Genomic DNA, 113,769 nt, shown 5'->3' with positions numbered 1-113,769 from the left:
ATCCGCGGACCGATCCGCTGACCGACCGCACCACGGGACCCCGGGTGCCGGGCCTCACCGGGCCCGGACCCGGGGTGTGCGCGTCCTGAGTGCTTCCCACCTCTTGACCCCCTCTTGCGCGGGCACGTAGAACTGCACTCGCAGAAACCGGTTACTACCACTTACCGCAAGGGAAGGTCCCCCCGATGAGAGCCTCTGGAGACCGGGAAGAGCCCGCTGCGGACAGAACGGCCGGCCGCCCGGCGCCCGCCTCCCGCCGGGTCGTGCTCAAGGGCGCGGCCGTCACCGCTGGACTGGCCGCGGCCGGGATCGCCACGACCCGGCCCGCCTGGGCCGAGGACGACCGGCAGGACCGCCCGCAGAGCGTCACCGCCCGGATGGGCGGCACCTCCGTCACCCTGTCCCTGGCGGACGGCGCCCTGCGCTGGTCCGCCCGCCGCAACGGCCGCACGGTGATCGACACCTCGGCCCTGGGCCTCAGGCTCGGCGACGGCACCGTCCTCGGCGCCGACGTCCGGGTGGTCCGGGAGCGGTACGGCACCCACCGCACCACCTGGACCCCGGTCTACGGCCGCAACGCGACCGTCACCGACCACTACCAGGAACAGCGCTGGGACCTGGTCGACCGGGCCTCGGGCATCCGCTTCGGCGTCCAGGTCCGCGCGTACAGGACCGGCGTCGCCCTACGCTACGTCCTCCTCGACGAGGGCTCCGCCACCGTCGCCGACGAGCTGACGACGTTCGCCTTCCCCGACGGCACCACCGTCTACAGCGCCCGCGACGAGAACGCCTACGAGCCGGTCGCGCCGGGTTCCCTACCCGTCACCGGCACCTCCACCACGGACAACGGCCCGCTCACCGACCTCCCGCTCACCGCCACCCTCACCGGCGGGCTCATCGCCTGCGTCTGCGAGTCCTCGCGCTTCGACTACCCGCGGCTGATGCTGGGTTCCGTGGCCGGCGAGCCGAACACCCTCGCCGCCTTCCTGATGGAGCACACCGCCCGCGGCACCGGCCCGGTGGAGACGACCTCCACCGTCACCACGCCCTTCGCCACGCCCTGGCGCGCGGTGGTGATCGGGGCCACCCACGCCGAACTCGTCGACAACGCCGAGCTGGTGCTCAACCTGGCGCCGCCGAACGCCCTCCCCGACACCTCCTGGATCAAGCCCGGCAAGGTCTTCCGCTGCGAGCTCTCGACCGCCGCCGGCCTGGCGGGCGTCGACTTCGCCGTGGCGCGCGGCCTGGAGTACATCGAGTACGACGCCGGCTGGTACGGCCCGGAGTTCACCACCCCGGACGCGACGAAGCCGATCGCCGCGATCGACCTGCCGTCGGTCATCTCGTACGCCACGGGCAAGGGCATCGGCGTCTTCCTCTACGTCAACCGGCTCGCGCTGACCGACGCGGACTCCCTCTTCGGCCTCTACAAGAGCTGGGGCGTGCGCGGCATCAAGCTCGGCTTCATCAACGACGGCACGCAGACGATGACCAACCAGATCGTCGACTGGGCGAAGACGGCCGCGAAGTACCGGCTGCTGATCGACATGCACGACGACGTCCGGCCGTTCGGCTACGAGCGGACGTACCCGAACTGGATCAGCCTGGAAGGCGTGCGCGGCAACGAGCAGTTCCCGACCGCCACCCACAACGTGACGCTGCCGTTCGCCCGCAACATCGGCGGCCCGATGGACTACACGATCTGCTACGGCCAGTCCCGCGACAAGACGACCAACGCCCACCAGATGGCGATGGCCGCCGTCTACTACCAGCCCCTCAACTTCCTCTTCTGGTACGACAAGCCGTCCAAGTACGACAACCCGGCGAACTGGCCCGGCCTGCCGTGGTTCAACGCCGTGCCGGTGACCTGGGACGAGAGCCGCACCCTGGCCGGGGAGATCGGCGAGTACATCGCGGTCGCCCGCCGCAGCGGCCCCACCTGGTACCTGGGCGCGATGACCAACGAGTCGTCCAGGACGCTGTCCCTGCCCCTGTCCTTCCTCGGCAGCGGCAGCTACACGGCGACGGTCTACGCCGACGGCACCCCGGGCTCCAGCCCGTTCCGGACCCCCGTCGTGGTCGGCACCCGGACCGTCACCGCCGCCGACACGCTCGACGTGGCCATGGCCCCGGCGGGCGGCCAGGCGGTCGTCCTGGCCCCGAGCTGATCCGGGAGAAGGTGGGGTTTTCCCCAGGGTCCGGGTCCACCGGCCGGTGGACGGCAAGTTCAACCGCCTGCCTCTGTCCGGCAACTGCCCAGCCCAGCCAGGCTTTTGGGCATGAACTCATTATCTGTGCGGGTGGCGCGCTGGAGTGCGCGGCACCCCTGGCGGGCGATCGCCGGCTGGCTGGTGTTCGTGGCCCTGTGTCTGGGGGCCGGCAGTGCCGTCGGCACGAACAGTGCGAAGACGGCGGACTACCGGGTCGGCGAGGCCGGCCGTGCCGAGGCCCTGGCGGCCGAGGCGCATCTGGAGCGCAGGGCCGCCGAGCAGGTGCTGATCTCCTCCCGCTCGGGGGGTGCCCTCGACGAGGGCGCCGCCCGAGCCGCCGCGGACGATCTGACCGACCGGATGCGGCGGCTGCCCGACGTGGCGGGCGTGGCCGACCCGTTGCTGTCCGAGGACAGACGGATCCTGATGGTCGAGGTGGCGCTGAAGGGCGAGGAGCGGGACGCGAAGGACAAGGTCGACGCGCTCGTGGCGCAGACGGCGGCGGTGCAGAAGGGCCATCCCGGGCTGCTGCTGGAGGAGACCGGAAGTCCCTCCGTCAGCAAGGGAGTCGACCAGCAGCGCAGTGACGACCTGGCCCTGTCCGAGGCGATCACCCTGCCGGTCACCCTGCTCACGCTGCTGGTGGTGTTCGGGTCGGTGACCATGGCCGGGGTGCCACTGCTGCTGGCGCTGTCGTCGATCGCGGCGGCGGTCGGGCTGTCCATGGTCGTCTCGCACGTGTCGCCCGACGCCGGGGTCGGCACGAACGTCATCCTGATGATCGGCCTCGCGGTCGGCGTCGACTACACGCTCTTCTACCTCAAGCGCGAGCGGGAGGAACGGGACCGTTCCGGCGGGCGGCTCTCCTCCGAGGCGCTGGTGGAGCTGGCCGCCGCGACCTCGGGCCGGGCGGTCGTGGTCTCCGGGTTCGCGGTGGTCGCCTCGACGGCGACGCTGTACCTGGCCTCCGACGTGATCTTCTCCTCCCTCGCGACCGGCACCATCGTGGTCGTCCTGGTGTCGGTGGCCAGTTCGCTGACGGCCCTGCCCGCGCTGCTCGTCAGGCTGGGGCGGCGGGCGGAACGCCGGGCACTGCGGCGGGCCGAGCGTGGAAAGCCCGCACGCCGGGTGCGCGGCGGGACAAGTGGCGGCCGGGTGTGGAGTGCTCTGCTGCGGCCCGCGGCCCGGCATCCCCTGGTGACCCTGTGCGTCTCGGTCGTGGCGCTCCTCGCCCTCGTCGTCCCGTTGGCCGGACTGAAGATCACCGAGATGAGCCGGGACACGCACTCCCGCGACATCCCCGCGATGCAGGTCTACGACCGGCTCAACGAGGCGTTCCCGGAACGGCGGGTGACCCACCAGGTCGTCGTGCGTGCCGACGCCTCGCGGTCGGGGGAGGTCTCCGCCGCGCTGCGCGAGGTGGCCGGGCGTGCGCAGGCCGACCCGCTGTTCAGCGGCGCCTCGCGGGTCCGCGCCTCCGCCGACGACCGCACCCACACCCTGGAACTTCAGGTGCCGTACCTCGGCAACTCGGACGAGGCGTACGACTCCCTCGACCGGCTGCGGGACGGCTTCCTGCCCGCGACCGTCGGCCGGATCACCGGCGCCGAGTACGGCGTGTCCGGGGACGTCGCCCGCTACGCCGACTATCCCGCCCACCAGAACGGCAAACTGCCCCTGGTGCTGGGCGCGTTGCTGCTGGTGACGTTCGCGATGACCGTGTACGCCTTCCGTTCGGTGGTGCTAGGGCTCCTCGGCGTCGCCCTGAACCTGCTGTCCGCGGCGGCGGCGCTCGGGCTGCTCGTGCTGGTCTTCCAGGGGACGTGGGCCGAGGGGCTGCTGGACTTCCGGTCCACCGGGTCGATCGGGTCGCGTGTGCCGCTGTTCCTCTTCGTGATCCTGTTCGGTCTGTCGATGGACTACCAGGTGTTCGTGGTGAGCCGCATCCGGGAGGCGGCGCTCGCGGGCGTGCCCACGCGGCAGGCCGTGCTGGACGGGATCCGCTCCTCGGCGAGCGTGGTGACCAGCGCGGCGGTGGTGATGACGACGGTGTTCGCCAGCTTCGTCTTCCTGCACATCATCGAGATGAAGCAGATGGGCTTCGTGCTGGCGGCGGCCGTGCTGATCGACGCGTTCGTGGTCCGGGTCATGGTGCTGCCGGCGGCGATGCTGCTGCTGGGCGAGGCGAGCTGGTGGCCCTCGCGCCCGGGGCGCCGGGCGACGGCCGGCCCGGAGAAAAGGTCTCCCTCCCGCCCGGCGGTCGACGTACGTTGAGCGGCATGACCGCTCTCGCCGGGGCCGCCCCCGACGCCCTCTGGGCCACGTCGCTGCGCCGCTGGAACACGGTGTTCTGGCTGCTGTTCGCCGTGATGGCCGTCGGGCTGGTCGCCATGGACCGGCCCGGCGGGAGCAAGTACGCGGCGCTGGCGCTGCTGGGCGCGGTGATGCTGTCGTACGCGGTCCTGGACCGCTTCCCGGCCAATCCGGTCGTACGGCCGCACCTCTATCTGTCGGTGCTGGTGGCCGCGCTGGGCGGGCTGGCGTATCTGCGGGGCAACTACGCGGCGCTGTTCATGGTGACGCTGCCGCACTACTGGATGTTCGGGCGGACGCCGAGGGCCTCGATGACCTTCCTGGGGCTCGCCACGGCCGCCACCGGTGCCGGGAGCGTGCTGCGGCAGGGCTGGTCGGTGGAGTTCTTCACCGTGACGCTCGTGTCCACGCTGATCGTCGTCGCCGTAGGGGTGCTGATCGGGCTCTGGGCCCATTCGGTGGTCGGGCAGAGCGCCGAGCGGGCGCGGCTGATCACCGAACTGGAGCAGGCGCAGGCCGAGTTGTCCGAGGCGCACCAGCGGCAGGGCGCGGCGGACGAGCGGGAGCGGATGGCACGCGAGATCCACGACACCCTCGCGCAGGGCTTCGCCTCGATCATCGTGCTGGCCGAGGCGGCCCGGGCGGGGCTCGACTCCGAACCGGCGCGCAGCGCCCAGCAGTTGCGGTCGATCGAGTCGACGGCCCGGGAGAACCTCGCCGAGGCCCGGGAGCTGGTCGGCTCGCCCCAGCGGCCCGGCCAGGCGGCCGCCGGTTCGGTGGCGCAGACCCTGCGCCGGACCCTGGACCGTTTCGCGGAGGACACCGGCCTGGCCGTGGAGGCCGAGCTGGCGGACCTGGAGTGCGACCAGCAGACCCGGATCGCGCTGCTGCGCTGCACCCAGGAGTCCCTGGCCAACGTGCGCAAGCACGCCCGCGCCTCCACGGTCGGGGTGGTGCTGGCCCGGCAGCCGTACGGCGTGGAGCTCGAGATCACCGACGACGGGGCCGGGTTCGTGGTGGAGTCGTCGTCGGGCTTCGGCCTGGACGGCATGCGCAAACGGCTGGCGGAGCTGGGCGGGAGACTGACGGTGACGAGTTCGGTGGGCGACGGGACGCGGGTGCTGGCGCTGATACCGCCGACCGCCTCGGAGAGCGGGGCGACGGCATGACGGGCGGCGCTCTGCGCATCATCGTCGTGGACGACCACACCGTCATGCGGGCCGGAGTGGTGGCCCTCCTCGCCTCCGAGACCGGCATCGAGATCGTCGGCGAGGCCGGCGACGGCCGCGCGGCCCTCGCCCTCGTCGAGCGCCACGAGCCCGATGTCGCCCTGGTCGACCTGCGGATGCCGGTCCTGGACGGCGTGGACACCACGACCGCGATCGTGGCGCGCTTCCCCCGCACCCGGGTGCTGATCCTGACGACGTACGACACGGACGCGGAGATCGAGCGCGCGGTGGAGGCCGGGGCGATCGGCTACCTCCTCAAGGACACCACCCGTGAGCAACTGGCCGACGCGATCCACGCGGCGGCACGCGGGGAGACGGTGCTCGCGCCCCGGGTCGCCGAACGCCTGGTCGCCCGCATGCGCCAGCCCGCCCAGATCCCGCTCACCGCCCGGGAGGCGGACGTCCTGAACGCGGTCGCGGACGGCCTCACCAACGCCGAGATCGGCCGCCGCCTGGTCATCGCCGAGGCCACGGTGAAGACCCATCTGCTCCGTCTGTTCGCCAAGCTCGACGTCAACGACCGCACGAGGGCGGTGGTGGTGGCGATGGAACGGGGCCTGCTGCACAGACCTTGAGCCGTTGGACCGTCATGACCCGATGCCCACCACGCGGGCCCAGCCAGAAGGAAATCGGCCCGTGGGAAAGCGGCCCGTGGGAAAGCGGCCCGTGGGAAGGCGGGGAGCCCCCGTTCGCGAGGTCGGTGAAATCAGCACTCACCTGGCGCGGACGGGACCCCGCGCGGGGTCGGGACTTCACGGGCTTTGCCATCTCTTTACAACCCGCCCCCCGGCCGCCTCGTCTCTCCGCTCGACCCGTCACGCACCCCGCCCTCCACCGGGCGGGACCGACGAAGGAGAGCGTTCCCATGCGCCGAACCGTCCTCACCGCCCTGGCCCTCGCGGGCACCGCCGTACTCCTGGGCACCGGCCCCGCGTTCGCGAGCGAGGCGACGACCCCTAGCCCGGTCCCGACGGCCGCCGCGCCCACCCCTCGGCCGGCGGAGAGCGCCCAACCGACGGCCGCCCCCGCCGAGCCGACCCGCGGCCAGACCGGCTCCCGCCCGGCGCAGAGCGCCGCGCCGGCTCCCGCACCAGCCGATGACGACGACCAGGTCTCCGTCGTGCCGAGCGGCGCGCCCGACACCGGTGTGACCGAGGCGTCTTCGGACTCCGGCGTCGGCGGCACGGCGGTCGGCGCGGGCGCCGCCGCGGTGCTCGCCCTGGGCGGCGGGACGTTTGTCGTCGTGCGGCGTCGCCGGGCGACCGGGGCATGACCACGTTCTCCAGGCGCGCGTTCACCACGGCGGCTCTGGCGTCCCTGCTCACGGCCTGCGCAGGCCAGGGGACCAAGGGGACGGCGCCGGAGTCCGGGACCACCGCACCACAGCCGCGGCCCCCGCACCGGACGGTCCCGGCCACCCAGCCGCGTCCGCTGGCCCGTTCGGTCCCGGTCCGGCTGCTGGTCCCGGCCATCGGTGTCGACACCCCGGTCCTCCGGCTGGGCCTGGCCCCGGACGGCACCGTACGGGTGCCGCCGGTGACGGCGGACGACCGGGCGGGCTGGTACCGGCACTCGCCGACACCGGGCCAGACCGGCCCGTCGGTGATCCTCGGGCACGTCACGGTCGGCAGGTACGGCGGCGGCGTCTTCCGCCGCCTCACCGAGCTGCGTCGCGGCGACCGGATCGTGGCGCGCCTGGAGAACGGCACGGCGGCGGAGTTCGCCGTCACGGCGGTACGGACCGTCCCCAGAACCCGCTTCCCGGTGGACGACGTCTACGGGAACGTGGACCGCCCGGAGCTGCGGCTGATCACGTGCGGCGGAGCGCGTACCGGCGACGGATACGCGGACAACGTGATCGTGTTCGCCGCGCTGAGCGGCACCGAGACCACCACCCCTGGAGAGCGTTGAAACGGTCCCGTGAGAAGGCCGCGTCCGAGCTGTTCGCCGCCCTCTACCCGCGCCTGGCCGGCTGGTGCCGCCGGCTCGTCGACGACGACGAGACGGCGCACGAGATCTCCTCGGAGGCGTTCACCCGGCTGTGGGCCCGCTGGACGAAGGTGGAGGAGCCCCGCGGTTTCCTCTACGTCACCGCGGCCAACCTCGTGCGGGACCACTGGCGCAAACTGGAGCGCGAGCGCAGGGCCATGCACCGCGTCACCTCGGAAGCCGCCGTACGGCCCCACCCCGAGCAGGCCGACCCTTCGGTGCGCCTGCTCGTGCAGTCGCTCCCGGAACGACTCCGCGTCCCGATCCTCCTTCACTACTACGCTGACATGCCGATCCGGGAGGTGTCCGTACTGACCGGGCGGAAGGAAGGAACCGTCAAGGCCGACCTGCACGCGGCCCGGGAACTGCTCCGCGTCCACCTGAGGAGAAGCCTTGACCACACGCCTTGACGACGACTGGGACGACCGGGAGTCCGGCCCCGACGACCCGCTCGCCGTGATCCTGCGGCCCTCCTCACCCGACTACCTGGGCGCGCCCCCCGGCCAGTACGAGGTGATCCGCCGCAGGGCGACCCGGCGGCGGGTGCTGCGCGCCGCGGCCGGGGCCGGCCTGTGCTGCGCGGCGGCGGCCCTCATCGCCCTCCCCCTGCGTCTCACGGCCTCGGAGCCCGCCCGCTCCCCGACGGTCCCGATGGCGCCCCCCGCGACCACGGCACCGACTCCCTCTTCCTCGGCGTCAACGCCGTCGCCTTCACCTTCGTCGGCGCCCGCGTCCGAGGCCCCGGCCCCGGCCCCGGCCACGACCCGCCCCGGCGCCCCGGGCGAGGCCGCCCGCCCGACAGCCGCGCCCCGCACCACGCCGGCGACACCGGCCCCGGCCCGGCCGGTCCCGTCGGCGGCTTCCCCGGACACGGATCAGAGGTCGGCCACCAGGAGCCGGTAGCCCACGTCCACGGTGTCCAGCGCGAGCAGCCCGGCGTGCCGGGTGTGCCGGCGGCCGCTCGTCAGGTCGTCCGCGAGCCGGGCCAGGCCCGGGGCGATGACGTCCTCGCCGGTCTGGGCGAGCAGGGAGATCCCCGCCCGCACCCGCGGGTCGAGGTAGGCGTGGGGGCGGCGCCAGTACGCGGCGGCGAACCCGTCGGTGCAGTCGTGGGGGACGGGGACCGTCTCCTGCCGTGCGCCGCCGAGCAGGTCGGCCAGCCGGGCGGCGGGGACGGCACGGGTGTCGTCGAAAGCGGCCGCCTCGGGGAGATACTCCCGCACCAGCCAGAAGTTTTCCCGGAAGACCTCCTGATCCCAGGTCAGGACGACGACACGGCGGCGGGCCACCTGGCGCAGCTCCCTGATCCCGGCCGCCGGGTCGGACCAGTGGTGGACGGTCAGCAGTGCCATGGCGGCGTCGACGGCGCCGTCCCGCAGCGGCAGGTGTTCCGCGACGGCCCGCACGCCGGGTGCGGCTCCCGGTGGCCGCTGGTCGAGCATGACCCGCTGGGTTCGACCGCGAGGACCGTCTGTGGTGGTTCGTACGAGCCGGTGCCCGCTCCGACGTTCAGGACGTTGGTGATGCCGTCGCCGAGCGCGGCATGGATCCGCGCGGCGATCCGCGGGTCGGGCCGCCGCGTCCGGGAGTAGGCCGTACCGAGGCTGTCATAGGTCGCCATACGGGTCAGCCTGCCCAGCGCCGTGCCCCTGCCGTCGCACCCTTTCCGCCACCTCGCTCTTCTCGGTCTCCCACCAGGGCCGCACGAGTTCGGGAACCGGTCCGCCCCCGGACTCCGGGGCAGCCGGGGTGAGTTCGCCGTCCAGCCGGCGGTCCAGTGCCGCCGACTGGGCGCGCTCGGCGCGAGACCACTGGGCGAGGATCGTCAGCAGGAAGGGCAGGGCGGCCAGTTCGGCGATCCCCAGCATGGCGCCGCCGCCGATCTGCTGGTCGTGGCGGACGTCGGGGGACCAGGGCGGCGCGTGGTGCAGGTACCAGGCTCCCGCGATCAGGGTGCCGTGCGTCATGACCACGAGCCCGGGGAGGGCGTCGACGATGCCGTCCAGGAAGACCAGGGCCGCCCGGACGGGGTGGGTGCACCAGGCGGGCAGGGCCTGTTCGCGGGTGAGCACGGGCAGGACGAACAGGCAGCCGGCCGCCAGCAGATGGAGATACATCAGCTCGTGCAGCCAGCCGACGCGCAGTGCGGTGGCGAAGTACGGTGTGAAGTAGACGGTCAGTTCCGTGGCCAGCACCAGGACCGTGCTGACCAGGGGGAACGTCAGTGTCCTGACCAGTCGGCCGGTCATGACCCGCCGCACGCGGTCCGCACCGCCCTCCGGCAGCGCCTCGACCGCGAGCCGCAGGGGGTCGCCGAGGGCGAGGCCCAGCGGTGCGAGCAGGTCGAGGGCGACGTTCTGCACGGCGGCGGGCCAGAACAGTTCATGGTCGTAGACGGCCAGCCCGGACATCGTGGCCACGACGATCGTGCCCAGCCCGAGGAGGACGAACGCGACCAGGCGCGTGAGCGGCCAGGAGCCGCCCCGGCCGCGGACGCGCGCGACACCGAGGCCGTAGAGCGCGCCCAGGAGGACGACCAGCAGCAGCGCGGGCACATCCAGCCGCCAGGAACCCAGCAGCCGCCCGGCGGTCAGCTCCGGCAGGTACACAGCCGACAGTTCGCTCACGGGCCGGACGGTAGCCGTCGAAGTTAAGAGGGCGGACGGCCGCGCGTTCATGAACATGAATGAGAATCATGTACACGTCTATTGACGCGTTCACGGCAGGCTTCTACGTTCCCAGAAAGCGCTTACCCCAGCCAGTCCCCTGCGTCCGCTCTCACACTCTGGAGACGAAGATGCACCTGAGACCAGTGATCGCGTCCGTCGGCCTCCTGGCCGGCAGCCTCGTCGCACTGTCCGGGAACACGGCACAGGCGGCGACCGTCCGGTACGAGGCCGAGACATCGCCGGCCGTCTGCGCCGGCGCCATCGAATCGAACTGGGCCGGATACTCCGGCAGCGGTTTCTGCAACGGTGACAACGGAACCGGCGGCTACGCCCAGTTCACCGTGACCGCGTCCACCGCCGGCACGGCGACCCTGAAGGTCCGCTTCGCCAACGGCACGACCGCCGCACGCGCCGCGAACCTCGTCGTCAACGGCACCACGACCGCGTCCTTCGAGGGCACCGGCGCCTGGAACACCTGGGCGACCAAGACGCTCACCGTGCCGCTGCGGTCGGGCAGCAACACCGTCCGGCTCGCCCCGACCACCTCCGCCGGCCTGCCCAACATCGACTACGTCGACGTCGAGACGAGCGGCAGCGACCCGCAGCCCACCGGCCCGGTCCTTTACGTGTCCCCGGGCGGCACGGACGGCGCGGCCGGTACGGAGTCGAACCCCACGACCCTCACCTCGGCGATCAGCCGCGTTGCCGCGGGCGGGACGATCTACCTGCGCGGTGGCACGTACCGCTACTCCCAGACCGTCACCATCCCGGCGGGCAGGAACGGCACGTCCGGCGACCGCACGGAACTGTTCGCCTACCCGGGCGAGACCCCCGTGCTGAACTTCTCCGCCCAGAGCGAGGACCCGGCCAACCGGGGTCTCGCCGTCAACGCGTCGTACTGGCACGTCAAGGGCATCGTCGTCGAACGGGCCGGTGACAACGGCATCTTCCTCAGCGGCAGCAACAACGTCATCGAGCGCACGGTGACCCGCTTCAACCGCGACTCGGGGCTCCAGCTCTCGCGGGCGCTCTCCAGCGCGCCCAAGGACCAGTGGCCGTCCGGCAACCTGATCCTGAGCGCGCAGTCGCACGACAACGTCGACTCCGACGGCGAGGACGCCGACGGCTTCGCCCCGAAGCTCACCGTCGGCCCCGGCAACGTCTTCCGCTACACCGTCGCCCACAACAACATCGACGACGGCTACGACCTCTACACCAAGACGGACACCGGACCCATCGGCGCGGTGACCATCGAGGACTCCCTCGCCTACGACAACGGCACCCTCAGCGACGGCTCCCAGGCCGGTAACGGCGACCGCAACGGCTACAAGCTCGGCGGCGACGACATCGGCGTCAACCACGTCGTCCGGCGCAGCATCGCCTACCAGAACGGCAAGCACGGCTTCACCTACAACAGCAACACCGGCGCGATGCAGATCTCGGACAACGTGAGCGTCGGCAACGAGCAGCGCAACTTCAACTTCGACTCGGGCAGCACGTCGGTGTTCCGGAACAACACCTCGTGCGACAGCGGGTCGAACGACCGGATCATCGGAAACTCGGACAGCTCGAACCAGTTCTGGTCCGGCTCGAACGGCTCCCGCTGCTCCTCCTACGCCGGGGCCCTGCGCTGGTCGTTCGGCTCGGACGGGCGGCTCGTCGTGACGTTCGGCGGCAGCCGGTAGCCTGGCCGTATGGCATGCACCGGCATTCCGCACTGCTTCCTCTGACACCGCGGTGAGGACGGCGACGTGAGCCGATCACGTCGCCGTCCTCGGCGTGCCCGCCGTCCGCGGGCGCCGACGACTCTCCGTCCACCGCCTTTATCCAGCTCGGCCGGGGCGCCTTGTCCCCCCGGGCTGTCGAGGAGCATCCATGCCGACCACCCCTGCGGGAACCGGCCGACACCGCCCGTCCGACCGGCTGCTGACCGTCCTGACCTGCCCCCTGTGCCCCTCGGGCCTGGAACGCGCCGACGGCACGCTGCGGTGCGCGGGCCGGCACACCTTCGACATCGCCCGCCACGGCTACGTCGGTCTGATGACCGGCCACCGGCGGGCCGCGAGCGCCGACTTGGCCGACATGGTCAGGTGCCGCGGCGCGTTCCTCCGGGCCGGGCACTACGACCCGCTCGCCCGTACCCTCGCGCGGCTCGCCACGGAACTCGCCCCGCCCGACGCCGTCGTGCTGGACGCCGGGGCGGGCACCGGGCACTACCTCGCGTCGGTGCTGGACGCGCTCCCCGGGGCCATGGGGCTCGGGCTGGACAGCTCGGCGCACGCCCTGCGCGCCGCGGCCCGCGCCCACGCCCGCGGTGAGGCCGTCGGCTGGGACGTCTGGCAGCCGTGGCCGGTCCGGTCCGGCTGCGCCCATCTCGTGCTCAACGTGTTCGCGCCCCGCAACGGGCCGGAGTTCCACCGTGTCCTGCGGCCGGACGGCGCCCTGCTCGTCGTCACGCCCAGCGACCGGCATCTGCGCGAACTGCGCCGGTCCGTGGGGCTGCTGGACGTCGACCCCAGGAAGGAGGAGCGCCTGCGCCGGACTCTGGCGGACCGCTTCCGGCACGAGCGCGCCGAGTCGCTGGAGTACGCCATGAGCCTCAGCGCCGAGGACGTCACCGGTCTGGTGACGATGAGTCCGTCCGCGCATCACGTCGGGGACGAGGAACTGCGGCGACAGCTGGCGGAGTTGGCGGTGCCGGTGCGGGTGACCGCCTCGTTCGTGGTGTCGGTGTACCGGCCTCGGGCACGTTAGGGGCCGCTCAGGCACCGGGGCGTGCGGCTTCGTCCATGCGCTGCTGCTGTGCCGTCGTGAGCGTGCGGATCATCAGGGCGGCGGTCCCGGCCGCCGCCACGATCACCGCGTCGGCGGCGAGCAGGGGCAGGACGTCGGTGTAGGCGCGGGCGATGACCTCGTCCGTGGAGTCGGCGTGGACGACGCCCACACCACCGGCCAGACCGGCCAGCCACAGGCCCCACCACCAGTTCACGACGGCCGGCAGCGGCCGGTCGGGGAAGACGGACCGGTGGACGTCCGCGACGATGCCCCGGGGTATCCACAGGTTCACCACGGGGACGATCCAGCCCAGGAAGAGCCAGAGATTCGCGTACCGCGGTTGCGCGCCCGACAGGACGCGGGCGTTGTCCCGCACGCGGTCCAGCCAGGACAGGAACACGAGCGCGCAGACCACCGTGACGGCGGCGCCCACGGTGCTGACCAGGTGGTAGGAGTCCTCCAGGGCGGTCAGCGGGCGGTGGGCGCCGCCGCCCTGATCCGGCGGTCCTGAGGCCGGCTGCCCGGTCAGGGCGAGCCGGATGTGCCAGACCGCCCGGGCCGCCCAGGCCAGCGCGGCGAGGCCGAGCGCGGCGACGGCACAGCGGGCCGCGCCATGGACCGGGCGCAGGGCGGATCCCGGGGCGGGGGCGGGGCCCGGCGTGGCTGCGGGGGTCTTGTCGGTGACGGGGGTTTCCGGTTCGTTCACCGGGTCATCCTGTCGTACCGCTCACCCGTTCGTGTCCCCGAGCCCCACGGCCCGGCCCTGCTCGTCCCACCGCACCTCCAGGACGTGGTCGACGGCGTCCCGGTCGAGGGGGCCGTACACGTGCGGGAAGAGGGTGCCCTCGTCGACCCCGGGCGGCGGGGCGGGGTCCGCCGCCTCCCACTCCACCCGTGCGGTGAGGCGGGTCTCGTCGAGGGCGAGTACCAGCAGGGGCCGGGGCGCGTCCCGGTAGAAGGCGTTGACGACGGCGAGCGTGGTCGGCTCGTCCGGCGAGCAGTGCACGAAGCCCTCCTCGGCGAGGGAAGCGGGTGCGTACGGCCCGTCGGGGGCGGCGTGCCAGTCGGTGAGCGGTACGGAGTGGTAGATCATGGCCCCGTTATAGGCCACCGGGGCCCAGGGACCTTCAGAACCCCAGGGCCGTGACGGTGCGTGCGGTGGCTTCGGCGATCAGGGCGTCGGAGGGTTCGGCGTCGTAGCCGGGCCGGTCGGTCATAACGGCCAGGACGAGTGGGGCGATGCGGGGCGGACGGACGAGCGCGATGTCGTCGGTCCTGCCGTAGTTGCCCGTGCCGGTCTTGTCGGCCACCTGCCAGCCCTTGGGCAGCCCGGCCCGGATGCGCCGGGCGCCGACCGCGGTGGCGTTGTGCGAGAGCCAGTCCGTCAGCAGGTAACGCCGCGGCGGCCGGGAGGCGCGGCGGGACGAGGCGGGCCCGTCTGCGGGCATGCCTGGTGCTCCTCTCACCGAGCAGGCGGCGGACGACCGGCCCGGGCAGGGGACCGAGCCGGTCGCTGATGAGAGCTGGAACTCAGAGCTCGGGCCGAGAGCCGGGCTCAGAGCTCGGAGCGAGAGCCGGGGCTCAGAGCTGGAACTCCGCCGCGGACAGCCCCAGCGCCGCGCAGGCCTCGCGCAGGACCTGCGCCTCGGCCTGGGAGAAGTGGCCGTCGGCACCGGCGATGACCATGCCGGTCTGGATCACGGCCCTGGCCTCCGTGGGCTTCTTGGCGGTCTTGGCGATCTCCTGCATGGCCTCGGCCTTGCCGTGCTGGAAGTTCATCGTCAGCTGGTCCACGTGCTTGTTGAAACGCTGCCGCAGCTGCTCCGGCGGGAAGTTCTGCAGCACGTCGTTGCTCAGGATCATCGACTCGACCTGCTGCCGCTCGGCCGGGTCCACCTGCCCGTCGGCCGCCGCGACCAGCGCGCAGACCGCCATGCTCGCGTCCCGGTACGCACCGCTCTTCAGCTCGGTCTTCAGCGAGCCGAGCTGTGTCTTCAGCACTCCGATCAACTGGGCCTTGCTGCCACCGCCGGACCGCGTCCCCCCGCTGTGCCCGCCGCTGTGGCCAGCGGTGGCGCCCCGCCCGCCCTGATTCTGCTGGAGAGCCTTGGCCTGGTCCTTGAGCCGGTCCCAGACTGCCATGGAGTCACCTCGGTAATCGTCGGAAGTCATCTCGCGAACCCGCTCCCGCGCGCTCACCGGACCAACGCCCGAGCCCCGGGCAAAGGTTCCGCAAAACGCGCCCCTCTCTCACCGTCTGCTTCTCTCACCGCCGAAACGGCGGCTGCCCGCACCCGGTGACCGGGTGCGGGCAGCCGCGCTGACGTGCTGTGAGGCGCTGTGACGCCGCGTCAAGGCGCTGTGCCCGCCGCGTCAAGGCGCTGTCCCCGCCGCGTCACGCGCTGTCGCGCGAACGGAGCTTCAGGCGCGGGCCGAAGCGGAACGCCACGAAGCCCGCCGTGGCCAGGGCCGCGGCCGCCGCGAGGAGGATGCCGATACCGCCGGCGCCGGTCGAGGCGAGACTGCCGCTGTCGAGGTCGGTCGACGCGCCGCCCGTGGTCGAGGAGCCGGTGCCGCCGGTCGTGCCGGACGCGCTCGTGCTGGGTGACGGGCTCGGGTCGGCCGAGGCGCTGGGGTCGGTCGAGGGGCTCGGGGACGGCGAGCCGGACGCCTCGCCGGCGACGACCTCGACGGCGAACTGGGCCATGGCGTCGCCGACCGACGCGGCGACCGTGTAGGTGCCCGTGCCCTGACCGGCGGTCAGGGTGGGGGCCGTGGCCTTGCCCGAGTCGTCGGTCTTGACGCGGACGACCTGCTCGCCGTCCTCGAAGCGGGGGGCGTCGTCGCTGTCGTCCTCGACCCGGAACTCGACCTCCGTACCGGCCGGTGCCGTGGCGCCCGACCCGGCCACGCGGGCCTGGAGGGCCTCCTCGAAGGCCTCGCCCTGTTCGGCGCGCTGGTCGTCACCGCCCGCGACGCTCACGGTGTAGGCCGACTTCTTCACCTGCACGGTGAAGACCGTGGAGGCGCCGCCGGCCTCGGCGCGGACCGCGAACTCGCCCTCCTTGCCGAGGCCCGTCCTGAGCGGCGCGGAACGCGCGCGGCCGCGCGCGTCGGTCGGCACGGCGAGCTCGGTGGTGTCGGCGCCGTCCTTGACGAGGAAGGAGGCGCCGAGCTTGTCCGGGTCCTCGACCGTGAAGGTGACGGAGGCGTTCTCGACCGGGTTTCCGGCCTTGTCCTCGACCACCACGGCCACCGGGTCCGCGCCGCCGCCCGGCTGCATGGTCTGGCCGGCTCCGGAGGCCTGGGTCACCTCCGCGATCGCGGGGGTCTTCCACTGGAACACGATGCGCCCGTTGCCGGAGCGTTCGGTGTTCACGCCGCCCTCGGCGATGCCGCCGCGCACCCGCTCGCCGGAGGGCTGCCAGAAGGGGTCCGTCTTGGCGGGGGCCACCGTGCGGTCGCCGCTGAGCAGCCGCGCGCCGGTCACCCGGTCCGCGTCGGCGTAGCTGCTGCCGCCCGCGCCGCTGCCGACCGCGGCCCGGTCGTCGTCCGTGCCGCCGCCACCGCCGCCGCCCGCGTAACCGGCGCCGCCGCCTCCGCCCGCGCCGCCCGAACCGGAGCCGCCCGCACCGCCCTTGCCGCTCCCGGACGCGTCGGCGCCGGAGGAGCCGTTGCCGCCGCCCATTCCGCCGGTGGTCCCGGCCGCGCCCTTGCCGCCGCGCTCGGACTCGGTGTCGTCCTGGCCGCGCTCGCCGCCACCGGGGCCGCCCTGGCCGGCCGTGCCGCCGTAGCCACCGCCGCCGCCACCGGCGGCGATGAGCAGTGGCTTGCCGTCGCTGGTGCGGACGCCGCTGCTGTTGCCGCCGACCGCGCCGTACTTGTCGCCGCCCGCGCCGCCGAGCGCGTCACCGAAGCGCTGGCCGCCGACCGCGAGCGACAGCCGCTCCCCGGGCGTGACGCTGAGTGTGCCCGCGGTGTAGCCGCCCGCGCCGCCGCCGGCGAAGGGGGTGCCCTCGCCGCCCTGGCCCCAGGCCCGCACGTCCAGCGCCGTGACGCCGGCCGGGACCTGGAACTCCTCGCGGGTGCCGGTCGGATCGAACAGCCGGCAGCCGGAGAAGCCCTCCGTCGGCGTGCACGTCTTCCCGGCGAGGACCGCGCTGCCGGCGGCCGTGGCGGCGGGCGCGCCCGTCAGGGCGGTGCCGGCGGTCAACGCCACGAAGCTCAGGGCCGCCGCGCCGCGCCGGAACCTGGCGCGGCGCAGCACGACGGAACCGTGATGCATCAAGGAAACTCCCCCACTTGTCACAAGCTCCTCCCCAAGGAGCCGTGAAACGCTCGATCAGAATCGAACACGGTCAGTGGGACAGCTGACCAAACTTGAGGCCCCTGGTCAACTGAGAATGGTCAATTCCGGGCAAGCGCTTGCTGAGCCCGTCACGGGCGTCTTCCGGGCTCACGAGACCGGCCCCGGGAGTGGCCCCCGACCCGGCCGGGCAGAGGGCGCGGACGACGTACGCGTAGAGGGCGTCGTCGATCGCGTGCGCCTTCGGGATGCCGTTCTCGCCGAGGCTCTGGTACTTCATCAGGTTCTGCGCGAGAGCCACCTGGCGCTTGCCGTCCCGGCTGGACAGCGCGGTCATGCCGGCGCCGAACACCGCGCCGTCGTGGCCCCAGAAGCGGCCGCAGCCGGGCAGTTCCAGCGTGTAGATGCCGAGGCCGTAGTCGAGGCCGCTCACCGGGACCGTGCGCGTCATCTCGTCCAGGGCGGCCTTGCCGATCAGCTTCCCGCCGAGCAGGGCGCGGTAGAAGCGGTTGAGGTCGTCGGTGGTGGAGACGACCGCGCCCGCCGTGTACGCCCAGGACATGTCGTAGACGCTGTAGTCGCGCGGCGGGTTGATCAGGCCGTAGAACGACTCGTACATCCGCGAGTGCGGGCCCTTGATGTACGGGGTGCGCGGGAAGGACGTGTGGCGCAGTCCGGCCCGGTCGATGACGTTGCGGGTGATGTGCTTCTCGGCGCCCTGGCCGGTGATCTTCTCCAGGAGCAGCCCGGCGATGACGTAGTTGGTGTTGGAGTACGAGCCGGGCAGCTCGCCCGGGCGCCCGGTGGCGGGGGCCGCCAGGCCCAGTCGCACGAGTTCCCCGGGGCGGATGGAGCGGAAGCGCTCCTCGTCGAGGCTGGCGGTCGAGCGCTCGGCGAGGGAGGGGAAGGCGCCCACGACGTAGTCGCCGATATGGCTGGTGTGGTTCAGGAGCATACGGACGGTGATCTGCCGGCCGCGCTCCCCGGGGATGAGGTCGGGCAGGTAGTCGCCGATGGGCGCGTCGAGGCGGAGGCGGCCGCGCTCCACCTGCTGGAGCAGGGCGACGGAGGTGAAGGTCTTGCTGATGCTGCCCACGCGGTGCCGCATGCCGGGGGTGACGGGGCGTTCGGTCTTCACGTCGGCGACGCCGGAGGCTCCGGTCCACCGCTCGCGGCCGTCCCTGACGGACGAGAAGACGCCGTACATGCCCGCCTCGTGGACGGCGTCCAGCGAGTCGCGCAGGGCGGTTCTGTCGAGCGACGTGCGGTCCGCGGGCCCTGCGGGCGGCGCGGCCGGGCCGGCGTGGGCGGGTGCGGTCAGTACGGCGGTGGTCGTCAGCAACGTGGTGCCCAGGACGGTTCCGAGAAGCCGGGCGATACGCAACGGCCTTCCCCTTCCTCGGTGTTCGACAAGGTCGGGGTTATCGTCACGGGAAGCGAATGCTCCTTACATCCACCCACGGGATGATCGTTTATCGGCCGGACGGTGGCAGAAATGACCGCAACCACCGTGGATCTCAAGGGACTTCACATGGCTGCTCGGCCGCACAGCCACTGTTCGCCACCCCGCACGCCTCCGCCCTCGGCCGACGGGCGACGGGCTCGGCACGGTCCAGGACGTCGTGTTCGAACCCGAGACCGGCCGCATCGAGGCACGACGAATGGAGGCTCACTCATGCACACCGCACCGGGACAGACGACACCGGCGGGCGGGAAGGCCGGGCCGGGCTCCCGAGCGGCACACGCGGGGACGCGACGGCCCGGACCGGCCTTCCACTGCCCGCAATCTCCCACCCGGCGCCCCACTCCGCCTCCCGGGCGGGCCCGAACGAGGGCGGCCGTAGGGAACGGCCCTGCCAGGACGGCCGTACGAGACGGCCATGCGAGGGCGGCCCTGCGAAGACGGCCCTGCCAGGACGGCTCTGCGAACCTGCGATGATGCGGCGCATGTCGATCCTCGCCACCCTGGCGGTGCTGGCCCTCGCCGCCCTCCACGCCTACATCCTGGTACTGGAGATGTTCCTGTGGACCACGCCGCGGGCCCGGGCCGCCTTCGGCACCACCGCCGAGTTCGCGGAAAGCACGAAGGCCCTGGCCGCCAACCAGGGCCTCTACAACGGCTTCCTCGCCGCCGGCCTGCTCTGGGGCGCGGTGGCGTCCGACCCGGTGGGCTTCCAGGTCTCGGTGTTCTTCCTGGCGTGCGTGGCGGTCGCGGGGGTGTACGGCGCGGCCACCGCCAGCCGGAAGATCCTCTTCGTCCAGACCGTCCCGGCGCTGATCGCCCTGGCCCTGGTGCTGTTCGCGCACTAGCGCAACGCGTCAGGCGTCCTGCGTGACGGCCTGTTCCATGAGCGCGACCGCCTCCGCCTCCGTGGTCGCGGGCGGCACCACCAGCAGGTCCCAGCGGCCCCGGCCCGGCGTGAGCAGGCAGACCGTGTCCGGGGTGGCCGGCGCGTCCCTGCGGCCCACGTGGACCTCCCGGCCTGCGATGTCCAGCCGCTCCGGGCAGGGCAGCCAGGTGTCCCCGTGGACCAGGACGCTGCTGACCCGGCCCCAGGCGCGCGGCAGCACGGCCAGCAGCCCGGGCAGCTCGGCGGCCAGGTCGTACGAGCGGGGCCACCACGCCCCGTCGATACGGCGGGCCGTGCGGCCGAGGCGCGGCTGGGCCGCGAGCCTCAGCCGGACCTCGGAGGGGGCCGGGAGGGGCGGCGGGGGCGAGGAGGCGGACGCCATCAGGGCTCCTGCTGCGGACGGGGGCGTGACCAGGAGACCGTCGGCCACCGGTTCCGGCGGTTCTTCCACCCTACCGTTCCTCATCCCGACTTCGATGACCAGCAGGTGCGGACCCCGCGGGCGGTACGGGGGCCGGGGCCCGCCCGTACCGCCCGGTGTCGGTCAGAGGCCGTAGCGGCTCTTCAGATGGCGCCAGAAGTCACGCAGCATCCACCGGTCGAACTCGGTGATCTGCGTGGCGCTGCCCGCCTTCATCAGGAAGCAGCACTGGCCGGTCGGCGACCAGTCGTAGAAGTCGTCGAGGCCGAAGGTGTGGCCGACCTCGTGCAGGTAGATGTGGATGTTCTCCTGGTTCAGGGCGCCGGTGAAGTACTCCTGGCCCATGCGCTGGCCCCAGTCACCGCCCGCGCCGCCGCCGAAGCCCTTGGTCAGCCACAGTGACTGGTCGTAGTGGCGGGCGGCGCCGCCCGGGCACTTCGAGTAGTCGCCGTCCTGGTGGAAGAAGCGGCCGCAGTCCGGGGCGCACTGCGGGGCGCCGCCGCTGTCGAGGACGCCGGTGTAGATGTCGACGGAGTTGTCGGTCCACTGGAGGGTGGAGCGGTTCTTCACCGCCCAGCCGACGATGTTGACGGAGACGTTGCTGTACGGCCACGCGTTGTGCCCCTTGCCGTTCTCGGTCATGGCCGTCATCCACTTGCCGAACTGCTTCTTCAGCGCGGCGTGGACGCGGTCGCGCAGGGCGGCACTGACGGGGGCGTCGGACTCCCAGCGGACGCAGTAGTTGACGCTGCCGCGGTTGGCGACGACCTGGTCCCAGCCGTAGTTGCGGAAGCCGTACAGGTCCCCGTAGGTCGACTCGACGTGGTTCCACACCTCGTTCAGGGGCTGGACGAGGTGGGCGGGCGGGTTCCACTCGTCGGCGGCCTGCGCCGTGCCGCTCGCCATGCCGGGGGTGGCGAGCGCCGCCGCCAGCACGGCGAGCACGGTGAGCAGCCGCGCGAGGTGTCTGCGCATGGTGATCTCCCTCGTGTGGGGGGGGACGGGATATCACCGTCAGGTCGTCGCAGGTCCCGCGGAGGTTGCCCGTGCCACCGGGGCAGATGCTCAGCAGTGGACATTGCGGGCGCTTTATCGCATTACGTCGGCGATAATCGGAGTATGACTACGGCCACGTATGAAGTGCTGGCGGCTTCGTCAGATCACGCTGTCGCCGTGACCATCGCCTTCGTCGGCGGGGCGATCATCGCCCTGGCGCTGATCTGGGCCGTGCTGGTCGGGATGCGCGTCATGGACAAGGACACGCACCACCCCAGCCCGGAGGAGCAGCCGCACCTCCCGGACGGCGGGCCGGTCCGCGAGATGCGGGAGATGCGGGAACCCGACGAGATGCCGGTCGTGACGCGCGACGGCGAGCGTCTCCTGCCTCATGAGCTGCACCACGCGAGCACCAGGACGGGCAAGGACCAGAAGCCCCGCCGCTGGCTGCCCGGATCCAGCGGTTCCTTCGGCGGCGGCGGCCTCGGCCATACCTGAGGCAATGAAGCAGCCATGAGGTCGTGAGGCCGCCGCAGGACCAGGGAGGCGACATGGCTGCTGCCCGCCACCGGGCGCGCTGGGCGACGGGCGGAGCGGTGCTGCCGCTCGCCCTGGCCGCCGTGCTCACCGGCTGCGGCGGCGACAGCCCCGGGGACGCCGCCCGCGAGGCGGAGTCGGCGGTCGGGTCGTTCGCCTCGCAGGCCTCCGAGGCGCTGGAGTCGGCCACGGCCGAGGCCGGACGCCGGCTGGACGACATCCGGGGCGGCATCGACGTCAAGGGCGATGTGAAGGCCGGGCGGCCCGCCGTCGGCTCCGACGGCCGGGCCCGTGCCGAGGTCACCGTCACCAACACCGACGACTCGGAACGGTCCTTCGCCGTCCAGGTCGATTTCACCGACGCGGGGGGCCGGCTGGCCGACACGGTCATCGTCACGGTGGAGCACGTGCAGGCGGGCGACTCCGCCACGGCCACCGCCCGCAGCACCCGCGACCTGTCCGGCGAGGTCCGGGCCGAGGTGGCCCGGGCCGTGCGCTACTGACCGGCGCCGGCGTCCGCCACCGAGATGTCGATCTGCTCGCTCATGGCGCTCACGCCGTTGAGCGTGGCGACCGCCTGGAGCCGGTTGGCGCCCGCCGGGAGCGCCCTCGGCGCGCAGGCCCAGGTGCCGTCGGGGGCGGTGGTCGCACAGGCCTCCCGGTCGTCCTTGTCCCGGACGGTCACGCGGGCGCCCGGGTACGCCGTACCGGCGATCTGCGGCCGGACGTCCAGCGCCACGCCGGACAGCGGGCGGGTCAGCGTCGGCGCGGCCAGGCCCACCGTCACGGCACACCGGCCGGCCGCCCGCCGCACTCCGGCCGCGTCGGTGATTCACAGGACACAGTCGCGCAGCCGCGTGCCGGGCACGGCGTCCGCGGGGACCGCGGGCACGAAGGGGAACGTACGGCCCGGCCCCGACTGCCCGGCCGCCTCGCCGCTGACCGTGTAGGTTCCGCTGCGGCCATCGGCGGCGACCCGTCCCAGGGCGCCGGCCGCGTCGAGCGGCGTGTCCGTGACACGGGTGCCCCGGGGCGCCGTCAGCGTCAGCGTGGCGCCCCGCGCCGTCCCCTGGGCGCCGGCGACGTCGAGGATGCCCTCGCGGCCGGGCGCGTTGGTCGCGGCACCCCACAGCTCACCGTCGCGGGCCGCCGCCGACGGGCCGGGGCACGCGAGCACCCCGGCGATGACGGCCCCCGCCACGACTGCTGTCTTCCTGGACCTGTACATGGCGGGCTGGGCTTCCTGTGCGGACGTCGACGGCACTCCGCCGGCGATTCTCGTGGGGCGTTCCCGCAGGTGGCGCGTGCTGCTGGGCCGTGCGGGTGGTACGGCCCCGGGGCTCGCCCCCCGGGGCCGCGGCGCGGACGCCCCTCAACGCCCGAGGACGCCCCTCAACGCCCGAGCCACGCCGTCGTGTCCGGTCCGAGCCGGCCGTCCTCCAGTGGGGCGCTGGTCAGCAGCACCTCGCCGGCCGGCAGCGGGACCGCCGTACCGGACAGGTTCGTCACGCAGCGCCAGCCTTCGCTGCGGTCGAACTGGAGGACGCCGTCCGGGGTGTCCTCCGCCCAGGTCAGCTCCTCCCCGTCGAGCAGTTTGCGGCGCAGTCTGAGGGCCGTGCGGTACAGCTCCAGGGTCGAGCCCTCGGCTCCGTCCTGCGCCTCGACGGCGTAGGCGGCGAAGCCGGGCGGCTGCGGCAGCCAGGCGCCGCCCGGCCCGAAGCCGTACGACGGTCCGGTCGTCGTCCACGGCAGCGGCACCCGGCAGCCGTCGCGGCCCTTGCGGACGTGGCCCGTCTGCTCCCAGATCGGGTCCTGGAGCACCTCGGTGGGCAGGTCGGCGACCTCGGGCAGGCCGAGTTCCTCGCCCTGGTAGACGTACGCCGAGCCGGGCAGCGCCAGCATCAGCAGGGTGGCCGCCCGGGCCCGGCGCAGCCCGGCCGTCTCGTCGACGGCCGGGGCGTGGCCGCCGGAGAGCAGCCAGGCGTTGAGGTCGGTGCCGGGCGGGAGCATGAGGCGGGAGGCGTGGCGGATCACGTCGTGGTTGGACAGTACCCAGGTGGCCGAGGCACCGGCCGCGTGGGCGGTGGCGAGCGAATCGGTAATGATCTGCCGCAGTTCGCCCGCGTCCCAGCCGGCCTCCAGGTACTCGAAGTTGAAGGCCTGGCCGAGCTCGTCCGGGCGGGCGTACAGCGCGCGCCGGGCGCCGGGCACCCACGCCTCGGCGATGGCCATCCGGGGCGGGCGGTAGGCGTCCAGGATCTTGCGCCAGTCGCGGTAGATCTCGTGCACGTCGTCGCGGTCGTAGAACGGGTGCGTGCCGGGCGGCATCGAGGTGAGGGCGTCCTCGCGGCTCAGCTCGGGCGCCCCGAGGTCGCGCAGCGGCTCGCCGAGGTCCTTGACGAGGGCGTGGGCTACGTCGACGCGGAAGCCGTCGACCCCGCGGTCGGACCAGAAGCGCAGGGTGGTGCGGTAGTCGGCGCGGACCTCCTGGTTCTCCCAGTTGAGGTCGGGCTGCTCGGGGGCGAAGAGATGCAGGTACCACTGGCCGTCGGGCACGCGTTTCCAGGCGCTGCCACCGAAGACGGACTGCCAGTCGGTGGGCGGGAGTTCGCCGTGCTCGCCGCGGCCGTCGCGGAAGACGTACCGGTCGCGGGCCGCCGAGCCGGGCCCGGAGCGCAGCGCCTCCTGGAACCAGACGTGCTGGTGCGAGGAGTGATTGGGCACGATGTCGACGATGACCTTCAGACCGAGCCGGTGGGCCTCGGCGACCAGGGCGTCGAAGTCGTCGAGGGTGCCCAGGCGCGGGTCGACATCCCGGGGGTCGGCGACGTCGTAGCCGCCGTCGGCCAGCTCGGAGGGGTAGAACGGGCTCAGCCACAGGGCGTCCACGCCCAGGGCGGCGAGGTGGGTGAGGCGGCGGGTGATGCCGCGCAGGTCGCCGAGGCCGTCGCCGTCGGCGTCGGCGAAGCTGCGGGGATAGACCTGGTAGACGACGGCCTGGCGCCACCAGTCGGGATCCCGGGACGACAGGTCGAGGGTGGAGCGATCGGTCACGCGGTCTCCTTCGCACGGCATACGGACGACAGCATCGACAGCATTGAATCTGTCCAGAATGCCGGAAAAAGGAACCATCGCGTTGATCGGAGTGATCCATTCCTGCTGTGATGAAAGTGTGATGGCGGCGCAACTTCCTTTGCATACCCGCAGGTTGACAGCTTGCTGCGGCACGGCCACGATGGGGGCGCACTGAGGCGCATGTGACCAATGAGCCCAGTGTTTCTTCGACCACTCACCCCACGGTGCGGCCCCGGCAGCCGTGCGCCACGCGCTGCCCGCATGCCGCCACCCGGGTTCCGGCACACGCCAAGAAACGGGATACCCATGTCCATAGCGAGACGTGTCACCGCACGCCGGCTGCTGGGGACGGGCGCCGCGGCCCTCGCCCTCTGCGCCGCCTCCGCCACCACCGCGTTCGCCACCGGTACGCCCGGTGGTGACGGCTGGTCGTCCGGCGGCACCTACAAGCCCGGGACCGGTGCGGGCACGGAGACCGGCACCGACCGCTGCCAGTTCTCGCTCGACGGCTCGAACTTCTTCGACTCGGTGAAGGTCGACGACCAGAACCTGAAGCCGACCGAGGACGGCAAGGTCCACATCAAGGTCCGCGCGGCCGGCGACGCGACGACGTGCACGGCTTCCCTGGCCTCCTACCTCGCGCACGGTGCGACCTTCGAGACCTCAGGCGAGCAGGTGTTCGTCGACTTCGACACGGTGACGGTCAAGCCGGGCGGCACCGACTCGCTCGACATCGCCATCCCCGACAAGGACTGCTTCGGGCAGATCGACCTCTACCGGGGCGCGGTGAAGTTCGACGGCGAGCTCGACGCGAAGGACGGCTTCGAGCACGGCGAGCTGCCCAAGGGTCCCGACCGCCCGGTCATCAAGGACAAGCTGATCGCGGCCTGGAACGGCGGCACGAAGGAGTGCGAGCTCACGCCTCCGCCGGCGCAGTCGCAGCCCCCGTCCACCCCGCCCGCGAGCCCCTCGGAGCCGGCTGAGGAGACGACGCCCCCGGCGCCGTCGGAGCCCTCCGAGCCCTCGTCGCCCCCGGCGTCGGAGACGGACACCCCCACCCCGTCCGCCTCCGAGTCGACGACGCCCCCGGCCCCCAAGCCGAACGGCGGTGGCGGCGACCTCGCGGAGACCGGCGCCAACAGCAGCACGGGCCCCATCGCCATCGGCGCGGGAGTCCTCCTCGCGGGCGGCGCGGCCATGGTGATCGTGACCCGCAGGAAGCGCGCGCGTTCCTGACACCGTGAAGGGCCCGGGACTTCGACAGTCCCGGGCCCTTTTGCCTTGCCGGTGCCAGGACCGGTGCTAGGCCCCTTCCACCACCGTCAGCCACAGCTTCACGTACCGCTCCACGTCGACGCCCAGCGCCACGTCCACCAGGGGCTGGGCCTGGATTCCCTCGTGGATCTCGGACTCGCCGGGGACCGGGCGGCGGTCGACGATCGTCTGGCCGCGGGTGGGCCCCGGGGCGAGGGCGACCTCGACCGGCAGTCGCTCGGTGGTCAGGCCGCCCGGGTCGACCACCGCGCACACCGCGCCCGCGTCGCCGAGACCGCCCGTCGGAGTGGGGTCCCCCGAGGTGGCCGGGTCACGGTGGGCGAGGAGTTCACCGGCCAGGCGGAGGCTGGGGTCCGCGCCCGCGCGCAGGCGCTGCACATCGGCCGCCGGGACCAGGACCTTCTTGAACACGTCCAGCCCGTACATCGTGATCGGCACCCCCGCCGTGAGCAGCACCGCCGCCGCCTCCGGGTCGTGCCACACGTTGAACTCCGCGACCGGCGTGGCGTTCCCGGTCGCCACCGCACCGCCCATGAACACGATCCGCTCGATGTTGCGGGTCACCTCGGGGTACGTCCGCAGCAGCAGCGCGATGTTCGTCAGGGGCGCCATGGGGATCAGCGTGACCGGCCTCGGCGAGGCGAGGATCTCGCGCCGCAGCAGCGTCACCGCGTCCACGTCCACCGGCACACGGGTGGGCGCGGGCAGCCCCAGGTCCCCCATCCCGTCCTGCCCGTGCACATGCCGCGCCGTCCGCAAGGGTTCGATCAGCGGGCGCTCGGCGCCCCGGGCCACGGGAATGTCACCGGCACCGGCCACCTCCAGCACGGTCAGGGTGTTGCGGACCACGCCGTCCACGCCCGTGTTCCCGGCCACGCAGGTGATCGCCCGCACGTCGAGGCCCGGATGCCGTACGGCGAACAGCAGGGCGAGGGCGTCGTCGACGCCGGTGTCGCAGTCGATGATCACCGGAATGCGCTGACCGTCGGTCACGGCGGTGGCTCCTTCCACAGTTCTGGCACTGGGTTCTGGCACTGGGTCCCGCACGACGACCCTACGGCCCGCGGCGACCGCGCAGACGAGGGAACCCGCTCCTACGCCGCCTCCCACAGCTCGGTGCCGCGCGCCGCCACCCGGTCCGCGACCCCCCGCAGGAACGCGGCGGCAGGCAGGGCCCCCGGCCGTCGCCCGTCCCGCAGGCGCGGCGCCACCTGGTCCGCCTCGGCCTCCCGCCCGCCGATCACCGCCTGGTACGGGACCAGCCGGGCCGCGCGGATGCGGGCGGCGAGGGTGCCCTGGTCGGGTCCGCAGACCTCGGCGCGCAGGCCGAGTTCCCGGGCGCGGCCCACGAGGTCGTGGGCACGGTCCACCTGTTCGTCGCCCACCGGGAGCACCACCAGCTGCACCGGGGCCAGCCAGGGCGGGAAGGCCCCGCCGTGGGCCTCGACGAGGTGGGCGACCGCGCGCTCCACACTGCCGATGACGCTGCGGTGCACCATGACCGGGCGGTGCCTGGCCCCGTCGGCGCCGATGTAGTGCAGGTCGAAGCGTTCGGGCTGGTGGAAGTCGATCTGGACGGTGGACAGGGTGGACTCCCGCCCGGCCGGGTCGGCGATCTGCACGTCGATCTTCGGGCCGTAGAAGGCCGCCTCGCCCTCGGCGGCCTCGTAGGGGATGCCGGAGCCGTCCAGGACCTCGCGCAGCAGGGCGGTGGCCCGCCGCCACAGGTCCGGGTCCGCCACGTACTTGCCGCCCTCGCCCGGCAGGGAGAGACGGTGGCGGACCGCTCGGATGCCGAGGTCCGCGTAGGCCCGGCCGATCAGCTCCAGCGCGGCACGGGCCTCGTCGACGGCCTGCTCCAGGGTGCAGAAGATGTGCGCGTCGTTGAGGGTGATGGCCCGCACCCGGGTCAGACCGCCGAGGACGCCGGACAGCTCCGAGCGGTACATGCCGCCCAACTCGGCTATACGCAGGGGCAGTTCACGGTAGCTGTGGGAGCGGGAGCGGTAGATCAGCGCGTGGTGGGGGCACAGGCTCGGGCGCAGCAGGACCTGCTCCGAGCCGAGGTCCATCGGCGGGAACATGTCCTCGCTGTAGTGGTCCCAGTGCCCGGAGATCTCGTACAGCTCGCGTTTGCCGAGGGCGGGCGAGTACACGTGCCGGTAGCCGGCCCGCTGTTCCGCCTCGCGGACGTACTCCTCCAGGGTGTGCCGCACGACCGCGCCGTCGGGCAGCCAGTACGGCAGCCCCGCGCCCATCAGCGGGTCGGTGTCGAAGAGGTTCAGTTCACGGCCGAGCCGTCGGTGGTCGTGCATGGTGGGCTCCTCGGGTCGGAGGCGAGCTCCCCCGGCTCTCGGCTCCGCTCGGGCCGGGTGGTCCCCCACCGCGACGAAGCCCCGGGGCACTCGCCCCGGGGCTTGAAGACATCTGCGTCAGCTGTCAGCGCGCCGGGACACTCTCCGGCGTCGTCGTGAGAGACGGGAACGACTGAGCGCGCTGCATGGGCATGACCGTAGCAAGGGCACGGCGCGCCGGGCCACGGCTTTTCACTTGGCCCGCAGTGCGTACTCCTCCCTCACCCGAACAGCCCGTCGCACTGGTGTGCCGCCCGTCGCGGTGGTGCCGTAAGAGCACGTACCCGATCTTGGAGAGCCCGCCCCGCCGGGAGGCACCTCCATGAACTCCCGCAGGAGGCCCTCCGATGCCCCACCCTCCGGCCGGCCGACGTGGCCCAGGTGCCCGCGCCCTCCTCGCCTCCGCGCTGTCCGTGACCGCTCTGCTGGCCACGGCCGCCTGTTCCCTCCAGGACGAGCCGCGGCCACGGTGGTTCTCCGCCTCCCCGACCCACACCGGCGCGTCACCCGCCGTCGAGCGGCCCGCGAGCTCCGGGGCCGGACTCACCGAGGCCCAGGCCCAGGCGGCGCTGATCACCAACGCCGATCTGGGCGAGCCGTGGGAGCCGACGCGCGGTGCCAGGACGTGGCGGGACGGGCTGCTCAAGGCGACCACGGAGGACGGCGACTGCCAGCGGCTGCTCGACGCCCTCTACACGGAGGAACTCTTCGGCACCCCGGCCGGGCCGCGGGCGACGGCCGCGTTCGACGACGCCGACACCGACGCCCAGGTGCGCTACCAGATCGCCGCCCATCCGCCGGCGGACGTCGACCGCACCCTGGACTGGCTGAACTCGCTGCCGGGGAAGTGCGGCGAGTTCACGGCGGCGACCACGCGCGGCGGCGTCCAGTCCGTCCAGGTCAGCGACATGCCGCTGCCGCCGGTGGGGGACGCCCGGCAGGCCCTGCGGGTCACCCTGGCCGGGGAGACGGAGGACGGGGAGCTGACGTACCTCACGATGGACCTCGCCGCCGTGCGGGTCGGGGAGGAGGCGATCACGCTCACCAACGCGGGCCTCGCAGAGGTGTACGCGGAGGTCACGCAGCAGACGGTGGAACTCGGGGCGCAGCGCCTGACCGAGATCACGAAGCAAGGGCGGGCGCAGATCTGAACCCGGCAGCGGGTCAGCAGCGGTTCTACCGCTCGAAACGCCTGCGGCGGGCGATCACGTCGCGGGCCACGTCGACGGCCGTGCAGCCGCGCGAGAAGGCGTCCCCGCGCAGCCGCGCCAGCGCGTCGTCGGCGCCGACGCCGAGCTGCGCCATGATCATGCCGACGGCCTGGTAGACCTCGTCGTGGTCCGCCGCCAGCCCGCTCAGCCAGGGCTCCTCGTCCCGCGGTTCGGCCTCGGACTCGCGGGGCAGTGCCATCAGGGCCACCGTCATGACACCGGCCACCAGCCGGGCCACGTGCAGCTGGCGTTCGGTGAGCCCGCCGGGGCTGTCGCGGTACAGATCGAGGGTGCCCACGCACACCGCGTCGCTGCCCAGCGGCACCGCGTACACCGCCCGCACCCCGGCCTGAGTCGCCTGCTGGGCGAAGACCGGCCAGCGGCCCGCGTCCCGGCCGGTCGTCAGATCGCAGGCGAACACGGGCGCCCCCTCCTCCAGCACGCTCTGGCAGGGGCCGTCGCCCAGCGTCGCCTGCAGCTGCGCCAGGTGCGCGGCCTGCTCGCTGCTGGCGCTGAGCTGGACGGGCATGCCCTCGCTGCGCAGCGACACGCTCGCGCCGGTCACCGGCAGCAGCTCGACCGCCACCTCGCACAGCCGGCCCGGGACCTCCGAGGGCTCGACGCCGCGCACGCCTCTGGCGATCACATCGGCGGCCCGGATCCCGTCCAGGTCCAGGTCACCGCCCCCGGTGCGGCGCGGACCGGGGTCACCGCCGGGAACTCCTCGGGGATCGTCCCTGGGCCGCACGACCACCGCCTCCTTCATCACCGGCCTTCACCATCGACGCTTGTGCGGGGCGCCCTGCCGCGGACGCGAAGTGGGCCGGAGCACAACCACCCGCCCGGGACGACCCGCGGCACGACGGCCGCGCGGCCGGTCGCGTACGGCGCCGCCCGGTCAGCCGACGTCGGCGGCCGACCCGGCGCCGTGCCCGGTGCCTCACAGGACCCGAGCCCGGCGCCCGCCCGGATCATGCACCGAGCCTCCCCGGAATCGTCGCCCGACTACCCGTCGGGGGTGGGGCGAAACCCGAGCGCCGGGCGCCCCTGCCTGGGCCTCAGCGCTACTCAGCGCTTCTCGTACGGGTTGTCCGGCTGCCGTACCCGCTGTACGGAGGTGGCGTCGAGGACCGGCGGCCAGGCGGCGTCCGAGCCCGGCTCGCCCTCCGGGTGCCAGGTGCCGGTGACCGTGACCCAGGTGTCGACGGGCGGGGCGGAGGCACCGCGCACCTCGGCCCTTGCCGCGCCGGCGTCGGCGGCGCAGCAGGAGACGAGGAGGCGGGTGACGTACCAGGTGCCGTCGGTGTCGCGGGTGACGAAGCCGGTGAGCCGGACCGTGCGTCCCGTCAGGGAACGGTCGCTGTCGTAGACCGCCCGGGAGCCGAACTCCCCGAGGGTGAGGTCGACCGGGTTCCCGGCCGGCAGTGCCGGGAAGGTGCCGACGCCCCGCTCCGCACGCTGGGCGGCCTCGCGCTCCGCGCTGTAGGAGCCGAGGGCGGGCGGCGGGAACAGCAGCAGGGCCAGGGCGGGGAGGGTGAGGAACCAGGCGACGCGGGGGCCGGCGGGGCCGTGAGTGTGCCCGGCGGGGCCGTGGGTGGGGCCGTGGGTGTGCCCGGCGGGGCCGTGGGTGTGCCCGGCGGGGGCCCCGCCCTCGTCGTGCACCCCTTGATCCCCCTGCACCTCCCCCTCATCCTCATCGGCCGTCCGCACCAGCACCGCCACCCCCGCCCCCAGCAGCACCAGCACCACGCCCGACACCACGAGATACGGCCGCAACGCGGGCTGCACGTACCGCAGATACAGGTCGCTGAAGAGCGACACCCGCAGGATCGCCGCGCCGACGAGCGTGAGCAGGACGGCCGGTCCGTAACGCCTCACAGCAGCCACCACCCCACCAGAACGCTGCCGACGACGGCCACCAGCCAGGTCGCGGAGGAGAACCGCAGCGCGAAGGACCTGCCGAACGTGCCGGTCTGGAGCGCCATCAGCTTCAGGTCGACCATCGGTCCGACCACCATGAACGCCAGCCGCGCGGTGGGCGAGAAGCCGCTGAGCGACGCCGCCACGAACGCGTCGGCCTCACTGCACACGCACAGCACGACCGCCAGGACGGCCAGCAGCAGCACCGACAGCCAGGCCGACCCGGTGAACACCTCCAGCAGCGATGTCGGTACGACGATGTCGAAGGTCGCCGCGGCCGCCGCGCCGAGCACGAGGAAGCCGCCCGCGTGCAGGAAGTCGTGCTGGAGACCGGAGAGGAAGGCCCGCGGCCCGCGCTCCGGCCCGTGCGCGGTGTCCCGCTTCGGCAGCCGCAGCCACTCCTCCCGCCCGAACCGCGCCCACAGCCAGCCCATCACCACGGCCGTGCCGAGCGAGGCGGTCAGCCGGCCGAGGACCATCTCGGGCTGCCCCGGGAAGGCGATGGAGGTCGCCACCAGGACGACGGGGTTGATCGCCGGCGCGGACAGCAGGAAGGCGAGGGCCGCCGCCGGGGCGACACCCCGCCGCATGAGGCTGCCCGCCACCGGCACGGACGCGCACTCGCACCCGGGCAGGACGACCCCGGCCGCGCCCGCGACCGGCACGGCGAGCGCCGTACGGCGGGGCAGCAGCCGCTGGAAGACCCGCTCGGGCACGAACGCGCCGATCGCCGCCGACACGACCGTGCCCAGCAGCAGGAAGGGCACGCCCTGGACGGTGATCGCGGTGAACACCGTCCACCAGGCCGCGACCGGCGGGGTGTAGAGATCGAGCGCCAGCATCGGCCCGAGCACCGACGCCACCGTCACGATGGCGATCAGCGCGGCGCCGCCGAGGACGGTGGACACGAGGATGCGCAGGCCCGTCCGCAACCCGTCGGCCACCGTCACTGTCCGTTGGTCTTCCACACGCCCCGCCCCGGTCGTTCACATCCCGCCAAGGAGGCTAACCCGCGCCGCGGTACGAAGCCCTCTGCTCCCTCACAGAGGAGGCTGTGCGGGCGCGGGCCCGAGGGTCGTCGTGCCGGGAGCCGTACGGTGCCCGAGGCCCGTCCGGTAGGCGTCCAGCGCGGCCTCCACCCGCCCGGTGCGGCGCAGCAGGTCGCCCAGCAGCCGGCACAGGTCGGCCAGGTCACCCGCGGCGCCGGCCCGCTCCAACAGGCTCAGGGCGCGGACGTAGTGCTCCTCGGCGTCCTCGGTGCGGCGGGCGTCCTCGGCGATGATGCCGAGGAGGCGGTGCGCGGCTGCGGAGTGGACGGCGCCGCGCTCGGGGGACAGGTCGTCGAGGACGCCGTGCAGCAGGGCCGCCGCCTCTTCGGACTTGCCGCGCCGGTGCAGTACGTCGGCCAGCTCGACGGCGACCTGGCTGCTGTAGAGGGCGGCGCGCTTGGCCGACAGCATGCCGAGGGCCTCCCGCAACTCGCCCTCCGCACGTTCGAGTTGGCCGTCCTGGGCGTAGACGTAGCCGCGCATCCAGTGGCAGTTGGCGAGTTCGGTGCGGATCTGCAGGCCCCGGTACAGCTCGGCCGCCTTGGCCAGCGAGGCGTCGGCCTCGGCCAGGCGGCCCTCGGCGACCAGGGTGCGGGCGACCGACCGGTGCATGCGGGCGACCAGGGCCGGGTCGCCGCACTGCGGGGCGAGTGCCAGGGCGAACTCGGCGGCCTGGGCCGCGCGGGCGTGCGCGCCCATGTCCATGTAGGGCCCGATCGCGCTGGCGTACAGCAGCAGGAGCGCGTCGGGATCGTGCAGCCCGCCACGATTCAGCTCGTCAAGGGTGCTCTCCAGCAGGTAGACGGCGTACCGGAGTTCACCGGCGAGATAGTGCGCGACGGCCCGCCCGCGAAGGGCCCGGACCCGTGCGGGCAGCGGCGCGCCGGCGAGACACGCCTCGGCCCGCTCGAAGTACCGCCGCCCCGCCACGAGCTCGCCCGTCTCCAGGGCGCATTCGCCGAGCCCGAGCAGCGCGGCGGCCTGTTCCCCGGCCAGACCCTGCGTCTCGGCCTCGACGAGCAGCTCGGCGTACTGCTCCGCGGCCGCCTCGGCCTCACCGACGGCGAAGGTGCGCTGGGCCTCGGTCAGCCGCAGCCGCAGCTCGGTCACGCGCCGGGCCGAACGGCCGGTGGCGAGTTCGTCGAAGGCGACGCCGAGCCGTCCGGCGAGATGCCGCAGGGCGTCGTCGGAGGGCCGCACCCGGCCGGATTCCAGGGTGGAGATGTAGGCGGGGGTGTACACAGGTTCCGCCAACTGCCGCTGGGTCAGACCCTGCTCGACACGCAGTCGCTGCACCCGGCGCCCGATGGTCCCCGGATCGTCACGCTCCCCCACGCCAACTCCCCCTGCCCCTCTTGCCGTTCGGCTCCGACAGCCCCTAGGTTAAACCGAGAGTTAAACGTGCTTAACACGCTGCTGTCATAGCCACCGCCCCAGTTGCGAGGTCGCCGTGCTCGAACGCACACGCACCGCCGAGCGGTACGCCAGAGGTTTCGCCGCGGCCGTCGTCGCCGTCGCGACCCTCCTGCTGGCGGCGAACGCGGGGCCGGCGAGAGCCGAGGAGCCCCGGCAGGGCCCGCGGACGGTCGCGGACAGCCGCTGACACGATGAGGGATCTTCGACCAGATTCAGCCGATCTTCCCGGTTGGCCAGGAGGCGCACGCCGCCTGTAGCACGGTCGACCGGATTGTCGTGCGCCCTCGCTGCCAGCGGAGTCGATCATCGCCATGGGCAGGCCAGACAGCGCAATTCCGCCTGGCGCCGCCGCCGGTGCATGTTCTCCCCACGTGTAGCGCTCGGACATTTTCGCTGTTCATCCATGAGCAAGGGATTGCCATGGGACGTTTGGCGTGTACACGTCCTACGTGGCACGACTCTCCCCTTTGCAGATCTTGTGCCTTCTTTGTGAAGGCGAAGGGGAGGGGTAGCGGTGCGTACCGCTAGATCGTTGATAGTTCTCTCGGTGCTCCTGGCATTACTGGGTGGGGGCATCCTGACGGCGGGAGGCGTGGCTGCGGCTACGGACGGGGCCGTCACGGTGAAGGGCCTTCCGGCGGCCAGGACGTCGAAGCCGTTGAAGCCTGAGCGTCCTATGACGCTCAAGGAACGGCGTGCCCAGCTCGAGGAATTGCAGGAGCCGAAGGCGCCCGGCACGAGCATCAGCCTCCCGGGAAAGCGGACCCTGGAGAGTGACGCCGCCGCGCCCGATGCCAAGGGCGTCAAGCAGGAGCGAGGCCCTGCTCCTGCGGCAGCACTGGGGCCTCCGACGAACCTGCGGGTTGCCCCTCATCCTTGGTTCGGTTTCGACGTGGAGTGGGGCAATGTCAAGTACGACACCCCTGTGGGTACCGAGTCGATCTACAGGGCCTTGTACCGGGCTTCGGACAACAAGCTGATCAAGCAGTGGTGTGACTCGGACCCGGATGGCACGAGTGACTCCTCCGGGAAGACGTTCAACTGGGGTGTCTCCGACCCGACGATCCTGACCCAGGGCGTCGAGTACTACATGAAGATCGCCATTTCCGCCGACCGGGGAACGCATGCCGACCCGCTCGGCAAGGGCTGCGCCAAGGATTGGAGCGCCGAGGCGAAGGGACCGAACATCGCTGCCCAGGGACGGCCGGTGTCCATTCCCGTCACAGAGACATTCGGATGCGGTTGCCTGGACACCACGGGTCGGCCAATCTTCCAGGGCTACATCGGCGACCCGGTCAACACGGCGACCGGTGCGCAGACGGAAGCCAAGGTGGACGCCCAACTGCCCGCGCCTGGAGTGCCGTTCGCCCTGCGTCGGACGTACTCGTCCAACAACACGGCATCGGGAATCCTGGGCAAGGGCTGGTCCTCCGCCTATGACGTGCACCTTCAGGTGTCGGACACCAAGGTGGTCTACGCCGCCGACAGCGGGGCCCGCATCACCTTCACCAAGGACGCCACCTCTGGCGACTACACGGCCTCGTCGCTCGGTGTCACGGCGACCCTGAGCGGGTCGGCCACCAGCGGGTTCACCCTGACCAGCGGCACGCGAGAGAAACTCACGTTCAACGGCAAGGGGCAGCTCACCGGTTGGCGAGACACCGGCGGTGTCGGCCTGACTTTCGCGTACTCGGGTACGGCCCTCGAATCGGTGACGGATGCCGCCGGCCATGTGGTCAAGTTGACGGTCGATCCGGCCAGTCATCTGCTGGAAGCGGTCGACCTTCCCGGCGGTCATAGCATCGACTACGGCTACACCGACGGGCTGCTCACCTCGGTGAAGGGAGCTGACGGCGGGACCGTCACCTACGGCTACGACGCGCAGGACCAGCTCGCCAGCGTCACCGACGCAGCAGGCCGCACGACGATGCAGGTCCAGTACGACAGCAGCGGCCGCGTCAAGGAGCACACCGACGTCGACGGCAAGAAGGCCACCTTCTCCCGGGCGACGTTGGAGACCGACTACCAGGACGCAGCCGGCGGCATCTGGACCGACCTGTACCACGGCAGCGTGCTGCGCAACCGCATCGACCCGCTCGGCAACGTCACGTCGTACCAGTACGACGCGAAGCTGCGCCTGACGGCCGTCACAGACCCGGCGGGCCGGCGCACGACCATGACCTACGACTCCGCCGGCGGCCTGCTGAGCCGCACCAGCGGAGGTGTGACCCAGTCATGGACGTATGACTCCGCGCGTAACGTTGCGACCCACACGGACGGGCGCGGCGCCAAGACGACCTACGGTTACGACACGGCTCGGCGGCTGACCTCCATCGACGGCCCGGCGGGCAAGACCTCCTTCACGTACAACACGCTGGGGCAGGTGGCCACAACCACCTCTCCCCGGGGCAAGGTCACCACGCTCGGCTACGACGACAAGGGCAACCTGACGTCGCGCACATCTCCGTCCGGCGCGAAGACCACCTACACCTACGACGCGGCAGGACGCGTGCTCACCAGCACCGACCCGCGCGGCAACGCAACCGGCGCGGATCCGGCCAAGTACACCACCACCTACGCCTACGACACTGCCGGGCGGCTGACGAAGTCCACGGACCCGGCCGGTAACGCCACCTCCTACGACTACGACGCGAACGGCAACCAGACCAAGGTGACCGACGCGGCAGGCGGTGTCACCGCCTACGGCTACGACAAGTTCAACCGTGTCACCTCGGTGACCGCTCCGGACGGTTCCGTCGAGACCACCACCTACCACGCGAACGGCAACGTCGCCTCCGCGACCGACGCGGCGGGTGGAAAGACGACGTACGGCTACGACAAGGCCGGCAACCTCACCAAGACGGTCGCCCCGACGGGCGCCGTGACCACCACCGCCTACGACGCCCTCAACCGGCCCACCAAGGTCACCGACCCGCTGGGCCGCGCCACGACCACGGCCTATGACGCCAACGGCAACGTCATCCAGGTCACCGACCCGCTGGGCAAAGTCACCAAGTACACCTACACGGCCGCCGACCTGCTCGCGACGGTGACCGACCCACTGGGCAAGGTCACGACCTACGGGTACGACGCAGCCGGTAACCGCACCTCCCTCACCACGCCGCTCGGCAACAAGACGACCTACGCCTACGACAATGACGACCGCGAAGTGCGGATGGTCAGCGCCCGAGGCAACGTCTCCGGCGCCACCCCGGCGAAGTACACCTGGACCACCGGCTACGACACCGCCGGCCAGCCTGTCAGCCTGACCGATCCGCTCGGCAACGTCGCCAAGCGGACCTACGACGCCCTCGGCAACGTCACCTCACTCACCGATCCGGCACAGCGCACCACTGACTACGGCTACGACGCCCTCGGCCGCCTGACCTCGGTGACCGCCCCCGACGGTGGCAAGACGACCTACGCCTACGACAAGGCCGGCAACCGCGTCCAGCGCACCGACCCCACCGGGCATGTGACCGCCTACGGCTACGACCCGGCACAGCGGCTGAACTCGGTCACCGACCCACTCGACCGCAAGACGTCTTACACCTACGACGCCGACGGCAACCTCACCAAGAAGACCACGCCCCGGGGCACCACCACCCAGACCTGGGACGTCCGCGGCCTGCTGGCCAAGGTGGACTACTCCGACTCCACGCCGGACGTCACCTACCAGTACGACGCCGCCGGCCAGCTGACCCTGCGCGACAACGGCGTCGTCTCCGAGGACTTCGTCTACGACAACGCCGGACGCCTCACCAAGACCCGGGGCTTCGCCTACACCTACGACGATGCGGGCCGGATGCTGACCCGCAAGTACGCCGACGGCAACACCATCACCTACACCTATGACGCCGACGGTCGTACCGCCACCATGGCCGCCGACTCCAAGACCACCAGCTACGCCTACGACGCGGAGGCGAACCTCACCCGCAGCACACTGCCCAATACCCTCACCGAGGACCGGACCTACGACGCCGCCGCGCGACTGACGTCCGTCACCTCCACGAAGGCCTCAGAGGTGGTCACCAAGACCGCACTCTCCCTCTCCCCGGCCGGGCAGCCCACCCGCATCGACACCACCCGAGCCGGAGTGGGCGAAGGCGGCTACGACCTGACCTACGACAAGGCCGGGCGGATCACCTCCGGCTGCGCCCCGCAGCCGCCGGTCAGCGGCTGCGCCGACTCCCGCACCACCAGCTACACCTACGACAAGGCGGGCAACCGCCTCACCTCGACGCGCGGCACGACGGCCACCAGCTACACCTACGACGACGCCCACCAGCTCACCTCGAAGACCACGGGCTCCACCACCACGGACTACGACTACGACGGCGAAGGCAACCAGACCAAAGCCGGGGCCGACACCTTCACTACGACCTGGCCGGACAGATCTCCGCGGCCACCGTCGACGGCACCGCCTACACGTACGAGCACGACGCCGAAGGCAACCTGGTCACCACCAGCAAGGCCGGCGCCGTCACCAAGCGCCTCCAGTGGGACCCCAACGCCCCGCTGCCCATCCTCGCCACCGAACTCGACAGCGCCGGGAAGCTCCAGCAGTCCTACCGCTACGACCCGCTCGGCCAGCCCACCGCCACCGAGACCGCCACAGGCGCCGTCTTCACCTACACCCACGACGCCCTGGGCTCACCCCTCGACGTCACCGACAGCACCGGCAAGGTCTACCAGCGCTGGTCCTACGACCCCTTCGGCAGCCGGGTCCTGGACAGCCAGACCACCGGCGCCCCGGCATCCAGGCCCGGCTACACCGGCGCCTACGTCGACACCACGACGGGTTACCTCGACCTGCGCGCCCGCCAGTACGACCCTGCCACCGGCCGTTTCACCCGCCCCGACCCCTACACCCCCGACCCGGACACGCCTTACACGCAGCCCTACGCCTACGTGGAGAACATGCCCACCAGCCGCGTCGACCCGAGCGGCATGTGCAGCGTCACCACTAAGCTGAAGGACCTGTTCTCGGGCAACTGGGGCTGGAACAGCGAGTGCGACAAGGAGGACCGCGAGACCGCAAACCTGCCGCCCGCGTCCCAGTCGGCCAAGAACCTCTCCGACAAGGCCACCAACAAAGCCATCGAGGTCACCGGCCAGACCAGCCTCGGCATCTTCGACGGCCTCAGCCTCGGCGGCTTCAGCTACCTGACCGGAGCCGAGGTCATCTGCCCGCCGGCGTACAACGTCGGCTTGTACGGCAGCATGGTGCCCTTCCCGGTAACAGGCGGAGCCAAGCGTGCCGCAGCGGAAGGAGGGATATATCTTCTTCCCAAAGCGATAAACTTGCCATCTTGGCGAGCCATCACGGTAGACATGGTCCACGTACTCGAAAGGCACACGGCGGACGGCAAGATCTACAAGCAGAGCGGCATAAAGACGAAGTTCCCTGACTACATGTCACCGCAAAAAATCGAAGCGACGATCGTGAAGGCTTACCGGTTCGCAGCGACAGCAGGCCCTTCACAAGGGTCCAGGGTCTTCCTCCGGGGCATGGCAGACGGGCTGGAAATCGAGATGTGGCTCGACAAGTCGACAAAGGTGATCGAAACAGCTTACCCGGTATGGAGATGACAATGGAGTTCTCCTTGCGCTACGACTTCGAGTCGCTGGATATCTCCCACTCCGGAGCCATTTGGGGGGGCGTGTGGATCGAGTCCGCCGACGTGAGGTTTCCCGAACACGGCTGGAACGACATGGCGGTTGCTTTCACATGCGAACTGCTCGGCGCACTCACAGCCATCAGAGAGTGCAACCTCCCGTCCAGAAAAATCCGCTTCTACGACGGCCCGTTCTGGCTGATCGTCGGCGGTTCACCTACCGGGGGACTCACCGTGAGCGTGGAGAGCCCCGGCAGCAGTAGAACACTGCAGCCCATCCCCGCACTAGAGACAATCGAGGCCATACTCCGAACTGCATCGGACCTTCTCGATGCCTGCCGTGCGCGGCAATGGGGCGAGAACCCGGACGTACTCCGACTCTCGGCACTAGTGGCATCATGAACTAGGTGAGGGTTTCCGGTGGGACGTACAGCTGAGCAAACACGACCGCTCCCAGCATTCCCGACTCAGGCAGGAAGCGGCAATCACATGTGAGCTGAGTTCGGGGCGGAGGCGAGGGCAGCAGTGTCCCTGAAGACATACTGCCGCCCTCGCCGGTTTGCTCTGGATGGCCCTGGAGGATGACGATGCGCGGAGTCGCTGAACTTCAAGCACAACTTCGAGTCTCGAATTATGGAGCCATGAGTCGGTTGACTTCGAAGAAATTCGCGAGTTTCCGCTGGGGATCGGTGAGGCAGAGGGCCAGGAATACTGGAAGGACCGCAGGCTTCGGGACGTTAGATTCCCGATCTCGCTGCAGGATGGAGCGCAGTCCGGTGAAGAAATGCTTTGCCAAGTTCTCGCTGTCGCCTGAGCCTTGGCGGGACCATGGACAGTCCTGAGTGTGGGTGAACCGTTCGCTGCCGGGTGGGAGTTTGTTGCCATCGCAGACCATCGGAATGCAGACATCAGTGTTCCGGGGGTAGAGTGGATGAGAATCTCACTGCTTTTGCATTCTCCTGGATCCGCAGGGTGATCGAGTCGGCCGAGGAATTTATTAGGTTGCGCTTCAGTGATGCCCCGGAGGAATACGGCAGGGCGAGTTCCGAGCCCGCGGCTCCCGGCGTGTGGCGGGAGGTCATCGAACGGTACCCGGAAGCGCGCTTCTGGGTCGCCCACAACAAGACGGTTCCCTTGGAGATTCTCCGGGTGCTGGCCAATGACCCAGATCCAAGGGTGCGGTACATAGTGGCGAGCAAGCGAAAGCTAACCCCCGACCTCCTGACCATGATGGCGGCGGACCCCGACGAATCCGTCAGGCTCGCCGTCGCCCACCACAAGAGTGTGCCGAAAGACGTTCTGAAACAGCTGTGTACGGATACCTGGGAGGAAGTCCGGTACGTGGCGCGTAATCGGCTCAAGTGAGGCCCAGTGCCGTTCACAATTCAGGGCGTTCAGCCGCACGAAGGTCACGTCGTTGAGATCGACGAGTACGTCCCCCTGACCATCCAGTGGCCGGGCTACGCACGCCTTCAACAGGCACCGCACTCCGTCGTTCTCGATGTCGGGGCCTCCTTGGTCGAAATCAAGACGAGCCACGACAGCGGCGAGGTGGTGGAACTCATATTGGTCCACGTCGGCCGGCTAGAAGACAGCGATACCCCTCTAGCCCCGCCCGGCGTCATCCAACCGGGTGTTCCACTGATGTCGTACGCCGAGTCCAGCCAGGACTGCTCTACGGGTGGCGTCCGCCTGTATGTGGACGGGCTACGTGTTCGTTTCGGGCAGGAGTGCGCGACGGCGCGGGCAGTCGGTGACCCGGCAGCGGTGTTCGGATTCTCTGAACAGGGACACCTGGTCGCGTTCGACGTGGGGCTCGACTTCGACCGCATGGCCCGGCTACGTGCTGTGTGCGGGCTCCTCGGGTAGCCCGACCCTGCAGCTCGTGTATCTCGTGGAAAAGGCTGATCGAAAGTTGAGCGAGTCAGCTGAGGAACCTTCTATCCGGGCGACACCGGCGGCGGCAACCTCCAGGACGTGACCGCCAGATGGACGGCAGGGACGTCTTCATGGCCAGCGGCGACTCCGACCTCCTTGCCCCCGCCGGCCTCGCCGTCGAGAAACGGCAGCGACGTCTACACGCTGCGCGTCTTCGACGCCCCGACGTACCTCACGAAGGCGCCGTAAGCCTCCGGAGAGAGGGTGAGGATGCCGACCTCGGGCTTCTTGGAGTCGCGCACGCCGACGCCGAGAGAACCGAGGTCGGCGACCTCCACGCAATCGCCGCCGGTGTTGCCGCTGTACGACGACTTACGCCACCGCGCGTCGGTCAGGTTCTGGCTGCTCCCCATAGCGCTCCTCCATCACACGCGCAATCAGTGCCGCCGAGTCCCTCACCGAGAGGGCAGCGGCCTGCAAGGAAGCGTAGCGGCGGGCGGCTTCCCTGACAGTGTCGGGGTTGGCCGTCATGTGGCCCGAGATCATGTCTTCCGTGTACACGATCTCCGGATCGTCGTCGAAGCGGAGGACGTTGAACGATCCGACCAGGCTGGCGTGTTCACCGGCCCCGAAGGGCAGCACCTGGATGTTCACCCAGCGCTGGTCTCGGAAACTCAACAGGTGCGCGAGTTGGTTGCGCATGATCTCGGGGCTGCCGATCGGACGGTGCAGCGCAGCCTCGTCCAGCACTACGAGCGTCAGCGGCGGCTGCTCGCGCTGCAGGATGCGCTGGCGTTCCATGCGAGCCGCCACCATGTCGTCGAGGTTGTCTGACATGCCGGTTGCCAGCACTGCCCGCGCGTACTCCGGCGTCTGCAGCAGTCCGTACACCAACTGCGCCTGGTACGTGGAGATATAAGTCGCCTTGGCTTCCATCTCGGCATACGCCTGAAACCACGTAGGAAGTTGGCTCCGCAGAACCAAGCCCACCAACCGCGAGAAGAACCCGTCGGTCATCAGGGCCACGTCCGCCCGCTCGGCGAACTCCCTGGTCGGGACCTTGTGCGCCGTCTCGATCTGGCCCACCAATGAACCCGTGCAGAAGATGCAGTCGCCCAGTTCCTTCTGGGACAGCCCCGCACTCTCGCGGTACCGGCGCAGCTCCGAGCCGAAGTAGTCCAACGGCGAGGCAGTGGGGTCGAGTCGGCGGATGTTGGGCATGAGCGGTCACCCCCAGGTCCGAACGCCGCAGGGCGTTCATTTCGGTCTGTAGCCGAGCGTAATCACTCGACTCCACCCTGGTGGCATGAATCTCGCAACCCACCAGCCTTGGGGCGGACTTGGCGCCAGGTATGACGCGGACTTCACGTTGGGTGAGCACTCCGCCCGGCATCTGCGCCGCATCCTCAGGGTGTATCTCACCGCCTGGGAGATGGCCGAACTGTGCGACGCTGCCTGCCTCGCCCTCACCGAGCTGGTCGCCAACGTCGTACGCCACACGCCCGACCGGCGCGCCGCGGTGCTGATGATGCGGCGGCCGGACGGGCCGGGGCTGCGCGTGGAGGTGACGGACACATGCCAGCGACCGCCCCTGTCCACAGCTGTGGACGAACTCGCCGAGGACGGACGCGGCGTGCTGATCGTCGAGGCCGTCACGGACCGGTGGGGGTGGGATTCGCTACCCGACCGACCCGGGAAGACCGTCTGGTTCGAATGCGACGCGAAGCCGTAAGGCGATTAAGAAATTCGGTTAGTGCGAATTCCCGCGTGCGCGAATATAACGCCAGCCGAAGTAGAAAACTCCGAGAGCCCCTACGGCCGCACCGACGGCACACGTAGCCGTCGCCCAGGCGGCCATGTCCCGCGTAATCCACAGCAGGCTCACCACGACCAGCGCTATGGAGAACAGCAGGCGTTCTCCATAGCCCGGGCCGCGCCGGCCGGTCAGTCCCCGGTTGCCGTGCACTTGTACGTCACGCCCTTCATCCTGATGTCGCGGTACCCCACCTTCACGGTCGGGTTGGCGGGTGCGACATCGCCGCCGCCACCACCGCCGGTGTCCTTCTTACGGCAGTAGTAGCCGAGTGCGTCGAGCTTCTTGATGTCGCTCATCGCCTGGTACTTCTTGTAGGACGCGATCATCGCGGCCCGCTTCTGCGCCGGCGTGGCCTCCTTGGCCTTCGTGTAGGCGTAGCACCCGATGCTGGCGCCGATGCCCACCCACGAGGCTCCCTTGGCCAGCGCCTTGGTGAGGCCCGCCGCGCCGCTGCCGATCCCGAGGACCGCGCAGATCTCGTCCGCTCCGGCCCGCAGTTCCGGCTGCGCCGGAGCGGCCTGTGCCGCCTGCGCCCCGACGCCGCACAGCGCGCCGGTCATGGCGAAGGTGATGACGGCAGAAATTCCCTTGCTTCGTATGGTCACGAAGTCCATCCCCGTTTTTTCAATTGTCCGGCCGGGTTCATGGCCGGATTGCATGGTCAGTGCGAAAACGACGCTACCCACGGGGGCACAGGTAAGCAATGGAGGAAATGTGAACATCACCGGGAGGAGATTCAACCGGGCAAAATCTTTCTCAACGCCTCGTCAAGGCTTTTCGCTACTTCCGCGTCACCGGGCCGGCTTCCGCCCGGCCCTTTCGGCGGGCCGTACAGGGCGTCGAGTTCGGTGGTGATGGTGTGGGTCACCGCTCCGTAGAGCGGAGTGCGGGGGCGGTGTACCGCCTCGCGCAGGGCCGGGAGCAGGATGTCGCGGGAGTAGCTGGTGCCGTCGGCCATCCGGTCGGGTGCCATGCGGGCGGTGCTCTCGCCGCCGGGCGACGCCGAGGGGCCCTCGGCGTACGCGGGGGCGTGCCCGCATGGTGGGGCGGTGCCGGGCTCCCGGTAGGCCGAGGTGCGGGTCGCGGCGAACCCGGCGCGCAGCAGGCAGCGTTCGCTGTCGGGGTCGGTGAGGAACGCGATCAGCTCGGCGGCCTTCGCGGCGCGCTGCTCGGATGTGGAGGAGGTGACGGCGAGGTTCTGGCCGCCGAGCACGGACTTGCCGGGCAGCCGGGCCACCCCGAGCTTGCCCCCGAAGGTCTCGTGCAGGGTCGGGTAGACGTACGGCCAGTGCCGCAGGAAGGTGGTGCGGCCCTCGGCGAAGGCGCTGAGCGATTCGGCCTCGCGGAATCCGGGGGTCCCGTCGAGGGTGTACGGCGACGCCGTGCGCTCCCGCAGTTCGCTCACCCCCGCCGTCAACTGCTCCTCGGTCGCGACGTAGTCGCCGTCGTCGTCGGTCAGCCGAAAGCCCTCCTCGGCCGAGGCGAAGGCCTCGATCGCGTTGACGGTACGGCCCTCGTAGGCGGCGAGCTGGGTGGTCCAGATCGCCTCGTGGTCCTTGATCTCGGCTCTGTCGAGGGGGACGAGCAGTTCCCGCAGTTCGTCCCAGCTGACGTCTTCGTCGAGGTCGGTCCGGGAGGCACCGGCCTTCACCAGGTGGTCCTTGCGGTAGTACAGCAGGCCCGCGTCGCTGTTGAAGGGGACCGCGTACCGCTTGCCGTCCCAGTACGAGGTGCTGTCCACGGACTTGATGAGGTCCTCGGGGGCCTTGACCGCCGAGTCGCTCAGCGGGCGGATCAGGCCGGCGTCGGCGAACTCCGGGATCCAGGTCACGTCCAGGTTCACCACGTCGTACTCGGCGCTGCCGGACTGCAAGGCTCCGATCAGCTGGCTGCGCTGCTGGTCGGCGGAGCCGGGCAGCTCCACCAGGCGGGCCCGGTAGCCGTGTTCGCCCTCCTGGGCGTTCCAGGCGTCGATGAGCTGCTGACGGATGCCGTTCTTGCCGGTGACGTCCTGGCCGCTGGCCACCACGATCCGGAAGGAGGTGTCGGCGCCCGGCGGCTGCTGCTGCACGCCACCGCTCGTGCAGGCCGTGAACGTCAGCAGCGACAGCAGGGACAGCGCGGCGGCTCTCCGGCGTCGGGCCATCATTCCTCCCCCGTTCCCGTGCGGGCGACCTCGTCGCGCAGGGCGGGCACGAGGTCGTCCCCGGCGTCCAGGCAGCGGCCCCGGCCGGCCTCCGCGATCCGCGTGCCGGGGCGGTCCCGGTCACACGCCCCGTTCTTCAGGGTCACCATGGCCACGGGCACGCCGGCGGTCCGGGCACGGTCGACCGCCTTCTCCAGTCCGTCGCCGGTCAGGCGGTTGTCGTCCTCGCCGTCGGTGAGGTACACGATCAGCTGCGGCCGCTCGTCGCCGGCGGCGCGCTCCCGCATGAACGCCAGGGCGTCCCGCAGGGCGGCGGACGGATCGGCCTCCGCGTCCCGCACCCGGGCGGCGTCCAGGGCCCGCTCGGCGTCCCGGCGGGCGTGCGTGCCGAAGTCCAGGAGGTCGGTGTGCGTACCGCCCTTGAGGCCGTGCACGGCCCACACCCCGTACTCGTCCTCCCCGCCGAGGCCGGTCAAGGTCTGCTTGAGGATGCCGGGGCCACCGCTGGGTCCGTCCCACAGGCCGGCCATCGAGCCGGAGCTGTCGAGGAGGAACAGGACCCGGCCGGGGCCGTGCGCGTTGCCGTAGCGCTCCAGTGCCTTGTCCATCTCCGACGGGTCGGCGGAGTCCACCGGCCGGACCTCGTCGATCAGCCCCTCGGGAGCCGACTTCGCATCGAGCAGGCGGCGCCGCTCGCCGTGCGCGGACCTGAAGCCCTGCTCGCCGAGCACCCGCCGGCCCTCGTCACCGGTCAGCCAGGAGCGGAAGCGGGCCACCTCGGCGTCCCGCGCGTCGGCGTCCCGCTCGCCGTCCTCCCAGCGCACCCGCACGAACGTCGGCTCCAGACCGGGGACGTCGTCGGGGTAGGCGGCGGAGCGCGGGGCGCGCGTGGCCGGGTGGCAGCCGACGCCACTGTGCAGCAGGAACTCCGGCACCAGAGCCGCGCTGCGGTCGTCCACGGCGTCGACGTCGGGCAGCGTGCACAGCAGCCCGGCGGCGGAGGGCTCGGGCCGGCCGGACTGTGTGAGGCGCCGCTCCGCGTGGCGCGCTTCGGCTCCGCCGCGGTACAGGCCCGTCGTCGCCAGCAGCGCCGCGTCGGCGAACTCCGGGTCGGGACGGTGCACCTCGGCATCGCCGGGCGCTTGTTCGAGGCCGGTGACCAGGTGCGACAGCGACTGCCCGGTGGGCTCGACGGCGTCGTCGAGGCCTTCCGGGACGGCCAGCACGACCGGCGAGTACACGAACGGGCGCGTGTCCGGCTCCAGCCGGGCGAAGACGCGGTCCTGGTAGAGCGCGGTGACCCGGCGGACGTCCGCGCGGGTGCCGGGGATCCACACATCCGGCTGCGGGCCGATGTCCCGCTGCGGGTTGTCGTCGTCGCGCGGCTGCTGCCACGCGTCGGTCCGCTTGCCCAGTGCGGTCGTAACGCCCGCGGCACCGGCGCTGTAGACGGTGACGCCGCTGCGCCGGCAGCCGTCGTCCGTGGTGTTGGCGTCCGAGGCGACGTAGGCGTCCGCGGCCGCCTTCATCGCCTGCTCCAGATCGGGGTCGGTGAGCAGACGCAGCTCCAGTGCCGGAGCACACGGGCCGGAATCGCCGGTCAGGACCAGGACTCCGTAGCCGCCCGCGCCGGTGGCGAGCAGCGCCAGCAGAATCGCCAGGCCGGTACGGCCGAGCCGTTCGAGGGCCTTCCGGGCACGGGCGAGCGTGCGCCGGAGCCAGAGGACCCAGGGGCTGCCCGGGGGGTCCGGCGGGTGTGTGATCGCCGGGCCCGCCGCCAGCAGCACGTCCGTCTCCGGGTCCCAGGGGGGAGCCAGCGCCTGCGGCCGCTGCGAGTCGTCGTCCTCCGCCTTGTACTTCGCCTCGGCCATGCGCTGCTTCACCGCGGCGTACAGCCGGGAGAGCCACACCTCGCCGCCCTCATCGAGGACGCGCACGAGTTCCCGGGTGAACGGCGTCGGGGCGTCGGCGTCGCCGCCCAGGATGCAGCGGTTGGGCTGCACGCTCATCAGCAGCAGGACCTTGTGCTTCTTCCGCTTCGGATCGTCGAAGCGGTGCCAGATTCCCGCGGCGTTGCCCGCGTAGCAGCAGTCGAGGATCACCACCACCTGCTGGGCGCGGCTCTCGACGAGCTCGCCCAGCACCTCGCTGAAGCTCACCGAGCCGGGCAGCCCGTCGCCCGTGAGCACGCGAGCGGTGCGCATCTGGAGGTGCAGCTCGTTGCCGGAGGTGGAGGTGACGGCGTGCCCGGCGAAGTAGAGCAGCAGCAGTCCCCTGGCGTCCTGGCAGGCGCGGCGCAGTGCTCCCGTGAACTCGTCCGGGGTCGGCGAGGGCACGGCCCGCACCTCGTGCGCGCCGAACACGTTGCCCCGGTGCAGCGCGTCCTCGAGTGTCCTCCGGTTGTGCCGCACGGCGGGGAGCTGTCCGGTGACGCCCTGGGGGTGGTCCGGTGCCGTGTGGTCGTACTCGGAGACACCGATCAGCAGCGCCCGGTTCACTTCGCCGCGCGGGTCGAAGCGAGTCACCGGCCTACTCCCCGTCGGTGTCCAGCGGGCGGATCTGTGGCTGGGGATCGCCGCCCTGGAGCCTGCGGCGGTTGTTCGTCCAGGTCTTCACCGCGCGTGCGGTGTACTCGGTCAGTGCCGCGATCGTGACGACGTCACCGAGCACTTTGAGGACGAGTTCGAGGTCGGGCCCCAGCCGCCCCTTGGTCCCGTCCGTACTGGTCTGCGCCTCGATGGTCAGCTTCTTCTCGGAGAGCAGTTCCGCGAGCGGCTCTTCCCGCTCCAGCCACGTCTTCAGAGCTCTGACATCGTCCACGGTCCCGCCGGCGCCCAGCCGGACGCGCACGCCTAAGACAGCCACTTCGTCCCCCTCTGTCATCCCCACATCATGACACCGGGTCAGGCCTTGGCGGCAGACCTGTGACGCGACCTGAGCAAGCGATTGCACGCCCCCTTCACGCCAGGCGCACACGGCGCACGCGTGTTCAGGCCTGGGTCTGCAACTGCCGTAGCTGCCGCTGCACATGGTCGAGCGCCCCCTCGCGCCGCCCGGGGACCCGGCCGCGCAACTCGGCGAGAGCCGCGCCCAGTTCGCGGGCGCGGGCGGGGTCGCGGACCTGGCCCCACTGGTGGTGGGCGCGGTCCACGGCGGCCTCGACGGCGGGCGCGTCCGGCGCCTGACCGGCGTTCAGGCGGACGGTGGCCACCGTCAGCCAGGTGTGGCAGCTGCGGCCCGCGTCCCCGGCGAACATCGCCAGGTCGGCCCGGACCTCGGCCCAGTGCAGGGCCTCCTCGGAGGCGGCCCCGTACGCGGCGACGGCCGCCTGCTCGTGCCGGGCGGCGAGCGCGTCGGCGTCGGCGTGGCGGCCGGACTGGACGGCGGCGGTGATGGCGGCGTGCGGGTCGCCGGCCGAGGGGCCCGGGGTGCTCAGGACGAGGTCCGTGCCCGCGCTCTCCGGCGCGATCCGGGCCAGCGCCTGCTGGTGCAACTGCTCCAGCGGCGGCCGGAACCCGCTGCGCAGGATCGTCGCGACGGCCTTCATGTACGCCGGTGCCGCGACCGTGCGTCTGGAGGGCGGGGGCGCGATGCGGCCGTGCACGGCGTTGCCGCGGCCCGAGTCCAGCGGCGTGCCGCGCAGCAGCTCCCAGGTCTCGGCGTCCGCGTGCAGGTCGAGCAGGAGGGTCGTCGCGCCGGCCGGTCTGAGGCGCAGTTCGTCCCGGAACCAGTGCCAGGGGAAGGCCGTGTAGCGGGCGGTGGACGCGGTGGTGCGGGCCAGCGCCAGGTGGGGCAGGCGCTGGCGGCGGTCGAGCTGGAGCTGGCCGGTGACGTACACGGTGAGCGGGCCGGGGGCCGCCGCGGCGGCGCGGAGCCGGGTGAGGACGGCCTGCGGCTCCAGCGGGTCGGCGAGTTCGACGACGTTCGCGGTGTCCGTACCGGCCAGCACGCCGGGCGGTACGGCGGCCAGGACGGGGAGCACGGACGCGGCGTCGACCAGGCGCCCCTTGCCCACCGGCGAGGCCGCCAGCAGCAGCACGGTTCCGGGCATCTCGTCCCTCCCCCTGTCGATCACGTACGTCAGCACCGTAACCGCTGCGGCTGCAAAGAGGGGCCCCAGCACCGCAAACGTCCGCCTTCGGGGGCTTCGCCCCCTGCTCGGCGACCGTGCGGGGACCGCCGTCGACGGCCCGGGTCACATCCCGCGCGAGCCGGTACAACGCCCCGGTGCCGTCCCGGGCCGGAAGTCGCCGGTGGTGTCGTAGTCGCCCACCACGACGGCGACGAGCAGCGGCGGCACCCAGGCCACGCCGCGGCCCCGCGTCCGCGGCGGCTCCTGCCGCCGCACGCCGTCCCGGCGGTACCGGTCGAGCCGGCCGTGCTCCCCTCGGTGGCGCCTGACGGCCCCAGCGAAAACACGGGGCCCGCACGGCCCGCATCCGGTCCCGGCAGCGCTTCGCGTCCGCCGACTTGCCAGGCGGTTGCCGGCGGTGTGCCCTGGGAGGCAGGGGCAGGGAGAGAGGAGAGCTCTCATGGCTCATGCGGCACCCACCCCGGGCAAGGTGACCACGCGACGCCGTACACCCGATGTCTTCAGCCCGCGCACCCACGCGATGGCGAAGGTCGCGGTGCCCGTCGTCCTCGGGCTCGTCTACGGCTACTGGGCCGCGGCCAACCGGCGCGACGCCGGGCCCATCACCGGCTGGAACCTGCTGTTCGGCTTCGTCACCGCGCTCGTGTTCGCCGTGCTGTTCGCCACCGTGTGGGAGGTCGCCCCGCGGCTGCGGCGCGAACAGCACGCGCTGCTCTGGTTCGCCTTCACCGGCTGCGCGATCGGCTTCCTCTACAGCCAGACCGGCGGGTCCGTGCTGAAGTCCACCGGGGTGGGGGTGGTGGTCGGAGCGGGCGTCTTCCTGACGATGTTCTACCGCTACTACACCCACGAGGACGCCGTCGGCCGGCGCCTGGACTGACCAGGTACCGGCACGACCCGTTCGGCTTGGCACGCGGGGCCGAATGCAGTCACGCCGGTCGCGGACCGGGCCGGTGGCGCCTTGCCTGGAAGGGTGTCCGAGCACGACCGGGCGCCCGTGCCCGAGCAGGCGCCCTTCCGACCGCGGAACGCCCTGTCGGCCGTTCTGCTGGCTTTCGCGTGCCTGCTCGCGCCGTTCGCGACGCTCGCCTCCTGGGCGGCGCACGGGCTGACCGACACCGGCCGCTACGTCCGTACGATGGCGCCGCTCGCCGCCGACGCGGACGTGCGGCGCGCGGTCGCGGACGCCCTCGGGGACGGCCTCATCCGGGAGGCCGGGCACGAGCTCGACACCGGTCTGCCGCACGGCACGGTCGGACCCTTCGTGCACGACGCGGCCCACTCCTTCACCCGCACCGAGGCGTTCCGCACCGGGTGGGACGCGGCGAACCGGGCCGTCCACGACGCCGTGCTGCGCGCCCTGCGCGACGACGGCACCCGGACCTCCGCCGTCACCGTCGACGTCGCGCCGGTCGTCGCCCGGGTCAAGCACCGGCTCACCGCCGACCACGTGCCGTTCGCCCACCGCATCCCGGTCCGGCACACCCGGGTCCCGGTACTCCCGGCCGACGACGCGGACCGACTCCGCAGGGGATACCACGTGCTGGACACCGCCGCCTTCTGGCTGCCGCTCGCCGCCGCCGTGTGCGCCGTGGCCGGGACCGCCCTCGCCGCGTGCCGCCGCCGCGCGGTCACCGCGCTCGGCCTCGGCACGGCCCTGGGCGGCGGACTGCTCGTCCTGGCCGTCGCGATCGGCCGCCGCCTCACCCTCGCCGACCGGCCCGACACGCTCCACCGCCCGGCCGCCGGCGCGGTCTACGACGCCCTGACGGCCACCCTGTCGACGGGGTCCTGGCTGCTGCTCGCCCTCGGCCTGAGCGTGGCGCTCGGCTCGTGGCTCACGGGCCGGCACGGTCCCCGGCTCGTCGCGCGGCGACGTGCGCGAGCGTCCGCAGCGCCCGCCGCAGAACCGGCTCCGGAACCGACCCGAGGCCGAGCCTGACGGCGTCGGGCGTGTGGCCGGGGGCGACGGCGAAGGCGGGGCCGGGCGTGACGGCGATGCCGTGCGCGGCGGCGGCCCCCGTGAAGGTATCCGCGCGCCACGGGGCGGGCAGCTCCCACCAGGCGAAGTAGGCGCCCGGCTCGGACCGCACGGCGAAGCCCGCGAGTTCCTCGGCGAGAATCCGCTGCCTGCGCGCCGCGTCCGCCCGCTTGGCCGCCACCAGCCGCGCCACGATCCCCTCCCCGGCCCACCGTGCGGCCGCCTCCAGCGCGAACCGCCCCGCGCTCCACCCGCCCGACCGCACCGCACCGGCCACGGCCCCGACCCGGTGCGGTGGCACGACGAGGAAACCGGCGGTCAGCCCCGGCGCGACCCGCTTGGAGAGACCGTCGACGACATGGGTGAGGGCCGGCGCGTGAGCGGCCAGCGGATCACCCGGCTCGCGCAGGAAGGACCAGATGCGGTCCTCCACCACCGGCAGGTCCAGGTCGTGGACCAGCTGGGCGAGCTGCAGCAGGCGAGGGCCGCTCGTCGTCAGGGACGTCGGGTTGTGCAGCGTCGGCTGCACGTACAGGGCGGACAGCGGTGCCGTACGGTGCGCGGCGGCGACGGCCTCCGGGAGCAGCCCGGCCGCGTCACCGGCCAGCGGCACCAGGGTGATGCCCAGCCGCGCCGCGATCTCCTTGACCAGCGGATACGTCAGCTGCTCCACGCCGACCCGGCCGCCCGGCCGGACCAGGGAGGCCAGCGCGGCGGCGATGGCCTGCCGTGCGTTGCCGGTGAACAGCAGCCGGTCCGGTGCGGGGCGCCAGCCGGGGGTGGCGAGGAGCGTGGCCACGGCCTCCCGGGCGGACTCGGTACCGGTGGCGGCGGCCGGCAGCAGCGCCTCGGCCAGCACGTCGGGACGCAGCAGCGGCGCGAGGACGGGGGCGAGGAGCTCCGGCTGGCCCGGCGCGCTCGGGTAGTTGAGCTCCAGGTTGACCGGGACGTCACCCGGGCCGGGCTCGGCGAGCGCCCGCCCCGCCGGCCCGTCCGGCGCGGCCCGTACGAAGGTGCCGCGCCCGACCTCGCCGACGACCAGCCCGCGCCGTACGAGTTCGCCGTACACCCGCCCGGCCGTCGACGAGGCGATTCCCCGCCGCCGGGCGAAGGCCCGCTGCGGCGGCAGGCGCTGGCCGGGCTTCAGCCGCCCGCTGGCGATGTCGTCGGCGATCCTGTCCGCGATACGGCGGTAGTCACCCATCAGTCGGCCTCCCCCTTGGATTGCACCGAGAGCAAAGATCTTATTGCACCGAGTAGTTGAGGCTGCCTAGGGTCGTCCCATGGCACCCTTCCTCGCATTCGAGGACAAAGGACCCGTATCTCCTCGGCAGCCCCTTGTCCCCCTGGTCCTCGTCCACGGCCACCCCTTCGACCGCACGATGTGGGCCCCGCAGCTCCACAGCTTCTCCGCGGCCCGCCGCGTCATCGCCCCCGACCTGCGCGGCTACGGCGCCTCCCCGACCACCCCGGCCCTGATGGACTTCGCGCAGTTCGCGCGGGACATCGAGGCCCTGCTCGACGAGCTGGGCGTGGAGACCTTCGTCCTCGCCGGGCTCTCCATGGGCGGCCAGATCGCGATGGACTGCTACCGGCAGTTCCCCGGCCGCGTCCGCGGCCTCGTCCTCGCCGACACCTTCCCGGCGGCGGAAACCCCGGAGGGCGTCCGCACCCGCGACGCCATGGCGGACCGCCTTCTGCGGGAGGGCATGCGCGGCTACGCCGACGAGGTCCTGGAGCGGATGGTCGACCCCTCCGCCCCCGCCGAGGTCAAGGCCCACGTCCACCGCATGATGACGGCCACCTCCCCCGAGGGCGCCGCCGCGGCCCTGCGCGCCCGCGCCCGGCGCCCCGACTACACCGCCCTGCTGGCCCAGGTCCGTGTCCCGGCCCTGGTCGTCGTCGGAGCCGACGACACCTACACCCCCGTCTCCGACGCCCGCGCCCTGCACGCCGCCCTCCCGGACGCGGCCCTGCACGTGATCGAGGGCGCGGCCCACATGCCGAACCTCGAACGCCCCGCGGAGTTCGACCAGGCACTCGGGGAGTTCCTGGCCCGCGTCGACGCCCGGCAACCCTCCCCCGCCCCACCCCGTCTCTGAGGGAGGATGCGGGCATCCTTGAGGGAGGATGCGGGCATCCCACCCCGCGAACGGAAGGCCGGGCCTTGGACACCGCCGCTGCCGAGTGGACCGCCACCGACGAGCCGGACCAGCGTCCGCCCCGACGGCGGGCCGGCGCCCGGTGCGCCGCCCTGCTGCTCGCCGGGGTCAGCGTGGCCGTCGGCTTCCGCATGGCCGACAGCGACGGCATCACGCCCGTCCCGCAGATCCTCGCCTTCCTCCCCTGGCTGCTCGCCCCCACCGGCCTGGCACTGCTGCTCGCCCTGCTGTCCCGGTGGTGGCTCGGGACGGCCTGGGGCGTGCTCCTGCTCGGCCTGCTGGCCTGGTTCATCGAGCCGTACGGCAAGGTCGGCGACCCCGTCGGCCGCCCGGTCGCCGACCTGCGCGTGCTGACCTCGAACGTCGAGTTCGGGCAGGCCACCGGGCCCCTGATCGCCGCCGTCCGCCGCGAGAAACCGGACATCGTCTTCGTACAGGAATGCGAGTACGAGTGCGACGCGCGCCTGAAGAAGGACCTGGCGCAGGACTATCCGCACCGCCGGGCCGTCGAGGGCGGCGGCTCCGAGGGCTCCGTCATCCTCAGCCGCTTCCCGCTGCGGCCCACCGACGGCGTCCCCGGCACCATGGGCATGCCCGGGGCGCTCGCCGACGTCGACGGCCACCCCGTACGGCTCCAGCTCGCCCACCCCATGCCCCCGCTGCCCGGCCAGCTGGACCTGTGGCGCGAGGAGCTGGACGCCCTGCGCGACGCGGCCGCCGCCGACCCCGGCACGCCCCTCGTCCTGGCCGGCGACTTCAACGCCTCCCAGGACCACGCCGTCTTCCGCCGCATCCTCGACACCGGCCTGAGCGACGCCGCCCGCCTGGACGGCGCCGACCGCACGGCCACCTGGCCGGCCCGGACCGCGCCGACGTTCGGCGTGCAGATCGACCACGTCCTGGTGTCGAAGGACTTCGCGGTCGACCGCACGCGCGTCCTGGACCTGGCCGACACGGACCACCGGGCGGTGGTCACGGACCTGACGCTGCACGAGGAGAAGTAACGCTGCACGGTTAGATGTAACAGGGGGACGCCCGACAGGCGCCCCCTGGATACGTCTGGATACGTCCGCGGCTCAAACGCCGATGTCGCAGCCGTCCGCCCGCCACACGGCCACGACCGCCGGCCGGACGTACGTCCCGGGCCCGTCGGGCCAGGTGCTGGCCGGCTTCTCCACGGACGCGCCGTCGATCTCGCCCGGGTGCTGCACGGCCACCAGGACACGCCGGTCCTGGATGATCGGACCGCAGGTCTCCGCCCCCGTCGGCACGGTCAGGAACTGCTTCAGCTCACCGCGCCGCTCACCCCGGGTCGCCACGCCGAACAGGCCGTCGTGCGAGCCGAGCTGGGAGCCGTCGGTGGAGATCCACAGGTTGCCGTAAGGGTCGAAGGCGACGTTGTCCGGGCAGGAGATCGGGCTGACGCCGTCCTTCGGGAACCCGGCGAAGTAGGTCGCCGGGTCGTCCGGGTCACCGGCGACGAGGAACAGCGACCAGGCGAACCTCGTGCTCTCGGGCCGGTTCCACCGCTCGGTGAGCTCCAGGACGTGCCCGTGCTTGTTGGCATTGCGCGGATTGGCCTCGTCCGCCTTGGCGTTGGAGCCGACACCACGGTTGGAGTTGTTCGTCAGGGCGACGTACACCTTGCCGGTGACGGGATTGGGCTCGATGTCCTCGGGCCGGTCCATCTTCGTGGCGCCCACCTTGTCACCGGCGAGACGGGTGAAGACGAACACCTCCTCGGCGCTCATCCCGTCCACGTGCGAGACGGCACCGTCGGCGGTGGCGGTGGCCAGCGGAATCCACTCGCCGCTCCCGTCGAACTCGCCGTCGCCCGGCAGCTTGCCCGTGCCGTCGATCTCGAGGGCGGGGGAGTCGCCGGTGAGCTTGGCGACGTACAGCGTCCCCTCGTCGAGAAGCGACAGGTTGTGCTCGCGCACGGCCCTGCTGGTGCCGTGCCGCATCCGCTTGCTGCCGACGAACTTGTAGAAGTAGTCGAACCGCTCGTCGTCGCCCGTGTACACGACGGGCCGCCCGTCCGCCGTCATCCTGATGTTCGCGGCCTCGTGCTTGAACCGGCCGAGAGCGGTGTGCTTGCGCGGCGTGGAGCTCGGGTCGTACGGGTCGAACTCCACGACGTACCCGAACCGGTGCACCTCGTTCGGCTCCCGGGCGACGTCGAACCGCTTGTCGAACCGTTCCCACTTGCGCTCGCTGGCCCCGGTCCCGATGCCGTACCGCTTGTCGGTCGCCCGGCTGCTGTTGGCGAAGTACTGGTTGAAGTTCTCCTCACCGTGCAGGGTCGTGCCCCACGGCGTGACGCCGCCCGAGCAGTTGTTGAGCGTGCCGAGCACCTTGGTGCCGGTCGGGTCGGCGGAGGTCTTCACGAGCTCGGACCCGGCGACGGGCCCGGTGAGCCGGAACTCGGTGGTGGCGGTGACGCGCCGGTTGAGCTCATGCCGCGGAACGGCGGTCAGCTTCCCGGTCTTCCGGTCCCCCTCCACGACGACGGCGGACAGCCCGTGCGCGGCCCAGGCGATCTCCACCTGCTCCCGGGTCGGATCGGCGGCGTCATACCCCCGGAACATGAGCACCTCGTCGGTGTACTCATGATTGGCGACGAGCAGCTGCCGCCCACGCTCACCCGGCAGCGGAAGCAGCGCAAGAAAGTCGCAGTTGTACCCGAACTGCCCGGCCTGCGCCTTGGCGGTCTGCTTCTCCGGATCGAAGGCGGGCGCACCGCGCAGGATGGGCTCGCCCCAGCGGATGACGACGTTCTGCCGGTACCCCTCCGGCACGGTCACGGCGTCGGCGGTGTTGGGCGCGACGGGAGCGAAGCGCAGCCCGCGCGCGCCCTTGTGTCCACGCCGGGCGCCCTCGGCGGCGGCACCGGCCGCGCCCGCGCCGGCCGGAGCGGCGCCGGCCTGCGGAGCCTGCGCGACACCCACGGCTCCCGCGCCCGCCGCGGCCACGGTCACCACGGCCGCGGCCCGCATCATCGACCGCCGGCTGAGCGCACCGGCGATCACATCACCCACGTACTCGTTGGAGCTGGTGTTGGGCACCTCGTGGAAGCAGGCGTCACCACACCGGAAACGACAGGTCAGGGCGGACCGGCCGCCAGGGTGTGATCCGGACGGCGTTCCGATCAACGGCAGCAGCTTGCGCACTTTGCTCTCTCCTTGGATGCCCTTGGTGTCAGCGTGACCGTAGGGGCACATATGTGCGGCAGCCGGGCGCCGGGGTGAACAGCGGGTGAACCTGCGGCAGCCTTACGGCAGTTACGGCGATTCAGCACGCCGACACCTTCGCAGGCCGGATGTCCCTCTTGACAGCGCGGACCACCCACCCCCGACCCTGCCCAAGATCACCCAGGAGGGCCGCTAACCTTACGTGTCCGTCCTGGCCAGGGATTGACGGGCTTCAACTCACGCGAAGGGTTGCGCGCACATGGGCATTCTCACTCTCTTGCGGAACGCGTTCGGACGGTCACGCAAGTCACGGACCGCCGAGGCGGAGGGTGCGGCGCAGACCACGACGACGCCCGAAACCCCGACGCCCCCCGCGACGGACCCGACGGTCCCGTCCCCTTCCCCGGAACCCGCCCCCGCCGCCCCGACGGCGGACGTCCCCGAACCCCGGAACGAACACGACCTCGTCTCCTTGGCCTTCGACCGCGTGACGGTCCCCAAGCCCGCGCGGTCTGCGGAGGGGGAGCCGGCGGCTGCTGAGGAGTCGGCGGTTACTGAGGAGCCGGGAGCCGTTGAGAAGCCGGCGGCGGAGAAGCCGCAGGTTGTGGAGGAGCAGGCGGTCGCGGAGAAGCCTGCCGCGGTGACCAAGGGGCCGGAGGCAGAGGCTGAGACAGAGGCCGAGGCTGGGGCCGAGTCGGCGATCGAGGAGCCGACGGCGCCGGACGAGGCCACGGCGGAGAAGCCGGTCACCGAGAAGCCGACGGCATCGGGCGAGGCCACGACGGAGGAGGCGGCCAAGACGGAGCAGCCGCCCGTCGCCGAGTCCCCGGCACCCGAAAAGCCCGAGTCGTCGTCGGCCCCCGAGCCGACAGCACCGGAAACGCCCGAGGGCGCCCCCGAGCCCCAGGCACAGACCGAGCCCTCGGCAGCGGCAGAGCCCAAGCCCACGACCGAGGCCGACGCCGACGCCGACGCCGACGCCGACGCACCGTCGCAGCCGTCGGCCACCGACCCGAAGCCGGACGCCGAGCCCGAGCCACGGCCCGAGACGCCCGCGGTTGCGCAGCCCGACTCCGAGCCGGCTGCCGCGAGCAAGCCCACCGCGGAAGCCGACCCCACGGCCGAGTCCGAGCCGACGGCAGCCCCCAAGGCGACGCCCGCGCCGGAGGCCGCCGCCTCCGAGACGACGCCCGCCGCGACGTCCGACGGCAAGCCGACGACGGAGGCAGACGCGCCGACCGAGGTGGCCCCGACGGCCAAGGCTGCCGCACCGGCGAAGGGGAAGGCGGAGCCGAAGGCCGAAGCCGACGCACCGGTCGAGACGGACGCGCCGGCCAACGCAAAGCCGGAGACCAAGGCGAAGCCGGAGGCCAAGCCGAAGGCGGAGGCCAAGCCGAAGGCGGAGGCCAAGCCGAAGGCGGAGGCCAAGCCGAAGGCGGAGGCCAAGCCGAAGGCGGAGCCGACGGCCGAGGCAGAGCCGGAGGCCGAGGCCGTGGACGCTCCCGCAGCCGCCGACGGCGAGTCCGCCCCACAGGGGCCACCCGCACCCGACGACGAAAGCAGCACGGGTGGTGCGGGTGGGAACGACACGGCCGAAGCCGAAGGCGAGGCCGAGCGGGACCTCACCCCCGCCGTCCCCCTCACCCGCGTCAAGACCCGCGCCCCGGGCCTCACCACCGCATACAAGGCCGCCGCCACCACCCTCAAGCAGCACAACCTCACCGGCACCCGAGCCAAGGTCTACCTCGTCCTCGACCGCTCCGCCTCCATGCGCCCGTACTACAAGGACGGCTCCGCCCAGGCCCTCGCCGAGCAGACCCTCGCCCTCGCCGCCCACCTCGACCCCGAGGCCACCGTCCCGGTCGTCTTCTTCTCCACCGAACTCGACGGCACCGGCGACATCACCCTCACCGACCACGAGAACAAGATCGACGAGCTGCACGCCGGCCTCGGCCGCATGGGCCGCACCAGCTACCACGCAGCCGTCGAAGCCGTCCTCGCCCGCCACGACAAGGAAGCCACCTCCGGCACCCCCGGCACCCCCGCCCTGGTGATCTTCCAGACGGACGGCGCCCCCGACGCCAAGACCCCCGCCACCCAGGCCCTCACCGAGGCCGCCAAGACCCACCCCACCGTCTTCTTCTCCTTCGTCGCCTTCGGCGACCCGGAGAACAAGGCCTTCGACTACCTCCGCAAGCTCAAGACCCCCAACACGTCCCATTTCCTCGCCGGCGAAACCCCCCGCGAGCTCACGGACACGGAGCTCTACGAGGGCGTACTGGCGAACTGGCGCCCGTAAAGCACGTAAAGCATGTAAAGCACGTAAAGGAACCCCTTAGAACCCCTTAGAACCCCGCAGAACCCCCGGGGGGTGGACAGGACCGACGTCCCTGTCCACCCCCCGAAACACGTGTGAGTCGATCTTCAGCGGACCAGTAGGATTTCGACCATGGCGGCCACTGGATCCGAGAAGCAGGGGGCGAAGGCGTACTACGTCTCGACCCCCATCTACTACGTCAACGACGCTCCTCACCTGGGCCACGCCTATACGACCGTCGCAGGCGACGTGCTCTCCCGCTGGCACCGCCAGCGCGGCGAGAAGGTGTGGTACCTCACCGGCACGGACGAGCACGGTCAGAAGATCATGCGCACGGCCGAGGCCAACGGGGTCACCCCCCAGGAATGGGCCGACAAGCTCGTCACCGAAGCGTGGAAGCCTCTCTGGGAGCACCTGGAGATCGCGAACGACGACTTCATCCGCACCACGCAGAAGCGGCACACGGACCGCGTCCAGGAGTTCGTCCAGGACCTGTACGACAAGGGCGAGATCTACAAGGGTGGCTACGAGGGCCCGTACTGCGTCGGCTGCGAGGAGTACAAGCTCCCCGGCGAGCTCCTCGACGGCGAGGGCGAGTACGCGGGCCAGAAGCTCTGCCCGATCCACAAGAAGCCCGTGGAGATCCTCAGCGAGGAGAACTACTTCTTCAAGCTGAGTGAGTACGGCGAGAAGCTCCTCGCCCACTACGAGGCCAACCCCGGCTTCATCCAGCCCGAGTCCGCGCGCAACGAGGTCGTGAACTTCGTACGGCAGGGCCTGCAGGACCTCTCCATCTCGCGCTCGACGTTCGACTGGGGCATCCCGATCCCCTGGGACGACAAGCACGTGATCTACGTGTGGGTCGACGCCCTGCTGAACTACGCCACGGCGGTCGGCTACAACGAGAACCAGGCCAAGTTCGAGGAGACCTTCCCGGCCGACGTCCACCTGGTCGGCAAGGACATCCTCCGCTTCCACGCGGTGATCTGGCCGGCGATGTTGATGGCGCAGGGCCTCCCCCTCCCCGGCAAGATCGCGGCCAACGGCTGGCTGATGGTCGGCGGCGAGAAGATGTCGAAGTCGAACCTGACCGGCATCAAGCCGCAGGACCTGACCTCGCACTTCGGCGTGGACGCGTACCGCTGGTACTTCCTGCGCGCGATCGCCTTCGGCCAGGACGGCTCGTTCTCCTGGGAGGACTTCTCCGCCCGCTACACCAGCGAGCTGGCGAACGACTACGGCAACCTCGCGTCCCGCGTCGCGGCGATGGTCGGCAAGTACTTCGGCGGCGAGCTGCCGGCGTCGGCGGCCGACGGCGAGGCGGAGCAGGCGATCCACGAGGGCCTGGCGAAGACCGTCGCGGAGGCGGACCGCCGGATCGGCGAGGACCTGGACTTCCAGGGCGGCATCCTGGCGGTCTTCGACTTCGTCAAGCAGGTCAACGGCTACATCACGGAGCAGGAGCCGTGGAAGGTGGCCAAGGACACGTCCGACGAGGGCAAGGCCCGCCTGGCCACGATCCTCTACACGGCCGCCGAGTCCCTCCGCGCGGTGGCGGTCCTCCTGAACCCGGTCATGCCGGACACCTCCCAGAAGCTCTGGGACTCGCTCGGCGCGGAGGCCTCCCTCGGCGCCCTCGCGGACCAGAAGATCGGCGAGGCCGGCGAGTGGGGCAGGCTCCCGGCCGGCACGACGGTCACCAAGGGCGCGGTGCTCTTCCCGCGCCTGGAGGAGAAGCCGACGGCGTAACCGGCGTAACACGCTCGCTACAGCACGGGGCCCGGGAGAACGAGAACCTTCTCCCGGGCCCCGTGCTTTGCGAAGATCGCGGGAGACCGGCCACCGGCCGCCATCACACACCCGGGGGACTCCCATGGCACTGTTCGGCAACGCACACACCATCGACCCGGCGTCGGCCCAGCACGACTACGCCCGCCTCCTCGGCCACGGCGAACAGGTGCACGCCGCGTTCCTCCTCATCCGCGACACCATCCTCTTCACCGACCGCCGGCTGATCCTGATCGACAAGCAGGGCATCACCGGCAAGAAGGTGGAGTACCACTCCGTCCCCTACCGCAGCATCACCCACTTCGCGGTGGAAACGGCCGGTACCTTCGACCTCGACGCCGAGCTGAAGATCTGGATCTCCGGCACCCCGACCCCCATCGAGAAGACCTTCACCAAGGGCGTCGACATCTACGAGGTCCAGGCGATCCTGACCCAGTTCGTGGCGAGGTAGCCCCGGAATGTTTTACCCAGACTCGAAAGAGTGACCGCAGCCCCATTTGCCGCATACGCCATGGTCAATGGGCCTAGCTTGCGCACATGGTCACATCAACCCATGAGACCTCACACCGGATCTTCCAGGACCATCCGGAGGTTCTCACGCCAGTCTTCGAGGCACTGGGCCTACCACCACCCGCGAAGGCGATCATCGAAGCGCTCACACCGGACGCCACGGAGATCAAGCCGCTGGAGCGCCGGGTGGACACGGTGCTCAAGGTCGAGCCGTCCGAGGGAGACGGCTTTCTCATCGCGCTCGAGGCCCAGACTGCTCGGGCCCCTGGCAAGGGGTGCAGTTGGTCCTACTACGTGGCGTACCTGCACGCGAAGTTCGGCATGCCCGTACTGCTCGTCGCGGTCTGCAAGGACCTGCCGACCGCGTCGTGGGCGGCGGGCCCCTTCGAGTGCCGCGTCGGCACCTGGACGACACAGAGCACCCGCCCTTTCGTGCTGGGTCCCGCCAACGTTCCCGAGATCACCGACGAGTCCGCCGTGGCCCGGGAGCCGGCCCTGGCCACCCTCTCGGCCATCGTGCATAGCAACAGCCCGAATGCCCCCGCCATACTGAGCATGGTGGCCCGCGGCATGCGGGCGTTGGACAAGGCAACAGCGAAATACTGGTGCGAATGGCTTGAAGTCGGGCTGGAGAACACTCCGGTCCGGGAGACATGGAGAGAGCTGGAGAAGATGGTCGCCACATACTTCCCGGGCAGGGGCACCCTCTTCGAGGAGACGTACCTCGAGGGCAAGGCAGAAGGCAAGGCAGAAGGCAAGGCCGAGGGCATCCTCCGGGTGCTGGAAAAGCGCGACGTCCCCGTCCCCGAAGCCACCCGCGACCGCATCACCACCTGCACCGACCTGGACACCCTCACTCTCTGGTTCGACCGCTCCCTGACGGCCACGACGGCGGAGGACCTGTTCCTCGAGGAGTGAGCGGCCCAGAAGGCCAGGGCCCGCCCGGCGAGGAGAGAGCGGGCCCGCATCGACCCTCTTCAGGCGGGCGGTGCTCGGTCGGGATATTCGATGGTCGCCGCTTGGTGATGGTGGTCAGCCTCGGCGCGTTCCGCAAGGACACCGGCGCCCTGGTCGGCTCGTACTGCCTGACCCTCGTCAGCCGCGGCGTCTGGGAGCTCGGCCACTGGGCGGTCAAGTCACAGCGTGGACGCTGGTACTCGGTGGAGGCCGCTCGGGCCCTGTGTGACCGGAGTTGGGACACCCTCGACGTCCACCGCATCGAGTGGTGGGCCATGGCCGGGAACACCGGCTCGCGTGCCGTCGCCGAGAAACTCGACTTCACCGGCGAAGGGACACTGCGCAATCGCGGCATCGCCAACGATGGCAAGCCGCACGACTGGTGGGGTGGCGGTCCCAGGGTGACGGCGCATGCCCGTGTGATCCAATGGCCGCGGAACCGGGACCGCCTCGCGAAGGGAGCACGAAGGCATGTCGACGGTCATACCTGTGCCCGACAACTGGCGTCCCCTTTTCAACAGTTGGGACGAACTCCGGCAGGGCTACCACGTTGGGGACAAGGACGAGACGGTGCGAGGCTGCGCCCGCCGGCTCGACGCGACGTTGCCGGGGTCTCAGGGCGATCCCGTGCTGTTCTGGACGCTGGGTTTGCTCACGCTCGCCCCCTACGTGGCCTTCGGCAACCCCGGTCCGGGAGTCGAGGACAAGGTCGTCGCCGTACTGAGCCGAGTCGCGCACGGTGACGACGGCAAGGCATGCGCGCACGGCTGGCATCCGTACGAGGCCGACGTGGACGATGTGCTCGAGCGCCTTCCCGCCGACCTCGAGGTGCTGAGCTCCCCGGTGAACCAGGCCCTCGACGACCTGCTTCCCGAGGACCTGCTTCCCGAGGACTACCTGGATGAACTCGATGACCAGGAGGCCGAGCCCGCGAACCTCTCCGGACCCGAGATCCTCGCTCGCTGGCAGTGCCCGCGTACCGCATCGGGGTTCGCCCGCGCTGCCCTCGACTACCTGGGCGCAACCGTCCGCTGAGGCCGACGCCTCCCGAGGGGGAGCAGCTGAGCGGGCGGGTGGCCGTTCGGGCGTACGCCGACAGGCGTCAGCGTTCCGAAGCGTGGGCCACGAAGTCCGCCCACGCGCCGGTCGTGATCGCCAGCCGGGGGCCTTCGACGTTCTTGGAGTCGCGAACGTGCACGGCGCCGGGGGTGATGGCCAGTTCAACGCAGGAGTTGCCGTCGTTGCCGCCGCTGTAGCTGCTCTTGAACCATGTCAGCTCGGAGGTGTCCTCGGTAGTGCTCTTGCGGATCATGTCTCTCCCAGCAGTTGCTCGATGAAGGCCAGCGACGCCCGCGGAGAGAGCGCCTGAGCCCGGATGGTGCCATACCGCAACTCAAGGACGCGCAGGTGTTTGAGTTCGGAGGTTGGCCGACCATTGAACGCTCCGTCGGAGCGGCCCACGGCCGTGCCATCAGGGAACTTCAACAACTCGATACGACCGTCCAGCCCGGAGTGGGTGTCGCAAGCCATCGGCATCACTTGAAGCACGACGTTGTGCAACCGCCCCACCTCCAGCAGACGTTCAAGCTGCTGACGCCACACCATTTTCCCCCCGATGGGGCGACGCAGGACCCCCTCTTCCAGGACGAAGCTGAGCGCTGGTGCGGGCCTTCGCTCGAAGACCGACTGCCGAGCCAGACGAGCAGCCACCATGCGTTCTACATCGTCCGGCGAGTACGGCGGCTGGGCTGCCCCGATCACGGACCGCGCATGCTCCGCGATCTGCAAGAGCCCAGGGATGATGTGGCACTCGTACAGAGCGATCTCGATCGCCTTGGCCTCCAACTTGCCCAGCTCCCGAACCTTCTTCGGATACCGGACCTTCTTCACGTCCTCCCAGGCCGCCGCAACGAGCCCACCCGCTTCCAACACCTCGTCGGCCCTGTCCAGGTACTCCTTCCGGGGGATCCGCTTCCCACCCTCGACCTTGTAGACAAGGTCCTCCCCGTACCCGACGGCCACCGCGAACTCGGCGGCCCGCATCCCCACCGCCTCACGCCGCAGCCTCAACTGCCGCCCCACCGTGGTGATGACGGCCACTCCCCACTCATCGTCCGGATCCACCTCCCACCCCGGCTCGTCCGCTTCCCCCATGAGCCGACGCACCTCGCCGTCCACCGACATCCCACACCCTCCTTCGGACTGCCGACAGTCCGGACACAGCCGACAACCCCCGGACAGTCACCCTACGTATCAGCGCTGTCACTGTTCACGGTAAGCACGCACCGCCACGCTCAGTGACGTGAACCAGGAAAAGTCCACCCAACTTCTCTCGCCCACCGAGCACTTCATCGTCCAGCTGTCATCCACACCACGCGGCGCCCGTCTCGCCCGGCTGCTCGCTACGGAGTGGATGCGCACCCGGGAGGTGCCCCACAGCATCACCGAAGCCGCTGAACATCTCGTCGCCGAACTCGCCGCGAACGCCGCCACCCACGGGCGGCTCCCCGGCCGCGACTTCCGCCTCGTGCTCCGGGCCCGCTGCGAAACCCTCCGCATCGAAGTCACGGACACCCGAGGTGACGACCTCCCCCGCCACCCCGCACCCGCCCCCGACGCCGAGTCAGGACGTGGCCTCCTCCTTATCGAGGCCCTCGCCGACCGCTGGGGCGTGCAGCCCGGACCGGCTCCCCGCAAGACCGTATGGGCGGAGCTCGACCTACCGAGCCTCTGACCAGCGAAAACGACACACGCACCGTGACCCGGCCGCGTGTGCTCCGGTGCGGTCGGTGGTCTTCCTCAAGGAACACGAGAGGGAAAGAAACCGCACCAAGCCCCACCCCTCCCGCCCACGGCGCACGCTCACTCCCCCGAGTGAACATCACCAACTGAGCTGGATCCATGCCCGGTTGCCTGCCCTACGCTCAGCGCAACACCAAGCACGGCACGACCCCAGACATGCAACGGCCCTCGCCGGGACGGCAATCCCAGTGCGAGGGCCTGACCACCAAGGAAGCGACACCTTCCCGATGGACACCCAAAACACTAGCGTGCGCCCGCACGCCCAGTCCCGTAACGGCGGCAAAAACCACCCGCACCGGCACACCAGCGGGCGCGCCCACCCCGGCGGGGGCGTCATCCACGACAACACCCGCCACACCACCCGCTTCACGGTGATCGGCAACCACCTCACGCAGCACCCGGACCTGTCGCTCCTCGCGATCGGACTGGCCTGCCACATCCAATCCCTCCCCGCAGGCGCCCCCGTCGACATCAAGACCCTGGCCGCCCGCTTCCCGGAGGGCCCGACCCGTATCGCCGCCGCCCTGCGCGAGCTGGAGACCCACGGCTACCTGCTCCACACCCGCGAACGCCCTCCGACCGGCCGAATCGTCACCCGCACCGTCTCCTGCAACCAGCCGGGCCGACGCCGCGACCGGGGCGCGTCCGAAACGGCACCGCCCAAGCCCCCGGCCCGCCGCGCGGCCACCGCACCACAGCAGAAGCCACCGCGCCGCGCAGCCCTCCCCGCCGTACCGAAGCCCGCGTACGCCTCCCCCGCCCTCCTCCAGACGGCCACCGACGTCCTCGCCGGCCTGCGCCGCACGGACCCCCGCCTGCTCCTCTCCGCCACCGACACCGAACACCTCGCCCCGGGCGTCGTCGCCTGGCTGGAACGGGACCTCACCCCCACCGCCGTACGCCACGCCCTGACCAGCGACCTGCCACCAGAACCCCTGCGCCGCCCGGCCGCTTTCCTGGCCCACCGCCTCACCTCCCAGCTCCCACCCCTGCCGCCGTACCGCACGCCAGAGCAGCCACCGGCCGTCCGGCACCGACTCCAGAACTGCGACGGCTGCGACCGAGCCTTTCGAACCCTCACCCCCGGCCGCTGCCGCGACTGCCGATCCGCTCTCCCCGGAGGCCGCCTAGCATGAACGTGACGATCCTTGCCCCCGGGCACAGACGACGAGGAGCGAGCGCCATGACCATCGCCCCGGAAAACGCGCGGCAGGGCGCCTCCCACCTGTACCGGGTCATGCGGGATTTCGTTCAGTCGGCGGACGACAACCTCCCCGGCAAGTTCGAGATCACCAAGGAAGGGATCGTCCTCGACATGATGTCGCCCATGAAGCCGCACGAACTCACCGTGCTGCGTGTCCGGAAGCGCCTGGAGAAGGTGATGCCGGACGAGATCGTGGCCCACACGGGTGAGCCCGACGTGGAGGACGAACCCGAGGGCATCATGCGGCGCCCCGACGTCATGGTGATCGCCGAGGCGGACATGGAAGGGGAGGGCTCGTTCGACCCCCGGTCGCTCGTCGCCGCCGTGGAGGTCATCTCCCGCTCGAACCCGGACAACGACTGGGTCACCAAGATGCGCGACTACCCCCTCATGGGCGTCCCCGTCTACGCGATCTTCGACCCCCGCACCGGCACCGGAACCGTGCTCACCGACATCCATGCCACCCCCGACGGCCCCCGCTACGCCACCCGCAAGGACTTCGTGTACGGGGAGGACGTCACCATCGCCGACTGGACGATCTCCACCGAGGACCTGCCGCGTTACGGGACCGGCGAACAGCAGTGAGCCCCTCCTCTGAACGGGGAAACGAACCACCCCCGCGGCATGCGGTCGTTCGACAAGGCAACCGCGAAGTACTGGTGCGAATGGCGGGGGCCCACTCCACAAAAGGAGCAGGCCCCAGCGCAAAGTCGGCTCGAAGCGGCGTGTCTAGCTCACCGCCGTCTTCCCCGTCGCCCCCGCACGATCCCCGGCGCCCGCCCGCGGCCCCCTGTTGGTGTGCCGTACGAACGCCACCCCCACCACCGCCAGTACCGACGCCGCCGACAGCGTGTACAGCCCCCCGTTCGTGCTCCCCGTCGTGTCCTTGAGGTAGCCGAACAGGGTGGGGGACACGAAGCCGCCCAGGTTTCCGAGGGAGTTGACCAGTGCCAGGCCCGGCGCGGCGATCTTCAGGTCGAGGCCCGACTGGGCCATCGGCCAGAACAGCGTGGCCGCGCACTTGCCGCCGACCGCGGCGAGGGTGAGGGCGGCCAGGCCGAACCAGGGCGAGCCGAGCGTGGCGAGGAACGTGCCGGCGGCCGACAGGACCAGGGCGATCGCCAGGTAGGGGCGACGGTCGGGGGCCCGGTCCGTGAAGTGGGCCATCGTGTACATCGCGATCACCGCGCAGATCCAGGGGATCGCCGACAGCAGGCCGATCTGGAAGGAGGACAGCCCGCCGATCTCCTCCACCAGGCTCGGCAGCCAGAACGTGATCGCGTAGCCGGTGAGCGCCATCGCGAAGAAGACCGCAGTCAGGACGGCGACCTGGGGATGGAAGATCAGCTTCATCCGCGACACCGACGGCGCCCGGTCACGCGCCTCCTTGTCCCGTGCCACCGCCTCGCTCAGCGCGTCCTTCTCCTCCTGCGTCAGCCACTTCGCGTCCTGGATCCGGGAGACGAGGAAGAACCCGGCGATGAAGCCGACCAGGATCGAGAAGGCACCCTCCAGGGCGAACATCCACCGCCAGCCCGCGACACCGCCCGCCCCGTGCAGCTCCAGCAGCGCGCCCGTGATCGGGCCGGTGACGATGTACGCCGTGGCCGATCCGCCCAGGAAGATCGCACTGGCCCGGCCCCGGCTGGAGTCCGGCAGCCACTGGGTGAAGTAGAGGAGCACGCCGGGGAAGAAGCCGGCCTCCGCGACACCGAGCAGGAAGCGCAGGCCGTAGAACATCCACACGTTGTGGATGAAGCACATCGCCACGATCACCGCGCCCCAGGTGATCATGATCCGGGTCAGCCAGACCCGGGCGCCGAACCGTTCCAGGAGCATGTTGCTCGGCACCTCGAACAGGGCGTACCCGATGAAGAACAGGCCCGCGCCGAGCCCGTAGGCGGTGGCGCTCACCCCGACATCGGCCCGCAGTTCGTTCTGGACGAACCCCACGTTCGTCCGGTCCATCTGGTTGACCAGCAGCATCAGGACCAGGATCGGAAGCATGCGACGCAGGAATGCGCTGACCGCACGCTGCTCGGCCTCGGGTATGGCTGTTGCGGCGTCTGACATCGTTGTCTCCCTCAATGTGCACATACGTGAACAGCAGTCACGTACGCGTTCTCGAAGGGACCTTATGGAGGCTTAACTTCCGGGTCAACGGGTTGAGCAGAAGTACATGTATGTGAATGCGGGGCGGGCGACCGTACACGTCCGCCCCCCACGTCCGTCGGACGTCCGTCAGCCCGTGGGATCGACACCCATGGTTGAGCAAGAGCCGGGCAAGAGCCCTGGGTACGAAAGTGGCCCGGAACCGACGCCGGCTCCGGGCCACTCCCTACCTGTCGCCTACTTCGGCTGCGGCTTGCGCACCGACAGGTGCAGCTCCTTCAGCCGCGCCTCCTCGAGCTCCGTCGGCGCGCCCATCATCAGGTCCTGGGCGTTGCCGTTGAGCGGGAAGGCGATGGTCTCGCGGATGTTGGGCTCGTCGGCGAGCAGCATCACGATGCGGTCGACGCCCGGGGCGATGCCGCCGTGCGGCGGGGCGCCGAAGCGGAAGGCGCGCAGCATGCCGGCGAACTTCTCCTCGACGGTCTCGCGGTCGTACCCGGCGATCTCGAAGGCCTTGAGCATGATCTCCGGCTCGTGGTTCCGGATCGCGCCGGAGGACAGCTCGACGCCGTTGCAGACGATGTCGTACTGCCAGCCGAGGATGTCCAGCGGGTCCTGGGTCTCCAGGGCCTCCAGACCGCCCTGCGGCATGGAGAAGGGGTTGTGCGAGAAGTCGATCGCGCCGGTCTCCTCGTCCTTCTCGTACATCGGGAAGTCGACGATCCAGCAGAAGCGGAAGACGTTCTCCTCGAAGTGCCCGGCACGCTTGGCGGCTTCCACCCGCACCGCGCCCATGATCTTGGAGACCTCGTCGAACTCGCCCGCGCCGAAGAACACCGCGTGGCCGGCGGCCAGGGAGAGCCGCTTGGTGAGCTCCGCGACGTTGTCCTCCGTCAGGAACTTCGCGATCGGGCCCGACAGCGAACCGTCCTCGGCGACGCGAACCCAGGCCAGGCCCTTGGCGCCCTGCGAGACGGCGTAGTCACCGAGCTGGTCGAAGAACTTGCGGGGCTGCGCGGAGACGTCCGGCACCGGCAGGGCGCGGACGTGCTTGCCGGCGAACGCCTTGAACTCCGAGCCCTCGAAGATGTCGGTGATGTCGACGAGTTCGAGCTGGGCGCGCAGGTCGGGCTTGTCGGAGCCGTACTTCAGCATCGCCTCGCGGAACGGGATCCGCGGGAACGGCGAGGTGACGTGGCGGCCGCCGCCGAACTCCTCGAACAGCTCCGTCATCAGCTTCTCGACGGGCTGGAAGACGTCCTCCTGCTCGACGAAGCTCATCTCGATGTCGAGCTGGTAGAACTCGCCCGGCGAGCGGTCCGCGCGCGCGTCCTCGTCACGGAAGCAGGGCGCGATCTGGAAGTACCGGTCGAACCCGGAGATCATCAGCAGCTGCTTGAACTGCTGGGGCGCCTGGGGGAGGGCGTAGAACTTGCCCGGGTGCAGGCGGGACGGGACGACGAAGTCGCGGGCGCCCTCGGGGGAGGTCGCGGAGAGGATCGGCGTCGCCATCTCGTTGAAGCCGAGGGCCGTCATCTTGTGGCGGATCGCCGAGATGACCGCCGTGCGCAGCATGATGTTGCGGTGCATGCGCTCGCGGCGCAGGTCGAGGAAGCGGTACTCCAGGCGCCGCTCCTCGTTGACCCCGTCCTCGGTGTTGATCGTGAACGGCAGCGGGGCCGCGGCACCGAGCAGTTCGACCTCGCCGACCTCGACCTCGACCTCACCGGTCGGCAGGTCGGGGTTGATGTTCTCGGCGCCCCGGGAGACGACCTTGCCGTCGACCCGGACGGTCGACTCCTTGGACAGCTTGTCGAGGGCCTCGTAGGCGGGGGTGCCGGGACGGGCGACGAGCTGCGTGATGCCGTAGTGATCGCGCAGATCGATGAAGAGGATGCCGCCCAGGTCGCGCCGATTGTGCAGCCAGCCACTCAGCCGGACGTCGCTGCCGACGTCAGAGGAGCGGAGCTCGCCGCAGGTGTGGGACCTGTACCGATGCATCGTCGTTCATCCAGTCTTCGCTGATCGGGGTCTGTGTTTCACGTGAAACTGGTCCCCAGCGTACCGGCCAGGCGAAGATCGACTCTCCCCAGTTAACGATCGAGCACACTTCCACCTTCGGTGGCATCGTTCGATCGCCTCTTCTTAAAGTAGGGCAATGCGCACTGGCGAGCCCCTGCCCGCCGTGGGGGAGGCTCTCGCAGCCCTCGCGACCGGCCTCTGGCACTGGGACACCGCCACCGGGCTGGTCACGGTCGACGCCGAGGCGGCACGGTTGCTCGGGCTGCCCGCCGAGCAGGTCAGCCTCACGGAGGCCCAGGCGCGGGCCCGGCTGCACCCGGTGGACTGGAACGAGATCACCGGCGTGACCCAGCTCGCCGTCGCCGAGGGCACCCTCGCCGAGGTGCGGATCAGGGTCATGGACGAGCAGGGCCGTGTCGTCCGGGTCGTCCGCAGCCGCTCCAAGCCGTCCTTCGACCGGGCCCGCAAGGCGTACCGGCTGATCGGCACCCTCCAGGAGGTCACCGAGCCGACGCCGGGCACGCCGGCCGGGCGCAGCGCGGTCACCGGCGACTGGCGGCGCTCGCGGGAGGCGTTCCTGCTGGACGCGGGCCGGGCGCTGGCCGAGGCGCGCTCCACGCAGGAGGTCCTGCGGGTCACGGCCAATCTGTCGATGCCCGGGTTCTCGCCGGACGGGCTGGCGGTGTTCGGCGTGGAGGGCGACCGGCTGACGATCATCGGGCACCACGGGCAGCAGCAGGGCGACGACAGCCCGTTCTCCGACATGGCGCTGGACACGGACTACCCGGCCGCCGAGGTGGTGCGCACCGGCCGCGCGGTGTACCTGTCCTCCCCCGAGCAGTACAAGGCCCGCTACCCGCTGACCTGGCCGCTCGCCCAGCGCTTCGGCCGCCGGTCCTGGGCGTTCCTGCCGCTGACCGTGGCCGGCCGCACGATGGGCGCGTGGATGGCGGCCTTCACCTATCCGGTCGCCTTCACACCGGACGAGCGGTCCGTGCTGGCGACCGTGGCGCGGATGCTGGCCCAGGCGCTGACCCGGGCGGGCGTGGCCGAGAGCGAGCGGGCGCTGACCGACGGGCTCCAGCGCACGATGCTGCCGAGGCTCGGCCCGCAGCGCATCCCGGGCATGAGCGTCGCCGCCCGCTACGTCCCCACCGGGGGCGGTCTCCAGGTCGGCGGCGACTGGTACGACCTGATCCCGCTGCCGAGCGGACGGTTCGCGCTGGTCATCGGGGACGTGCAGGGGCATGACGTGCGGGCGGCGGGCCTGATGGGCCAGCTCCGCATCGCCCTGCGCGCCTACGCCTCCGAGGGGCACCGCCCCGACGCCGTCCTCTCCCGCGCCTCCCGCTTCCTGCACGGCATCAGCGACGAGGACTCCACCGATCCGCGCTTCGCGACCTGTGTGTACGTCGAGGTCGATCCGGCGAGCGGCGTGCTGGACATCGCCCGGGCCGGGCATCCGGACCCGGCGATCCGGATGTCCGACGGCACGGTGCTGACGCGGCCGACGTCGGGCGGCCTGCCGCTGGGCATCGACCCGGACGCCGACTACCCCACGACCCGGCTCGCCCTGGAGTCCGGCGAGACCATGCTGATCTGCACGGACGGCCTGATCGAGACCGGCGGCCACGACCTGGACTCCGGCTGGCGGCGGCTGCGCGAGATCCTGGAGGACCACAAGGGTGATCTGGAGGAACTCGCCGACACCCTGGTGCAGGCCGTGCACGGGCCCTCGTCGCACCACACCACTGGCCCGCTGATCGACCGCCGTGAGGACGACATCGCGCTGCTGCTGCTGAGCCGGGAGGACGAAGGGTGCGGCTGCGGCGACACCGTGCTCGTGCGGGCCCCCGTGCGGCGCACGATGCTGACGGTCGCACAGGCCGAGCCGGAGCGGATCGCGGTGGCCCGGCAGCAGCTGCGCGAGCTGCTGCACGACTGGTCCTCGCCCGACCAGCTCGACTCGGCGGTGCTGCTGCTGTCCGAACTGCTGACGAACGTCCTCGTGCACACCGACTCCGACGCGCTGCTCGTCGCCGAGATCACCGGCGCGGTGGGTGAGCGGCGGCTGTGGATCGAGGTCACCGACACCGGCGACGACCTGCCGCACAAGCGCAGACCCGGGGAGCTGGCGTCCTCCGGCCGCGGCCTGGTGCTGATGGAACTCCTCGCGCACGCCTGGGGGGTGGATCCGCGCGGCGAGGGCAAGAGCATCTGGTTCGAGCTCTACGAGTCCGTGGACGGCGCGGGCGACGGGTCATGGCGGCCGTAGCGGGTCACGACGGCCCGGACGCCGACGGCTCCTGGCTCTCGTAGCGGCTGCGGAGCTCCTGCAGGACGCCGAAGGCGGCCGCGGTGAGCGGCAGGGCGAGCAGCATGCCGAGCACTCCGGCGACCGACGCCCCGGCCGTGATCGCCACCATCACCACCGCCGGGTGCATCTGCACGGTCCGGCTCTGGATCAACGGCTGGAGCACGTGCCCTTCCAGCACCTGCACCGCGAGCACCACTCCGAGCACCCATAGCGCGATGACGAACCCCCGGTCGGCGAGTGCGACCAGCACGGCCACGGCTCCCGAGATGAAGGCGCCGAGGTAGGGGATGTAGGCCCCGACGAAGACGAGCGCCCCCAGCCCGGCCGCCCCGGGCACGTCGAGGACGAGCAGTCCGACGGTGATGCAGAACGCGTCGATGAGCGCGATGAAGGTGGTGCCACGCATGAAGCCCTCGACGGCCTGGAAGGCCCGTCGCGCCATGGCCTCCAGGGTGTCGGCCGAGCCACGCGGGGACAGGGCCCGCAGCGTCCCGGCCGCCTTGTCGGAGTCGCGCAGGAAGAAGAAGACGAGCAGCAGCGCGAGCACGGCCATGGCGATGGTCTCGCCGACGACGCTGACCCCGCTGATCACGCCGGAGGCGGCGGATCCGCCGAACTTGCCGAGCAGTTCACGGGCGTTGGAGGCCAGGTCGTCCAGTGAGGTCCCGGCAGCCCCGAAATGCTCGGAGATGCCCCGCGCGGCGTTCTTGAGCGAGGCGACGATCTCGTCGCCCGTGTCGATGAGCGCGGCGACCACGAGGTACACGGCCCCGCCGACTACGGCGACCACGGCGACACAGGTGAGCCCGGCCGCGACCGACCGCTTCACTCCGGCCCTCACCAGCCGCCGGTGCAGAGGCCCGAGCAGCGCCGTCCCGAGCAGGGCGAGCAGCACGGGCACGACGGCGGTCCGGAACTCGTCGCACAACCGGATCCCGACGTAGACGACCCCGGACACGAGCAGCACGAGCGCGCACCAGGCGGCGAGCCGCCGGAGGGGGGCGGAGAGCAGTGGCTGGGAGTCCTGCACCCATCCACTCGAACATCTCGCAGCCGGGCAGTCCTCCCGGAAGCGCCGGACGAGTGAGGCCGTACCGGCCCTGACGTCCGTCCGAGGCAGGGCCGGTTCTTCTGTCAGGCGAAGAGCGCCAGTGGGTCGTCGACACCACGCACCCCGAGGAAGCACGCCATGGCGACGCGCTGTCCCTTGGTGAGGCGCCGCACGCCGTGCACTCGGGCGGCATCGAAGATGACGAGGTCGCCGTTTCCGGGGCGGATCGTCCAGTCCGGGGCGGTGAGGCGTTCGCGGTCGAGACCGTAGTCGGCGCGACGTTGCTCCATGTAGTCGCGTTCGTCGTCCACGACCGTGTCCCACAGTTCCAGCTCGCCTCCACCGTCCTCAGGAGGCACCTCCAGGTACACGTTCACACCGAGTCTCTTGGTGAACGTGTAGTCGCCCAGGATCTCCGAGTTGCGCTGGTCGATATGGGGGTTCGCCTGTCCGGCCGACCTCCACCGCCTGATCACGTTGAGCAGGGCGGGGCGCCCCGCCCTCGTCAGCGCCACGTCCGCGCCGGCCGGCCACAGCTCGTCCAGCTGGGTCAGCAGCCGGTCGATCGGAGACCCGACTCCGGCGAACAGCGACTCCCTGATGAGGGTGGTGGTGGCAGCCCCCTCGGCGACGTACTGCTCGGCCTTCTCGGGACTCTCGTTCGCCTCACCGATGGAGACGCCCACACACTGAAAATCAGGCGTGAGGGTGTAGGTCGACGCGTCGCAGGCCCTCTCGATGCGTGGGCCGGCCACCCTGTAGACGTCGGGCGGGGAATATGCCTGGCACCGGATCAGATCGAGATCGCCTTTGATGAGCCCTGTCAGCGCGTCATAGGAAAGATCGGCTGCGGCTCTCAGTCGACGCCCGCTCATTGTTCCCCCCTGTTGTCTCGGATGCGGCGGCCAGGCAGCCGCTTCGACCGTACGTGCGGTCAGCTCAGCAGTGCGGCTCCGGACAGAAGTCGCATGGCGACTCCGATGGCGCGTTCGTCCACGTCGAACAGCCCCTGGTGAAGGTCGAGAGTCCGCTCGGCCCCTGCAGTTCTGACCCCCAGGCGGGCCATCGCTCCGGGAACCTTCCGTACGAACCAGGCGAAGTCCTCCCCGCCGAGACTCTGCTCGGTGTATGTCACACCGGACCTTCCCAGCATTTCGTCAGCCGCTCTCCGCAACAGCCCAACGCTTGTGGCCTCGTTGACGACCGGGGGAATACCCCGGGTGTACTCAAGGTCGGGCGTCACTCCATGCAGTGCGGAGATGTTCTCGACGGCCTTCCGGAAGAGGTTCTCGGCCAGCGTCCAGGCGCGCTCGTCGATGCAGCGGATCGTGCACTGCATGAAGCCGGTGTCCGGGGCGAGCGCTCCCGTCGACTCGTTTCCGCTGTTCGCCTCGGCATGGCCCCAGACGATGGAGACACCCGAACCTGTGGGCATCTGCTGACTCACGGCGGCGGGAACACCGACGGTCAGGGCCGCCACAGCGTGCACCACGTTGGGCGGCATGGTGTCGCCACCCTCCCCAGCGCCCCCCTTCACCGTCAGCTTGACCAGGTCGCACGCCGAAGTCAGCGGCCCTGTCTTGAGCCCGACCCGACCCACGTCGATCTTGGGGTCGCAGTGCAGAGCAAGGATGCGGCCCACACCCTCCAGAACCCCGTGCTTGATCATGTACTGAGCACCGGCGATCTTTTCTTCCGCGGGCTGGAAAAGGAGCCGCACGGGTGTGGGCAAGCCGCGCTCCTTGGACAATTCCGCCAACGCCAGACCGGCTCCCAGCACACTGGCTGTGTGCACGTCGTGACCACAGGCGTGACAGAACCCGGGCACAGTCGAACGGTAGGGAACAGCCTTCTCATCCGTCACCGGGAGTGCATCAAGATCCGCCCTCAGAGCCAGCATCGGAACGCTCGGGTCCAGGCCTGGAATGTCGCACAGCAAACCGGTGGCCCCTGGCATCAATCGGGGTTCCAGCCCGGCCTTTTCCAGCCGCTCGGCGACCTTTTGAGTGGTGCGGAACTCCTCATTCGACGCCTCAGGGTGCCGATGCAGATCCCTGCGGAAATCGATCATCTCCGACTCAAAGGCCGACGTGAACTCCCTGAGCAGTGCATTTACACTGTCGGGCGGCGCGGCTTGCGAGGCCACTGCGTTGAGCGGCATGTCGAGGGCAACCTCAACACCCTTGGTACCAGCGTTCATTGGGCTAGACTAGAACAAGATCGCTTTTTGCAGAAACCGAAAGCCTAAAAGACTACACAAGGAGGCTACCGCGCAGCACTCCAACGGCTTGACCACCGAGATGGACCCGATTGTCCGCGAGACGTAGGCGGATCCGGCCACCTCTCGGTGACGCCTGTTCGGCCATCATCTCCGTGACACCGAGCCGAGGCGACCACCAACTCGCCAGTGCGCAGTGGGCGGAGCCCGTTACAGGATCTTCCGGAACTCCAACTTCCGGATAGAAACAGCGACTGACGAACGAGCGTTCACCCTGACCCCGCCCCGTGACGATGATGCCGCGCACGGAGAGCTTCCGGGAAAGAGCCGCGATTCCCGCGAAGTCAGGTACCACGTTCTTGACTTCCTTCTCATCCGCAACCTGAACGAGAAGGTCGTCCCTGCCGCGAGCCACGGCCTCGATGGTCACATCACCGAAGAGCTGGGGCAGGTTGCCCGATGCCGGCACCTCACTGAGGACATCCGCGGGAAAGTCCATCTCGACCCAGCCACCTTCGGCGACACAGCTGAGGCGGCCGCTCCGGCGGGTGGTGAACTCGACCCTGCCCCCCAGCACATGAGCGGCGGCCAGGGTCGCGTGGCCGCAGAGGTCGACTTCCGTCATCGGCGTGAACCATCGCAGGGGATAACCGGTTTCACGCCGCCCGTCGCCGACGACCACGAACGCCGTCTCCGAATGCCGCATCTCGGTGGCGACACTCTGCATCCAGGACGGCGGCCGCTCCTCCGAAAGGAGCACGACCGCGGCGGGGTTTCCTCTGAAGGCCACGTCGGTGAAGGCGTCCACCACATGAATCTCGTCCATCACGCCCCTTCGCGTGCTGTAACCGGTGCGCCCTGACGCTGCGCCAGGGGATCGGAGCTTACCGCAAGAAATCCCGACCATTCTTGACACAATATGACTAACCCCACTCCGCGAGCAGCCCCCTCGTGGCGACCGTCTCGGCATGGTCCGGCCCGAGATTGAGCTGCTGCCATGCGACCACTTCCTGCAGTTCGCGCAGCCCTTCCTCGGTCCGTCCGAGGGCGCACAGGCACTGACCGCGCAGGCGCCTGGCCTCGGCCACCTCGGTCCTGGTGGTCCAGTCATTGCTGGTGTACTCGTTCAGCAGCTCCGTGATTTCCTCGAGAGCCCCCTCCGGCTCGTTCTTCAGGAGCATGATCTTTGCAGCCGTGATGCGGGCGTAGAGATTCTCCGGGTGCGGATGCGGCCGTCGCTGCCACAGCGTCAAAACCGCACCTATCTCCTGCGAGGCCTCCGCCAGACGCCGGTGCCCCTGTCCCACCAGGGCCCGCACCAGGCTGTGCCACACGGTCAGTGTGTCCAGACCGTCCGAGTCTCTGCCGCGCTCGTACGCGAAGATCTCGCGCAGGTTCGCCTCGGCCTTCTCCCACTGACGCTGTTCGAGCATGCAGCGGGCCAGCTTGTGCCTGGTCGCCATGGTGTACGGATGGTCACCACCCAGGTTCAGGGTGCGCTGGTCGAGTACCGAGGAGAGTTCCTCCTCCGCCTTGCGCAGCATGCCCTGTTCGAGTAAGCACCGGCCGTATTCGTGCCGGACGGCAACGACGTCACTCCTGGTCCGCCACTCGGCGGGAAGGTCTTTCAGACAGTCCTCCAGGAAGAGCTGCGCCTGTCTGGGCAGACTGCGCGACAGCAGGAACCTGCTGACCTTCCGTATCACGTCGAAGGCCACAGAGGCCCTGGGATCGTCGTGACTCTGTTCGTTCGCGCTCCACCGGACGTAGTCCAGTACGGGTGCCGCACAGTGGGGAGCGACCGCGATCCACCCGGTCCACGAGTCCGGGTCGTCCGGATCCAGGTCCCGGACGGCGTCGTCGAGCAGATCGACCATCAAACGGCGAAGTCCCTCCGCGTCCGCCCACCTCTGGTTCTCCAGGACGACGTCCCTGATGAGGGGGTGAAGGGTCAGGGTGTACCCGTACATCGGTCCCGCGGACGCGTTCCTTCCTAAGCTGATGAGGGTGAGACCGTCCAGAGCGTCGATGAGCAGCCGGATGCGGCTCTCCGGGATCGGGCCGAACAGCGGTGAGGAGGACAGCACCTCGCAGTTGAGCACCGCCCCGTAGGGAATGGGCCGAGCCGCCAGCCGTGCCAGTACGCCCAGCAGGGGCCGCGCGTCGGCGAGTCCTCTCTCCGCGAGTAGGGCCAGCGACATCTCGCATGTGCTGTGTACTGCGGCCAGCTCCAGTTCCTCGGTCAGCCTGTGCTGGTCCACACGGGGCCTGACTTCGTCGAACCTGTGTACCAGGACGTCGTGGTAGTCGCGGATGCTCCGGATCGCCTTTCCGCCGCGGAACACCGGTCCGTGGTTCACCTTACGCAGATACGCTCCCGCTGCTCTGAGTGCCAGCGGAAGACCACCGAGCCTGCGTGACAACTCGCTGGCGTCGGACAGTTCCTCTTCCGGAACCGCCCCCTTCCGGCCCGTGTAGTCGAGCAGGACGCGCGCACCGTCCGCCGGACTGAGAGCATCGACACGGTGCTTGGTCGACCAGCGCCCCCATACGGACGTCTCACCGACCCGCGACGTCACGATGACCATCCCGCGCGGCGTCTGCGGATGCCTCAGCCAGCCCACTCCGCTGGCGATGTCCCGATCGCGGTCTGCGAGGTATTCCGGCCAGTCCGCGTTGTCCAGCACGAGCAGCCACGGCATCGGCGCGTCGTTCAACAGCTGCCAGACCAAGTCCGTGGCACTGGCCCGGCCGGCCCACGCCTCATCCACCCGAGGCGGTGGCGCCCCCAGTTGGCTCGCCACCTCGCGCATGCCGCCCCCTATGGAGGCTTGGCCACCCGCGTGGATCCACCAGACGCGGACCCCCGACGCCAGAGCGGCCTGACTCACCTCCCAGGCTATTTCCGTCTTCCCGCAGCCGCCGAGCCCGTAGAGAATGTGCACATTTCCCGGCCCGTGCCTCAGTTCTGAGAACGCGTCAGGGCCCGGTAAGCAGCGAGTGAGGTAGCGGGTGATGGAGTCACGCCCATGCAGTTTCAAACCCCCGCGACGTGATTCAGGAATACCGACGGAGCTGCGACCAGGCCGATACTCACTCGCGCGGGACTGCGGCGGACTGGATACGGAAAGATCCCGGCCGGCCGAATGACTGACGGCATGCCCACTCACTTGGACGTGCTGCTCTGCTTTGTCATGAGCACTGTCATGGACATCATCGACCACTGCAGCAGTCCTCGCCGTCGAAGGCCAAGAGCGACAAGGGGCACAGGCTAACACGGCTAATGGCTCAAAAGCAGGGCCCAGTAAGCCTGAAACAATAGTTACGGCGGATTACTGGCGTGCCTCATGCGAAAGCAGAGAAATGCCTGGAAACATTCCGCCCTCTACACGCGACAGTATCGTGCGTGCGCGGAATGATTCCGATTCCGAGACCTCCGGGCTCTCGTTCAGGAAACCCTCCTGCCCGAGGTGGACGATCATCCAACAAAACGCGGAGGTCTCGGGCGCCCCCGGCTACATGGCCGGCCGGGACATGCGCATCCACCCGGGCAAGGAGGATTCCTGACCATACGTCAGCCCCGCGGGCCCTCCTGGGTCATGCCGTGCACCGCCGGGACCGTCCCCAGCCGGCCCTTCTGGAAGTCCTCGAAAGCCTGCATGAGTTCTTCCTTGGTGTTCATCACGAACGGGCCGTAGTGGGCCATCGGCTCGCGGATCGGCTGCCCGCCGAGCAGGACGACCTCCAGGTCCGGCGTGTGGGAGTCCTGCTTCTCGTCCGCGCGGACGGTCAGCGAGGATCCGGCGCCGAAGACTGCGGTCTGGCCCATGTGGACCGGGCGCCGCTCCGTGCCCACGCTGCCGCGCCCGGCCAGGACGTACGCCAGGCCGTTGAAGTCCTCGCGCCACGGCAGGGTGAGCTCCGCGCCCGGGGCGAGGGTCGCGTGGATCATCGTGATCGGGGTGTGGGTGATGCCGGGGCCCGCGTGCCCGTCCAGCTCACCGGCGATGACCCGCAGCAGCGCGCCGCCGTCGGGGGTGCTGAGCAGCTGGACCGAGCCGCCGCGGATGTCCTGGTAGCGCGGGGCCATCATCTTGTCCTTGGCCGGGAGGTTCACCCACAGCTGGAGGCCGTGGAAGAGTCCGCCGGACATGACGAGATGCTCCGGTGGCGCCTCGATGTGCAGCAGACCCGAGCCCGCGGTCATCCACTGGGTGTCCCCGTTGGTGATGGTGCCGCCACCGCCGTTGGAGTCCTGGTGGTCGAAGATCCCGTCGATGATGTACGTGACGGTCTCGAACCCGCGGTGCGGGTGCCACGGCGTGCCCTTGGGCTCGCCCGGCGCGTACTCCACCTCGCCCATCTGGTCCATCATGATGAACGGGTCGAGATGGCGGTAGTTGATCCCCGCGAACGCCCGGCGCACCGGGAAGCCCTCACCCTCGAAACCGCTCGGGGCGGTCGTGACAGCGAGCACGGGACGTGCCACGGCATCGGTCGGCGCGGTCACGCGGGGCAGCGTCAACGGGTTCTCGACGGTCACAGCAGGCATGTCGGTTCCTCCTCGTGTACGCCCAGTTTAGTTGAGCGTTGAACTTCCTGCTACCCCTAACGGAGAAAACCGGGTGGGCATTCCCGGGCGACGGCGCAGCGAACCACGGGACACGGGCATGCCGAAAGACCGGCTCCCCGCACGGGGGCGCCGGCCCTTCTCACGGCCCGCGTCAGGCGACCAGCTCCGGCTCCTCGCTCCCGGCCGGAGCGGGCTCGGCCTTGCGGTCCCGCATCACCACCGTGGCCACGACCGCCGCGGCCAGGACACCGATCGCGCTGATCGTGAAGGTCGTCGACATCGAGGCCGTGAACGCCTCCCGGGCCGCCCGCACCAGACCCGAGTCGCCGCCCGAGACCGCCAGGGCACCGCCGATGGACTCCCTGGCCTGCCCGGGAGCACCCGCCGGCATCGCGTCCGTGTAGCCACCGGAGAGCAGCGAGCCGAGGATCGCGATACCGAGGGCGGTGCCGGACTGCTGGATGGTGTCGTTGAGGGCCGAGCCGACGCCCGCCTTCTCCTCAGGGATGGTGCTCATCAGGGCGGCGACCGCGGCCGGCATCGCCAGACCTGCTCCCAGGCCCAGGATTCCGAGCGCCACGGCCGGGATCGTGAAGCCGCTGTCGGCGGTGAGCGTGGTCAGCAGCCCGAAGGAGGCGGTCATCAGCAGCATCCCGGCGAGGATGACGAACCGGTTGCCCACCTTCACCGCGAGCTGCGCCCCGGCCGCGTTGCCGGCCAGCGCGGCCACCGCCAGCGGCAGGAAGGCCAGGCCCGCCTTGACCGCGGACCAGCCGAGCACGAACTGGAGGTACTGGGTCAGGACCAGCAGCAGACCGGCGTTGCCGATCTGGACGAGCGCCAGGGAGAGCGATCCCCCGCTGAAATTGCGGTGCTTGAAGAGGACCAGCGGGACCATCGGCGAGCGGGTGACGTTCTCCCAGACCACGAAACCGGCCAGGGCGACCACCGCGACGGCCAGGACGAGCAGGGAGCGGCCGTCGAACGCGCCGTGCTGCGGGATCTCGATGATCCACCCCACCAGGGCCGTCATCCCCACCGCCGACAGCACCGCGCCCAGCGGGTCCGGCTTCTGCCAGGGCGCCTTCGACTCCGGCATCAGCAGCACACCGGCCAGCAGGGCGAGAGCGACGATCGGCACGTTGAGCAGGAAGATCGCCTGCCAGGCGAAGTGGTCGATCAGCACACCGCCGAGGACCGGGCTGCCGACCAGCCCCAGCATCGACACGGAGCCCCATACCGCCATCGCCTTGGGCCGCTCGTCCTCGTCGAAGACGGTGATCAGGATCGACAGCGTCGACGGCATGATCAGCGCCCCGCCGACCCCCATCGCGATCCGCACCGCGATCAGCTCACCCGGGGTGGAGCAGAACACCGCCCCCAGCGAGGCCGCCCCGAACAGCAGCAGACCGATCAGCATCACCCTCCGGCGCCCGAACCGGTCCCCGAGGCTCCCCGAAGTCAGCAGCAGCCCGGCGAAGACCAGCGTGTAGGAGTCGAGGATCCACTGCATGTCCTGGGCGCTCGCCCCGATGTCCTCGGTCAGCGCGGGCACCGCGACCGTGAGCGCCATGTTGTCGACGACCAGCACGAGCGTGCTCAGGCACAGCACGATCAGGATCCACCAGCGGCGTGGGTTGCGAGCGTCCATTCCGTTTCCCCTCCTGCGAACACCGTTCCTTCGATGCGAACACTGTACGCACAGCGGAACAGTGTTCGCAATACTTGGATTCTGTACGCTGAGTGCGCACGCTGTTCGCACGAAGGTGCCCGGAGATCCCGAAGGTGCCGGATCACGAGGTCCCGGATCACGCAGGTCCCGGAGATTCAGCAGGAGGAGCCGATGAGCCGGAGCAAGACGACGGGCCGGAACCCGATCCCGTCCGTATGGGCCCGCGAGCAGCGCCGCACCGACCAGCCCGCGCTGAGCCGGGACGCGATCGTGCGGGAGGCGATCGCGATGCTCGACGCGGACGGCATCGAGGCGCTCAGCATGCGCAAGCTCGGCGCCCGTCTGAACGCCGGCGCGACCTCGCTGTACCGGCACGTCGCCACGAAGGACGAGCTGATGGAACTCGCGGTGGACGAGGTCGCCGCCGAGATCCACGTCCCGCCGGCCGGCAGCCCCGACTGGCGCGCGGCGGTGACAGCGGCCGCGGAGTCCTTCCGGGCGACGGCGCTACGGCACCCCTGGCTGACCCTGGTCCTGGGCCAGGCCGGGCTCGCCTATCTCGGGCCCAACTACATGAGCTTCTCCGAGCGCCTCGCCGCCCTGTTCACCGCCGCGGGGTTCCCCGAGCCGAACCGCGCGATCGAGACCGTCTTCTCGTACGTCATGGGCATGAGCAACGCGGAGGCCGCCTGGCTCACCACGGTCGCCCGGTCCGGGGAGACCGAGGCCGACTTCATCGCCCGCCTCATGCCCGCCGCTCAGCGGGCCGCGGCCGACCACACCCACCTGGCCATGGGGCACGCGGAGGTCGAGGAAGCCACCACCGACCCCGTCGCCCTGCGCGACACGAAATTCACCTACGGCCTGGAGGTCGTCCTGGACGGCCTGGCCCTGCGCCTGCCGAAGTCCCGGCAGGGGAACTAGCCGTCTGCGAAGCAATGGCCTCTAGCCATACATCCGGCGCATCGCGAACTCGACCATCTGCTCGACGGCCTTCGCGTCGAACACCATGCGGTGCTCGCCCTCCATGTCCAGCACGAAGCCGTAGCCGGTCGGCAGCAGGTCCAGGACCTCGGCGCCGGTGATCACGAAGTACTTGGACTCCTTGCCCGCGTACCGGCGCAGCTCCTTGAGCGTGCTGAACATGGGGATCACCGGCTGCTGGGTGTTGTGCAGGGCGAGGAAGCCCGGGTTGTCACCGCGCGGGCAGTAGACCTTCGAGGTCGCGAAGACCTGCTGGAAGTCCTCGGCGGACATCTGCCCGGTGGTGAACGCGCGCACCGCGTCCGTCAGGGAGGGCGGGGACGGCTCGGGGTACAGCGGCGGCTGCTGTCCGTATCCGCCGGACATCGGCTGCTGCGGAGGGGCGTACTGCCCTTGCGGGCCCGCTGTCTGGTCGTAGCCGTACATGAGCGCAAGAGTACCGAGAGCGGCCGGCGGGGCGGTGCGGTACGGCAGCGATGGCGAATCGACAGCGACTCGACAGCGACCTGACAGTCGCCGCTATGGATCGGCACAGCCACGGCTCATAGCGTCGAAGCCATGAACGAACGCCACGACGAGGGCCCGCACGAGCACGACAGAGGGCTCTCCTACGACCTTCCCGTCCTCGCCCGCCGCCGGATGATCCGGCTGATGGCGGGCGCGAGCCTGATCCCGCTGATGGGCTGCACGGCTGAGGAGAAGACCCCGGCCTCCTCTGCGCCCTCTTCGTCCTCGTCGTCGTCCGCCGCGTGCGCGGAGATCCCCGAGGAGACGGCCGGACCCTTCCCCGGTGACGGCTCCAACGGCGTGAACGTCCTGAAGGAGAGCGGGGTCGTCCGCAGCGACATCACCAGGAGCTTCGGCGACTCCGCGGGCGGCACCGCCGAGGGCGTCCCCCTGACGATCACGCTGACCGTGGTGGACGCGGCCGCCGGCTGCGGCACCCCCAAGAAGAGCGCCGCCGTCTACCTCTGGCACTGTGACCGGGAGGGCAACTACTCCCTGTACTCGGAGGGCGTCACCGACGAGAACTACCTGCGCGGCGTCCAGGAGACCGACGACCAGGGCCAGGTCACCTTCACGAGCGTCTTCCCCGGCTGCTACGCCGGCCGCTGGCCGCACATCCACTTCGAGGTCTACGGCAGCCTGGCCGACGCCACGGCGGCCACGTCGATCACGAACACCTCGCAGCTCGCCTTCCCGAAGGACGTCTGCGACGCGGTGTACGCCACGGACGGCTACGACGCGAGCGTGCGGAACCTGAGCAGTCTGTCCCTGGAGACGGACAACATCTTCAGCGACGGCCACGCCCGGCAGCTGGCGACGATGAAGGGCAACGCCGAGGAGGGCTACACCGCGACCTTGACCGTTCCGGTGTGACCTGTCACAGATGACCGGAAGGGGTTGCGTCTTATTACTGGCGGGTAGCATCATCGGAGCTACTTGTTGGTACGTGAACTAGCGCGAGGAGCCAGTGCCTCGCCGATCTCTCTAGGGAGCCGGGAGCCGTCGCCATGGGGCACTACAAGTCGAATCTCCGCGACATCGAGTTCAACCTCTTCGAAGTACTCGGGCGCGACAAGGTGTACGGCACCGGCCCGTTCGAGGAGATGGACGTCGAGACCGCGAAGAGCATCCTGGAGGAGCTCACCCGCCTCTCGGAGAACGAGCTGGCCGAGTCCTTCGCCGAAGCCGACCGCAACCCGCCGGTCTTCGACCCGGAGACCAACACCGCGCCGGTCCCGGCCTCCTTCAAGAAGAGCTACCAGGCCTTCATGGACTCCGAGTACTGGCGTCTCGGCCTGCCCGAGGAGATCGGCGGCACCACCGCGCCCCGCTCCCTGATCTGGGCGTACGCCGAGCTCATCCTGGGCGCCAACCCGGCCGTGTGGATGTACTCCTCGGGCCCGGCCTTCGCCGGCATCCTCTTCGAGGAGGGCAACGAGGTCCAGAAGCACATAGCCAAGATCGCCACGGAGAAGCAGTGGGGCTCCACGATGGTGCTCACCGAGCCCGACGCGGGCTCCGACGTGGGCGCCGGCCGCACCAAGGCCGTGCAGCAGGAGGACGGCTCCTGGCACATCGAGGGCGTGAAGCGCTTCATCACCTCCGGTGAGCACGACATGTCGGAGAACATCCTCCACTACGTGCTGGCCCGCCCCGAGGGCGCCGGCCCCGGCACCAAGGGCCTGTCCCTCTTCCTCGTCCCGAAGTACCTCTTCGACTTCGAGACCGGCGAGCTGGGCGAGCGCAACGGCGTCTACGCCACGAACGTCGAGCACAAGATGGGCCTGAAGGCCTCCAACACGTGCGAGATGACCTTCGGCGACCAGCACCCCGCCAAGGGCTGGCTGATCGGCGACAAGCACGACGGCATCCGCCAGATGTTCCGCATCATCGAGTTCGCCCGCATGATGGTCGGCACGAAGGCGATCTCCACGCTGTCCACGGGCTACCTGAACGCGCTGGAGTACGCCAAGGAGCGCGTCCAGGGCCCGGACCTCGCCAACTTCATGGACAAGACCGCGCCCAAGGTCACCATCACGCACCACCCGGACGTGCGCCGCTCGCTGATGACGCAGAAGGCGTACGCCGAGGGTATGCGCGCCCTGGTGATGTACACCGCCTCGATCCAGGACGCCATCCAGATCAAGGAGGCCGCCGGCGAGGACGCCTCCACCGAGCACGCGCTGAACGACCTGCTCCTGCCGATCGTCAAGGGCTACGGCTCGGAGAAGGGCTACGAGCAGCTCGCCCAGTCGCTGCAGACCTTCGGCGGCTCCGGCTTCCTGCAGGAGTACCCGATCGAGCAGTACATCCGGGACTCCAAGATCGACACCCTCTACGAGGGCACCACGGCGATCCAGGGCCAGGACTTCTTCTTCCGGAAGATCGTCCGCAACCAGGGCGCCGCGCTGAACTCCCTCGCCGAGGACATCAAGAAGTTCCTGGCCCTCGGCACGGGCGGCGAGGAGCTGGCCGGGGCCCGCGAGCACCTCGCCAAGGCCGCGGTCGAGCTGGAGGCCATCGTCGGCCTGATGCTCACGGACCTCGCGGCCACCGAGCAGGACGTCAAGAACATCTACAAGGTCGGGCTGAACACCACCCGCCTGCTGATGGCCTCCGGTGACGTCGTCGTCGGCTACCTGCTGCTCAAGGGCGCCGCGATCGCCGCCGAGAAGCTGGAGACCGCCTCCGCCAAGGACAAGGTCTTCTACACCGGCAAGATCGCCGCGGCGAAGTTCTTCGCGGCCAACGTCCTGCCGGGCGTCACCCTGGCCCGCAAGGTCGCCGAGGGCGTCGAGCTGGACCTGATGGAGCTGGACGAGGCCGCGTTCTGATCCTCACGTCCTTCGTTCGAGGGCCTGTTCCCTTCCAGGGGAGCGGGCCCTCGTCCGTCGTTAAGGTGAACCCATGACCGAACCAGCCCGCTTCGACCGCGGCCACACCGACGACCTCATGACCTTCCTGGCGGCGAGTCCCTCGCCGTACCACGCCGTGGCCACAGCTGCCGAGCGGCTGGAGAAGGCCGGCTTCAGGCAGGTCGCCGAGACGGACGCCTGGGACGGGACGCGCGGCGGCAAGTACGTGCTGCGTGGCGGCGCGATCATCGCCTGGTACGTGCCGGAGGGCGCCGCGCCGCACACGCCGTTCCGGATCGTCGGCGCCCACACCGACTCCCCCAACCTGCGCGTCAAGCCGCTCCCCGACAGCGGGGCGCACGGCTGGCGCCAGGTGGCCGTGGAGATCTACGGCGGACCGCTGCTCAACTCCTGGCTCGACCGCGACCTGGGCCTCGCGGGCCGGCTGACCCTGCGCGACGGCTCGACCCGCCTGGTCAACGTCGACCGGCCGCTGCTGCGCGTCCCGCAGCTCGCCATCCACCTGGACCGCTCCGTGACCGCCGACGGCCTCAAGCTCGACAAGCAGCGGCACATGCAGCCGGTCTGGGGCCTGGGCAACGACGTGCGCGACGGCGACCTGATCGCCTTCCTGGAGGAGACGGCCGGCATCCCGGCGGGCGAGGTCACCGGCTGGGACCTGATGACGCACTCCGTGGAACCGCCCGCCTACCTGGGCCGCGACCACGAACTGCTGGCCGGCCCGCGCATGGACAACCTGCTGTCCGTGCACGCCGGCACGGCGGCCCTCGCGGCCGTCGCCTCCGGCGCGTCCGAGCCGGCCTCCATCCCGGTCCTGGCCGCCTTCGACCACGAGGAGAACGGCTCCCAGTCGGACACGGGCGCGGACGGACCGCTGCTCGGCAACGTGCTGGAACGCTCGGTGTTCGCGCGCGGCGGCTCGTACGAGGACCGGGCCCGCGCCTTCGCCGGCACGGTCTGCCTGTCCTCCGACACGGGCCACGCCGTCCACCCCAACTACGCGGAGCGGCACGACCCGACGCACCACCCGCGCGTCAACGGCGGCCCGATCCTCAAGGTCAACGTCAACAACCGCTACGCCACGGACGGTTCGGGCCGCGCGGAGTTCACGGCGGCCTGCGAGGCGGCCGACGTGCCCTTCCAGTCCTTCGTCTCCAACAACTCCATGCCCTGCGGCACCACGATCGGCCCGATCACCGCCGCGCGGCACGGCATCAAGACCGTCGACATCGGCGTGGCCATCCTGTCGATGCACAGCGCACGCGAACTGTGCGGCGCCGACGACCCGTTCCTCCTCGCCAACGCGCTCACCGCGTTCTTGGAGAGGTAGAACGGGCCGTCACCGCATGGGTGTTCCCCTCGGGGGTACCCGGAGTGCGGACCGGAACGACCGGACCGTACAGGGAGGCGACACTCATGGGCCTCGGCGGATGCATCATCCTCATCGCCGTGGGAGCCATCCTCACGTTCGCGACCGACTGGGACATGCAGGGGGTCAACCTCGACCTCGTCGGCATCATCCTGATGATCGTCGGACTGATCGGCGTCACGACGTTCAGCAGCATCGCCAGGCGGCGGCGCGTGGTGGTGCCGCCCACGACGCCGGTCGTGGACGACGGACGGCACCACACGCGCGACGGCTACAGCGACGGGTACGGGGTGTAGGGCCGCGCCCCTGTCACGCCCCGTCCATCCCGGCCAGCACCAGGGGAAGCCGGTCCGTCCCGGCCTCGGTGAGGCGGACGGGGACGCCCCAGTCCTGCTGGTGGACGTGACACGCCGGGTACTCGTTGCCGGGGTCGTCGTCGCAGGAGGCTGCCATTGCGGAGACGTGCAGCACGCCCTCCGGCACGGAGGGATCGAGTTCGAGGGCGCGGGAGAGGTCACTCCCCGCGCCCTCGCCGCTGCGCAGCAGCTCCGGCGGGGTGGAGGAGACCAGCAGGCGCGTGGAGGGGCCGTACCGGGTGTCGAGCTTCTGGCCCGCCGGGGCCTGGAAGATCACATCCAACCGGAGCCGCCCGGGGGTGACTTCGGTCGCCTCGCGTTGCGTGCGGTGGGCGACCTCGGGCACCTTCACCGCCTCCTCCGGCAGCCGCAGCCGGGTCAACCGGTGCCGGGCCGACTCCACGACCACGATGTCGTCGCCGACGAGCACGGCGTCGCTGGGCTCGCGCAGGTCCGTGGCCAGGGTGGTGACCTCGCCGGTCGCGGGGTCGTAGCGCCGCAGGGCGTGGTTGTAGGTGTCGGCGACGGCGACGGACCCGTCCGGCAGCGCGGTGACGCCCAGCGGGTGCTGGAGCAGGGCCTGTCCGGCGGCGCCGTCGCGGTGGCCGAAGTCGAACAGGCCGGTGCCGACGGCGGTGTGGACGGAGCCGTCCGGGTCCACCCAGCGCAGGGCGGACGTCTCGGAGTCGGCGAGCCAGAGGCGGTCGGGCGTGGCGGCGAGGCCGGAGGGCTGCGCGAACCAGGCCTCGGTTCCCGGGCCGTCCACCAGCCCCTCGTTCGTCGTCCCCGCCGCGACCGCGACCGTGCCCTCGACCGGGTCGTACGCCCACAGCTGGTGGACACCGGCCATGGCGATCCAGACCCTGCCCTGCCAGAGGGCGACGTCCCAGGGGGAGGAGAGGTCGACCTCGCGGGCCGGGCCCGAGGCGGGGGAGCCCTGCCACCACTGCCGGCCCGTGCCGGCGAGGGTGGTGACCTCGCCGGTGGTGAGGTCCAGCCGCCGCAGCGCGTGGTTGACGGTGTCGGCGACGACCACCGACCCGTCGTCGAGCAGGGCGAGCCCCTGCGGCTCGTTGAAGGCGGCCGTGTCCGACGGTCCGTCGGTGAACCCGCGCGTGCCGGACCCGATCCGCCGCAGCACGCTCTCCCCGTCCTCGGCGAGTTCCACCAGCTGGTGCCGGGTCGTGTCGCTCACCAGGAAGGTCCCGGACGGCAACAGCAGCGCCTTGCCCGGGAACCGCAGCACCGTCGGCTCCGGCTCCGGCGGCACGTATGGCCCGTCCCCTCGCCGCAGCGTCCCCTTGGCCTCGTGCTCGGCCTCCAGCTCCGCAACCAGCCGCTCGATGGCGTGCACATGTCCCTCACCGGCGTGCTGGGCGACGACGTACCCCTCGGGGTCGACCACGACGAGCGTCGGCCAGGCCCGCACGGCGTACTGCTTCCACGTGGCCAGCTCCGGGTCGTCGAGCACCGGGTGCTCCACCCCGTACCGCTCGACGGCGTCCACCACCGCCTGGTGCTCCGCCTCGTGCACGAACTTCGGCGAGTGCACCCCGATCACCACGACCGTGTCCCGGTGCTTGTCCTCCAGCTCGCGCAGTTCGTCCAGAACATGCAGGCAGTTGATGCAGCAGAACGTCCAGAAGTCCAGGATGACGATGCGTCCTCGCAGGTCGGCGAGGGAGTACTGCTGCCCGCCCGTGTTCAGCCAGCCGCCCTTGCCGGTCAGCTCGGGGGCGCGGACACGGGCACGTCGGGGTGCGGAGTCGTTCATGCGTCCAGGGTGTCATCCGGTACTGACAGCCGGTCCAGGGCGTGGCCGGTGGTGGCGTCCACGTGCTCGGGCACGTCGTCGTGACGGTCGCCGACCGTGAGGGTGCCCGTGGGTTCGAACATCAGGATCGCGGTCGGCACGGGGGCGTACGGCTTGTGCTCCGTGCCGCGCGGGACGGTGAAGACGCTGCCCTTGGGCAGGACGACCGTGCGCTCGTCGGCCGGTTCCCGCAGGCCGATGTGGAGTTCGCCGTCGAGTACGAGGAAGAACTCGTCGGTGTGGTCGTGGACGTGCCAGACGTGCTCGCCCTCGACCTTGGCGATACGGACGTCGTAGTCGTTGACGGCGGTGACGATGCGCGGGCTCCACTGCTCGGAGAAGGAGGCCAGCGCGTGGGCGAGGGAGACGGGTTCCTGGGTCATGGAGTGATCTTCAGGGGTGCCGTGGGTCTCGCACGAGTGCTAGAAATCGCACATGCCGCAAGGATCCTCGCATCGCCCGCACCAGGTCGCCGTGATCGTCGACGAGGGCACCAACCCCTTCGAGGTCGGGGTGGCCACCGAACTGTTCGGACTGCCACGGCCCGAGCTGGGGCTGCCGGGGCCGTTGTACGAGGTGACACTGTGCACGCCCGCGCCGGAGATCCGGATGAACCACGGCTTCTTCACGCTCACGGGCGTCCCGGACCTGGACGCCGTGGACCGGGCGGACACGCTGGTCGTGCCCGGCCGGCCGGACAACGTCGTACCGCGTACCCCTGCCGTGCTCGACGCCATCCGGCGCGCACACGCGCGTGGCGCCCGGATCATGAGCTTCTGCACCGGCACCTTCGCGCTCGCCGAGGCCGGGCTGCTGGACGGGCGGCGGGCGGCCACCCACTGGCGCTGGGCGGACTCCTTCCGCCGGCTGCACCCGAAGGTGCTGCTGGAGCCGGATGTGCTGTTCGTGGACGAGGGCGACCTCCTCACCGCCGCCGGCAGCGCGGCCGCGCTCGATCTCGGGCTGCACGTCTGGCGCCGGGACCACGGCGCCGAGATCGCCAACCACGTCTCCCGGCGGCTGGTGTTCGCCGCGCACCGGGACGGCGGGCAGCGGCAGTTCGTCGAGCGGCCGGTCCCGGACGTACGGGACGAGTCCCTGGCACCCCTGCTGGAATGGGCGCAGGAGCGGCTGGGCGAGCCGCTGACGGTGGCGGACCTGGCCGCACGCGCGCGTGTCAGCCCCGCCACGCTCCACCGGCGCTTCCGCGCCCAGCTCGGGACGACACCGCTCGCGTGGCTGACCGGGGAGCGCGTGGCGCTGGCCTGCCGGCTGATCGAGCGGGGCGAGGATCGCCTGGACGTCGTGGCGGCCCGCAGCGGGCTCGGCACGGCCGCCAACCTGCGGAACCGGCTGCGGCGGGTGACCGGGCTCAGCCCGTCGGCCTATCGGCGGCGTTTCGGCAGCGGCGCCGGGGAAGCCCTGGTGTCATGAGATTCCTCGTGTACGACCGGCTCCTCGGCTTCGGCGACGACTACTGGATCGAGGACGACCGCGGCGCCAAGGTGTTCCTCGTCGACGGCAAGGCCCTGCGCCTGCGGGACACCTGGGAGCTCAAGGACACCCAGGGGCGCGTCCTCGTCGACATCCACCAGAAGATGCTCGCCCTGCGCGACACGATGGTGCTCCAGCGGGGCGGCGAGCCGCTGGCGACGATCCGCCGCAAAAGGCTGTCCCTGCTGCGCAACCACTACCGGGTGTCCCTGGCCGACGGCAGCGAGCTGGACGTCAGCGGCAAGATCCTCGACCGCGAGTTCGCCGTCGAGTACGACGGGGAACTGCTGGCGGTGGTCTCCCGGCGGTGGCTGACCGTACGGGACACCTACGGTGTGGACGTCGTCCGCGAGGACGCGGATCCGGCCCTGCTGATCGCGGTGGCCGTGTGTGTGATCCACCTGGCGGAGAAGGAGCGGGAGGGCTGAGGGCGCGTCCTCAGGGCCTGCGCGGAGGCTGGAGCCCCAGCACCCGGTCCTTCAGTGCCGGGAACTGCTCGCGGGTGGTGGGGACCTTCCCGGGGTCGAAGTCCACCGTGAGCACCTCCTCCCCGGCGCCCGCCTGGGCCAGCACCTCGCCCCACGGGTCGACCACGATCGAGTGACCGGCCTGGGGAACCCCGGCGTGCGTGCCGGCCGTTCCACACGCGACGACGAACGCCTGGTTCTCGACCGCCCGCGCCTGAGCCAGCAGCGTCCAGTGCGACCGGCGGCGCTCCGGCCAGCCCGCCGGGACCACGAGCGTCTCGGCACCGGCGTCGACGAGACCGCGGAAGAGTTCGGGGAAACGGAGGTCGTAACAGGTGCCGAGGCCCAGCGTGGTCGACGGCAGACGGACCGTCACGAGCTCGGCACCGGCGCCCATCAGCACGGCCTCGCCCTTGTCGAAGCCGAACCGGTGGATCTTGCGGTAGACGGCGGCGAGGTCGCCGGAGGGGGAGAAGACGAGGGAGGTGTTGTACAGCGGCCCCTCGGGATCCCGCTCCGGGATCGAGCCCGCGTGCAGCCAGACGCCCGCGTCGCTCGCGGCCTTCGCCATCGCCTCGTAGGTCGGCCCTTCGAGCGGCTCGGCCTCCCGCCCGAACTCCTCGTAGGCGAAGGCACCCGTGGTCCACAGCTCCGGCAGGACGACGAGATCGGCGCCGGCCTGGTCCCGGACCATCGAGGCCACCCGCCGGCGGCGCGATTCGACCGATTCGCCCTCATCTACGGCGATCTGGATCACAGAGGCGCGCACACTACCACCGTCCTGGCATTCGACCCGTCCACATGGGGTTCCCCACGGGCCTACGATCGTCACACGAAAGCACTGCCGGGGTGCCTCACAGCAGCGTAACTTAGCTGCCAAGACACCCGCCGACAGCCGCCACCTCCCACTGGCAACCGCCACCACCTGCCCGTGCACCGACCGCCGAGGGGTCCCGTTCCGTGAGTCTGCATCCCACCCTCCAGCCCTACGCCGACGCCTGGACCCACTCCATCGAAGCGATATCCGAGCTGCTCCAGCCGCTCGCGGAGGCCGAGTGGAACCGGCGGACGCCGTGCCCCGGGTGGTCGGTGCGGGACGTGGTCTCCCATGTCATCGGCCTGGACTGCGAGATGCTCGGCGACCCGCGCCCCATCCACACGCTGCCGCGCGACCTGTTCCACGTGACGAACGACCACCAGCGTTACATGGAGATGCAGGTCGACGTCCGCCGTCACCACACGGCGCCGGAGATGACCTCCGAGCTGGAGTACGTGATCATCCGCCGCAACCGCCAGCTGCGCAACGACTCGCGCGACCCGGGCACGAAGGTGCGCGGCCCGCTCGGCACGGAGCTGACCCTCGAGGAGTCCATGCGCCGGCACGCCTTCGACGTGTGGGTGCACGAACAGGACCTGCGCACGGCCCTCGGCCGGCCCGGCAACCTCGACTCCCCCGGCGCGCATGTCGCCCGTGACGTGCTGCTCGGCGAACTGCCGCGCGTGGTCGCCGAGGACGCGCAGGCGCCGCGCAGCTCGGCCGTCGTCTTCGACGTCCACGGCCCCGTCGAGTTCCTGCGCACGATCCGCGTCGACATCCAGGGCCGCGGCACCCTCGAAACGGCCCCCGCCCTCGGCCCCGCCGCCACCCTCACCCTCGACTGGGAGACATACGTCCGCCTGGCCTGCGGCCGCGTGACACCGGAGTCGGTGACCGACAGGGTGAAGACGGAGGGCGACCCGGACCTGACGGCGGCGATCCTGAGGAACTTCACGGTGACGCAGTAGCCCCAGCCGTGGCCGCCGCTCCCGCTCAGCTGCGGTCAGTCGTGCCTCCCCCAGTGCCTCAAGGGGCCTGGGAGGTGCCCCCGGGCGGCACGGGTGGGCGCAGCGGCACCTCGCCGCGCCGAGCCGCGCACCCACCCGGCCTCGGCATCAGCGGACAGTGCGGCGAAAACCCCATGCCGCCCACGCCCCGCCCCACGTACCGTGCTTGCGCATGACAACCCCGCCCCGCCACAGCCGCCTCACCTTCCACGGCCCCCTGTCCGAAGCACGCGCAGACCGGCTGGTCACCCGCCTGACCCGCCGCACCCCCGCAACGGTCCTCGACATCGGCTGCGGCTGGGGCGAGCTCATGCTCCGCATCCTCGCCGCCACCCCGAATGCCACCGGCACCGGCATCGACATCAACGCCGACGACCTGGCTCGTGGCCGGAAGGCCGCCGCGGAACGCGGACTTGCACCCCGGGTCCGCTTCATCGAGGAATCCGCCACCGGCACTCCCCACGGCCCCGCCGACCTCGTCCTGTGCGTAGGCGCGAGCCAGGCCCTCGGCAGCCGATTGCCCGAAGCCCTGGGCCAACTACGCAGGCTCGTCACCGACCACGGTCGCGTCCTCCTCGGCGAAGGCTTCTGGCACCGCACCCCGACCGAGGCCGAACTGTCCCGCATGTGGCCGGACGCGAAGGCCACCGACCACCCCGACCTCGCGACCCTCGTCGGCCTGGCCGTCGAGGCGGGGTTCCGGCCGGAGTGGACGGAGACCGCGAGCCTCGACGAATGGGAGGAGTTCGAGTCGGCGTACCTCGCGGACACCGAGGTGTGGCTCGCCCGGCACCCCGGCCACCCCCTGGCCGCCGAGACCCGGGAGCGCGCCGACCGCCACCGAGCCGCCTGGCTCACCTACCGCGGTGTCCTCGGGCTCGCGTATCTCACCCTCGTTCCGGTGACGGCCCGTTGACCTACGCCGGCACGTGCACCGTCTCCACCCGGCTCGCCACCAGCCGCTCCCGCTCGCGCCGGGCCGCCCGCTTCCGCAGCCGCAGGATCTGCGTGACCCCGAGCGCCTGGAGGACGAACACCGCCGAGAAGGCCACCGTGTAGTCGTCGCCGGTGGCGTCCAGCAGCACCCCGACCGCGAACAGCGTGGTCATGGAGGCCACGAAGCCGCCCATGTTGGTGATGCCGGAGGCCGTGCCCTGCCGCTCGGGCGGGTTCGCCGGGCGGGCGAAGTCGAAGCCGAGCATCGAGGCGGGCCCGCAGGCCCCGAGCACCGTGCACAGCACGATCAGCAGCCACATCGGGGCGTGCGGGCCGGGGTAGGCCAGCGTCGCCGCCCACAGGGCCGCCGTCGTCCCGACCGTGCCGAGCGCGAGCGGCAGCCGCGCCTCCTGGTGCCGGGCGACGATCTGCCCGTAGACCAGGCCGACGACCATGTTCGACAGCACGACGAGCGTGAGGAGCTCGCCGGCCGTGGCCCGGGACAGTCCCTGTGCTTCGACGAGGAACGGCAGGCCCCACAGCAGCAGGAACACCATCGCCGGGAACTGGGTCGTGAAGTGCACCCACAGTCCGAGCCGCGTCCCCGGCTCCCGCCAGGCGGCGGCGATCTGCCGCCGTACGTAGGCCGCGCCCTGGTGCGGAAGCGGCTCCGGCTCGTGGCCCTCCGGGTGGTCCTTCAGAAACAGCAGCACCAGGACGAACACCACGGCCCCGGCGGCCGCGCTGCCCGCGAAGGCCGGCGTCCAGCCGACGCCGTGCAGCAGCCGGGCCAGGACGAGCGTGGAGACGAGGTTGCCCGCCATGCCCACCAGCCCCGCGAACTGGGCGACGAGCGGCCCTCGCCGGGCCGGGAACCACCGGGTGCCCAGCCGCAGCACGCTGATGAACGTCAGCGCGTCACCGCAGCCGAGCAGCGCCCGGGAGGCGAGTGCCATGCCGTACGACGGGGAGAACGCGAAACCCAGCTGCCCGGCCGTGAACAGCACCGCCCCGAGGGCCAGCACCTTCTTGGTGCCGAGCCGGTCGACGAGCAGGCCGACGGGTATCTGCATGCCCGCGTAGACCAGCAGCTGGAGGATGGAGAACGTGGACAGCGCGGAGGCGTTGACGTGGAAGCGGTCGGCCGCGTCGAGGCCCGCCACGCCCAGGGACGTGCGGAAGATGACCGCGACGAAGTAGACCGAGACGCCGATGCCCCAGACGGCCAGGGCCCGGCGGCCACCCTGAGGCTCAGCCGGCAGCGCCGTGCCGGTCATCGGACCTCCCCCCGGGCCAGGTGCGAGAACCAGCCGATGTGACGGTGGACCAGTCCGACGGCCGCCTCGGCGTCCCCGGTCCGCAGTGCGTCGAGGATCTCCTCGTGCTCGGCGAGGGTCTTGGCGATCCGGTCGGGGTGGGAGTGCATGACGGCGACGCCCATCCGCAACTGGCGGTCGCGCAGCTGGTCGTAGAGCCGGGAGAGGATCTCGTTGCCGCCGCTGCGGACGATCTCGGCGTGGAAGCAGCGGTCGGTGACGGCGGCCCCGGCGAGGTCTCCTTCGGCGGCCTGCCGCTTCTGCCGGGCCAGCAGCTCCTCCAGGCGCTCGATGAGCCCGGGGGGCGCGGGCACGGCCTTGCGCGCCGCGTGCTCCTCGACGAGCAGCCGCGTCTCGACGACGTCGGCGATCTCCTGGGCGGAGACGGGCAGGACGAGGGCGCCCTTCTTCGGATAGAGCCGGATCAGCCCCTCGGCCTCCAGCCGGAGCAGCGCCTCGCGCACCGGCGTGCGCGAAACCCCGACGGCCTCGGCGAGCTCGCCCTCGGTGAGCAGGGTCCCACCCTCGTAACGGCGTTCCAGGACACCCTGTTTGACGTGGGTGTAGACGCGGTCGGCGGCGGGAGGTTGCTTCACGGCCAGGGTCATGCGGACAGCATAGATACAACAGGTGCGCATGGATGTATCCGTCCAGTATGCGGACCCGAATGTCACACGTCTGTGGCAAAGGGCGGGCCTGCCTCGGCAACGGCGCAACCACATGTGCTAGTTACGAGTGAGACACGTGCGGCCCCCTTCCCCTCGTCCTCAATCCGGCCGCACGCCTGGGGCATTCAACGTAATCGGGGTACTTCACTTGATAACCGGCATTAAGGGCACCCGTCTCCGCAGAGCTGCGGCCGTCGCCGTGACCACCGGCGCCATGCTCGCGACCGGAGCCCTCACCGTTGCGCCGGCGCAGGCCGCCACGGCGCCCTCGATCGCCGCCAAGGGCGGCTACGTGATGAACAACGCGACCGGCAAGTCGCTCTACACCAAGGCGGCCGACACCCGCCGCTCCACCGGCTCGACCACCAAGATCATGACGGCCCTGGTGGTGCTGAAGCAGCCGAAGCTCAACCTGGACAGCAAGGTCACGATCCAGAAGGCGTACAGCGACTACATCGTCGACAACAACTGGGCGTCCAACGCCAAGCTGATCGTCGGCGACAAGGTCACCGTCCGCCAGCTGCTGTACGGGCTGATGCTGCCGTCCGGCTGCGACGCGGCGTACGCGCTCGCCGACAAGTTCGGCTCGGGCTCGACGCGGGCGGCGCGCGTGAAGTCGTTCATCGGCAAGATGAACACCACCGCCAAGGACCTGGGTCTGAAGAACACCCACTTCGACTCGTTCGACGGCATCGGCAAGGGCGCCAACTACTCGACACCGCGCGATCTGACGAAGCTCGCCAGCAGCGCGATGAAGAACTCCATGTTCCGCACGGTCGTCAAGACGAAGAAGTACACGGCGAAGACGACCACGAAGTCCGGCGGCACGCGGACGATGGCCCCGTGGGAGAACACCAACCCGCTGCTGAGCAGCTACAGCGGCGCGATCGGTGTGAAGACCGGCTCCGGCCCGGAGGCCGGGTTCTGCCTGGTCTTCGCCGCCACCCGCAACGGCAAGACGGTCATCGGCACGGTCCTCGCCTCGACCGACAAGGACACGCGGAAGTCGGACGCCACGAAGCTGATGAACTACGGCTTCGCGAAGTAGCGCAAGCAGGACGGGCACCACGAAGGGGGGCTCACCGCCGATGGCGGTGAGCCCCCTTTCGCTCGTCACGCAGCCGTGCGCTGACGGCGCTCCAGCGCCCGGCGACGTAGTCGAAGTCCGAGGCATGGGTCGCTGTTGACGGTCTGCTGAAGCTCTCTCCCCTCTTGAACGGGGGAGATTCCGCCCTACCTTACGGTGGGAGGCTTGACGCGGCGAGCGCGCCTGACGACTGCTCTTCCAGCAGCCGGGAAGGCCACGAGGCCCGATTGCCGACCCGAGGTCCGGCTCGCGCCATAATGCACAGCCCACTGGCCCCCAATACGCCGCGGCGGCCCCCGGCCCAGTGGGCAGGGGGCCGCCGTGACCGGCTCACGCCCAGCTGATCAGGCGCTTCGGCTGCTCCAGGATCGCCGCCACGTCCGCCAGGACCTTCGAGCCCAGTTCCCCGTCGACCAGTCGGTGGTCGAACGACAGGGCCAGGGTGGTGACCTGACGGGGCTTCACCTTGCCCTTGTGGACCCACGGCTGGAGCTTGATCGCACCGACAGCGAGGATCGCGGACTCACCGGGGTTGAGGAGTGGCGTGCCCGTGTCGACGCCGAAGACACCGACGTTGGTGATCGTCACCGTGCCGCCCTGCATGGCCGCCGGGGACGTCTTGCCGTCCCTGGCGGTCGACACCAGCTCGCCCAGCGACTCGGCCAGCTGAGGCAGCGTCTTGGCGTGGGCGTCCTTGATGTTCGGCACGATCAGGCCGCGCGGGGTCGCGGCCGCGATGCCCAGGTTCACGTAGTGCTTGACCACGATCTCCTGCGCGGCCTCGTCCCAGGACGCGTTGATGTCCGGGTTCCGCTTGATCGCGACGAGCAGCGCCTTGGCGATCAGCAGCAAGGGGTTCACGCGCACGCCCGCGAACTCCTTGTCCTGCTTCAGCTCCTCGACCAGCTTCATCGTGCGCGTCACGTCGACGGTCACGAACTCCGTGACATGCGGCGCGGTGAACGCCGAGCCGACCATCGCCGCCGCCGTCGCCTTGCGGACGCCCTTGATCGGGACACGGGTCTCGCGGGTGGTGTCGTACGACACCGCTGCCGGTGCGGGCGCCGGGGCGGCGGCCACGGGGGCCTCCTGCTGCGGTGCCTGCGCCTGAGCCACCGCCGCATGCACGTCCTCGCGGGTGATGACGCCGTCCGGGCCGGTCGGGACGACCGTCGTCAGATCGACGCCCAGGTCCTTGGCCAGCTTGCGGACCGGCGGCTTGGCGAGGGGGCGTTCCAGGCCGGCGGGGGCGGCCGGGGGCGGGGCCCCGTGGCCGTTCAGCTCCGTCTGGATCGCCGTCGAGGCCTGCTGCACCGGGACCTCGGGGCCCTTGCGGGGGCGGCGGCGGGTGGACGACGTCGCCACCCCGTAGCCGACCAGGACCGGCTGGCGGCCGGAGCCCTCCGCCTTCGGCTCGTCCGCCGGCCGGGGCGCCGGGGGCTGCTCGGCGGCGGGCGCGGGCTGCTCGGCTGCGGGTGCGGCACCTCCGCTCACGTCCACCGCGATGATCGCCGTGCCCACGTCGACCGTGGTGCCCTCGGGGAAGTGCAGCTCACGGACCACCCCGTCGTACGGGATGGGCAGCTCGACGGCCGCCTTCGCCGTCTCGACCTCGCACACCACCTGGCCGTCCGTGACCGTGTCGCCCGGCTGGACGTACCACTTGAGGATCTCGGCCTCGGTGAGTCCCTCGCCCACGTCGGGCATCTTGAACTCGCGCACGGACGCTTCCGTCATCGTCGTCACGACCCTCTCCTCAGTACGCCAGCGAGCGGTCGACGGCATCCAGCACCCGGTCCAGGTTCGGCAGGTACTCCTCCTCCAGGCGGGCCGGCGGGTACGGGGCGTGGTAGCCGCCGACCCGGAGCACCGGGGCCTCCAGGTGGTAGAAGCAGCGCTCCGTGATCCGCGCGGCGATCTCCGCGCCCGAGCCGAAGAACACCGGCGCCTCGTGGACCACGACCAGGCGGCGGGTCTTCTCCACGGAGGCCTGGAGGGAGTCGAAGTCGAGCGGGGAGACCGAGCGCAGGTCGAGGACCTCCAGGTTCCTGCCCTCCTCGGCGGCCGCGTCGGCGACCTCCTGGCAGAGCTTCACCATCGGACCGTACGCGGCCAGGGTGAGGTCGGTGCCCTCGCGGACCACCTGGGCCTTGTGCAGCGGGCCCGGGATGGCCTCGGTGTTGACCTCGCCCTTGTCCCAGTAGCGGCGCTTGGGCTCGAAGAAGATCACCGGATCGTCGCTCTGGATGGCCTGCTGCATCATCCAGTACGCGTCCGACGCGTTCGACGGAGAGACGATCTTCAGACCGGCCACATGCGCGAACAGCGCCTCCGGCGACTCCGAGTGGTGCTCCACCGCGCCGATCCCGCCACCGTAGGGGATACGCACGACGACCGGCAGCTTGACCTTGCCCAGCGAACGCGCGTGCATCTTCGCCAGCTGCGTGACGATCTGGTCATACGCCGGGAAGACGAACCCGTCGAACTGGATCTCCACCACCGGCCGGTAGCCGCGCAGCGCCAGGCCGATGGCCGTGCCCACGATGCCCGACTCGGCCAGCGGGGTGTCGATGACCCGGCTCTCGCCGAAGTCCTTCTGCAGGCCGTCCGTCACCCGGAAGACACCGCCGAGCTTGCCGACGTCCTCGCCCATGATCAGGACCTTGGGGTCGGAGTCCAGGGCACGGCGCAGCGACTCGTTGATCGCCTTGGCCAGAGCCATCTTGTCGGCCATCTCAGTTACCCCCCTCGTCGGCGAACGACGCCTGGTAGGCGGCGAACTGGGCACGCTCCTCGTCGACGAGCGCATGCCCGTCCGCGTAGACGTTCTCGAAGATCGCGAAATGGTCCGGGTCCGGCATGGCACGCACCGCCTCGCGCACTCGTTTGCCCAACGCCTCGGACTCGGCCTCCAGTTCCGCGAAGAATCCCTCGTCCGCGTGGTTCGAGGCCTCCAGATAGCGGCGAAGGCGCAGGATCGGGTCCTTCGCCTCCCAGGCCTGGCGCTCCTCGTCGCCCCGGTAGCGGGTGGGGTCGTCGGAGGTGGTGTGGGCGCCCATGCGGTAGGTGAACGCCTCGACGAGGGTCGGGCCCTCGCCGGCGCGGGCCCGCTCCAGGGCCCACCGGGTGACCGCGAGGCAGCCGAGCACGTCGTTGCCGTCGACGCGGACGCCCGGGAAGCCGAAGCCCTGCGCGCGCTGGTAGATCGGCACGCGGGACTGCTTCTCGGTCGGTTCGGAGATGGCCCACTGGTTGTTCTGGCAGAAGAACACGACGGGGGCGTTGTAGACCGCGGAGAAGGTGAACGATTCGGCCACGTCGCCCTGGCTGGAGGCACCGTCGCCGAAGTAGGCGATCACCGCGCTGTCGGCGCCGTCCTTGGCGATGCCCATGGCGTAGCCGGTGGCGTGCAGCGTCTGGGAGCCGATGACGATCGTGTAGAGCTGGAAGTTGTTGCCGTTCGGGTCCCAGCCGCCATTGTTCACGCCGCGGAACATGCCGAGCAGGTTGGTCGGGTCCACACCGCGGCACCAGGCGACACCGTGCTCGCGGTAGGTGGGGAAGACGTAGTCGTCGTCGCGCAGGGCCCGGCCGGAGCCGATCTGGGCGGCCTCCTGGCCGAGCAGCGAGGCCCACAGGCCCAGCTCGCCCTGGCGCTGCAGGGAGGTCGCCTCGGCGTCGAAGCGGCGGGTGAGCACCATGTCGCGGTACAGACCGCGGAGCTCTTCCGGGGTGACACCGGCGACGTACTTGTCGTACTCGGCGTTCTTGACCCGCTTGCCCTCGGGCGTCAGCAGCTGCACGAGCTGGGGCTCGGCGCCGGCGTCCTTCTTGGCGGTCGTGCGGGTGGTGCGCTTGGTGCCGGTGGTGCCGGCCTTGCTTCCGGCGCTGCGTCGCGGTGTGCGCGCGGCAGTGCTCTCCACGGTCACGTGTGCTCCTCCGTCGGTCCGGCCCCCGGGGTTGCCGGTAGGCCAGTGCGGCTCACCTGTTCTCGACCACCGGGCACGGGGTGGGTGCCACTCGGCCGGGAACAGGCGTGACAGGTGCCCCGGCGAGCGCCCTGCAAAAGGCACGTTACCCAGTGCATCACATTTCTGCGAAACCCCTTCTGACCTGGGATTTTGCTTGGATATCCAAGTAAATCGGGAAGGTGTGGAAGGGGCCCTGGTCACAGCCTTGCAGGAGGCCGGAGCAACCGCACGTTAACCCGGTGACCCACGTCACGGGAAGAGTCCACTTTCCGGCGCGGCGAAACAGCACGCGCGCGTGGAACCCGTTTCCGGGTCCCACGCGCGCGTGGATCATCCGTTTCGTCCCGGCGTTCCCCTTCGGGGAGCCGGCCCCGGGTCAGCCGCCGTCGCCGCCCGCGCCGCCTCCGACGGCACCGGTCGCGCCGCCCGCGTCGGTGCCGCCCGTGTCGTCCGGCGGCGTCGCCGGGTCCGAGGGCTCCGGGTCCGTGGGCTCGTCGGTCGGCGCCTCGGTGGTCGGCTGGCCCGTCGGCTGGCCGGTGGGCGTCTCGGGAGCGCTCTGCGACGGCGTGTAGGACGGCGTGTACGACGGCGTCCACTGGCCGCCGCCGGAGCTCGTGCCGGTGCCGTCGTCCGTGGACGTGTCGGTCGGCTCGTCGGTCGGCTCGTCGCTCGGCGTCTCGCTGGGCGTCTTCTTGTCGGCCGTCTGCGAGGTGGTCGGCGACTGCTTGGTGCCGGGCTCCTTCGTGTCACCGCCGGTGCCCTTGAGCGCCAGGGCGACACCCACCGCGACCGCGATCACCGCGAGCACGGCGAGGATCCACAGCTTGCCGCGGCCGCCGCCCTTGTTGCCGTGGCCCTCGAAGCCGCCGTCGTCCCCGCTGCCGTAGCCCGCGGGCAGGATCGGCGACGGGATCTGCGCGGTGCCGGAGGGGTCCCCTGGGTGGCCCATCACGGCCGTGCCGGCGAAGCCGCCCGACGGGGTGTGGCGGCCCTCGTGCATGTCGACCGGGCCGGTGTTCCAGGTGCCGGTGTGGCCGCCCTGGTCGTAGAGCATCTGGAGCGCGTACTGGACCAGCCCGCGCATCTCCTCGGCCGTCTGGAAACGGTCGTCCGGCTCCTTGGCGAGGGAGCGCATGACCAGGCCGTCGAGCTCGGGCGGACAGGCGTCGGAGGCCTCGGAGGGAGGCGTCGGGATGTCCTGGACGTGCTGGTAGACCACCGACAGCGGGGTCTCGCCGGTGAACGGCGGGCGCAGCGAGAGGAGTTCGTAGAGCAGACAGCCCGTCGCGTACAGGTCGGAGCGGTGGTCGACGGCCTTGCCGAGCGCCTGCTCGGGCGACAGGTACTGCGGCGTGCCCATGACCATGCCGGTCTGTGTCATCGTCGACTGCGCGCCGTGCAGGGCGCGGGCGATGCCGAAGTCCATCACCTTCACGGCGCCGTTGTGCGTGATGATGACGTTGGCCGGCTTGATGTCGCGGTGCACGATGCCGTGCTGGTGCGAATAGGCGAGCGCCTCCAGGACGCCCGAGACGATGATCAGGGCCTGCTCGGGGCCCGGCGCCTCGGCGTTCAGCAGCAGGTCGCGGATCGTGCGGCCCTCGACCAGCTCCATGACGATGTAGGGCACGGACTGGCCGCCGACGACGTCCTCGCCGGAGTCGTACACGGCGACGATCGCATGGTGGTTGAGGCCGGCGACCGACTGGGCCTCGCGCGTGAAGCGCGCCTTGGACACCGGGTCCTCGGCGAGGTCGGAACGGAGCAGCTTGACAGCGACGGTGCGCCCGAGGCGGACGTCCTCGGCGGCGAACACCTCGGCCATGCCGCCCCGGCCGAGTCTGTGGGTCAGCCGGTACCGGCCGTCCCCGACCAGCCCGCCGTTCCCCCAGGACTCCGGCGCGTCCGACATGCCGCCGCCAGTCGCCTCGGGTTCGGACGGGCCCTGAGCGCGCTGCTGCTGTGCCATCAGTCCTCGCCGTCGTTTCTGCCCGCGGTGCGCGCGGTGTTGTTACGGTCTCCGTCGGCCACGCTACAGCCTCCGCGCAAGCCGCCGGTCCGAGACGGGGTGCCAGGACCGGCACGGGACGGACGCGTCATGAAACCTTTACTCCGTACTGTCGTGCAAATTCTGTGGGCCGGCGGTACGTCCCCTGTAACGCTTCCGCGACGCTTCTTTCGCGTACGGTCACGGAACGGGCACCGAGCTTGACGTGTCAGTGCCCTGGGGCAGACTTGGCCGGGAATGGCGGTTTGGATCAACGCGGATCGCGCGGATCAGCATCGGATCAGCGACAGTCGGCGGCGCCTCAAGGGCTACGGGGGAAACGGGACATGAGCCAGGACGGCGCACAGGGCCAGTACACGGGGCGGGCGCTCGCCAATGGCCGCTATCAGCTGCGTGATCTGCTCGGCCAGGGCGGCATGGCCTCGGTGCACCTCGCGTACGACAGCGTGCTCGACCGGCAGGTCGCGATCAAGACACTTCACACCGATCTCGGTCGGGAACAGGCCTTCCGCGAGCGGTTCCGCCGCGAGGCCCAGTCCGTGGCCAAGCTCACGCACACCAACATCGTCTCGGTCTTCGACACCGGCGAGGACACCCTCGACGGCATGACGACGCCGTACATCGTCATGGAGTACGTCGAGGGCCGTCCCCTCGGCTCGGTCCTCGACGAGGACGTCCGGCAGCAGGGCGCGATGCCCGCCGACAAGGCGCTGAAGATCACCGCGGACGTGCTCGCCGCGCTGGAGATCAGCCACGAGATGGGGCTGGTCCACCGGGACATCAAGCCGGGCAACGTGATGATGACCAAGCGCGGCGTGGTCAAGGTCATGGACTTCGGCATCGCCCGCGCCATGCAGTCCGGTGTGACGTCGATGACGCAGACCGGCATGGTCGTCGGCACCCCCCAGTACCTCTCGCCGGAACAGGCCCTCGGCCGCGGTGTGGACGCCCGCTCCGACCTGTACTCGGTCGGCATCATGCTGTTCCAACTGGTCACCGGGCGGCTGCCGTTCGAAGCGGACTCGCCGCTGGCCATCGCGTATGCGCACGTGCAGGAGGAGCCGCCGGTTCCGTCCTCGGTCAACCGCGCGCTGCCCCCGGCCGTGGACGCGCTGATCGCCCGCGCGCTGAAGAAGAACCCGAACGAGCGCTTCCCCAGCGCGGAGGCCATGCGCGACGAGTGCCTGCGCGTGGCGTCGTCCTTCCAGGCCGCCCCGCCGAGCATCGTGCCGGGCACCCAGGCCCCGAGCGGTGCGGGAGTCGGCTCGGCCGTGTTCCCGCCGGTCGACCAGGCGACCCCGGCGCCGTCGGGCCAGGTGCAGACGCCCTACCAGCCGACCCCGCCCCCGAACCCGTACGGCACGCCCGCCCCGACGGCGCCGTCCCCGGCGTACGGCTACCCGCAGCAGGGCGGCTACCAGACCCCGTCGCCCGCCGCGTACTCGCCGCAGCCGGGTCCGTCGACCCCGCCGCCGTACAACCTCTCGCCGCAGACCGCGCAGGTCTCCCCGGGCGGCGGCAAGAGCAACAAGCCGGTGATCATCGGCTCGATCGTGGTGTCCGTCGTCGCGGTCGGCGGTCTGATCGCGGCCCTGCTGATGAACAACGGCGGCGAGGACGACCAGGGCGGCGGGGGCAGCAGCGCGAGTGCGTCGGCCTCGGCCTCCAAGAAGCCGGGCTACCGCGGGCCGGACACCTCGAAGACGATCGACACCGAGGAGTGCACGGAGCCGCAGGAGTCGTACAACGACCCCGACAAGATCCGGATGCCCGACTTCAAGTTCAAGGACATCACCTCGGTCAAGGCCTGCCTCCAGGCGGCCGGCTGGGAGAAGAAGATCAACAACGTGGACGAGAACACGTACGGCGACGGCACGGTCATGAACCAGTTCCCGTCCGCCGACACCGACGTGGACCCGGAGAACATGCCGGAGATCGAGCTCGGCGTCTCCACGGGCAACCCGCCGGCCTGATCCGCCCGTGCGAAGGGCCCGGCAGCCGACGCTGCCGGGCCCTTCGCACGGCCGGTGCGCGGACGCGCTTACAGGTACGGCCCGCCCGTTCGGCCGGCTGAACGGCCGCCCGGGGGCTGGTCGTCGAGGCCGTCATGCCCGACGCCCGGCGGGAGGGCGCGGCGCATCTGCTCCAGCTGGGCGCGGGCCGCCATCTGCTGGGCGAACAGCGTGGTCTGGATCCCGTGGAAGAGCCCCTCCAGCCAGCCGACCAGCTGGGCCTGCGCGATGCGCAGCTCCGCGTCGCTCGGGGTCGTCTCGTCCGTGAACGGCAGGGAGAGCCGCTCCAGCTCCTCCACCAGCTCGGGGGCCAGACCGTCCTCCAGCTCCTTCACGGAGCTGGCGTGGATCTCCTTGAGCCGGACCCGGCTGGCCTCGTCCAGGGGAGCCGCGCGCACCTCCTCCAGAAGCTGCTTGATCATGCTGCCGATCCGCATGACCTTCGCGGGCTGCTCCACCTGTTCCGTGACCGGAGTCTCGCGGGAGTCCTCGTCCCCGCCGCCGCCGCTGAGCGCCATGCCGTCCTGGCCCACGACCAGGATCTGCGGGTTCTCCGGCGACCTTTCGTTCCTCGGCATCTCCATGCCGCCATTCTCTCGCACGCCTGCACCTCACCTCCGTGGTGCCCCCGCGGGAGGCTGATCCACCGTGTCGGAGGAGACGTGCGCGCCGGTCCCGGGGTTGCTCGACCAAGGGTGAATCCGGCTCCCGGGTGAGGTGCGGCGGCCGGGGGTGATTCCGTCTGTCGGCCGAACCCGGAGTGCCGGACGTGTGGGGCGGTGTGAGGCTGATTGCCTTGATCTGACCGAACGTGCCGATCTTGCCCTACCGGGCACGGCGGGAGGGGGTCACCCACGTGACTCCATGGCAACGCGCACTGCGGGCGACGGGACTGGTGGTCGCCCTGGGGGCGGGTGCGGTCGTCTCACCGTACGGGGCAGGCGTCTCGTACGGCGCTGTCCAGTCCGTGCGGTCCTACGACGACCCAGGTGGAGGCGCCCTCGCCGCTCCCTCCGCCCCGGGCAAGCCCTCGCGGGCCGGGAGCCGGGCCGGTGAGGGGCGGGAGCGGCCGGGGCGGCCGCAGGACGCCGAGGAGGAGCGCGGCGCCGGTGAGGCCACCGCTGTGCCCGAGGAGTCCCGGGAAGCCGTTCCCGAGCCCTCCGCCCCGACGGAGCAGCCCGTACGGGAGGCCGCCGCCTCTCGCGCCGACCGCCCCGTCGGACCGGTCCTGCGCATCCTGCCGCTGGGCAGCGGCCTGGTCCTGATCGGACTCGGCCTCGGCCTCGCCTTCATCGCCCTGCGGCTGCGGCGGGTCTAGGCCGTGCCCGCAAAGTCCCGCCTGCCCCGCGGGCGGACGACGGGACTTTGCGGACACGACCCAGGACCTGCCGTCTCAGGCGCCCTGCGGGGTGATCAGCAGCACCTTGCCGATGTGGCCACTCTCCTCCACGACCCGGTGGGCGGCGGGCGCCTGCGGCATCGGGAGCTCACGGTCGACGACCGGGCGCAGGTGGCCGCCGGCGAACAGGGGCCAGACGTGTTCCCGCACGGCCGCGACGATGGCCGCCTTCTCCTCCAGCGGCCGGGCGCGCAGGGACGTCGCGCTGATGGCGGCGCGCTTGGCGAGCAGGGCACCGATGTTCAGCTCGCCCTTGATGCCGCCCTGCATGCCGATGATCGCGAGCCGGCCGTTGACGGCGAGGGTCTTGACGTTGCGCTCCAGGTACTTGGCGCCCATGTTGTCGAGGATGACGTCGGCACCGGCGCCGTCCGTGGCCTTCCGGACCTCCTCGACGAAGTCCTGCTCGCGGTAGTTGACCAGGATGTCGGCGCCCAGTTCGGCACACCGGTCCAGCTTCTCCTTCGTACCGGCCGTGACCGCCACCCGCGCGCCGACGGCCTTGGCCAGCTGGATCGCCATCGTGCCGATGCCGCTGGAGCCGCCGTGCACGAGCAGCGTCTCGCCCGGGCGCAGGTGGGCGATCATGAAGACGTTCGACCAGACGGTGCAGGTCACCTCGGGCAGGGCCGCGGCCTGCGTCAGGCCGATGCCCTCGGGCACGGGCAGCAGCTGTCCGGCGGGGACGACCACCTTCTCGGCGTAGCCGCCGCCGGAGAGCAGCGCGCACACCTCGTCGCCCACGTTCCAGCCGGAGACACCGGGGCCGATCTCGGCGATCCGCCCGGAGCACTCCAGGCCGGGGTAGGGGGACGCGCCGGGCGGCGGGTCGTAGAAGCCCTGCCGTTGCAGGATGTCGGCCCGGTTGACGGCACCGGCCGCCACCTCGACCAGGACCTCGCCCTCGCCGGGCACGGGATCCGGGACCTCGTCCCAGACCAGCGCCTCGGGCCCACCAGGTTCGGGAATCGTGATCGCATGCATGAAGGGGACGGTACTCCCCGGTCGCCGGACCGACTTCCCTCCGCCCCCGGACCGATCCCGCCTCCGTCATGGGTCCGGTCCCTTCCGGCATCCGTGTGCGGGGACCGATGAGTTTGCGCGACGGTGAAGGTCTCCCCATGCGTAGCCCACGTACTCGGAAGGACCCGACACATGAGCACGCAGACGTCCGGCCTGGCGATCGAGACCGCGGGCCTGGTGAAAACCTTCGGCGAGACGAGGGCGGTCGACGGAGTGGACCTGTCCGTGCCCGCGGGCACGGTCTACGGCGTCCTCGGCCCGAACGGCGCGGGCAAGACCACCACCGTGAAGATGCTCGCCACGCTGCTCCGGCCGGACGGCGGCGAGGCCCATGTCTTCGGCCACGACATCGTCCGCGAGGCCGACGAGGTGCGCGGCCGGGTGAGCCTCACCGGCCAGTACGCGTCGGTGGACGAGGACCTCACCGGCACCGAGAACCTGGTCCTGCTGGGCCGGCTGCTCGGCCACCACAAGAAGGCCGCCCGGGACCGCGCGGCCCAGCTCCTGGAGGCCTTCGGGCTCACCGAGGCGGCCGGGAAGCAGGTCAAGCAGTACTCGGGCGGCATGCGGCGCCGCATCGACATCGCCGCGTCCATCCTCAACACCCCCGATCTGCTGTTCCTCGACGAGCCGACGACCGGCCTCGACCCGCGCAGCCGCAACCAGGTCTGGGACATCGTGCGGGCCGTCGTCGCCCAGGGCACCACCGTGCTGCTGACCACGCAGTATCTGGACGAGGCCGACCAGCTGGCGTCCCGGATCGCCGTCATCGACCGCGGCCGGGTGATCGCCGAGGGCACCAAGGGCGAGCTGAAGTCCTCCGTGGGCGCCGGATCCGTCCATCTGCGGCTGAGGGATCCGGACCTACGGGACCTGGCGGCGGACCTGCTGCGCCGGACCCTCGACGCACAGGTGCAGCTGGAGCACGACCCGGTGGCGCTGACCGCCCGCCTCGGTGCGGCGGCGAGCGCCGACAACGCAGCCCAGCAGGCGTCCCGCGCGCTGAGCGAGCTGGCCCACGCCGGGATCACCGTCGACAACTTCTCGCTGGGCCAGCCCAGCCTGGACGAGGTGTTCCTCGCCCTCACCGGCCACGACACGCACGACTCCTCCCACCACTCCGACGACCCGAAGGACGAGGTGGCGGCATGAGCACCGCGACGACCACCGAGAGCAAGGAACTCGCCCCGGTCAGCGCCGAAACCCTCGCCGCGCTGCTCGTCTCCAAGGAGCGTCCGCCCCGGCCCAGCGCCTGGTCGACCTCGATCACCTTCGGCTGGCGGGCGATCCTCAAGATCAAGCACGTGCCGGAGCAGCTCTTCGACGTCACGGCGTTCCCGATCATGATGGTGCTGATGTACACGTACCTGTTCGGCGGGGCACTGGCCGGCTCGCCGAAGGAATACATCCAGTTCCTGCTGCCGGGCATCCTCGTGATGTCGGTCGTGATGATCACGATGTACACGGGCGTCTCGGTCAACACCGACATCGAGAAGGGCGTCTTCGACCGGTTCCGCAGCCTGCCGATCTGGCGGCCCTCGACGATGGTCGGCTATCTGCTCGGCGACGCCCTGCGGTACACGATCGCGTCCGTCGTGATGCTCACCGTCGGCATCATCCTCGGCTACCGGCCGGACGGCGGGATCGGCGGTGTGCTCGCCGGGATCGCCCTGCTGGTGCTCTTCTCGTTCGCCTTCTCGTGGATCTGGACCATGTTCGGGCTGATGCTGCGCACCGAGAAGTCGGTGATGGGCGTCAGCATGATGGTGATCTTCCCGCTCACCTTCCTGTCCAACGTCTTCGTCGACCCGAAGACCATGCCGGGCTGGCTCCAGGCCTTCGTCAACAACAGCCCCATCACCCATCTGGCGTCGGCGGTGCGCGGACTGATGGGCGGCGACTGGCCGACCGCCGAGGTCGCCTGGTCGCTGGGCTGGGCCGGACTGTTCGTGCTGGTCTTCGGGCCGGTCACGATGCGGCTGTACAACCGGAAGTAGGCCGGGGGCAACTTGGCCGGCCGTCGCGCACGGGGAGAGTGCGTGGCGGCCGGCCTCTCGTCCTGCTGGTCAGCTGCGGGGCATCGGCGGCAACGGCCTTACATCAGGCGCGATCTGTGAGCCGGGCGTCGCCCGCACGATCGTGATGAGCCGGTCCGTCAGCTCCAGCGTGCCGACGGCCGGATCGTCGTAGCCGAGCACCCGGTGACCGCGTATGACGCTCACCACCAGGTCGGTGACCTCCCGCGGGGTCTTGCCCACCTCGGCCTTGACCACCGGCCGTTCGACGATGTCGAGCCCGCTGCCCTGCTGGATGAGGTCCTCCATCACCATGCCCGCGGAGGGGCTGAGCACCGACAGGCCGAGCAGACGGCCGGCGGCGCTGGCACTGGTGATGACCGCGTCGGCGCCCGACTGCTTGAGCAGCGGCGCGTTCTCCTCTTCCCGCACGGCGGCCACGATGTTCGCCCCGCGGTTGAGCTGCCGGGCCGTCAGCGCCACCAGGACCGCCGTGTCGTCGCGCTGCGTCGCGATGATGATCTGGCGCGCCTTGTGCACCTCGGCCCGCTTCAGCACCTCACTGCGCGTCGCGTCCCCGACGATGCCCGCGTACCCCTCGGCGGTCGCGGCGTCGATCACCTTGGAACTGGGGTCGACCACGACGACCTGCTCCTTCCTCAGGCCCGTCGCGCAGACGGTCCGGATCGCCGACCTGCCCTTCGTGCCGAATCCGATGACGACGGTGTGATCGCGCAAGGTGGACCTCCAGCGGGTCAGTCGCCACTCCTCCCGGGTGCGCTCGGTGAGGGCTTCGAGGGTGGTGCCGACCAGGATGATCAGGAACAGCACACGCAGGGGCGTGACGAGGAGGATGTTCGTGAGCCTGGCGGTATCGCTGGCGGGGGTGATGTCGCCGTAGCCGGTGGTGGAGAGGGTGACGGTCGCGTAGTAGAACGCGTCGAGGAGTGTGAGGCCACCGCCCGCGTTGTCGTTGTAGCCGCCGCGGTCGGCGTAGACGATCAGCGCGGTCACGACGAGGACCACCAGCGCGATGGACAGCCTCTTGGCGACCTGGCGGATCGGGTGCTCCACCACTTTCCTCGGGAGTTTCACCCGATGGGTCACCAGATGCTCGTCCGCCTGGCGGGCGATCGCGTCCTGACCCGGAAGTTTCACGTGAAACACACCCCGATTCCTCCGGACGCCCAGGGCAGGTCGAGCAGTTCCGCCTCCTGCCCCGCGCGGGCACCGCCCGGGGGCACGACCGCCAGGGCGTCGGCCGCCGCGATGCCGCGCAGCATGGCCGGTCCGTTGTAGTGCAGCGGCACGGCCTGGTCACCCCGCAGGACGACGGGGATGAGCCGGGTGTCGTACGGATGCCCGTGGACGGCGTCCCTGAGCGGCAGCGTGTACGGCTCCGGGGCCGGACGGGCCGCGAGGGTCCGCAGCAACGGCTCGGCGAGCGTCAGCAGCCCGGAGACGGCGGCGAGCGGGTTGCCCGGCAGGCCGACGAGGTGCTGGGTCTCCGAGATGCGGGCCAGCAGCATGGGGTGGCCGGGGCGCACCTTGACGCCATCCACGAGCAGTTCCGCGCCGATGCGGCGCAGCGTGGGGTGGACGTGGTCGACGGGGCCCGCGGCGGTGCCGCCGGTGGTGACGACCACATCGGCGTCGGACGTGGTGATCGCCCTGTGCAGGGCGCCGGCGTCGTCGCCGATGCGTCGTACGGCGGTGACCTCGGCGCCGAGCGCTCGCAGCCAGGGCGGCAGCATCGGGCCGAGCGCGTCCCGGATCAGACCGTCGTGCGGCCTTCCCTCGGTGAGCAACTCGTCGCCGAGGACGAGGACTTCGGCCCGAGGGCGTGGGACGGCGCTGACGGTGTCGTACCCGGCCGCCGCGGCGAGCCCGAGTACGGCCGGGGTGACGAGGGTGCCGACGGGCAGCAACTGGTCGCCGCTGCGGCACTCCTGGCCGCGCGGGCGGATGTCCTGGCCGGGGACGACGTCCCTGGTCGCGTACAGGCGGCCCTTGTCGTCGGTGCGGCCGTGCTCGCTGCGCAGAACGGCGGTGGTGTCCGGGGGGATGCGGGCGCCGGTGGCGATCCGGACGGCCTCGCCGTCGGTCAGGGGCCCGGGCGTGGCGTGCCCGGCCAGGATTCCGTCGTCCCGGACGTCCCAGGGGGCGGGCCCGGCGACCGCCCAGCCGTCCATCGCGGAGGTGTCGAAGGAGGGGAGGTCGGTGAGGGCGTCGAGGGGGGCGGCCAGGGTGAGGCCGAGGGCGGCTTCGAGCGGCACGGAGACGGGCCGGCGGCGGGTGGGCCGGGCGATGCCCCGCGCGGCGCGTTCGGCGGTGGCCCGGGCCTCCGGCCAGGGGGTGGCGTGGTGGCGGGGCTCCGGCCGGGGAGAGGTGTCCGCCGGGCCGGAGGCGCGGCGGCTGTCCGTCTCACCTCGTCCGGCGGGGCCGGGCTGGTCGTTGCTGTTGTTCACGAGGGCGAGCACCTCCTCGACGTCGAGGTCCTCGGCGTCCTCACCGGCGCGTGTGCCGTGCGGGGTCATCCGGCGTCCGGGCGGGTGTCGGGCGTCGCGTCGGGGGCGACGTCGGGCTGGGGCGGGGTGCCGGAGGTCTGGGCCTGTGCGGCACTTTCCTCCGCCCAGCGGGTGGCGAGGGCCGCGGCCTTGTGGGCGGCCTCGGCGACCGCCTCGGGGCCGCCGCCCGCCCGTGCGGCCGCGTACCCGACGAGGAAGGTGGTCAGCGGCGCTGCCGGCCGGTCCACACCGTGGGCGGCGTCGCGGGCGAGGTCGAGCAGCAGGCGGGCGTCGACGTCGAGGTCGATCCCCAGGTCGTCCTTGACTACGGAAATCCATTCATCCAACACGTGCCCATGCTCCCTGATACGTGCCCTGGCGGTGGCGATGTCGTCCCAGGTGTCGCAGTCGAAGGACGCGACGGGGTCCGGGACGCGGGTGAGGTCCAGCTCGGCGATCAGCCGCCGCAGCGGGAGACCGGTGAGACCGTCGTGCCGGTCGGAGAGAAGCGCGAGCCCCTCGCGCAGCCGAGTCGCGTCGTAGGCGGCCACGAGTGGCTGGTCACGGCCTTCGGGGTCGGTCAGCAGCACGCCGTCGGCGGCGCTCGTCCGGA

General features: G+C 70.9%; 102 protein-coding genes and 4 pseudogenes (1 of these 106 only partly in view). 51 read left to right on the top strand and 55 right to left on the bottom strand.

Annotated elements, in window-relative coordinates; all coding sequences use genetic code 11:
• Positions 1-185: 185 nt before the first annotated feature.
• The 8 genes from AC07F0_RS04965 to AC07F0_RS04930 all read left to right on the top strand — a co-directional run bounded on the left by AC07F0_RS04965 (position 186) and on the right by AC07F0_RS04930 (position 8,644).
• Positions 186-2,168, top strand: coding sequence for a glycoside hydrolase family 97 protein (locus tag AC07F0_RS04965; RefSeq protein ID WP_478974322.1), 1,983 nt, complete (start codon positions 186-188; stop codon positions 2,166-2,168).
• Between the two features lie 111 nt (positions 2,169-2,279).
• Positions 2,280-4,484: an MMPL family transporter gene (locus AC07F0_RS04960; protein WP_478974319.1), complete on the top strand. Its 2,205-nt coding sequence runs from the start codon at positions 2,280-2,282 to the stop codon at positions 4,482-4,484.
• Positions 4,485-4,489: 5 nt separating this feature from the next.
• Complete coding sequence (locus AC07F0_RS04955; protein WP_478974316.1) at positions 4,490-5,692, top strand: sensor histidine kinase; 1,203 nt, start codon at positions 4,490-4,492, stop codon at positions 5,690-5,692.
• Complete coding sequence (locus AC07F0_RS04950; RefSeq protein ID WP_436728206.1) at positions 5,689-6,327, top strand: response regulator; 639 nt, start codon at positions 5,689-5,691, stop codon at positions 6,325-6,327. Before AC07F0_RS04955 ends, AC07F0_RS04950 begins: the two co-directional genes overlap by 4 nt.
• 290 nt (positions 6,328-6,617) lie before the next feature.
• Complete coding sequence (locus AC07F0_RS04945) at positions 6,618-7,025, top strand: sortase-dependent protein (RefSeq protein ID WP_478974314.1); 408 nt, start codon at positions 6,618-6,620, stop codon at positions 7,023-7,025.
• Positions 7,022-7,663 (top strand): class F sortase, encoded by a 642-nt coding sequence (locus AC07F0_RS04940; RefSeq protein ID WP_478974311.1) that lies wholly within the window; start codon positions 7,022-7,024, stop codon positions 7,661-7,663. The genes AC07F0_RS04945 and AC07F0_RS04940 overlap by 4 nt, the downstream gene beginning before the upstream one ends.
• A complete protein-coding gene (locus AC07F0_RS04935; protein WP_478974308.1) occupies positions 7,660-8,151 on the top strand; it encodes an RNA polymerase sigma factor in 492 nt (163 codons plus the stop codon). Before AC07F0_RS04940 ends, AC07F0_RS04935 begins: the two co-directional genes overlap by 4 nt.
• Entirely contained in the window at positions 8,135-8,644 is a 510-nt protein-coding gene (locus AC07F0_RS04930; RefSeq protein WP_478974305.1) for a hypothetical protein, read from the top strand. Before AC07F0_RS04935 ends, AC07F0_RS04930 begins: the two co-directional genes overlap by 17 nt.
• On the opposite strand, the gene AC07F0_RS04925 is transcribed toward AC07F0_RS04930, so the two are convergent.
• Genes AC07F0_RS04925 through AC07F0_RS04915 form a run of 3 tightly spaced genes read right to left on the bottom strand, consistent with a single transcriptional unit; the run spans position 8,617 to position 10,368 of the window.
• On the bottom strand, positions 8,617-9,147 hold the full coding sequence (locus AC07F0_RS04925; RefSeq protein WP_478974302.1) for a methyltransferase domain-containing protein: 531 nt from the start codon (positions 9,145-9,147) through the stop codon (positions 8,617-8,619). The two genes, AC07F0_RS04930 and AC07F0_RS04925, sit on opposite strands and share 28 nt — an antisense overlap.
• A complete protein-coding gene (locus tag AC07F0_RS04920) occupies positions 9,081-9,362 on the bottom strand; it encodes a hypothetical protein (RefSeq protein WP_478974299.1) in 282 nt (93 codons plus the stop codon). The genes AC07F0_RS04925 and AC07F0_RS04920 overlap by 67 nt, the downstream gene beginning before the upstream one ends.
• On the bottom strand, positions 9,349-10,368 hold the full coding sequence (locus tag AC07F0_RS04915; RefSeq protein ID WP_478974296.1) for a cytochrome c oxidase assembly protein: 1,020 nt from the start codon (positions 10,366-10,368) through the stop codon (positions 9,349-9,351). The genes AC07F0_RS04920 and AC07F0_RS04915 overlap by 14 nt, the downstream gene beginning before the upstream one ends.
• Positions 10,369-10,538: 170 nt before the next feature.
• Here AC07F0_RS04915 and AC07F0_RS04910 point away from each other — a divergent pair, with 170 nt between their 5' ends.
• Together AC07F0_RS04910 and AC07F0_RS04905 are read left to right on the top strand one after the other, a co-directional pair.
• Positions 10,539-12,095 carry a carbohydrate-binding protein gene (locus AC07F0_RS04910; RefSeq protein ID WP_478974293.1) on the top strand — a complete coding sequence of 519 codons (1,557 nt, stop codon included), beginning with the start codon at positions 10,539-10,541 and terminating at the stop codon, positions 12,093-12,095.
• A 190-nt stretch (positions 12,096-12,285) separates the two neighbouring features.
• Positions 12,286-13,164, top strand: a complete 879-nt coding sequence (locus AC07F0_RS04905) for a putative RNA methyltransferase (RefSeq protein ID WP_478974290.1) — start codon at positions 12,286-12,288, stop codon at positions 13,162-13,164.
• Positions 13,165-13,171: 7 nt separating this feature from the next.
• Here the strand turns inward: AC07F0_RS04905 and AC07F0_RS04900 are convergent, their stop codons facing one another.
• From AC07F0_RS04900 to AC07F0_RS04875, 6 genes and pseudogenes are all read right to left on the bottom strand, one after another.
• Positions 13,172-13,891 (bottom strand): DUF4328 domain-containing protein, encoded by a 720-nt coding sequence (locus tag AC07F0_RS04900; protein WP_478974288.1) that lies wholly within the window; start codon positions 13,889-13,891, stop codon positions 13,172-13,174.
• A 21-nt stretch (positions 13,892-13,912) separates the two neighbouring features.
• A complete protein-coding gene (locus tag AC07F0_RS04895) occupies positions 13,913-14,278 on the bottom strand; it encodes a DUF952 domain-containing protein (RefSeq protein ID WP_478974285.1) in 366 nt (121 codons plus the stop codon).
• Between the two features lie 34 nt (positions 14,279-14,312).
• Positions 14,313-14,591: pseudogene (locus AC07F0_RS04890) on the bottom strand (serine hydrolase); the annotation flags it as partial.
• A 175-nt stretch (positions 14,592-14,766) separates the two neighbouring features.
• Positions 14,767-15,327: a tellurite resistance TerB family protein gene (locus AC07F0_RS04885; protein ID WP_478974282.1), complete on the bottom strand. Its 561-nt coding sequence runs from the start codon at positions 15,325-15,327 to the stop codon at positions 14,767-14,769.
• Positions 15,328-15,580: 253 nt separating this feature from the next.
• Positions 15,581-17,470, bottom strand: coding sequence for a glycine-rich protein (locus tag AC07F0_RS04880; protein ID WP_478974279.1), 1,890 nt, complete (start codon positions 17,468-17,470; stop codon positions 15,581-15,583).
• Positions 17,471-17,543: 73 nt separating this feature from the next.
• On the bottom strand, positions 17,544-18,875 hold the full coding sequence (locus tag AC07F0_RS04875; protein WP_478974276.1) for a serine hydrolase domain-containing protein: 1,332 nt from the start codon (positions 18,873-18,875) through the stop codon (positions 17,544-17,546).
• A 563-nt stretch (positions 18,876-19,438) separates the two neighbouring features.
• On the opposite strand from AC07F0_RS04875, the gene AC07F0_RS04870 reads away from it, so the two are divergent.
• Positions 19,439-19,801: a DUF1304 domain-containing protein gene (locus AC07F0_RS04870; RefSeq protein ID WP_478974274.1), complete on the top strand. Its 363-nt coding sequence runs from the start codon at positions 19,439-19,441 to the stop codon at positions 19,799-19,801.
• 9 nt (positions 19,802-19,810) lie between these two features.
• Here the strand turns inward: AC07F0_RS04870 and AC07F0_RS04865 are convergent, their stop codons facing one another.
• Both AC07F0_RS04865 and AC07F0_RS04860 read right to left on the bottom strand, forming a co-directional pair.
• Positions 19,811-20,293, bottom strand: a complete 483-nt coding sequence (locus tag AC07F0_RS04865; protein WP_478974271.1) for a DUF5994 family protein — start codon at positions 20,291-20,293, stop codon at positions 19,811-19,813.
• A 93-nt stretch (positions 20,294-20,386) separates the two neighbouring features.
• Entirely contained in the window at positions 20,387-21,238 is an 852-nt protein-coding gene (locus AC07F0_RS04860) for a hypothetical protein (RefSeq protein WP_478974268.1), read from the bottom strand.
• Positions 21,239-21,382: 144 nt separating this feature from the next.
• On the opposite strand from AC07F0_RS04860, the gene AC07F0_RS04855 reads away from it, so the two are divergent.
• Positions 21,383-21,757, top strand: coding sequence for a DUF6479 family protein (locus AC07F0_RS04855; RefSeq protein WP_436731204.1), 375 nt, complete (start codon positions 21,383-21,385; stop codon positions 21,755-21,757).
• A gap of 53 nt (positions 21,758-21,810) precedes the next feature.
• Positions 21,811-22,299 carry a hypothetical protein gene (locus AC07F0_RS04850; RefSeq protein WP_478974265.1) on the top strand — a complete coding sequence of 163 codons (489 nt, stop codon included), beginning with the start codon at positions 21,811-21,813 and terminating at the stop codon, positions 22,297-22,299.
• Here AC07F0_RS04850 and AC07F0_RS04845 read toward each other — a convergent pair.
• The 3 genes from AC07F0_RS04845 to AC07F0_RS04835 all read right to left on the bottom strand — a co-directional run bounded on the left by AC07F0_RS04845 (position 22,293) and on the right by AC07F0_RS04835 (position 24,871).
• On the bottom strand, positions 22,293-22,583 hold the full coding sequence (locus AC07F0_RS04845; protein WP_478974262.1) for a hypothetical protein: 291 nt from the start codon (positions 22,581-22,583) through the stop codon (positions 22,293-22,295). The two genes, AC07F0_RS04850 and AC07F0_RS04845, sit on opposite strands and share 7 nt — an antisense overlap.
• Positions 22,584-22,628: 45 nt before the next feature.
• Positions 22,629-23,024 carry a hypothetical protein gene (locus AC07F0_RS04840; RefSeq protein ID WP_478974259.1) on the bottom strand — a complete coding sequence of 132 codons (396 nt, stop codon included), beginning with the start codon at positions 23,022-23,024 and terminating at the stop codon, positions 22,629-22,631.
• A 164-nt stretch (positions 23,025-23,188) separates the two neighbouring features.
• Complete coding sequence (locus AC07F0_RS04835) at positions 23,189-24,871, bottom strand: glycoside hydrolase family 13 protein (protein ID WP_478974256.1); 1,683 nt, start codon at positions 24,869-24,871, stop codon at positions 23,189-23,191.
• Positions 24,872-25,177: 306 nt separating this feature from the next.
• On the opposite strand from AC07F0_RS04835, the gene AC07F0_RS04830 reads away from it, so the two are divergent.
• Positions 25,178-26,107 carry an LAETG motif-containing sortase-dependent surface protein gene (locus AC07F0_RS04830; protein ID WP_478974253.1) on the top strand — a complete coding sequence of 310 codons (930 nt, stop codon included), beginning with the start codon at positions 25,178-25,180 and terminating at the stop codon, positions 26,105-26,107.
• Between the two features lie 66 nt (positions 26,108-26,173).
• Here AC07F0_RS04830 and AC07F0_RS04825 read toward each other — a convergent pair whose 3' ends face one another.
• Together AC07F0_RS04825 and thrS are read right to left on the bottom strand one after the other, a co-directional pair.
• Positions 26,174-27,139, bottom strand: coding sequence for a nucleoside hydrolase (locus AC07F0_RS04825; protein ID WP_478974250.1), 966 nt, complete (start codon positions 27,137-27,139; stop codon positions 26,174-26,176).
• A 101-nt stretch (positions 27,140-27,240) separates the two neighbouring features.
• Complete coding sequence (gene thrS / locus AC07F0_RS04820) at positions 27,241-28,530, bottom strand: threonine--tRNA ligase (protein WP_478974247.1); 1,290 nt, start codon at positions 28,528-28,530, stop codon at positions 27,241-27,243.
• Positions 28,531-28,847: 317 nt separating this feature from the next.
• Here thrS and AC07F0_RS04815 point away from each other — a divergent pair, with 317 nt between their 5' ends.
• A complete protein-coding gene (locus tag AC07F0_RS04815; protein WP_478974244.1) occupies positions 28,848-29,651 on the top strand; it encodes a hypothetical protein in 804 nt (267 codons plus the stop codon).
• 25 nt (positions 29,652-29,676) lie between these two features.
• Here AC07F0_RS04815 and AC07F0_RS04810 read toward each other — a convergent pair whose 3' ends face one another.
• The 4 genes from AC07F0_RS04810 to AC07F0_RS04795 form a co-directional block, all read right to left on the bottom strand.
• Positions 29,677-30,477, bottom strand: coding sequence for a GAF and ANTAR domain-containing protein (locus tag AC07F0_RS04810; RefSeq protein WP_478974241.1), 801 nt, complete (start codon positions 30,475-30,477; stop codon positions 29,677-29,679).
• Positions 30,478-30,779: 302 nt separating this feature from the next.
• Positions 30,780-31,589: a TIGR03943 family putative permease subunit gene (locus AC07F0_RS04805; protein WP_478974956.1), complete on the bottom strand. Its 810-nt coding sequence runs from the start codon at positions 31,587-31,589 to the stop codon at positions 30,780-30,782.
• A complete protein-coding gene (locus tag AC07F0_RS04800) occupies positions 31,586-32,581 on the bottom strand; it encodes a permease (protein ID WP_478974238.1) in 996 nt (331 codons plus the stop codon). The genes AC07F0_RS04805 and AC07F0_RS04800 overlap by 4 nt, the downstream gene beginning before the upstream one ends.
• A 90-nt stretch (positions 32,582-32,671) precedes the next feature.
• Positions 32,672-34,015, bottom strand: coding sequence for a helix-turn-helix domain-containing protein (locus AC07F0_RS04795; protein ID WP_478974235.1), 1,344 nt, complete (start codon positions 34,013-34,015; stop codon positions 32,672-32,674).
• Between the two features lie 115 nt (positions 34,016-34,130).
• Here AC07F0_RS04795 and AC07F0_RS04790 point away from each other — a divergent pair, with 115 nt between their 5' ends.
• The 7 genes and pseudogenes from AC07F0_RS04790 (at position 34,131) to AC07F0_RS04760 (ending at position 41,583) form a co-directional block, all read left to right on the top strand.
• Positions 34,131-34,283: a hypothetical protein gene (locus tag AC07F0_RS04790; protein ID WP_478974232.1), complete on the top strand. Its 153-nt coding sequence runs from the start codon at positions 34,131-34,133 to the stop codon at positions 34,281-34,283.
• A 489-nt stretch (positions 34,284-34,772) separates the two neighbouring features.
• A pseudogene (locus AC07F0_RS04785) lies at positions 34,773-37,895 on the top strand (DUF6531 domain-containing protein); the annotation flags it as partial.
• A 353-nt stretch (positions 37,896-38,248) separates the two neighbouring features.
• Positions 38,249-38,989, top strand: a pseudogene (locus AC07F0_RS04780) (RHS repeat domain-containing protein); the annotation flags it as partial.
• Positions 38,990-39,016: 27 nt separating this feature from the next.
• Complete coding sequence (locus AC07F0_RS04775; RefSeq protein ID WP_478974229.1) at positions 39,017-39,688, top strand: EndoU domain-containing protein; 672 nt, start codon at positions 39,017-39,019, stop codon at positions 39,686-39,688.
• Between the two features lie 2 nt (positions 39,689-39,690).
• Positions 39,691-40,116, top strand: coding sequence for a hypothetical protein (locus AC07F0_RS04770; RefSeq protein WP_478974226.1), 426 nt, complete (start codon positions 39,691-39,693; stop codon positions 40,114-40,116).
• Positions 40,117-40,641: 525 nt separating this feature from the next.
• Positions 40,642-41,079 (top strand): hypothetical protein, encoded by a 438-nt coding sequence (locus tag AC07F0_RS04765; RefSeq protein ID WP_478974223.1) that lies wholly within the window; start codon positions 40,642-40,644, stop codon positions 41,077-41,079.
• 6 nt (positions 41,080-41,085) lie between these two features.
• Positions 41,086-41,583 (top strand): hypothetical protein, encoded by a 498-nt coding sequence (locus tag AC07F0_RS04760; protein WP_478974220.1) that lies wholly within the window; start codon positions 41,086-41,088, stop codon positions 41,581-41,583.
• A 206-nt stretch (positions 41,584-41,789) separates the two neighbouring features.
• On the opposite strand, the gene AC07F0_RS04755 is transcribed toward AC07F0_RS04760, so the two are convergent.
• Complete coding sequence (locus AC07F0_RS04755; RefSeq protein ID WP_478974217.1) at positions 41,790-42,005, bottom strand: DUF397 domain-containing protein; 216 nt, start codon at positions 42,003-42,005, stop codon at positions 41,790-41,792.
• Complete coding sequence (locus tag AC07F0_RS04750) at positions 41,965-42,813, bottom strand: helix-turn-helix domain-containing protein (RefSeq protein ID WP_478974214.1); 849 nt, start codon at positions 42,811-42,813, stop codon at positions 41,965-41,967. Before AC07F0_RS04750 ends, AC07F0_RS04755 begins: the two co-directional genes overlap by 41 nt.
• An 85-nt stretch (positions 42,814-42,898) precedes the next feature.
• On the opposite strand from AC07F0_RS04750, the gene AC07F0_RS04745 reads away from it, so the two are divergent.
• Positions 42,899-43,324, top strand: coding sequence for an ATP-binding protein (locus AC07F0_RS04745; RefSeq protein WP_478974211.1), 426 nt, complete (start codon positions 42,899-42,901; stop codon positions 43,322-43,324).
• A gap of 212 nt (positions 43,325-43,536) precedes the next feature.
• On the opposite strand, the gene AC07F0_RS04740 is transcribed toward AC07F0_RS04745, so the two are convergent.
• The 5 genes from AC07F0_RS04740 to AC07F0_RS04720 form a co-directional block, all read right to left on the bottom strand.
• Positions 43,537-44,022 (bottom strand): hypothetical protein, encoded by a 486-nt coding sequence (locus AC07F0_RS04740; RefSeq protein WP_478974208.1) that lies wholly within the window; start codon positions 44,020-44,022, stop codon positions 43,537-43,539.
• 122 nt (positions 44,023-44,144) lie between these two features.
• Positions 44,145-45,554, bottom strand: coding sequence for an extracellular solute-binding protein (locus AC07F0_RS04735; protein WP_478974205.1), 1,410 nt, complete (start codon positions 45,552-45,554; stop codon positions 44,145-44,147).
• Positions 45,554-48,079 carry a caspase family protein gene (locus AC07F0_RS04730; protein WP_478974202.1) on the bottom strand — a complete coding sequence of 842 codons (2,526 nt, stop codon included), beginning with the start codon at positions 48,077-48,079 and terminating at the stop codon, positions 45,554-45,556. The genes AC07F0_RS04735 and AC07F0_RS04730 overlap by 1 nt, the downstream gene beginning before the upstream one ends.
• 4 nt (positions 48,080-48,083) lie before the next feature.
• The gene (locus tag AC07F0_RS04725; protein WP_399413825.1) at positions 48,084-48,419 is read right to left on the bottom strand and encodes a hypothetical protein; all 336 of its coding nucleotides are present in this window, start codon (positions 48,417-48,419) and stop codon (positions 48,084-48,086) included.
• Positions 48,420-48,543: 124 nt separating this feature from the next.
• Entirely contained in the window at positions 48,544-49,605 is a 1,062-nt protein-coding gene (locus AC07F0_RS04720) for a serine/threonine-protein kinase (RefSeq protein WP_478974199.1), read from the bottom strand.
• A gap of 481 nt (positions 49,606-50,086) precedes the next feature.
• Between AC07F0_RS04720 and AC07F0_RS04715 the strand changes: the two genes are divergently transcribed.
• Positions 50,087-50,527 carry a hypothetical protein gene (locus AC07F0_RS04715; protein WP_478974196.1) on the top strand — a complete coding sequence of 147 codons (441 nt, stop codon included), beginning with the start codon at positions 50,087-50,089 and terminating at the stop codon, positions 50,525-50,527.
• 93 nt (positions 50,528-50,620) lie between these two features.
• The gene (locus tag AC07F0_RS04710) at positions 50,621-51,589 is read left to right on the top strand and encodes a hypothetical protein (protein ID WP_478974194.1); all 969 of its coding nucleotides are present in this window, start codon (positions 50,621-50,623) and stop codon (positions 51,587-51,589) included.
• Here AC07F0_RS04710 and AC07F0_RS04705 read toward each other — a convergent pair.
• A complete protein-coding gene (locus AC07F0_RS04705) occupies positions 51,486-52,832 on the bottom strand; it encodes an aminotransferase-like domain-containing protein (protein WP_478974193.1) in 1,347 nt (448 codons plus the stop codon). The two genes, AC07F0_RS04710 and AC07F0_RS04705, sit on opposite strands and share 104 nt — an antisense overlap.
• Positions 52,833-52,911: 79 nt before the next feature.
• Here AC07F0_RS04705 and AC07F0_RS04700 point away from each other — a divergent pair, with 79 nt between their 5' ends.
• Complete coding sequence (locus tag AC07F0_RS04700) at positions 52,912-53,730, top strand: alpha/beta fold hydrolase (protein WP_478974191.1); 819 nt, start codon at positions 52,912-52,914, stop codon at positions 53,728-53,730.
• Positions 53,731-53,795: 65 nt separating this feature from the next.
• The gene (locus AC07F0_RS04695) at positions 53,796-54,794 is read left to right on the top strand and encodes an endonuclease/exonuclease/phosphatase family protein (RefSeq protein WP_478974189.1); all 999 of its coding nucleotides are present in this window, start codon (positions 53,796-53,798) and stop codon (positions 54,792-54,794) included.
• 72 nt (positions 54,795-54,866) lie between these two features.
• Here AC07F0_RS04695 and AC07F0_RS04690 read toward each other — a convergent pair whose 3' ends face one another.
• Positions 54,867-56,960 (bottom strand): PhoX family protein, encoded by a 2,094-nt coding sequence (locus AC07F0_RS04690; RefSeq protein ID WP_478974186.1) that lies wholly within the window; start codon positions 56,958-56,960, stop codon positions 54,867-54,869.
• 280 nt (positions 56,961-57,240) lie between these two features.
• Between AC07F0_RS04690 and AC07F0_RS04685 the strand changes: the two genes are divergently transcribed.
• The 6 genes and pseudogenes from AC07F0_RS04685 (at position 57,241) to AC07F0_RS04660 (ending at position 63,588) form a co-directional block, all read left to right on the top strand.
• Positions 57,241-59,280: a VWA domain-containing protein gene (locus AC07F0_RS04685; RefSeq protein WP_478974183.1), complete on the top strand. Its 2,040-nt coding sequence runs from the start codon at positions 57,241-57,243 to the stop codon at positions 59,278-59,280.
• A 150-nt stretch (positions 59,281-59,430) separates the two neighbouring features.
• The gene (gene metG, locus AC07F0_RS04680; protein ID WP_478974180.1) at positions 59,431-61,047 is read left to right on the top strand and encodes a methionine--tRNA ligase; all 1,617 of its coding nucleotides are present in this window, start codon (positions 59,431-59,433) and stop codon (positions 61,045-61,047) included.
• A gap of 124 nt (positions 61,048-61,171) precedes the next feature.
• Positions 61,172-61,537, top strand: coding sequence for a PH domain-containing protein (locus AC07F0_RS04675; protein WP_020270419.1), 366 nt, complete (start codon positions 61,172-61,174; stop codon positions 61,535-61,537).
• Between the two features lie 86 nt (positions 61,538-61,623).
• Positions 61,624-62,514: a hypothetical protein gene (locus AC07F0_RS04670; RefSeq protein WP_478974177.1), complete on the top strand. Its 891-nt coding sequence runs from the start codon at positions 61,624-61,626 to the stop codon at positions 62,512-62,514.
• A gap of 107 nt (positions 62,515-62,621) precedes the next feature.
• Positions 62,622-62,867, top strand: a pseudogene (locus tag AC07F0_RS04665) (GNAT family N-acetyltransferase); the annotation flags it as partial.
• Between the two features lie 157 nt (positions 62,868-63,024).
• Positions 63,025-63,588, top strand: coding sequence for a hypothetical protein (locus AC07F0_RS04660; protein WP_478975007.1), 564 nt, complete (start codon positions 63,025-63,027; stop codon positions 63,586-63,588).
• A gap of 67 nt (positions 63,589-63,655) precedes the next feature.
• Here AC07F0_RS04660 and AC07F0_RS04655 read toward each other — a convergent pair whose 3' ends face one another.
• Together AC07F0_RS04655 and AC07F0_RS04650 are read right to left on the bottom strand one after the other, a co-directional pair.
• Positions 63,656-63,865, bottom strand: coding sequence for a DUF397 domain-containing protein (locus tag AC07F0_RS04655; RefSeq protein ID WP_478974174.1), 210 nt, complete (start codon positions 63,863-63,865; stop codon positions 63,656-63,658).
• Positions 63,862-64,737 carry a helix-turn-helix domain-containing protein gene (locus tag AC07F0_RS04650; protein WP_478974171.1) on the bottom strand — a complete coding sequence of 292 codons (876 nt, stop codon included), beginning with the start codon at positions 64,735-64,737 and terminating at the stop codon, positions 63,862-63,864. The genes AC07F0_RS04655 and AC07F0_RS04650 overlap by 4 nt, the downstream gene beginning before the upstream one ends.
• A gap of 118 nt (positions 64,738-64,855) precedes the next feature.
• Here AC07F0_RS04650 and AC07F0_RS04645 point away from each other — a divergent pair, with 118 nt between their 5' ends.
• The 3 genes from AC07F0_RS04645 to AC07F0_RS04635 all read left to right on the top strand — a co-directional run bounded on the left by AC07F0_RS04645 (position 64,856) and on the right by AC07F0_RS04635 (position 67,144).
• The gene (locus AC07F0_RS04645; RefSeq protein WP_478974168.1) at positions 64,856-65,287 is read left to right on the top strand and encodes an ATP-binding protein; all 432 of its coding nucleotides are present in this window, start codon (positions 64,856-64,858) and stop codon (positions 65,285-65,287) included.
• 295 nt (positions 65,288-65,582) lie between these two features.
• A complete protein-coding gene (locus AC07F0_RS04640) occupies positions 65,583-66,491 on the top strand; it encodes a helix-turn-helix domain-containing protein (protein ID WP_478974165.1) in 909 nt (302 codons plus the stop codon).
• Positions 66,492-66,538: 47 nt separating this feature from the next.
• Positions 66,539-67,144, top strand: a complete 606-nt coding sequence (locus tag AC07F0_RS04635) for a Uma2 family endonuclease (protein ID WP_478974162.1) — start codon at positions 66,539-66,541, stop codon at positions 67,142-67,144.
• 144 nt (positions 67,145-67,288) lie between these two features.
• Here the strand turns inward: AC07F0_RS04635 and AC07F0_RS04630 are convergent, their stop codons facing one another.
• Together AC07F0_RS04630 and aspS are read right to left on the bottom strand one after the other, a co-directional pair.
• Positions 67,289-68,632, bottom strand: coding sequence for an MFS transporter (locus AC07F0_RS04630; protein ID WP_478974160.1), 1,344 nt, complete (start codon positions 68,630-68,632; stop codon positions 67,289-67,291).
• A gap of 276 nt (positions 68,633-68,908) precedes the next feature.
• Positions 68,909-70,672, bottom strand: a complete 1,764-nt coding sequence (gene aspS / locus AC07F0_RS04625) for an aspartate--tRNA ligase (protein ID WP_478974157.1) — start codon at positions 70,670-70,672, stop codon at positions 68,909-68,911.
• 157 nt (positions 70,673-70,829) lie between these two features.
• On the opposite strand from aspS, the gene AC07F0_RS04620 reads away from it, so the two are divergent.
• Positions 70,830-72,968 (top strand): ATP-binding SpoIIE family protein phosphatase, encoded by a 2,139-nt coding sequence (locus AC07F0_RS04620; RefSeq protein ID WP_478974155.1) that lies wholly within the window; start codon positions 70,830-70,832, stop codon positions 72,966-72,968.
• Positions 72,969-72,972: 4 nt separating this feature from the next.
• Here the strand turns inward: AC07F0_RS04620 and AC07F0_RS04615 are convergent, their stop codons facing one another.
• The 7 genes from AC07F0_RS04615 to AC07F0_RS04585 all read right to left on the bottom strand — a co-directional run bounded on the left by AC07F0_RS04615 (position 72,973) and on the right by AC07F0_RS04585 (position 82,503).
• Positions 72,973-74,040 carry an AI-2E family transporter gene (locus AC07F0_RS04615; protein WP_478974152.1) on the bottom strand — a complete coding sequence of 356 codons (1,068 nt, stop codon included), beginning with the start codon at positions 74,038-74,040 and terminating at the stop codon, positions 72,973-72,975.
• A gap of 104 nt (positions 74,041-74,144) precedes the next feature.
• Complete coding sequence (locus AC07F0_RS04610; RefSeq protein ID WP_478974149.1) at positions 74,145-74,936, bottom strand: 2OG-Fe(II) oxygenase; 792 nt, start codon at positions 74,934-74,936, stop codon at positions 74,145-74,147.
• Positions 74,937-74,995: 59 nt separating this feature from the next.
• Positions 74,996-76,261 carry an amidohydrolase gene (locus tag AC07F0_RS04605; RefSeq protein ID WP_478974146.1) on the bottom strand — a complete coding sequence of 422 codons (1,266 nt, stop codon included), beginning with the start codon at positions 76,259-76,261 and terminating at the stop codon, positions 74,996-74,998.
• 52 nt (positions 76,262-76,313) lie between these two features.
• Positions 76,314-77,105, bottom strand: a complete 792-nt coding sequence (locus tag AC07F0_RS04600; protein WP_478974143.1) for a PhzF family phenazine biosynthesis protein — start codon at positions 77,103-77,105, stop codon at positions 76,314-76,316.
• A gap of 97 nt (positions 77,106-77,202) precedes the next feature.
• A complete protein-coding gene (locus AC07F0_RS04595; protein ID WP_478974140.1) occupies positions 77,203-79,224 on the bottom strand; it encodes a tetratricopeptide repeat protein in 2,022 nt (673 codons plus the stop codon).
• A gap of 629 nt (positions 79,225-79,853) precedes the next feature.
• Complete coding sequence (locus AC07F0_RS04590) at positions 79,854-80,831, bottom strand: pirin family protein (protein ID WP_478974138.1); 978 nt, start codon at positions 80,829-80,831, stop codon at positions 79,854-79,856.
• A gap of 172 nt (positions 80,832-81,003) precedes the next feature.
• A complete protein-coding gene (locus AC07F0_RS04585) occupies positions 81,004-82,503 on the bottom strand; it encodes an MFS transporter (protein ID WP_478974135.1) in 1,500 nt (499 codons plus the stop codon).
• Positions 82,504-82,695: 192 nt separating this feature from the next.
• On the opposite strand from AC07F0_RS04585, the gene AC07F0_RS04580 reads away from it, so the two are divergent.
• Positions 82,696-83,448 carry a TetR/AcrR family transcriptional regulator C-terminal domain-containing protein gene (locus tag AC07F0_RS04580; RefSeq protein ID WP_478974132.1) on the top strand — a complete coding sequence of 251 codons (753 nt, stop codon included), beginning with the start codon at positions 82,696-82,698 and terminating at the stop codon, positions 83,446-83,448.
• A 21-nt stretch (positions 83,449-83,469) separates the two neighbouring features.
• On the opposite strand, the gene AC07F0_RS04575 is transcribed toward AC07F0_RS04580, so the two are convergent.
• Positions 83,470-83,934 carry an SseB family protein gene (locus tag AC07F0_RS04575; protein WP_086560757.1) on the bottom strand — a complete coding sequence of 155 codons (465 nt, stop codon included), beginning with the start codon at positions 83,932-83,934 and terminating at the stop codon, positions 83,470-83,472.
• A gap of 132 nt (positions 83,935-84,066) precedes the next feature.
• Between AC07F0_RS04575 and AC07F0_RS04570 the strand changes: the two genes are divergently transcribed.
• The 4 genes from AC07F0_RS04570 to AC07F0_RS04555 all read left to right on the top strand — a co-directional run bounded on the left by AC07F0_RS04570 (position 84,067) and on the right by AC07F0_RS04555 (position 88,556).
• Positions 84,067-84,888, top strand: coding sequence for an intradiol ring-cleavage dioxygenase (locus AC07F0_RS04570; protein ID WP_478974129.1), 822 nt, complete (start codon positions 84,067-84,069; stop codon positions 84,886-84,888).
• Between the two features lie 134 nt (positions 84,889-85,022).
• Positions 85,023-86,849, top strand: a complete 1,827-nt coding sequence (locus AC07F0_RS04565; protein ID WP_478974126.1) for an acyl-CoA dehydrogenase — start codon at positions 85,023-85,025, stop codon at positions 86,847-86,849.
• 73 nt (positions 86,850-86,922) lie between these two features.
• Positions 86,923-88,221, top strand: a complete 1,299-nt coding sequence (locus AC07F0_RS04560; RefSeq protein ID WP_478974123.1) for a M18 family aminopeptidase — start codon at positions 86,923-86,925, stop codon at positions 88,219-88,221.
• Between the two features lie 86 nt (positions 88,222-88,307).
• A complete protein-coding gene (locus AC07F0_RS04555) occupies positions 88,308-88,556 on the top strand; it encodes a DUF6458 family protein (RefSeq protein ID WP_010032488.1) in 249 nt (82 codons plus the stop codon).
• 13 nt (positions 88,557-88,569) lie between these two features.
• On the opposite strand, the gene AC07F0_RS04550 is transcribed toward AC07F0_RS04555, so the two are convergent.
• A complete protein-coding gene (locus AC07F0_RS04550) occupies positions 88,570-90,390 on the bottom strand; it encodes an NHL domain-containing thioredoxin family protein (protein ID WP_478974120.1) in 1,821 nt (606 codons plus the stop codon).
• On the bottom strand, positions 90,387-90,812 hold the full coding sequence (locus tag AC07F0_RS04545) for a cupin domain-containing protein (RefSeq protein ID WP_478974117.1): 426 nt from the start codon (positions 90,810-90,812) through the stop codon (positions 90,387-90,389). The genes AC07F0_RS04550 and AC07F0_RS04545 overlap by 4 nt, the downstream gene beginning before the upstream one ends.
• Positions 90,813-90,864: 52 nt before the next feature.
• Here AC07F0_RS04545 and AC07F0_RS04540 point away from each other — a divergent pair, with 52 nt between their 5' ends.
• Positions 90,865-91,863 (top strand): GlxA family transcriptional regulator, encoded by a 999-nt coding sequence (locus AC07F0_RS04540; RefSeq protein WP_478974114.1) that lies wholly within the window; start codon positions 90,865-90,867, stop codon positions 91,861-91,863.
• Complete coding sequence (locus tag AC07F0_RS04535) at positions 91,860-92,351, top strand: LURP-one-related/scramblase family protein (RefSeq protein WP_478974111.1); 492 nt, start codon at positions 91,860-91,862, stop codon at positions 92,349-92,351. The genes AC07F0_RS04540 and AC07F0_RS04535 overlap by 4 nt, the downstream gene beginning before the upstream one ends.
• A gap of 10 nt (positions 92,352-92,361) precedes the next feature.
• On the opposite strand, the gene AC07F0_RS04530 is transcribed toward AC07F0_RS04535, so the two are convergent.
• Entirely contained in the window at positions 92,362-93,159 is a 798-nt protein-coding gene (locus AC07F0_RS04530) for a carbon-nitrogen family hydrolase (RefSeq protein WP_478974108.1), read from the bottom strand.
• Positions 93,160-93,350: 191 nt separating this feature from the next.
• Between AC07F0_RS04530 and AC07F0_RS04525 the strand changes: the two genes are divergently transcribed.
• Complete coding sequence (locus tag AC07F0_RS04525) at positions 93,351-94,175, top strand: maleylpyruvate isomerase family mycothiol-dependent enzyme (RefSeq protein ID WP_478974106.1); 825 nt, start codon at positions 93,351-93,353, stop codon at positions 94,173-94,175.
• Between the two features lie 211 nt (positions 94,176-94,386).
• The gene (locus AC07F0_RS04520; protein ID WP_478974103.1) at positions 94,387-95,130 is read left to right on the top strand and encodes a methyltransferase; all 744 of its coding nucleotides are present in this window, start codon (positions 94,387-94,389) and stop codon (positions 95,128-95,130) included.
• 1 nt (position 95,131) lies between these two features.
• On the opposite strand, the gene AC07F0_RS04515 is transcribed toward AC07F0_RS04520, so the two are convergent.
• Both AC07F0_RS04515 and AC07F0_RS04510 read right to left on the bottom strand, forming a co-directional pair.
• Complete coding sequence (locus tag AC07F0_RS04515; protein ID WP_478974100.1) at positions 95,132-96,427, bottom strand: MFS transporter; 1,296 nt, start codon at positions 96,425-96,427, stop codon at positions 95,132-95,134.
• Positions 96,424-97,074 carry a GntR family transcriptional regulator gene (locus tag AC07F0_RS04510; RefSeq protein ID WP_478974097.1) on the bottom strand — a complete coding sequence of 217 codons (651 nt, stop codon included), beginning with the start codon at positions 97,072-97,074 and terminating at the stop codon, positions 96,424-96,426. The genes AC07F0_RS04515 and AC07F0_RS04510 overlap by 4 nt, the downstream gene beginning before the upstream one ends.
• Positions 97,075-97,282: 208 nt before the next feature.
• On the opposite strand from AC07F0_RS04510, the gene AC07F0_RS04505 reads away from it, so the two are divergent.
• Positions 97,283-98,182 (top strand): D-alanyl-D-alanine carboxypeptidase family protein, encoded by a 900-nt coding sequence (locus tag AC07F0_RS04505; RefSeq protein ID WP_478974094.1) that lies wholly within the window; start codon positions 97,283-97,285, stop codon positions 98,180-98,182.
• Positions 98,183-98,551: 369 nt separating this feature from the next.
• Here AC07F0_RS04505 and AC07F0_RS04500 read toward each other — a convergent pair whose 3' ends face one another.
• The 4 genes from AC07F0_RS04500 to AC07F0_RS04485 all read right to left on the bottom strand — a co-directional run bounded on the left by AC07F0_RS04500 (position 98,552) and on the right by AC07F0_RS04485 (position 104,161).
• Positions 98,552-99,967: a dihydrolipoamide acetyltransferase family protein gene (locus AC07F0_RS04500; protein ID WP_478974091.1), complete on the bottom strand. Its 1,416-nt coding sequence runs from the start codon at positions 99,965-99,967 to the stop codon at positions 98,552-98,554.
• A 10-nt stretch (positions 99,968-99,977) separates the two neighbouring features.
• Entirely contained in the window at positions 99,978-100,955 is a 978-nt protein-coding gene (locus AC07F0_RS04495) for an alpha-ketoacid dehydrogenase subunit beta (protein WP_478974088.1), read from the bottom strand.
• A 1-nt stretch (position 100,956) separates the two neighbouring features.
• Positions 100,957-102,150: a pyruvate dehydrogenase (acetyl-transferring) E1 component subunit alpha gene (gene pdhA, locus AC07F0_RS04490; protein WP_356927244.1), complete on the bottom strand. Its 1,194-nt coding sequence runs from the start codon at positions 102,148-102,150 to the stop codon at positions 100,957-100,959.
• A gap of 418 nt (positions 102,151-102,568) precedes the next feature.
• Positions 102,569-104,161 carry a protein kinase domain-containing protein gene (locus tag AC07F0_RS04485; RefSeq protein WP_478974085.1) on the bottom strand — a complete coding sequence of 531 codons (1,593 nt, stop codon included), beginning with the start codon at positions 104,159-104,161 and terminating at the stop codon, positions 102,569-102,571.
• 365 nt (positions 104,162-104,526) lie between these two features.
• On the opposite strand from AC07F0_RS04485, the gene AC07F0_RS04480 reads away from it, so the two are divergent.
• Positions 104,527-106,173, top strand: coding sequence for a protein kinase domain-containing protein (locus AC07F0_RS04480; RefSeq protein ID WP_478974082.1), 1,647 nt, complete (start codon positions 104,527-104,529; stop codon positions 106,171-106,173).
• Positions 106,174-106,241: 68 nt separating this feature from the next.
• Here the strand turns inward: AC07F0_RS04480 and AC07F0_RS04475 are convergent, their stop codons facing one another.
• Positions 106,242-106,796 (bottom strand): bacterial proteasome activator family protein, encoded by a 555-nt coding sequence (locus AC07F0_RS04475; protein WP_436728707.1) that lies wholly within the window; start codon positions 106,794-106,796, stop codon positions 106,242-106,244.
• A 272-nt stretch (positions 106,797-107,068) separates the two neighbouring features.
• Between AC07F0_RS04475 and AC07F0_RS04470 the strand changes: the two genes are divergently transcribed.
• Positions 107,069-107,530 (top strand): hypothetical protein, encoded by a 462-nt coding sequence (locus AC07F0_RS04470; protein ID WP_478974080.1) that lies wholly within the window; start codon positions 107,069-107,071, stop codon positions 107,528-107,530.
• A gap of 75 nt (positions 107,531-107,605) precedes the next feature.
• Here AC07F0_RS04470 and AC07F0_RS04465 read toward each other — a convergent pair whose 3' ends face one another.
• Positions 107,606-108,595: an NAD(P)H-quinone oxidoreductase gene (locus AC07F0_RS04465; RefSeq protein ID WP_478974077.1), complete on the bottom strand. Its 990-nt coding sequence runs from the start codon at positions 108,593-108,595 to the stop codon at positions 107,606-107,608.
• Between the two features lie 171 nt (positions 108,596-108,766).
• Between AC07F0_RS04465 and AC07F0_RS04460 the strand changes: the two genes are divergently transcribed.
• Positions 108,767-109,786 carry an ATP-binding cassette domain-containing protein gene (locus AC07F0_RS04460; RefSeq protein ID WP_478974074.1) on the top strand — a complete coding sequence of 340 codons (1,020 nt, stop codon included), beginning with the start codon at positions 108,767-108,769 and terminating at the stop codon, positions 109,784-109,786.
• Entirely contained in the window at positions 109,783-110,631 is an 849-nt protein-coding gene (locus tag AC07F0_RS04455; RefSeq protein WP_478974071.1) for an ABC transporter permease, read from the top strand. Before AC07F0_RS04460 ends, AC07F0_RS04455 begins: the two co-directional genes overlap by 4 nt.
• 69 nt (positions 110,632-110,700) lie before the next feature.
• Here the strand turns inward: AC07F0_RS04455 and AC07F0_RS04450 are convergent, their stop codons facing one another.
• The 3 genes in view from AC07F0_RS04450 to AC07F0_RS04440 are tightly spaced (each overlapping or abutting the next) and all read right to left on the bottom strand, a layout consistent with a single transcriptional unit that may run on beyond the window.
• Positions 110,701-111,807 carry a potassium channel family protein gene (locus AC07F0_RS04450; protein WP_478974068.1) on the bottom strand — a complete coding sequence of 369 codons (1,107 nt, stop codon included), beginning with the start codon at positions 111,805-111,807 and terminating at the stop codon, positions 110,701-110,703.
• A complete protein-coding gene (locus AC07F0_RS04445; protein ID WP_478974066.1) occupies positions 111,804-113,186 on the bottom strand; it encodes a molybdopterin molybdotransferase MoeA in 1,383 nt (460 codons plus the stop codon). The genes AC07F0_RS04450 and AC07F0_RS04445 overlap by 4 nt, the downstream gene beginning before the upstream one ends.
• Positions 113,183-113,769, bottom strand: partial view of an NTP transferase domain-containing protein gene (locus tag AC07F0_RS04440; protein ID WP_478974063.1) — the 3' portion only. Its footprint extends 382 nt past the window's final position; the window shows 587 of its 969 coding nt (coding positions 383-969); its start codon lies off the right edge, out of view; its stop codon occupies positions 113,183-113,185. The genes AC07F0_RS04445 and AC07F0_RS04440 overlap by 4 nt, the downstream gene beginning before the upstream one ends.

The organism is Streptomyces sp. NPDC045955 (assembly GCF_056430805.1).
Note: the sequence above shows the minus strand (reverse complement) of the source record. Positions and strands in the feature narration are given on the sequence as shown.

Excerpts from the sequence above, each read along its gene's own strand:
- AC07F0_RS04965 (WP_478974322.1), top strand. The coding sequence starts at position 186 with ATGAGAGCCTCTGGAGACCGGGAAGAGCCCGCTGCGGACAGAACGGCC.
- AC07F0_RS04960 (WP_478974319.1), top strand. The coding sequence starts at position 2,280 with ATGAACTCATTATCTGTGCGGGTGGCGCGCTGGAGTGCGCGGCACCCC.
- AC07F0_RS04955 (WP_478974316.1), top strand. The coding sequence starts at position 4,490 with ATGACCGCTCTCGCCGGGGCCGCCCCCGACGCCCTCTGGGCCACGTCG.
- AC07F0_RS04950 (WP_436728206.1), top strand. The coding sequence starts at position 5,689 with ATGACGGGCGGCGCTCTGCGCATCATCGTCGTGGACGACCACACCGTC.
- AC07F0_RS04945 (WP_478974314.1), top strand. The coding sequence starts at position 6,618 with ATGCGCCGAACCGTCCTCACCGCCCTGGCCCTCGCGGGCACCGCCGTA.
- AC07F0_RS04940 (WP_478974311.1), top strand. The coding sequence starts at position 7,022 with ATGACCACGTTCTCCAGGCGCGCGTTCACCACGGCGGCTCTGGCGTCC.
- AC07F0_RS04920 (WP_478974299.1), bottom strand. The coding sequence starts at position 9,362 with ATGGCGACCTATGACAGCCTCGGTACGGCCTACTCCCGGACGCGGCGG.
- AC07F0_RS04910 (WP_478974293.1), top strand. The coding sequence starts at position 10,539 with ATGCACCTGAGACCAGTGATCGCGTCCGTCGGCCTCCTGGCCGGCAGC.
- AC07F0_RS04905 (WP_478974290.1), top strand. The coding sequence starts at position 12,286 with ATGCCGACCACCCCTGCGGGAACCGGCCGACACCGCCCGTCCGACCGG.
- AC07F0_RS04895 (WP_478974285.1), bottom strand. The coding sequence starts at position 14,278 with ATGATCTACCACTCCGTACCGCTCACCGACTGGCACGCCGCCCCCGAC.
- AC07F0_RS04885 (WP_478974282.1), bottom strand. The coding sequence starts at position 15,327 with ATGGCAGTCTGGGACCGGCTCAAGGACCAGGCCAAGGCTCTCCAGCAG.
- AC07F0_RS04880 (WP_478974279.1), bottom strand. The coding sequence starts at position 17,470 with ATGCATCACGGTTCCGTCGTGCTGCGCCGCGCCAGGTTCCGGCGCGGC.
- AC07F0_RS04870 (WP_478974274.1), top strand. The coding sequence starts at position 19,439 with ATGTCGATCCTCGCCACCCTGGCGGTGCTGGCCCTCGCCGCCCTCCAC.
- AC07F0_RS04860 (WP_478974268.1), bottom strand. The coding sequence starts at position 21,238 with ATGCGCAGACACCTCGCGCGGCTGCTCACCGTGCTCGCCGTGCTGGCG.
- AC07F0_RS04855 (WP_436731204.1), top strand. The coding sequence starts at position 21,383 with ATGACTACGGCCACGTATGAAGTGCTGGCGGCTTCGTCAGATCACGCT.
- AC07F0_RS04850 (WP_478974265.1), top strand. The coding sequence starts at position 21,811 with ATGGCTGCTGCCCGCCACCGGGCGCGCTGGGCGACGGGCGGAGCGGTG.
- AC07F0_RS04840 (WP_478974259.1), bottom strand. The coding sequence starts at position 23,024 with ATGTACAGGTCCAGGAAGACAGCAGTCGTGGCGGGGGCCGTCATCGCC.
- AC07F0_RS04835 (WP_478974256.1), bottom strand. The coding sequence starts at position 24,871 with ATGCCGTGCGAAGGAGACCGCGTGACCGATCGCTCCACCCTCGACCTG.
- AC07F0_RS04830 (WP_478974253.1), top strand. The coding sequence starts at position 25,178 with ATGTCCATAGCGAGACGTGTCACCGCACGCCGGCTGCTGGGGACGGGC.
- AC07F0_RS04815 (WP_478974244.1), top strand. The coding sequence starts at position 28,848 with ATGCCCCACCCTCCGGCCGGCCGACGTGGCCCAGGTGCCCGCGCCCTC.
- AC07F0_RS04810 (WP_478974241.1), bottom strand. The coding sequence starts at position 30,477 with ATGAAGGAGGCGGTGGTCGTGCGGCCCAGGGACGATCCCCGAGGAGTT.
- AC07F0_RS04775 (WP_478974229.1), top strand. The coding sequence starts at position 39,017 with ATGCCCACCAGCCGCGTCGACCCGAGCGGCATGTGCAGCGTCACCACT.
- AC07F0_RS04770 (WP_478974226.1), top strand. The coding sequence starts at position 39,691 with ATGGAGTTCTCCTTGCGCTACGACTTCGAGTCGCTGGATATCTCCCAC.
- AC07F0_RS04755 (WP_478974217.1), bottom strand. The coding sequence starts at position 42,005 with ATGGGGAGCAGCCAGAACCTGACCGACGCGCGGTGGCGTAAGTCGTCG.
- AC07F0_RS04750 (WP_478974214.1), bottom strand. The coding sequence starts at position 42,813 with ATGCCCAACATCCGCCGACTCGACCCCACTGCCTCGCCGTTGGACTAC.
- AC07F0_RS04745 (WP_478974211.1), top strand. The coding sequence starts at position 42,899 with ATGAATCTCGCAACCCACCAGCCTTGGGGCGGACTTGGCGCCAGGTAT.
- AC07F0_RS04740 (WP_478974208.1), bottom strand. The coding sequence starts at position 44,022 with ATGGACTTCGTGACCATACGAAGCAAGGGAATTTCTGCCGTCATCACC.
- AC07F0_RS04735 (WP_478974205.1), bottom strand. The coding sequence starts at position 45,554 with ATGGCCCGACGCCGGAGAGCCGCCGCGCTGTCCCTGCTGTCGCTGCTG.
- AC07F0_RS04720 (WP_478974199.1), bottom strand. The coding sequence starts at position 49,605 with ATGCCCGGAACCGTGCTGCTGCTGGCGGCCTCGCCGGTGGGCAAGGGG.
- AC07F0_RS04715 (WP_478974196.1), top strand. The coding sequence starts at position 50,087 with ATGGCTCATGCGGCACCCACCCCGGGCAAGGTGACCACGCGACGCCGT.
- AC07F0_RS04705 (WP_478974193.1), bottom strand. The coding sequence starts at position 52,832 with ATGGGTGACTACCGCCGTATCGCGGACAGGATCGCCGACGACATCGCC.
- AC07F0_RS04700 (WP_478974191.1), top strand. The coding sequence starts at position 52,912 with ATGGCACCCTTCCTCGCATTCGAGGACAAAGGACCCGTATCTCCTCGG.
- AC07F0_RS04685 (WP_478974183.1), top strand. The coding sequence starts at position 57,241 with ATGGGCATTCTCACTCTCTTGCGGAACGCGTTCGGACGGTCACGCAAG.
- metG (WP_478974180.1), top strand. The coding sequence starts at position 59,431 with ATGGCGGCCACTGGATCCGAGAAGCAGGGGGCGAAGGCGTACTACGTC.
- AC07F0_RS04675 (WP_020270419.1), top strand. The coding sequence starts at position 61,172 with ATGGCACTGTTCGGCAACGCACACACCATCGACCCGGCGTCGGCCCAG.
- AC07F0_RS04670 (WP_478974177.1), top strand. The coding sequence starts at position 61,624 with ATGGTCACATCAACCCATGAGACCTCACACCGGATCTTCCAGGACCAT.
- AC07F0_RS04660 (WP_478975007.1), top strand. The coding sequence starts at position 63,025 with ATGTCGACGGTCATACCTGTGCCCGACAACTGGCGTCCCCTTTTCAAC.
- AC07F0_RS04655 (WP_478974174.1), bottom strand. The coding sequence starts at position 63,865 with ATGATCCGCAAGAGCACTACCGAGGACACCTCCGAGCTGACATGGTTC.
- AC07F0_RS04650 (WP_478974171.1), bottom strand. The coding sequence starts at position 64,737 with ATGTCGGTGGACGGCGAGGTGCGTCGGCTCATGGGGGAAGCGGACGAG.
- AC07F0_RS04640 (WP_478974165.1), top strand. The coding sequence starts at position 65,583 with ATGGACACCCAAAACACTAGCGTGCGCCCGCACGCCCAGTCCCGTAAC.
- AC07F0_RS04635 (WP_478974162.1), top strand. The coding sequence starts at position 66,539 with ATGACCATCGCCCCGGAAAACGCGCGGCAGGGCGCCTCCCACCTGTAC.
- AC07F0_RS04630 (WP_478974160.1), bottom strand. The coding sequence starts at position 68,632 with ATGTCAGACGCCGCAACAGCCATACCCGAGGCCGAGCAGCGTGCGGTC.
- aspS (WP_478974157.1), bottom strand. The coding sequence starts at position 70,672 with ATGCATCGGTACAGGTCCCACACCTGCGGCGAGCTCCGCTCCTCTGAC.
- AC07F0_RS04620 (WP_478974155.1), top strand. The coding sequence starts at position 70,830 with ATGCGCACTGGCGAGCCCCTGCCCGCCGTGGGGGAGGCTCTCGCAGCC.
- AC07F0_RS04610 (WP_478974149.1), bottom strand. The coding sequence starts at position 74,936 with ATGAGCGGGCGTCGACTGAGAGCCGCAGCCGATCTTTCCTATGACGCG.
- AC07F0_RS04605 (WP_478974146.1), bottom strand. The coding sequence starts at position 76,261 with ATGAACGCTGGTACCAAGGGTGTTGAGGTTGCCCTCGACATGCCGCTC.
- AC07F0_RS04600 (WP_478974143.1), bottom strand. The coding sequence starts at position 77,105 with ATGGACGAGATTCATGTGGTGGACGCCTTCACCGACGTGGCCTTCAGA.
- AC07F0_RS04590 (WP_478974138.1), bottom strand. The coding sequence starts at position 80,831 with ATGCCTGCTGTGACCGTCGAGAACCCGTTGACGCTGCCCCGCGTGACC.
- AC07F0_RS04585 (WP_478974135.1), bottom strand. The coding sequence starts at position 82,503 with ATGGACGCTCGCAACCCACGCCGCTGGTGGATCCTGATCGTGCTGTGC.
- AC07F0_RS04580 (WP_478974132.1), top strand. The coding sequence starts at position 82,696 with ATGAGCCGGAGCAAGACGACGGGCCGGAACCCGATCCCGTCCGTATGG.
- AC07F0_RS04575 (WP_086560757.1), bottom strand. The coding sequence starts at position 83,934 with ATGTACGGCTACGACCAGACAGCGGGCCCGCAAGGGCAGTACGCCCCT.
- AC07F0_RS04570 (WP_478974129.1), top strand. The coding sequence starts at position 84,067 with ATGAACGAACGCCACGACGAGGGCCCGCACGAGCACGACAGAGGGCTC.
- AC07F0_RS04565 (WP_478974126.1), top strand. The coding sequence starts at position 85,023 with ATGGGGCACTACAAGTCGAATCTCCGCGACATCGAGTTCAACCTCTTC.
- AC07F0_RS04560 (WP_478974123.1), top strand. The coding sequence starts at position 86,923 with ATGACCGAACCAGCCCGCTTCGACCGCGGCCACACCGACGACCTCATG.
- AC07F0_RS04555 (WP_010032488.1), top strand. The coding sequence starts at position 88,308 with ATGGGCCTCGGCGGATGCATCATCCTCATCGCCGTGGGAGCCATCCTC.
- AC07F0_RS04550 (WP_478974120.1), bottom strand. The coding sequence starts at position 90,390 with ATGAACGACTCCGCACCCCGACGTGCCCGTGTCCGCGCCCCCGAGCTG.
- AC07F0_RS04545 (WP_478974117.1), bottom strand. The coding sequence starts at position 90,812 with ATGACCCAGGAACCCGTCTCCCTCGCCCACGCGCTGGCCTCCTTCTCC.
- AC07F0_RS04540 (WP_478974114.1), top strand. The coding sequence starts at position 90,865 with ATGCCGCAAGGATCCTCGCATCGCCCGCACCAGGTCGCCGTGATCGTC.
- AC07F0_RS04535 (WP_478974111.1), top strand. The coding sequence starts at position 91,860 with ATGAGATTCCTCGTGTACGACCGGCTCCTCGGCTTCGGCGACGACTAC.
- AC07F0_RS04520 (WP_478974103.1), top strand. The coding sequence starts at position 94,387 with ATGACAACCCCGCCCCGCCACAGCCGCCTCACCTTCCACGGCCCCCTG.
- AC07F0_RS04515 (WP_478974100.1), bottom strand. The coding sequence starts at position 96,427 with ATGACCGGCACGGCGCTGCCGGCTGAGCCTCAGGGTGGCCGCCGGGCC.
- AC07F0_RS04510 (WP_478974097.1), bottom strand. The coding sequence starts at position 97,074 with ATGACCCTGGCCGTGAAGCAACCTCCCGCCGCCGACCGCGTCTACACC.
- AC07F0_RS04495 (WP_478974088.1), bottom strand. The coding sequence starts at position 100,955 with ATGGCCGACAAGATGGCTCTGGCCAAGGCGATCAACGAGTCGCTGCGC.
- AC07F0_RS04485 (WP_478974085.1), bottom strand. The coding sequence starts at position 104,161 with ATGGCACAGCAGCAGCGCGCTCAGGGCCCGTCCGAACCCGAGGCGACT.
- AC07F0_RS04480 (WP_478974082.1), top strand. The coding sequence starts at position 104,527 with ATGAGCCAGGACGGCGCACAGGGCCAGTACACGGGGCGGGCGCTCGCC.
- AC07F0_RS04475 (WP_436728707.1), bottom strand. The coding sequence starts at position 106,796 with ATGGAGATGCCGAGGAACGAAAGGTCGCCGGAGAACCCGCAGATCCTG.
- AC07F0_RS04465 (WP_478974077.1), bottom strand. The coding sequence starts at position 108,595 with ATGCATGCGATCACGATTCCCGAACCTGGTGGGCCCGAGGCGCTGGTC.
- AC07F0_RS04460 (WP_478974074.1), top strand. The coding sequence starts at position 108,767 with ATGAGCACGCAGACGTCCGGCCTGGCGATCGAGACCGCGGGCCTGGTG.
- AC07F0_RS04455 (WP_478974071.1), top strand. The coding sequence starts at position 109,783 with ATGAGCACCGCGACGACCACCGAGAGCAAGGAACTCGCCCCGGTCAGC.
- AC07F0_RS04445 (WP_478974066.1), bottom strand. The coding sequence starts at position 113,186 with ATGACCCCGCACGGCACACGCGCCGGTGAGGACGCCGAGGACCTCGAC.